The sequence below is a fragment of the Rhodopseudomonas faecalis genome, assembly GCF_003217325.1.
Classification (GTDB): domain Bacteria; phylum Pseudomonadota; class Alphaproteobacteria; order Rhizobiales; family Xanthobacteraceae; genus Rhodopseudomonas; species Rhodopseudomonas faecalis.
Genome location: NZ_QJTI01000021.1, coordinates 1 through 84,458 on the forward strand (window position 1 = coordinate 1; position 84,458 = coordinate 84,458).

Annotated in this window: 74 protein-coding genes and 1 tRNA gene; 47 read left to right on the plus strand and 28 right to left on the minus strand. The window is 64.8% G+C overall.

What is annotated here, in order from left to right; translation table 11 throughout:
- Nucleotides 1-304: 304 nt before the first annotated feature.
- From BJ122_RS14800 to BJ122_RS14820, 5 genes are all read right to left on the minus strand, one after another.
- Complete coding sequence (locus BJ122_RS14800) at nt 305-2,548, minus strand: transglycosylase domain-containing protein (RefSeq protein ID WP_110781963.1); 2,244 nt, start codon at nt 2,546-2,548, stop codon at nt 305-307.
- Nucleotides 2,549-2,688: 140 nt separating this feature from the next.
- Nucleotides 2,689-3,972 carry a family 4 glycosyl hydrolase gene (locus tag BJ122_RS14805; protein ID WP_110781964.1) on the minus strand — a complete coding sequence of 428 codons (1,284 nt, stop codon included), beginning with the start codon at nt 3,970-3,972 and terminating at the stop codon, nt 2,689-2,691.
- A 340-nt stretch (nt 3,973-4,312) separates the two neighbouring features.
- Nucleotides 4,313-6,805, minus strand: a complete 2,493-nt coding sequence (locus tag BJ122_RS14810) for a S8 family peptidase (RefSeq protein ID WP_110781966.1) — start codon at nt 6,803-6,805, stop codon at nt 4,313-4,315.
- A gap of 3 nt (nt 6,806-6,808) precedes the next feature.
- Nucleotides 6,809-7,810 (minus strand): AAA family ATPase, encoded by a 1,002-nt coding sequence (locus tag BJ122_RS14815; protein WP_110781968.1) that lies wholly within the window; start codon nt 7,808-7,810, stop codon nt 6,809-6,811.
- A 367-nt stretch (nt 7,811-8,177) separates the two neighbouring features.
- Nucleotides 8,178-9,671: an NAD-dependent succinate-semialdehyde dehydrogenase gene (locus BJ122_RS14820; protein ID WP_110781970.1), complete on the minus strand. Its 1,494-nt coding sequence runs from the start codon at nt 9,669-9,671 to the stop codon at nt 8,178-8,180.
- A gap of 295 nt (nt 9,672-9,966) precedes the next feature.
- Between BJ122_RS14820 and BJ122_RS14825 the strand changes: the two genes are divergently transcribed.
- Entirely contained in the window at nt 9,967-11,154 is a 1,188-nt protein-coding gene (locus tag BJ122_RS14825) for a serine hydrolase domain-containing protein (protein ID WP_110781972.1), read from the plus strand.
- A gap of 163 nt (nt 11,155-11,317) precedes the next feature.
- Nucleotides 11,318-13,012 (plus strand): AMP-binding protein, encoded by a 1,695-nt coding sequence (locus BJ122_RS14830; protein WP_110781973.1) that lies wholly within the window; start codon nt 11,318-11,320, stop codon nt 13,010-13,012.
- Between the two features lie 253 nt (nt 13,013-13,265).
- On the opposite strand, the gene hisN is transcribed toward BJ122_RS14830, so the two are convergent.
- Both hisN and BJ122_RS14840 read right to left on the minus strand, forming a co-directional pair.
- A complete protein-coding gene (gene hisN, locus BJ122_RS14835; RefSeq protein ID WP_110781974.1) occupies nt 13,266-14,045 on the minus strand; it encodes a histidinol-phosphatase in 780 nt (259 codons plus the stop codon).
- Between the two features lie 513 nt (nt 14,046-14,558).
- Entirely contained in the window at nt 14,559-15,443 is an 885-nt protein-coding gene (locus BJ122_RS14840) for an N-formylglutamate amidohydrolase (RefSeq protein WP_110781976.1), read from the minus strand.
- Between the two features lie 265 nt (nt 15,444-15,708).
- Between BJ122_RS14840 and cpdR the strand changes: the two genes are divergently transcribed.
- The 3 genes from cpdR to BJ122_RS14855 all read left to right on the plus strand — a co-directional run bounded on the left by cpdR (nt 15,709) and on the right by BJ122_RS14855 (nt 17,144).
- Nucleotides 15,709-16,068, plus strand: coding sequence for a cell cycle two-component system response regulator CpdR (cpdR, locus tag BJ122_RS14845; RefSeq protein ID WP_011662157.1), 360 nt, complete (start codon nt 15,709-15,711; stop codon nt 16,066-16,068).
- A gap of 64 nt (nt 16,069-16,132) precedes the next feature.
- A tRNA-Val gene (locus BJ122_RS14850) sits at nt 16,133-16,207 on the plus strand.
- A gap of 148 nt (nt 16,208-16,355) precedes the next feature.
- The gene (locus BJ122_RS14855) at nt 16,356-17,144 is read left to right on the plus strand and encodes a hypothetical protein (RefSeq protein WP_110781977.1); all 789 of its coding nucleotides are present in this window, start codon (nt 16,356-16,358) and stop codon (nt 17,142-17,144) included.
- A gap of 190 nt (nt 17,145-17,334) precedes the next feature.
- Here BJ122_RS14855 and BJ122_RS14860 read toward each other — a convergent pair whose 3' ends face one another.
- Nucleotides 17,335-18,336 carry an adenosine kinase gene (locus BJ122_RS14860; RefSeq protein ID WP_110781979.1) on the minus strand — a complete coding sequence of 334 codons (1,002 nt, stop codon included), beginning with the start codon at nt 18,334-18,336 and terminating at the stop codon, nt 17,335-17,337.
- A gap of 135 nt (nt 18,337-18,471) precedes the next feature.
- Here BJ122_RS14860 and murJ point away from each other — a divergent pair, with 135 nt between their 5' ends.
- The 29 genes from murJ (at nt 18,472) to BJ122_RS15010 (ending at nt 50,215) form a co-directional block, all read left to right on the plus strand.
- Entirely contained in the window at nt 18,472-20,025 is a 1,554-nt protein-coding gene (gene murJ, locus BJ122_RS14865; RefSeq protein WP_110781981.1) for a murein biosynthesis integral membrane protein MurJ, read from the plus strand.
- Between the two features lie 140 nt (nt 20,026-20,165).
- A complete protein-coding gene (trpS, locus tag BJ122_RS14870) occupies nt 20,166-21,212 on the plus strand; it encodes a tryptophan--tRNA ligase (protein ID WP_110781982.1) in 1,047 nt (348 codons plus the stop codon).
- A gap of 170 nt (nt 21,213-21,382) precedes the next feature.
- Nucleotides 21,383-21,877: a universal stress protein gene (locus BJ122_RS14875; protein ID WP_110781984.1), complete on the plus strand. Its 495-nt coding sequence runs from the start codon at nt 21,383-21,385 to the stop codon at nt 21,875-21,877.
- 155 nt (nt 21,878-22,032) lie between these two features.
- Entirely contained in the window at nt 22,033-23,667 is a 1,635-nt protein-coding gene (locus BJ122_RS14880) for an ABC-F family ATP-binding cassette domain-containing protein (protein ID WP_110781986.1), read from the plus strand.
- 93 nt (nt 23,668-23,760) lie between these two features.
- A complete protein-coding gene (locus BJ122_RS14885; protein WP_110782069.1) occupies nt 23,761-24,327 on the plus strand; it encodes a NifU family protein in 567 nt (188 codons plus the stop codon).
- A 110-nt stretch (nt 24,328-24,437) separates the two neighbouring features.
- Nucleotides 24,438-25,133 carry a tRNA (adenosine(37)-N6)-threonylcarbamoyltransferase complex dimerization subunit type 1 TsaB gene (gene tsaB / locus BJ122_RS14890; RefSeq protein WP_110781988.1) on the plus strand — a complete coding sequence of 232 codons (696 nt, stop codon included), beginning with the start codon at nt 24,438-24,440 and terminating at the stop codon, nt 25,131-25,133.
- Between the two features lie 25 nt (nt 25,134-25,158).
- Entirely contained in the window at nt 25,159-25,647 is a 489-nt protein-coding gene (gene rimI / locus BJ122_RS14895; protein WP_027278748.1) for a ribosomal protein S18-alanine N-acetyltransferase, read from the plus strand.
- A 57-nt stretch (nt 25,648-25,704) separates the two neighbouring features.
- On the plus strand, nt 25,705-26,142 hold the full coding sequence (locus BJ122_RS14900) for a Fur family transcriptional regulator (RefSeq protein WP_037268324.1): 438 nt from the start codon (nt 25,705-25,707) through the stop codon (nt 26,140-26,142).
- Complete coding sequence (locus BJ122_RS14905; protein ID WP_110781989.1) at nt 26,139-26,813, plus strand: HAD family hydrolase; 675 nt, start codon at nt 26,139-26,141, stop codon at nt 26,811-26,813. The genes BJ122_RS14900 and BJ122_RS14905 overlap by 4 nt, the downstream gene beginning before the upstream one ends.
- Before the next feature lie 102 nt (nt 26,814-26,915).
- Nucleotides 26,916-28,301, plus strand: coding sequence for a tRNA (N6-isopentenyl adenosine(37)-C2)-methylthiotransferase MiaB (gene miaB, locus BJ122_RS14910; protein WP_110781991.1), 1,386 nt, complete (start codon nt 26,916-26,918; stop codon nt 28,299-28,301).
- Between the two features lie 4 nt (nt 28,302-28,305).
- Nucleotides 28,306-29,361 carry a PhoH family protein gene (locus BJ122_RS14915; protein ID WP_110781992.1) on the plus strand — a complete coding sequence of 352 codons (1,056 nt, stop codon included), beginning with the start codon at nt 28,306-28,308 and terminating at the stop codon, nt 29,359-29,361.
- A gap of 63 nt (nt 29,362-29,424) precedes the next feature.
- Entirely contained in the window at nt 29,425-29,928 is a 504-nt protein-coding gene (gene ybeY, locus BJ122_RS14920) for an rRNA maturation RNase YbeY (RefSeq protein ID WP_110781994.1), read from the plus strand.
- A gap of 2 nt (nt 29,929-29,930) precedes the next feature.
- Nucleotides 29,931-31,046, plus strand: coding sequence for a hemolysin family protein (locus BJ122_RS14925; protein WP_110781996.1), 1,116 nt, complete (start codon nt 29,931-29,933; stop codon nt 31,044-31,046).
- Nucleotides 31,043-32,653 (plus strand): apolipoprotein N-acyltransferase, encoded by a 1,611-nt coding sequence (gene lnt, locus BJ122_RS14930; protein WP_110781998.1) that lies wholly within the window; start codon nt 31,043-31,045, stop codon nt 32,651-32,653. The genes BJ122_RS14925 and lnt overlap by 4 nt, the downstream gene beginning before the upstream one ends.
- A gap of 203 nt (nt 32,654-32,856) precedes the next feature.
- A complete protein-coding gene (locus BJ122_RS14935; RefSeq protein ID WP_110782000.1) occupies nt 32,857-33,279 on the plus strand; it encodes a helix-turn-helix domain-containing protein in 423 nt (140 codons plus the stop codon).
- A 104-nt stretch (nt 33,280-33,383) separates the two neighbouring features.
- Nucleotides 33,384-34,115 (plus strand): tRNA (guanosine(46)-N7)-methyltransferase TrmB, encoded by a 732-nt coding sequence (trmB, locus tag BJ122_RS14940; protein ID WP_110782001.1) that lies wholly within the window; start codon nt 33,384-33,386, stop codon nt 34,113-34,115.
- A 260-nt stretch (nt 34,116-34,375) separates the two neighbouring features.
- Entirely contained in the window at nt 34,376-35,173 is a 798-nt protein-coding gene (rimP, locus tag BJ122_RS14945) for a ribosome maturation factor RimP (protein WP_110782003.1), read from the plus strand.
- A 3-nt stretch (nt 35,174-35,176) separates the two neighbouring features.
- Entirely contained in the window at nt 35,177-36,802 is a 1,626-nt protein-coding gene (gene nusA / locus BJ122_RS14950; RefSeq protein WP_110782004.1) for a transcription termination factor NusA, read from the plus strand.
- 14 nt (nt 36,803-36,816) lie between these two features.
- Complete coding sequence (locus BJ122_RS14955) at nt 36,817-37,563, plus strand: RNA-binding protein (RefSeq protein WP_110782006.1); 747 nt, start codon at nt 36,817-36,819, stop codon at nt 37,561-37,563.
- A complete protein-coding gene (gene infB, locus BJ122_RS14960) occupies nt 37,556-40,219 on the plus strand; it encodes a translation initiation factor IF-2 (RefSeq protein WP_110782008.1) in 2,664 nt (887 codons plus the stop codon). The genes BJ122_RS14955 and infB overlap by 8 nt, the downstream gene beginning before the upstream one ends.
- Nucleotides 40,220-40,387: 168 nt before the next feature.
- The gene (rbfA, locus tag BJ122_RS14965) at nt 40,388-40,804 is read left to right on the plus strand and encodes a 30S ribosome-binding factor RbfA (RefSeq protein ID WP_027278735.1); all 417 of its coding nucleotides are present in this window, start codon (nt 40,388-40,390) and stop codon (nt 40,802-40,804) included.
- A gap of 41 nt (nt 40,805-40,845) precedes the next feature.
- A complete protein-coding gene (truB, locus tag BJ122_RS14970) occupies nt 40,846-41,907 on the plus strand; it encodes a tRNA pseudouridine(55) synthase TruB (protein WP_245407743.1) in 1,062 nt (353 codons plus the stop codon).
- 2 nt (nt 41,908-41,909) lie between these two features.
- Nucleotides 41,910-42,179 (plus strand): 30S ribosomal protein S15, encoded by a 270-nt coding sequence (gene rpsO, locus BJ122_RS14975; RefSeq protein ID WP_027278733.1) that lies wholly within the window; start codon nt 41,910-41,912, stop codon nt 42,177-42,179.
- 353 nt (nt 42,180-42,532) lie between these two features.
- Nucleotides 42,533-44,698: a polyribonucleotide nucleotidyltransferase gene (gene pnp / locus BJ122_RS14985; protein ID WP_110782011.1), complete on the plus strand. Its 2,166-nt coding sequence runs from the start codon at nt 42,533-42,535 to the stop codon at nt 44,696-44,698.
- A 174-nt stretch (nt 44,699-44,872) separates the two neighbouring features.
- Nucleotides 44,873-45,370: a Fur family transcriptional regulator gene (locus BJ122_RS14990; RefSeq protein ID WP_110782013.1), complete on the plus strand. Its 498-nt coding sequence runs from the start codon at nt 44,873-44,875 to the stop codon at nt 45,368-45,370.
- A 33-nt stretch (nt 45,371-45,403) separates the two neighbouring features.
- Nucleotides 45,404-46,357, plus strand: a complete 954-nt coding sequence (locus tag BJ122_RS14995) for a DMT family transporter (RefSeq protein ID WP_110782014.1) — start codon at nt 45,404-45,406, stop codon at nt 46,355-46,357.
- Between the two features lie 186 nt (nt 46,358-46,543).
- Nucleotides 46,544-47,833 carry a flavodoxin-dependent (E)-4-hydroxy-3-methylbut-2-enyl-diphosphate synthase gene (ispG, locus tag BJ122_RS15000; RefSeq protein WP_110782016.1) on the plus strand — a complete coding sequence of 430 codons (1,290 nt, stop codon included), beginning with the start codon at nt 46,544-46,546 and terminating at the stop codon, nt 47,831-47,833.
- Nucleotides 47,834-48,101: 268 nt separating this feature from the next.
- The gene (locus tag BJ122_RS15005; protein ID WP_110782071.1) at nt 48,102-49,730 is read left to right on the plus strand and encodes a putative bifunctional diguanylate cyclase/phosphodiesterase; all 1,629 of its coding nucleotides are present in this window, start codon (nt 48,102-48,104) and stop codon (nt 49,728-49,730) included.
- Nucleotides 49,731-49,774: 44 nt separating this feature from the next.
- A complete protein-coding gene (locus BJ122_RS15010; protein ID WP_110782018.1) occupies nt 49,775-50,215 on the plus strand; it encodes a BLUF domain-containing protein in 441 nt (146 codons plus the stop codon).
- A gap of 33 nt (nt 50,216-50,248) precedes the next feature.
- Here the strand turns inward: BJ122_RS15010 and BJ122_RS15015 are convergent, their stop codons facing one another.
- On the minus strand, nt 50,249-50,449 hold the full coding sequence (locus BJ122_RS15015; RefSeq protein ID WP_210205465.1) for a hypothetical protein: 201 nt from the start codon (nt 50,447-50,449) through the stop codon (nt 50,249-50,251).
- A 77-nt stretch (nt 50,450-50,526) separates the two neighbouring features.
- A complete protein-coding gene (locus tag BJ122_RS15020) occupies nt 50,527-51,456 on the minus strand; it encodes a polyprenyl synthetase family protein (RefSeq protein WP_110782021.1) in 930 nt (309 codons plus the stop codon).
- A 175-nt stretch (nt 51,457-51,631) separates the two neighbouring features.
- On the opposite strand from BJ122_RS15020, the gene mtgA reads away from it, so the two are divergent.
- The 3 genes from mtgA to BJ122_RS15035 all read left to right on the plus strand — a co-directional run bounded on the left by mtgA (nt 51,632) and on the right by BJ122_RS15035 (nt 53,506).
- Nucleotides 51,632-52,321, plus strand: coding sequence for a monofunctional biosynthetic peptidoglycan transglycosylase (gene mtgA, locus BJ122_RS15025; protein WP_110782023.1), 690 nt, complete (start codon nt 51,632-51,634; stop codon nt 52,319-52,321).
- A gap of 223 nt (nt 52,322-52,544) precedes the next feature.
- Nucleotides 52,545-52,727, plus strand: coding sequence for a 50S ribosomal protein L32 (gene rpmF, locus BJ122_RS15030; protein ID WP_110782024.1), 183 nt, complete (start codon nt 52,545-52,547; stop codon nt 52,725-52,727).
- A gap of 239 nt (nt 52,728-52,966) precedes the next feature.
- The gene (locus BJ122_RS15035) at nt 52,967-53,506 is read left to right on the plus strand and encodes a hypothetical protein (RefSeq protein ID WP_110782026.1); all 540 of its coding nucleotides are present in this window, start codon (nt 52,967-52,969) and stop codon (nt 53,504-53,506) included.
- Nucleotides 53,507-53,620: 114 nt separating this feature from the next.
- Here the strand turns inward: BJ122_RS15035 and BJ122_RS15040 are convergent, their stop codons facing one another.
- Entirely contained in the window at nt 53,621-53,896 is a 276-nt protein-coding gene (locus tag BJ122_RS15040) for a hypothetical protein (RefSeq protein ID WP_110782028.1), read from the minus strand.
- A 210-nt stretch (nt 53,897-54,106) separates the two neighbouring features.
- Between BJ122_RS15040 and BJ122_RS15045 the strand changes: the two genes are divergently transcribed.
- Nucleotides 54,107-55,825, plus strand: coding sequence for a putative bifunctional diguanylate cyclase/phosphodiesterase (locus BJ122_RS15045; protein ID WP_245407742.1), 1,719 nt, complete (start codon nt 54,107-54,109; stop codon nt 55,823-55,825).
- Between the two features lie 243 nt (nt 55,826-56,068).
- Here BJ122_RS15045 and phaR read toward each other — a convergent pair whose 3' ends face one another.
- Nucleotides 56,069-56,677 (minus strand): polyhydroxyalkanoate synthesis repressor PhaR, encoded by a 609-nt coding sequence (gene phaR / locus BJ122_RS15050; protein WP_110782029.1) that lies wholly within the window; start codon nt 56,675-56,677, stop codon nt 56,069-56,071.
- A 300-nt stretch (nt 56,678-56,977) separates the two neighbouring features.
- Between phaR and BJ122_RS15055 the strand changes: the two genes are divergently transcribed.
- The 3 genes from BJ122_RS15055 to yddG all read left to right on the plus strand — a co-directional run bounded on the left by BJ122_RS15055 (nt 56,978) and on the right by yddG (nt 60,061).
- On the plus strand, nt 56,978-58,156 hold the full coding sequence (locus BJ122_RS15055; protein WP_103012055.1) for an acetyl-CoA C-acetyltransferase: 1,179 nt from the start codon (nt 56,978-56,980) through the stop codon (nt 58,154-58,156).
- A gap of 266 nt (nt 58,157-58,422) precedes the next feature.
- On the plus strand, nt 58,423-59,148 hold the full coding sequence (phbB, locus tag BJ122_RS15060) for an acetoacetyl-CoA reductase (RefSeq protein WP_110782031.1): 726 nt from the start codon (nt 58,423-58,425) through the stop codon (nt 59,146-59,148).
- A 37-nt stretch (nt 59,149-59,185) separates the two neighbouring features.
- A complete protein-coding gene (yddG, locus tag BJ122_RS15065) occupies nt 59,186-60,061 on the plus strand; it encodes an aromatic amino acid exporter YddG (protein ID WP_110782033.1) in 876 nt (291 codons plus the stop codon).
- A gap of 14 nt (nt 60,062-60,075) precedes the next feature.
- Here yddG and BJ122_RS15070 read toward each other — a convergent pair whose 3' ends face one another.
- A complete protein-coding gene (locus BJ122_RS15070) occupies nt 60,076-60,519 on the minus strand; it encodes a cupin domain-containing protein (RefSeq protein WP_110782035.1) in 444 nt (147 codons plus the stop codon).
- Nucleotides 60,519-61,286, minus strand: coding sequence for a hydroxyacylglutathione hydrolase (gloB, locus tag BJ122_RS15075; RefSeq protein WP_110782037.1), 768 nt, complete (start codon nt 61,284-61,286; stop codon nt 60,519-60,521). The genes BJ122_RS15070 and gloB overlap by 1 nt, the downstream gene beginning before the upstream one ends.
- Nucleotides 61,287-61,430: 144 nt before the next feature.
- Here gloB and BJ122_RS15080 point away from each other — a divergent pair, with 144 nt between their 5' ends.
- Nucleotides 61,431-62,216 (plus strand): class I SAM-dependent methyltransferase, encoded by a 786-nt coding sequence (locus BJ122_RS15080; protein ID WP_110782039.1) that lies wholly within the window; start codon nt 61,431-61,433, stop codon nt 62,214-62,216.
- A 160-nt stretch (nt 62,217-62,376) separates the two neighbouring features.
- On the opposite strand, the gene BJ122_RS15085 is transcribed toward BJ122_RS15080, so the two are convergent.
- The 5 genes from BJ122_RS15085 to BJ122_RS15105 all read right to left on the minus strand — a co-directional run bounded on the left by BJ122_RS15085 (nt 62,377) and on the right by BJ122_RS15105 (nt 69,540).
- The gene (locus BJ122_RS15085; protein WP_110782041.1) at nt 62,377-63,048 is read right to left on the minus strand and encodes a DUF4167 domain-containing protein; all 672 of its coding nucleotides are present in this window, start codon (nt 63,046-63,048) and stop codon (nt 62,377-62,379) included.
- Nucleotides 63,049-63,498: 450 nt separating this feature from the next.
- Entirely contained in the window at nt 63,499-64,389 is an 891-nt protein-coding gene (gene prmC / locus BJ122_RS15090; protein ID WP_110782043.1) for a peptide chain release factor N(5)-glutamine methyltransferase, read from the minus strand.
- A gap of 99 nt (nt 64,390-64,488) precedes the next feature.
- Complete coding sequence (prfA, locus tag BJ122_RS15095; RefSeq protein WP_110782044.1) at nt 64,489-65,571, minus strand: peptide chain release factor 1; 1,083 nt, start codon at nt 65,569-65,571, stop codon at nt 64,489-64,491.
- 60 nt (nt 65,572-65,631) lie between these two features.
- Nucleotides 65,632-67,899, minus strand: a complete 2,268-nt coding sequence (ptsP, locus tag BJ122_RS15100; RefSeq protein ID WP_110782046.1) for a phosphoenolpyruvate--protein phosphotransferase — start codon at nt 67,897-67,899, stop codon at nt 65,632-65,634.
- A gap of 387 nt (nt 67,900-68,286) precedes the next feature.
- Nucleotides 68,287-69,540: an aspartate kinase gene (locus tag BJ122_RS15105; RefSeq protein WP_110782047.1), complete on the minus strand. Its 1,254-nt coding sequence runs from the start codon at nt 69,538-69,540 to the stop codon at nt 68,287-68,289.
- 324 nt (nt 69,541-69,864) lie between these two features.
- Here BJ122_RS15105 and ubiG point away from each other — a divergent pair, with 324 nt between their 5' ends.
- Together ubiG and BJ122_RS15115 are read left to right on the plus strand one after the other, a co-directional pair.
- Complete coding sequence (gene ubiG / locus BJ122_RS15110) at nt 69,865-70,629, plus strand: bifunctional 2-polyprenyl-6-hydroxyphenol methylase/3-demethylubiquinol 3-O-methyltransferase UbiG (RefSeq protein WP_110782049.1); 765 nt, start codon at nt 69,865-69,867, stop codon at nt 70,627-70,629.
- 598 nt (nt 70,630-71,227) lie between these two features.
- Entirely contained in the window at nt 71,228-72,127 is a 900-nt protein-coding gene (locus BJ122_RS15115; RefSeq protein ID WP_110782051.1) for an EamA family transporter, read from the plus strand.
- Nucleotides 72,128-72,133: 6 nt separating this feature from the next.
- On the opposite strand, the gene BJ122_RS15120 is transcribed toward BJ122_RS15115, so the two are convergent.
- From BJ122_RS15120 to BJ122_RS15140, 5 genes are all read right to left on the minus strand, one after another.
- On the minus strand, nt 72,134-72,571 hold the full coding sequence (locus BJ122_RS15120) for an EamA family transporter (protein ID WP_103012035.1): 438 nt from the start codon (nt 72,569-72,571) through the stop codon (nt 72,134-72,136).
- A gap of 668 nt (nt 72,572-73,239) precedes the next feature.
- Entirely contained in the window at nt 73,240-73,734 is a 495-nt protein-coding gene (locus BJ122_RS15125) for a DUF1178 family protein (protein WP_110782052.1), read from the minus strand.
- Nucleotides 73,731-74,609, minus strand: a complete 879-nt coding sequence (locus tag BJ122_RS15130) for a carbon-nitrogen hydrolase family protein (protein WP_110782054.1) — start codon at nt 74,607-74,609, stop codon at nt 73,731-73,733. Before BJ122_RS15130 ends, BJ122_RS15125 begins: the two co-directional genes overlap by 4 nt.
- On the minus strand, nt 74,606-74,878 hold the full coding sequence (gene grxC / locus BJ122_RS15135) for a glutaredoxin 3 (protein WP_110782056.1): 273 nt from the start codon (nt 74,876-74,878) through the stop codon (nt 74,606-74,608). The genes BJ122_RS15130 and grxC overlap by 4 nt, the downstream gene beginning before the upstream one ends.
- A gap of 30 nt (nt 74,879-74,908) precedes the next feature.
- Nucleotides 74,909-75,685: a ComF family protein gene (locus BJ122_RS15140; protein ID WP_245407745.1), complete on the minus strand. Its 777-nt coding sequence runs from the start codon at nt 75,683-75,685 to the stop codon at nt 74,909-74,911.
- Between the two features lie 187 nt (nt 75,686-75,872).
- On the opposite strand from BJ122_RS15140, the gene BJ122_RS15145 reads away from it, so the two are divergent.
- Nucleotides 75,873-76,175 carry a hypothetical protein gene (locus tag BJ122_RS15145; RefSeq protein ID WP_110782073.1) on the plus strand — a complete coding sequence of 101 codons (303 nt, stop codon included), beginning with the start codon at nt 75,873-75,875 and terminating at the stop codon, nt 76,173-76,175.
- A gap of 8 nt (nt 76,176-76,183) precedes the next feature.
- Nucleotides 76,184-77,032, plus strand: coding sequence for a methyltransferase domain-containing protein (locus tag BJ122_RS15150; RefSeq protein ID WP_110782059.1), 849 nt, complete (start codon nt 76,184-76,186; stop codon nt 77,030-77,032).
- Nucleotides 77,033-77,406: 374 nt separating this feature from the next.
- Here BJ122_RS15150 and mutT read toward each other — a convergent pair whose 3' ends face one another.
- The 4 genes from mutT to BJ122_RS15170 form a co-directional block, all read right to left on the minus strand.
- On the minus strand, nt 77,407-77,808 hold the full coding sequence (gene mutT, locus BJ122_RS15155; protein WP_110782061.1) for an 8-oxo-dGTP diphosphatase MutT: 402 nt from the start codon (nt 77,806-77,808) through the stop codon (nt 77,407-77,409).
- A 7-nt stretch (nt 77,809-77,815) separates the two neighbouring features.
- A complete protein-coding gene (locus tag BJ122_RS15160; protein ID WP_110782062.1) occupies nt 77,816-78,307 on the minus strand; it encodes a hypothetical protein in 492 nt (163 codons plus the stop codon).
- Complete coding sequence (gene argJ, locus BJ122_RS15165; RefSeq protein ID WP_110782064.1) at nt 78,304-79,545, minus strand: bifunctional glutamate N-acetyltransferase/amino-acid acetyltransferase ArgJ; 1,242 nt, start codon at nt 79,543-79,545, stop codon at nt 78,304-78,306. Before argJ ends, BJ122_RS15160 begins: the two co-directional genes overlap by 4 nt.
- Before the next feature lie 204 nt (nt 79,546-79,749).
- Nucleotides 79,750-80,682: a peptidylprolyl isomerase gene (locus tag BJ122_RS15170; RefSeq protein ID WP_110782066.1), complete on the minus strand. Its 933-nt coding sequence runs from the start codon at nt 80,680-80,682 to the stop codon at nt 79,750-79,752.
- 341 nt (nt 80,683-81,023) lie between these two features.
- On the opposite strand from BJ122_RS15170, the gene secA reads away from it, so the two are divergent.
- Nucleotides 81,024-83,855, plus strand: a complete 2,832-nt coding sequence (secA, locus tag BJ122_RS15175; RefSeq protein ID WP_110782068.1) for a preprotein translocase subunit SecA — start codon at nt 81,024-81,026, stop codon at nt 83,853-83,855.
- The last annotated feature ends 603 nt before the right edge of the window (nt 83,856-84,458 follow it).

Here is an 84,458-nt window from a genome sequence, read left to right on the forward strand (position 1 = left end):
ACAACTTCAGACCTCACCAGGCCCTCGGCGGCAAAACCCCCAAGGACTTCGCCACCAACAAAACCATTCGATCAACGAATTAGTGAACTCGCACATCAATGACCGTCATACCCGCGCTTGTCGCGGGTATCCACGTCTTAAAATCGCTGCAAGATCAAAGACGTGGATGGCCGGGACGAGCCCGGCCATGACGTGCGGATCGGTTGGTATCAATCGCCGTTGGTATTAGGCACCGTGAGTGTTTTCTGACGAGAACCGATGATGGGTTTTGCGGCGAGCGCTAACACCGCCTTCGATCAACCGATCATCGCCCGAACAGCCGATCGACCAGCCAGCCATCAAGCCCGCTAGCCGCTTCCGGCCGCACCGGCGCGGCGGGGGCACGCGCCGGCGTGCGGTTCGCCGCGGCACTTTGCGCTGGCGGATAGTTCGGCGCGCCATAGCCGCCCTGCGGCGCGCCTGAATTGGTATTGCCGGCGTCGCTGACCACGCCGCCCTCGCCGCGCGGCGCGCTGCCCTGCGCCATCGCCGGCGCCATCGGGCTCCAGCTCACGCCGGCGCCGGGCAGCGGCACCGGGGTCTGGCCCTGATGGGCGGCACGCATGAACCGGGTCCACACTTCCACCGGCAGCCCGCCGCCGGTGGCTTTCTTGGTCGGCGCGTTGTCGTCATTGCCAAGCCAGACGCCGGTGACCAGCCGTCCGGTAAAGCCGATGAACCAGGCATCGCGGAAATCCTGGCTGGTGCCGGTCTTGCCGGCCACGGTCCAGCCCGGGATATCGGCCTTGCGTGCGGTGCCGGAGGTGATGGTCTCCTGCATCATGGTGTTCATCATCGCCACCGCGCGCGCATCGACCACCTGGCCGAGCGGATCGTCCTTGCGGGCATAGAGCAGCCGGCCGTCGGCGGTCTTGATCTGCTCGACCACATGCGGCGTCACGCCAAGCCCGCCATTGGCAAACGGCGCGTAGGCGCCGACCAGCTCGGTGAGCGTCACCTCCGAGGTGCCGAGCGCGATCGAGGCGTTGGCCTCCAGTTTTGACGCGATGCCGAGCCGATGCGCGGTGCGCACCACATTGGCCGGGCCGACTTCGAGTCCGAGCCGCACCGCCACGGTGTTGAGCGACTGCGCCAGCGCCTGGGTCAGCGTCACCGCGCCGAGATATTCGTGCGAGTAGTTTTCCGGCCGCCAGCCCTTGATGTCGAGCGGCGCGTCCTGCCGCGTGCTGTCCGGCGTCAGCCCGGCTTCGATCGCGGTCAGATACACGAATGGCTTGAACGCTGAGCCCGGCTGGCGCTTGGCGGTGACCGCGCGGTTGAACTGGCTGTCGGAATAATTGCGGCCGCCGATCATGGCGCGCACCGCGCCGTCTGGCGTCATCGCCACCAAGGCGCCTTGCGTGACGTTGAACTTCACGCTCTTGGCGGCCAGCTCATCGATGATCGCCGCTTCCGCCACCGCCTGCAGTTTGGGATCGATCGAGGTCTGCACCACGATGTCCTGGTCGATCTGGCCGACCAGATCATCGAGCACTTCGCCGATCCAGTCGGCGACGTAATTGATAGTGCCGGCGCCCTGCGGCTGCACCGTTGCGGATGGATGCGCGCTCGCCACCTGCGCCTTGGCGCTGGTGATGAAGCCGGCCTCGGTCATCGCCATCAGCACAGTTTTGGCGCGGCTCGCGGCGCCTTCCGGATTGCGGTTCGGCGCCAGCCGCGACGGCGATTTGACGAGGCCCGCCAGCATCGCGGCTTCCGCCAGCGTCACGTTCTTGGCCGGCTTGCCAAAATATTTTTGCGCGGCGGCTTCGACGCCGTAAGCGCCGGAGCCGAAATAGACCCGGTTCAGATAAAGCTCGAGAATCTCGTTCTTGGAGTGCTTGCGCTCCAGCCACAGCGCCAGTTCCAGCTCCTGCAGCTTGCGCTGGATGGTGCGTTCCTGGGTCAAGAACAGGTTTTTGGCGAGCTGCTGGGTCAGCGTCGAGCCGCCCTGCGACACGCCGCGATGCATGATGTTGGCGACCAGCGCGCGCGCGATGCCGGCCGGGTCGATGCCGAAATGATCATAGAAGCGCCGGTCTTCGATCGCGATGAACGCCTGCGGCAGATAGGGCGGCAGTTCCTTCAAGGCGACGTTGCTGCCGACCATCTCGCCGCGGGTGGCGAGCACGCTGCCGTCCATCCCGACGATCTGAATGGTCGGCGGCCGTTTCGGAATCTCCAGCGACTGGATCGCGGGCAGATGGGCGCCGACATAGATCAGCACGCCGACCAGCCCGATCACCGCCCAGATGCTGGCGACCGCGCCCCAATAGATCATGCGGTACAGCGCGGTGCCGATATGGCCGCGCGATTTCTTCTTCGCGCTCTTGCGCGGCGCCGGCTTGGCCTCAGGCTTTTTCTTCGGCGCCTCGACCTTGGGCTTGATCAGCTTTTCATCGGGCGGCCCGATGCGATCCTGCAGCGACAGCTTCAGGTTCGATAGCGGCGACACCGGGTCAAACCGGGGTTCGCGCCGCGCGCCGCCTTTCTTCTTGCCCAACGCCATCCGCACAACGCCCGCACCCGAAGGCGGCAGCTTAGGCGCCGGGTTTTAAGGGCAGGTTAAGCGAGGGTTAACAAGCAGTTGCGTTAACTGGGTAATCGCTTGTGAACTCAATCTGTTAACCAGTGCGCACCGCGCTGGTTTCAGGGCACGCAGCGGCGGATATAGGGCTGGTTGATCTCCCACAGCTCGTCGAGCAGCCGCTCGGCGGCGACGGCGGAATTGACCACCGGGTCGATCAGCAGCGCCTGCAGCGCCAGTTCCTTGGAGCCATGCACCGCGGCTTCGACCGCGAGCTGCTGCACCCCGGCCTGCATCGCCATCAGTTTCGCCACCGGATCGGGCAGCGGCCCGAGCGACACCGGATGAATGCCGGCGGCATCGGCGACCACCGGCACTTCGACCGCAAGATCACCCGGCAGATTGGGGATGGTGCTGCGATTATAGACCACGCCTGCTTCCAGAAAGCGCTTCTGGTTATGCAGCACGCCGGCGATCACCGCGCCGCCGCGCTCGCCGGATGGTTCAGTGAACCAGCTCGGCATCGGTGTGCTGCCGGCTAGCACGCCGTCGACCAGCGTCACGAACTCGCCGCGCCAGCGCTCATCGCCGGCAAAATCATAGCCGTGCTCGCCGGCTTCCCAGCCATAGGCGAAGTATTCGCCAAGATGGTCGTCGCTGCAGGTCAGCCAATGACCGAATGCCCGGAACAGCCGGCGCGTGAACGGCGCGTAGTTTGGATCGAAATCGCGCTCGGCCGCGCGCAGCCGCGGATAGAGGTCCTCGCCGCTGGCGCGGTCGCGGATCTGCATCAAACATTGGAAGTGATTGAGCCCGGCTCCCCAGACATCGACCTGATCATGAGGCAGCCCCATGATATGCGCGACCGCATCGCGCCCCATGAAGATGCCATGGCACAGCCCAATGCAGCGGATTTTGCTGTAGCGGCCGAGCGCCATCACGATCCGGCTTTCCGGATTGGAGAAGTTCAGGAACAGCGCGTTCGGGCACAGCTCCTCCATGTCGCGCACGAAATCGAAGATCAGCGGCAGCGTGCGCAGCGTGAAGAACAGCCCGCCCGGCCCGCCATTCTCGCCGAGCGTATGGCGGATGCCGTATTTCTTCGGGATTTCGAAATCGAGCTTCCATAGCCGGTTGCGATCGATCGCAGTGGCGTTGACCACAAAATGCGCGCCATCGAGCGCCGCGCGGCGGTCGGTGGTCTGTTCGATGATCAGCCCGGCGCCGGTTTTCTGGTTGAGCAGTTTGGCAAGCTCGGTGGTCTTGGCCAGCGTCTGCGGATTGCGGCCGACCAGCGTCAGCGTGCAGCCGCGCAGCGCGTCGCTGGCAAACAGATCGCGCATCATGCTCAGCCCGAACGACATGCTGCTGGCGCCGAGAAATACGATTTTGGCAGGAGCGGTCATGATCAAAACCCCGCGTCGGACCGGAGTGGACCGGGGCAGGGTGACGGCTTCGCGGCACACGGGCAATCGAAACGATCAAGCGCCGCGCGCTACGCTGCCTTGCAGCGCGCGGTGCATCCGCGACCCTTGTTGCGCGCGATCATCAGCGTCGCAACGAGGGCCGCCTGATGCGTGTTATTTGAGGCAAATCGTGCCGACACGCGGAGAACGAGTCACCTAAGGGATTGCGGTAGCCCAAGTCGGGTAAACAGCTTCGAGTCGACTAACACACCAAGAGCGAGTTGATTCGCTGGGGGGCAGGGCGACCTGTCCGACGAAGCCCCCTTCGAGGGCGCACTTGTTAGGCGGGCGTCAGATCCGTTTCGATCTCCACGACTGGGACATCGATGAGTGCTCTGATGGGCGTATAAAGGTCAACATCGACATCCAGGGCCTTGAGGCTCACGATCAACGAGTATCGGGTCTGCCTATTGACGTATTCCCGCGCACGATCACGCCACCAGCCGTTGATGGGCTTGATGCACAGCATGTCGCGCCCGAGCAGTTCTATCGCTGGTCCAGACCAGACGTCGCAGTGGAGGGAGCCTGCTGAGACGCTGTTCGGGCCGAGAAGCCAGCGGTTGTCATCCGGCTCGACGCGAGGCCCCCGGCGCGAGTCCTCCCGTTCGGCTGCGTTGACCCGCTGCTTGAAGGTATCAAGCGACTCGCCCTTCCGCTGAAGGTCAAAACGAAGCCCGTGCGACTGATATCGTTGCGGTTCGATATTCGCTGAGAGACCGGGATTCGGCTCAATGAAATATGAGAGCGTCACCTTCAGATCGACTGGCTTGTTTTCCAGCTGTTCCAGCACTTCGGCCGGGATTGGGAGCTTGTAGTAGTGGCATTCGTTGAACTTCCGTTGCCCTTGAAGCTTGAAAGGCTGGATCGTTGCCTGGGCGAACATCGCCAGATGGTTCTTGGCAGACGCCGTCGCGCGATCGTAGTCGGGGACACCATAGCCAAATCGCCGAATGATCTCGTATTTCTGTTTCTTGCCGCTGGCCTCCCGAAACATCTCAAGCATCGGCTCTGTCCATTCAGCGCTATGGACGATCAGGCCTCGGATCGTTTCCGGCCAGTAATCCGGGTGGTCTGCGACGATTTGAGCGGCGAGCCGGGCGGCCTGGGCGGATGCCGCGCTGGTCGCCTGAAACGGCACCAAAGGCATGCGGGTCATGTCGCTGCCCGTAGAGAGCAGTGACAGCGAGTCAAACGTCAGCGCCTCGGACTTTGCTGGATTCGTGGCTCGGTTCCCGGCCTCCATCACGATCTCGGGCTTGAATGGGGCGCGGCCCTGCGGCCATGCAACACTCGTTCGGCTATGCGGACTCAGCTCACCCGCGTTCGCGATGGGTATCCAGTCTTCATAATCCCGTTCTCGGACTTCAGTCAGGTCGGTATACCCTCCGACCGTCAACGCGTTCCATGCCTGCGCAGGATCTTCGATGGGACAATCATCCTGCGGCTGCATGCTGGTCGGGTCCGTCTCTGCTGCCATGTTGCCCGCGGCAACAACGATCAAGCGCCGCGGCGCATCTTGCTCATCGCCGGTCATCGAGGCGGACGCCGCTTGGTCGATCGCGGCGCTCCAGCTCGATGGTGTGGAGCCCGAAACTTCTAGATTGCTCACTGCCATGCAAAAAACACGGGGCCGATCCGGAGCGGCGATCTCAGGCAACGAGATCGCTTGCTGGGTCAGCGCGCCGTAGCTTGCGGGATCGTTTTCGTCGAACCTGTCGGGCGGCAAGATCTTTACCGACTCCACTCGATGCCTGAGCGTCCTCTCGGACATGTCGCCGAGCGCGGCCGTCAGATCTCCGTGCAAGATCATCCCCGCCATTGCGGTGCCATGGCCCTGGGGATGATGATCGCTCGTTCCCCAGTCGGTTTCGTTGAGTGAATGAAGATCGCTTTCCGAGAGTGCAGGCTCGATCAGCGCGTGGCCTCGGTTGACACCCGAATCGAAAAGACAGACTGCTGGCGCATCTGTGCCAGGCCAGACGATCCGGCCGGCCAGTTCATCAGACCATTCGTGCTGCTCGGCGCGTACGTCATCCAGGAAGAAAACCGGGTTGTCCGTAGCGCGCCGTAATTCGGCAATCGCCGCTGTCATGAACAACATCAGCTCGATCGTTGCGCGGGTAGCCAATACGGGAATGACGGTCACGTCGGGAAAATAGAGCCTACGGTCCTTGTTGGCTGCGCGAACGCCCAATCGCGCGCACGCATCTTCGACGGTCTCTTCGGCGCAGGGCCAACACCAGAGTGCCCACCACATTTGGTGGTGCGGATCAGCGGGTAAAGACGCTGGGTTGTCTGTCCAGAAGGTTTCCAGTCGCGCGGTCCGGAATGCCTCGATGGCTTCGACCAGCGACTTGTTCGGCGGATTGCCCGCCTCCGCCGTTACCGGGCCATTCACATAGTCATCAAGGATCTTAGCAAAGACCGCCTTCGATTCGTCCGGCACAAACACGGCGATTGTTCGTTCGTCACGATCGTCGACTTTCGCCGCGCTTGAACGGATGTTGTCGCTCTTTCGGTCGAGCTTTTCTGGATCGGTGCCACGTCGTAACTGAACCTCAATGATGGAGGTGGTTGGAGTGGGCAGCCGGTCGTCCCGGGGACGCGATTCTTCCGCCAGCCTCATAGCAGCCTCCAGCTCGCCCTGCAGGCGGCGGCCATGCTCCTCTCGGATGCGGGACGCTATATTGCCACCAGAACCGCTACCGGCGTACTCCTTTCGCGATCGGAAGCGATCAATCTCGATGTGGGGAAGCTTAAAGCGCGACGCCATTCATTATGGGCCTTTTGACTCTGAAAATGCATTGCGCATCGAATGACGTTCGGTAAGGCGTTCCAGAAGATTGCCGGTGGTGAGATGATTGCGTTCGTCTAGGATGGCGGTCTTGATCGCGTCGTCGATCGCTCGAACGATCTCGGACTGACTAAGGCCAGCGGCCATCTCGACGATTTTCTTCCAGTTCGGCTTCGAAATCTTCATCGCCCCGAGATTGGCGCCTATCAGCTTACGAACCTGCTCCGGAGTGGGCTCTTCAAACTCTAGGACTTGGTCGTATCGCCGAAGGAGTGCACGATCCAACAGTTTGGGGTGGTTGGTCGAGCAGATGATGACGCTATCGGTCGCGTTGTCTTCCTCCATGAACTGGAGGAATGAATTGAGAACACGCCGCATCTCGGCCACATCGTTGGTCGCTGTTCGATGACCGCCCACCGCATCGAATTCGTCGAATAGATATACCGCTCGCCGTTTTGCGGTCTCATCAAAAATAAGGCGGAGCTTTGCGGCTGTTTCCCCCATGTACCGAGTAATCATGGAGTCGAGCCGGATCACGTACATCGGCAGATGCAGTTCGCCTGCGAGGGCCTCGGCGGACATGGTCTTGCCGGAACCCGGGGGGCCAACGAATAAAATCCTGCGGTTGGGCGCCTTTCCGTGTTCGTGCAGCCAGTCCCGCTTGCGTTGTTGACGAAGGATGTCATTGGTACGTGCGAGCAAACCTTCGTTAAGGACCACGTCCTTGAGCTTGAAGCGCGGCTGACGAAGCTCCAGGAGCCCTTCAAGACTTCCCCGCGGGGTTGCGAAGGGAATTGCGACTGAGGCTCCGCGCGCCTCTTTTGAGCGTGCCTTATCGACCTCTGCCCGCAGCTCTTCCGCGACCTCACGGTGACCTTGGCGCGCCTCGGCGGCCGCGACCTGGAGAGCGATGGAGAAGAATCTTTCTTCATCGCCTGCCGCGCGACTGCGCAGCATCGCAAGGATTTGCTTGGTGCTAGACACCGGACATGCCTCTCAAAGTTCCATTGATCCTACACCAAGGAGACGGATCAACGAATGGGATTTTATAGCTAACGTCCGCTTGTAGGCTGTTATGCCACCGTGGGCACCAGACCATATAACCCCGGCGGCAAACGTCACGTCGTAATCTGCCGCCGGGTACTAGGGCTGTTACGCCGGCGTAGCGCTTAGGTCAGCGGCCTCAGAGGCGTCTTGCCAGGGCATGGCCATGATTTCGATGGCGTTAACCGAAGCGCCGCCCCCAGGGGAGAGCTATCTCAAACATCTTCACGTCGTTGCGGAAGAGGAAGACCCGCGCGGAGCGCACTCCCGCTGATTCGGAAACATTAACGCGTGTCTCTAACGCCCCTCAAATCCCGGCCATCATCACGTATTTGATTTCGACATACTCATCGACGCCGTGATGGCTGCCTTCGCGGCCGAGGCCCGACTGCTTGACGCCGCCGAACGGTGCGACTTCGGTGGTGATCAGTCCGGAATTGACGCCGACGATGCCGCATTCCAGCGCCTCGGCAACGCGCCACACCCGGCCGAGATCGCGCGAGTAGAAATAGGACGCCAGCCCAAACGACGACGCATTGGCGAGCTTGATCACCTCGTCCTCGTCCTTGAAGCGCAGCACCGGCGCCAGCGGCCCAAAAGTTTCCTCATGCGCCACCAGCGCGTCGGCGCGCACATCGGCAATCACGGTCGGCTCGAAGAACGTGCCGCCGAGCGCATGACGCTTGCCGCCGGTCACCAGCCGCGCGCCGCCTTGCAGCGCGTCGGCGATGTGGCGTTCGACCTTGGCGACCGCGTCGGGAGTGATCAGCGGGCCCTGGGTGACGCCCGGTTCGGTGCCGTCGCCGACCTTCATCGCCGCGACCTTGGCGGCGAGCTTTTCGACGAAGGCGTCGTGCACGCCGTCCTGCACATAGATGCGGTTGGCGCACACGCAGGTCTGGCCCATGTTGCGATATTTCGAGACCATCGCGCCTTCCACCGCGGCGTCGAGATCGGCGTCATCGAACACGATGAACGGCGCATTGCCGCCAAGCTCAAGGCCGAGCTTCTTCACGCCGACCGCGGCCTGCCGGTACAGAATCTTGCCGACCTCGGTCGAGCCGGTGAAGCCGACAAAGCGCACGGCCGGATGTTCGCAGAACACCTTGCCGATCGGCGGCGCATCGCCGGTGATGACGTTGAACACGCCCTTGGGAATGCCGGCGCGCTCGGCGAGCACCGCCAGCGCCAGCGCCGAAAACGGCGTCTCGTCGGCCGGCTTCAGCACCACGGTGCAGCCCGCGGCCAGCGCCGGCGACACCTTTCGGGTCACCATCGAGGACGGGAAATTCCAAGGCGTGATCGCGCCGCACACTCCGATCGGCTGGCGCAGCGCGATCAGCCGCGCGTCGGGGCGCTGGGTCGGAATGGTCTCGCCATAGATGCGGCGGGCTTCCTCGGCAAAAAATTCGACATAGGCGCCGCCCATATCGACCTCGCCGAGCGCTTCGGGCAGCGGCTTGCCCTGCTCGCTGGTCAGGATCAGCGCCAGATCCTCGCGATGGGCGACGATCAGCTCGAACCATTTGCGCAAAATGTTGGAGCGCTGCTTGGCGGTGAATTTCGACCAGGTCGCAAAGGCCTGCTCGGCGGCTTGCACGGCGCGCACCGCATCATCCGCGCTCAGATTCGGCACCCGGCCGATCTGCTGTCCGGTGGCCGGATTGCTGACCACGGTCGCCGGCGTACCGACCCAGGCACCGTCGATCAGGCACGCTTCGCGCAGCAGCGCCGCGTCTTGCAGGCGATCGCGCAGCGCGGTCTGAGAGGCTGGCGAGCGGGCGGCGGCAGTCGGGGGCATTGGATCACCTTCTCAGGAGTTCAGTCGCGGGCTCTTACCGAGGTTACAGCGCAACACCCGGCTCTTGAGCAAGTATAGGGGCATCTGGCGTGCTTCGCACCGACCCCGCATTGTCACATCGGCGTGTGGCCGATCGATGTATAAAGCCGGCGCAGGCGATCGGTGCGCGGCGGCGCGGCTGAACCAGCGATGTGCATTGCCGAATGCGCGACTTTGTCGCTCCAACCAACAGCCGCCTTGCCTGACTCGCTTGCCGGCGAAACAATGCCGCGCTTCAAGAACAGGGAGGACGAACATGCAAAACAGAGCAAACATCGACGAGTTGTTGCAACAGAGTTGCGATCGCGGGGAAATCCCCGGCGCGGTCGCGATCGCGGCCAACTCCACGGAGGTGTTGTACGAAGGCGCATTCGGCAGGCGCGATCTTTCGAAGCCGCAGCCAATGACGGCCGACAGCGTGTTCTGGATCGCGTCGATGACCAAGGCGATCACCTCAGCGGCGGCGATGCAACTGGTCGAGCAAGGCAAGCTCTCGCTTGACGAGCCGATCGGCAAAGTGCTGCCCGATCTCGCCGAGCCGCTGGTGCTGGATGGCTTCGATGCCGGCGGCAACCCGATCACACGGCCGGCGAACGCCCCGATTACGCTGCGGCAACTGCTCACCCACACCGCCGGCTTCTGCTACGACATGTGGAACGGCGATATGGTGAAGTACATGGAGCGGTACGACATCCCCGGCGTGCTGCGCTGCCGCGAAGCGGCACTGAAGGTGCCGATCATGTTTGACCCCGGCGCGCGCTGGGAATACGGCATCAGCATCGATTTCGTCGGCCGGGTGGTCGAGGCGGCGAGCGGCGAGCGGCTCGATGCCTATTTGCGCGACCATGTCCTTGACCCGCTGGGTATGGCCGATACCGGTTTCCGGATCACCGACGCGCAACGCGAGCGGTTGGTCGCGGTCCATTCGCGTGGCGCAGACGGAACGCTGGCGCCGATTTCGTTCGAAGTCGATCAGGAGCCAGAATTCATCATGGGCGGCGGCGGGCTGTACGGCACCGCTGCCGACTACCTCAAATTCACCCAGATGATTCTGAACAAGGGGCGCGGCAACGGCAACCAGGTGCTGAAGCCGGAGACCGTGGCGTTGATGGGCCTGAACCACATCGGCGATCTCAACGTCACCAGACTGAATTCGGTGATCCCGTTTGCCACCAACGATGTCGACCTCTATCCCGGCATGGACAACAAATGGGGGCTGAGCTTCCTGATCAACACCGCGACCACGCCTGAAGGTCGCAGCCCCGGCAGCCTGGCCTGGGCCGGTCTCGCCAATACCTACTATTGGATCGACCCCACCCGCGATGTCTGCGGCGTGATTCTGATGCAGGTTCTGCCGTTTGCCGATAGCAAGTGCCTGGCAGCTTTCGCGGGCTTCGAGCGCGCCATCTATGCTGGTCTCGACGCGGCTCAGAAGGCAGCCTGATTTTTTTGCGAAATGCGCCGGCGGGGCTCGACAAGCTCCGCCGGCAGCGCAACCATCAAACGAATATAGTCGTTTCGACCAATGACGCGGTCGTTTCGACCAAAATAACAAAAATCAAGTGAGCCGGCCGATCAGGTCCGGTTAAAGGCGAGGAACCAAGGACGTGACCGATAAGACCGTCAGCTATGTGTGCGGCGTTTCCGACGCGCCGCTTCTCGGCATCACCATTGGGCAGGCACTCGATCTGGCGGCGCAGCGCTGGCCCGATCGCGAAGCGCTGGTCTCGCCAAGCCACGACACCCGCTGGACCTGGCGTGAATTCGCCGATCGCGTCGATGCGCTCGCGTCCGGCTTTTTGGCGCTCGGCCTTGAGCGCGGCGCCCGCATCGGCATCTGGTCGATGAACCGTCCGGAATGGACGCTGACGCAATTTGCCGCGGCTAAGGCCGGGCTGATCCTGGTCACCATCAATCCGGCCTATCGGCTGAGCGAGCTGGAATTCGCGCTTGCCAAAGTCGGCTGCGCGGCGGTGGTCACCGCCACCGCGTTCAAGACCTCGCAATATATGGAGATGCTGAACACGCTGATTCCGGAGCTGGCGAGCGCGACGCCCGGTGCGTTGCAGTCGCAAAAGCTGCCGAATCTGCGCGCGGTGATCCAGATCGGCGGGCCGAAATGCCCCGGCACCATCGCGTTTGATGACGTCGCGCAGATGGGCAGCGCACGTCACCGCGAAGCGATCGTCAAGCTCGGCGAACAATTGCAGTTTGATGATCCGGTCAACATCCAGTTCACCAGCGGCACCACTGGTTCCCCTAAGGGCGTGACGCTGACCCACCACAACATTCTCAACAACGGTTACTTCGTCGGCCGCGCCATGCGGCTCACCGAGATCGACCGGATCTGCATCCCGGTGCCGCTCTATCATTGCTTCGGCATGGTGATGGGCAATCTCGCCTCGGTCGCCACCGGCGCCACCATGGTCTATCCCGGCGAGGGCTTTGATCCGCTGATCACGCTGCAGACCGCATCGCAGGAGAAGTGCACCGCGCTTTATGGCGTGCCGACCATGTTCATCGCCGAGCTTGATCATCCGGAATTTGCCAGCTTCGATTTGTCGACGCTGCGCACCGGCATCATGGCCGGCGCGCCCTGCCCGGTCGAGGTGATGCGCCGCGTCAACGAGCTGATGAACATGCGCGAGGTGACGATCGCCTATGGCATGACCGAGACCAGCCCGGTCAGCTTCCAGAGCGCGGTCGATGATCCGCTTGAGCGCCGGGTGTCCACGGTCGGCCGCATCCATCCCCATGTCGAGGTCAAGGTGATCGACCAGGAAGGCCGCATCGTGCCGCGCGGCGAGCGCGGCGAATTGTGCACCCGCGGCTACAGCGTGATGCTCGGCTATTGGGGCGAGGCGGAAAAGACCGCCGACGTGCTCGACAAGGCCGGCTGGATGCACACCGGCGACCTTGCGGTGATCGACGAGGAGGGCTTTTGCAACATCGTCGGCCGCATCAAGGACATGGTGATCCGCGGCGGCGAAAATCTCTATCCGCGCGAGATCGAGGAATTCCTGTTCCGGCACCCCAAAATTCTGGACGTGCAGATCTTCGGCGTCGCCGACGATCGTTTTGGCGAGGAATTGTGCGCCTGGGTCCGGGTCCGGCCGGGTGAAACGCTGTCCGCCGACGAGGTGCGCGCGTTCTGCCAGGGCCAGATCGCGCACAACAAGATCCCACGCTACATCGAGTTCGTCGAAGGTTTCCCGATGACGGTGACCGGCAAGATCCAGAAATTCGCGATGCGCGAAAAGGTCGAAGCCAAGCTCGGGCTTAAAGCCGCCAAGACCGCCTAGCCATCAAGGTGTGGTGTCCACCGCCATGCCTAGGACGTGGCATCGAGTGCGACAGCCGCCCAGCGGCTGAGCGCGCCGGAAACAGTGCTCCCGTCTTTCTATCCCTCCCCCCGCGGAGCGGCGGGGAGGGTCGGCGCATAGCGCCGGGATGGGAGGCTTTGCGCCGCTAAAGGATCAAAGACGTGGATGGCCGGGACGAGCCCGGCCAAGACGTGTGGAGGGGGACTGCCAAGCGCCGTTGGCTGACGCTGCCTCAGCTATTCAGCAATTTCAGCGCCGCTTCGTGCACGCGCGGATCGCTGGCGGCGATGATGCGGCCGCCTTGATAGGCCGGCCCGCCTTCCCAGGTGGTGATGATGCCGCCGGCGCCGATGATGATCGGGATCAGCGCCGAGACGTCATAGGGTTTTAGCTCGGTCTCGATCACCAGATCGATCTGCCCGGCGGCCAGCATGGCGTAGCAATAGCAATCGCCGCCATAGCGCGTCAGTCGCACCTGGGACTCGACCCGGCCGAATGTGGCGCGGTCGGCGTCGTTCATCAGCCGCGGGCTGGTGGTGAACAGCACCGCATCCTGCAGGCCGGCGCAGCGTCGCACCCCGAGCTTGCGCTCGCCGGACGGGCCACGGTAGCTCGCCGCCTTGTTGTCGCCGGCGAACCGCTCGCCGATATAGGGCTGGTTCATCATGCCATAGACCGGCACGCCGCGATGGGTCAGCGCGATCAGCGTGCCCCAGATCGGGAAGCCGGCTATGAACGATTTGGTGCCGTCGATCGGATCGAGCACCCAGACATATTCGGCGTCGGTGTTCTCATTGCCGAACTCCTCGCCGACAACGCCATGCTGCGGGAAGCTCTCCTTGATCAGCCGGCGCATCACCGCCTCGGCGGCGCGGTCGGCCTCGGTGACCGGATCGAAGTCCGACCGTCCCTTGTTGTCGATGGTCAGGGAGGTTCGGAAGAACGGTAAAATGGTCTCTCCGGAGCAGGTGGCTAGGCGTCCAATGAAGGCAGAGATATCGATGACCGTCACGGCGGCTCCTGTCAGACCGGTTGAGCTGGCGAATCCTGCATAGTGCGGAACGCGTTCCGTTGCATCCCCCTTGCATCAAATCCGCCGGTTCCTCTGACCGGAACCCGCGCCGCCGCCTTTCGGGTTGGCTTTCATTCGGTTCGACCTGGGCACCAACCGAGTGGTTGTAGCAAGCCGAAGTACGCGCGATGCCAAACGCCAATTTGTCGCGGAAGGTCCATAATTGTCTGATTAAGCTCGGAAAACTACTGATTTGAGCGCGTATTGCAGAACTCAGCCATGCGCCGGTCGCATGGGAAGGGCCGCAAAAGCCCTTGCCTTTTGTGCGTCGCGATCGCATATTGTTGCGGTGCGGTAGCGCCTTGCGCTATCGCTGCCCTCCTTGGGCGTTTCCTCCCTAGACTTGGGCCGCTTGCCTTTGCGAGCGGCCCTTTTTTCTTTTCAGGCCTTCTTAAAGCCCTCTGCAGACCCGATTCCCGGCCGCGCCAACGGCGCGCGCGGCAAGGCTTGAGCCTATTCGGCCGCCGCCTGCATGGTGCCGAGATCGCCCCACGGCACCTCGGCCAGCGCTTCCGCCAGCAGCGCAAAATCGTCGATCACGTCAGAAAATCGCTCGCTGCGCTCGCGGCGCCGCTCGTCCATATAGATCGCGCGATTAAGCTCGACCTGCACGGCATGGGCGCCGTGCGCCGGGTTGCCGTAATGCTCGGTGATGAAGCCGCCGGCATAGGGCCGGTTGCGGCCGACCGAATAGCCGCGCCCGATCAAGGTCTGTTCGACAATGTCGGACACCAGCGCCATGCAACTGGTGCCGTAGCGATCGCCGATCACCACATCGGGGCGGCGCGGCTCATCGCGCGACAGCCCGACCGAGGGCATCGAATGGCAATCGACCACAATCACCGTGCCGAACGTCTCAAAGGTCCGGGTCACCAGCTTGCGCAGCGCGCGGTGATACGGCTTGTACAGCGCCTCGATCCGGCTGATCGCGTCATCGACGCTGATCCGCTCGCGATAAATTTCCTGGCCGTCGGCCGCGACCCGCGGGATGGTGCCCAGCCCGCCCGCGACCCGCATCGAGCGGGTGTTGGCAAAGCTCGGCAGCCGGCCGACGAACATGCGCGGATCGAGTTCATAGGGCTCGCGGTTGACGTCGATATAGCAGCGCGGGAAATGCGCCTGCATCACCGGAAAGCCGCGATCGACCAGGCCGCGGATCAACTCGTCCATGAACGAGTCCTCGGAGCGGCGCAGCGCCTCGAGATCGATGCGCGTGGTCTGCAAAAAACTGTCGGGATAGACCGAGCCGGAATGCGGCGAATTGAAAATGATCGGCGCGCGCCACACCCTGGGCTCCAGGATTTCGAAGGCAGGCGATTGACCGTCGAATGCCGCCATCGTCCGTCGTCGTCCCTAAATTTGGATGTGGTGACCGGCGCGCCCGTCCCGGCGCAGCCATGGCATGATTGTCAGCAATCCCGGGCCTCGTGCCAAGCGAATAAATTCCAACTGCGACTGGAACCCGTGGACCGGTCGTTGGTTCCGGGCTGCTGGCAGCGCGCGGCAGACCTGTGGGTATGCAGCCAAACCTTCACCCGAAATTTACCAAAGCACCGTCTAGTGGTGACCTATCCCTCTCATCCGAGTTTGACGTCCAGCCGCCATGCACAAGATCCTTCTCGCTGAAGACGACAACGACATGCGCCGATTCCTGGTCAAGGCGCTGGAAAACGCCGGTTTTCAGGTGTCCTCGCACGACAACGGCCTGGCCGCCTATCAGCGGCTGCGCGAAGAACCGTTCGAGATGCTGCTCACCGACATCGTGATGCCGGAGATGGACGGCATCGAGCTGGCGCGCCGCGCCTCCGAGCTCGATCCGGACATCAAAATCATGTTCATCACCGGCTTTGCCGCTGTGGCGCTCAATTCCGACTCCGAGGCGCCCAAGAACGCCAAGGTGCTGTCCAAGCCGGTGCACCTGCGCGAGCTGGTCAGCGAAGTGAATAAGATGCTCGCTGCATAAATCTTCTGTCATGATCCTTGCCTGACCGCTTCGGAGCCGATATACGGTCCGCACCCGTTGGTCAGGGCGCGTAGCTCAGCGGGAGAGCACCTCGTTGACATCGAGGGGGTCACAGGTTCGATCCCTGTCGCGCCCACCATCCTGACCGGCCAACTGGCCAAAATCCCTCCACTTTTCAGCATTTGGACGCTAGCCTAGCGCGCGTATCCGGCCGCTGCCGAGGCGTCTGCAGGCGTTTTCGCCGTGCGCCGCCGTCTGGCGCGGGTCGGGCCAGACTGGGACCGCCTATGCCGACAGAACCCCGCCTGATCGAATCGGCCACCTCACGGCGTTTTGCCGTCACCCGCGATTGGATCGGCCGGGTCACGTCGCTGTTTCACCGCCTGACCTTCCGCATCAAGCGCGGCGCCACCCCGGCCGAGACGCTGCAGGAAATCGGCCTGCGCTGGACCATCGACGACAAGTCGCGACAGATGCTGCTGCAATACGCCGCCACCAAGCCGGGCGCGGCGTTCATTGACGAAAAACTGCAAGCGATCAACCGCGCGGCGTTTCATCGCTCGGCATTCGTGTTCAATGCCCTGACGCAGTTTCTATTCGTCGATCTCGCCGCGCAGCTGACGCTGTCGCTGCCGACGCTGAAAGCGCTGGCGGTGCTGGCCAATCTGGTGCTGGCGCTGGTGGCGCATCTGGAGATGCGCAAAAATTTCAACGCACTGGTGGCCGGGCCCAACAAGCTGCCGAAGCGCCGGCGCTTCCTCGGGCTGATGGTCAACCCGAAATATAATCGCGCGGTGAAAAAGAGTTCTAAGCCCTATGCCCGCGCCGCCTGGAAGGAAAAGTCGCTGTACCGGCTCGGCTATTTCATCAATGCCGGCACCATCTTCCTCGGCTCGCAATTCATCGTGCCGCTCGAGCGGCTGATTTTCCCGATCGGCTTCATCACCGGCAAGATCACCGGGCTGTTCACGACGCTGGTGATCATTTTTGACGTCTGGCGCGGGGTACGGGCCGGCGAGGATTCCCGCCTGGCGCGCGAGCGCGAGGTCGCGGTCTATCGCAATCTCAATATTTGACGATTGGAGCGGGCCGAGCGCAATCCGCTCGGACCAATACCAATGGCTCAACCAACCCCTCCGCGCGTCCCCTCCGCGCGTCATGGCCGGGCTCGTCCCGGCCATCCATGTCTTTGAACTTGCGATGCTTTTAAGCGTGGATACCCGCGACAAGCGCGGGCACGACGGTCATCGCTGAGAGCCGGGGTGCTTACACCGGCAGGCCGTGCTGCTGCGCCAGCTCCTTCAGCGACACCTGCGGCCGGGCGCCGATATGCTGGATCACTTCGGCGGCGGCGAGCGCGCCGAGCCGGCCGGCATTCTCATAGCCGGCATTGCGGGCCAGGCCGAACAGGAAGCCGGCCGCGAACAGGTCGCCAGCGCCGGTGGTGTCGACCAGCTTCTCGATCCGCGCCGCCGGCACCAGCGTCACCGCGTCCTTGGCGACCACCGCGCAGCCCTTTTCGCTGCGGGTGACGACGCCGAGCCCGACGTCGTTTTGCAGCTGATTGAGCGCGCTGTCGAAATCGGAGGTCTGGTACAGCGAGTGCAGCTCCGATTCGTTCGCGAAGATCAGGTCAACGGTGCCGCTGCGCATCAATTCCAGGAATTCGTCGCGATAGCGATCGACGCAGAACGGGTCGGACAGCGTCAGCGCCACCTGGCGGCCGGCGCCATGGGCGATCTGCGACGCCTTCAGGAATGCTTCCTTGGCGTTCTTCGGGTCCCACAGATAGCCTTCCAGATAGATCAGCGCCGCGGCGGCGATCTGCTCGGGATCGATATCGGCCGGGCCAAGGTCCTGCGCGGCACCGAGATAGGTGTTCATGGTGCGCTCGCCATCCGGCGTGATCAGGATGTAGGAGCAGCCGGTGGCCGGGCCATCGCTGGCCGGCTTGGTGTCGAAGGTCACGCCCGCGGCGCGGATGTCGTGGCTGTACAGCCGGCCGATCTGGTCATTCTTGACCTTGCCGACATAGGCGGCGCGGGCGCCTAGGTTCGCCAGCCCGACAATGGTGTTGGCGGCCGAGCCGCCCGACATTTCGGTGGCCTGGCCCATATCGGCATAGATCGCCGCGGCGCGCGCTTCGTCGATCAGCGCCATGCCGCCCTTCGCCATGCCGTGCTTCACCAGGAAGTCGTCTTCCGCCCGCACCAGCACGTCGAACAGCGCGTTGCCGATGGCGAGGACGTCGTATTTCGCAGAGGTCATGGGGGTGTTCCGTTGAAAGCGGGGGGCAGCAACAGCCAGCCAGAGCAGCCGGCAAAGCGCTGATTTGTCAATCGGGGCGGGGCGACCTATCACGTTCGCGGCCGCACCAGCAAGGCATCTCACCCCGAAGGTTACATGATCCGCTCGCTGCTTACCGTTTCCGGTGCCACGTTGCTGTCGCGCGTATTGGGCTTTACCCGCGACGCCTTGATCGCGGCGCTGCTCGGCGCGGGGCCGGTCGCCGACGCCTTTCTGGCGGCGTTTCAGCTGGTCAATGTCGCGCGCCGGCTCCTGACCGAGGGCGCGCTCAACGCGGCGCTGGTGCCGGCCTGGATGCAGGCCAAGGCGGCCGGCGGCGCGGCGGCGGCCGCAGCGTTCGCCGGGCGGGTGCTTGGCACCGTCAGCGTGGCGCTGGCGATCGTGGCGGCGCTGATTGCGCTCGCGATGCCGCTGGTGATTGCACTGGTGGCGCCCGGTTTTGTCGGCGAGCCGACGCTGCAGCTTGCGGTCGATAATGCCCGGCTGATGCTGCCATATCTGGCGTTTGCCGGGCCGGTCACGGTGCTGATGGGCGTGCTCAATGCCCAGCACCGCTTTGCGCTCACCGCCTTCTCGCCGCTGCTGTTCAATCTGGCGCTGATCGGCGTGATGATCGTGCTGCTGCTGTGGCCGCGCCAGGCCGCCGAGACCGCTTTGTTGCTCGCGGCCACGGTCGGCATCGCCGGGCTTTTGCAATTGCTGATGCTGGTTTGGCGGCGCGGCGCGGCGATCGCGACGCCGCTGCGGGTCTCGTTCGATGCCGCGATGCGCGGTTTTCTGCGCCGCGCGCTGCCCGGCATGGTCGCGAGTTCGGGGCCGCAATTGCTGATCGTCGGCGGCGCGGTGATCGCGTCCGGCGCGCCGGCAGCGGTATCCTGGCTGTATTTCGCCAACCGGCTGATCGAAACGCCGCTCGGCGTGGTCGGCACCGCGATGGGCACCGTGCTCATTCCCGAACTGACCCGCGCGGTGCGCGAGGGCGACCGCGCCGCGATCGCCCATGCCGAGAACCGTGCGCTGCAACTCGGCGCCGGGCTGGCGCTGCCGGCGATGTTCGGGCTGATGGTGCTGAGCACGCCGATCGTGCAGGTGCTGTTCGAGCATGGCGCGTTCAGCGCCGACGACACCCGTTCGACCGCGCTGGTGCTGATGGCGTTGGCGCTCGGGCTGCCGGCCCATGTGCTGACCAAGGTGCTGTCGCCGGCGTTTTTCGCGCGCAGCAATACCTCGGCGCCGCTCGCCGCCACGCTCATCGGGCTGGCGCTGGCGCTCGCCACCGGCTGGCCGCTCGGCCTCGCGTTCGGCGCGGGCGGTATTGCCGCGGCGGTGGCGCTTGGCGCCTGGGGCAGCGCGTTCGTGCTGCTGTGGCGCGGCCGCGCGCTGTTTGGCCTTGGCATTGCCCCGGCGAGCCGGCGGCAATTGGCGCTGATCCTGCTGGCGTCGCTGCTGATGGCCGGCCTGTTGTGGCTGAAGCTGACCTATGCCTGGCCGCTGGTCGCCGGCGCCCATATCGCGATACAGGCGCTGGCGCTCGGGCTGATGATCGGCGGGGCGCTCGCGGTCTATGGCGGGCTGCTATTGCTGCTCGGCGTTGTCAGCCCTGCAAGGCTGGCCCGCGCCTTCCGGAAGCCTCGCGACTTGAGCCCTTAGTTATGACGCGTTTTCTTGACGCGAACCGGCATCCACTTCGCTCGAAAACGCTATAGGCTTGCGCCCTTAGCGCCTCCGTGGCACAGCACCGCCGCTGATGACATTGAAAAGGGCGCGAAGCGCGCGCAGGGACAGTGAAAATGACGATCGAAAGGGTTTTCTCCGGCATCCAGCCGACCGGCAACCTTCACCTCGGCAACTATCTCGGGGCGATCGTGAATTTCGTGAAGATGCAGGACAGCCATAATTGCATCTACTGCGTGGTCGATCTGCACGCCATCACCGTGCCGGTCGCGGTCTGGGGCGGGCCGGACGCGCTCCGCCGCAACATCCGCGAGGTTACCGCGGCGTTCATCGCCGCCGGTATCGACCCCAAGAAGCAGATCATCTTCAACCAGAGCCAGGTCGCCGAACATTCCGAACTGGCCTGGGTGCTGAACTGCATCGCGCGGCTCGGCTGGCTGAACCGCATGACCCAGTTCAAGGAAAAGGCCGGCAAGGACCGCGAGAACGTCTCGGTCGGTCTGTATGACTATCCGGTGCTGATGGCCTCCGACATTCTGGTCTATCGCGCCACCCATGTGCCGGTCGGCGAAGATCAGAAGCAGCATGTCGAGCTGACCCGCGACATCGCCCAAAAATTCAACAATGACTTTGCGGAATCGATCGCCGCGCAGGGCTTTGGCGAAGCGTTCTTCCCGCTGCCCGAGCCGGTGATCACCGGCCCGGCGACCCGGGTGATGAGTCTGCGCGACGGCACCAAGAAAATGTCGAAATCCGATCCGTCGGATTATTCGCGCATCAATCTCAGCGACGACGCCGACGCCATCGCCCAGAAGATCCGCAAGGCCAAGACCGATTCCGAGCCGCTGCCGTCGGAAGAACAGGGCCTGGAAGCCCGCCCGGAAGCCGACAATCTGGTCGGCATTTTCGCGGCGCTGGCCGGCAAGCCCAAGCCCGAGGTGCTGCGCGAATTCGGCGGCTCGCAGTTCTCTGAGTTCAAGTCCAACCTGGTCGATCTGGCGGTCGCCAAGCTGTCGCCGATCACCACGGAAATGAAGAAGCTGTCCGCCGATCAGGCCTATATCGACGCGGTGCTGGCCGATGGCAGCGAGCGCGCCCGGGCGATCGCCGCGGAAACCATGACCGGCGTCAAGGATATCGTCGGCCTGATTCGCAAGCGCTGAAGCGTTTCGGTTCTGATGAGGTCAGAACCGAAGCCTAGCTAAACTGGCGTTCACTTCACTCTAGAACGCAATCGAGACAGCTGCTCGCGGCGCTTGTCTCGGCAAGCGCCGCCGTGTCAGCATGGTGGGCGAGGCCGCGTGTCGCCGCCGGCCGTAATCGGGGGCGCTCGATGAGTACCCAGCGACGTTGCTACGAGCCTGGTCACAGGCCGAAGTGCCTCGTGGTGGTCGATGATACCGTAGAGTGGGACCGCGCGGTGTACTACGCCAGCCGCTGGGCGGTGCGCGCTGCGGGCGGCGTGGTGATGCTGCGCGTCATCGAAATGCTCGATCAGAACCAGCAATGGCTCGGCGTTGCCGAGGTGATGCGCGCCGAAGCGATTGAAGCCGCCGAAATCGCGCTCGACCGCGCTTCCGGGCGCGCCAATGGCGTCGCTGCGATCACGCCCGACCGGGTGATCCGCGAGGGTGACCCGCTCGAACAGATCCGCGACGTGATCGAGCATGACCCGGACATCGCCATGCTGGTGCTGGCCGCCAGCGCCGGCGCGGAAGGGCCAGGACCGCTGGTCTCGACGCTGGCGCGCACCGGCGGCTCGTTCCCGGTGCCGGTGCTGATCGTGCCCGGCCAGCTCGCCGACGCCGAAATCGACGCGCTGTCGTAACAGCGGTGCTCCGCAGCAGCGCCGGTTCGCATGCGGGCTTGTCTCGCGCCCGGATTGTCCTATTTTCCGTGCGGATCTTCGACAGGAGGTTGAACCCATGGATTTCCACCCGACAGCAACGCCGACCAGCCTTGCCACCGGAGAAATCCATTGCCATGCCCGCCTCGATCTCGCTTTCCGATCTTTCGTGGTCCACCCCTGACGGCCGAGCGCTGTTTTCCCACCTGACGCTGCAGTTTGGTCCAGGCCGCACCGGTTTGGTCGGGCGCAACGGGGTGGGCAAGACCACGCTTCTGAGACTGATCGCCGGCGAATGGATGCCGCAGTCTGGTCAGGTAAATGTCGTCGGGCGGCTGGCGATGCTGGATCAGACGTTGCAGGCCGGCGAGGACGACACCGTCGCCGATCTGTTTTGCGCCGCCGATGCGCTGGCGATGCTGCGCCGGGCCGCCGTCGGCGTGGCCGGCGCCGACGAACTGGCCGACCTCGACTGGACGCTCGAAACGCGGATTGCGCGGGCGCTTGGTCGCCTCGGTTTGAACCTCGCGCTCGATGCGCCGTTGGCGAAGCTGTCTGGCGGCCAGCTCACCCGGGCCAAGCTGGCGGCGCTGGTGTTCGCCAAGCCTGATTTCGCCCTGTTTGATGAGCCGACCAACAACCTCGACGATGACGGTCGTGCGGCGGTGATCGCGCTGCTGGCGGACTGGCGCGGCGGTGCGCTCGTCGTCAGCCATGACCGCGAACTGCTGGAGACGATGGATGCGATCGTCGAACTGACGTCGCTCGGTGCGACGAGCTATGGCGGCAATTGGAGTGCCTATCGCGCCCGCAAGGCGATCGAGATCGATTCGGCCCGACAACAGCTCGCCGATGCCGAACGGCGCGTCGGTGACCTGGCGCGCGCGGCGGTGATCGCGCAGCAGCGCAAGGCCCGCAAGGATCGCGCCGGACAAAGCAAGGCGCGGCGCGGCGACGAGCCGACGATCTCGCTGGGCCTGCGCCGAAACAGAAGCGAGAACACCGCCGGAGAAACCGCCCGGTTGGTCGAACGCCGGCGCGATCAAGCATTGCAGGAGGTCGCGGTGGCGCGCCAGCGGATCGAGATCCTGCAGCCGCTGCTCGTCGCGCTGCCGTCCACAGGGCTGTCGGCCACCAGGACGGTGCTGGACATCGATGCGGTCAGCGGCGGTTACGAGATAGGCTGTCCGATCATCGAGTCCTTCTCCCTGAAGCTGGTGGGGCCAGAGCGGGTGGCGATCTGCGGCCCCAATGGCTCCGGCAAGACAACGCTGCTGGCGCTGATCACGGGCCGGCTGCGGCCCTGGTCGGGGAGCGTCAGGATGAAAAGCGGCTTTGCCATGCTGGATCAGCAGGTCAGCCTGCTCGATCGGGCGGCGTCGATTCGCGGCAATTTCCTGAGAATCAACCCCGGTTCGGACGAAAACGGCTGCCGTGCGGCGCTGGCCCGCTTCATGTTCCGCGCCGACGCCGCGTTGCAGACGGTCGCAAGCCTGAGCGGCGGGCAGGCTTTGCGGGCCGGCTTGGCCTGCGTGCTAGGTGGCCCGTCGCCGCCCTCGTTGCTCATTCTGGACGAGCCGACCAACCATCTCGACATTGAGGCCGTCGAAGCGGTCGAGGCGGGGTTGCTGGGCTATGACGGGGCGTTGCTGGTGGTCAGCCATGATCCGGCGTTTCTGGCGGCGATCGGCATCACCCGCCGAATCCTGCTCGATGCCCCGAAAAGCGCGAACCTCCTCTCTGGCGAAGCCGGGCAGCGCCGCTTGCCTTGACCGTGCGTTTGCCAATGCCATCTGCTAAAGAAGCGCTCCATTCTGATGCGGCCCCCAAGCACCGGCCTTGAACCGGCGACGACGGAGAAACTGATGTTCATCCAGACCGAGCACACGCCCAACCCCGCCACCTTGAAATTCCTGCCCGGCCGCCCGGTGCTGGATTCCGGTACCATGGAATTTTCCGATCGGGCCGCGGCGGCGCGTTCGCCGCTGGCGGAGCGGCTGTTCGAGGTGCCCGGCGTCACCAGCGTGTTCTACGGCGCCGATTTCGTCAGCGTCACCAAGGATGACGGCGATTGGCAGCAGCTCAAGCCGGCGATCCTCGGCGCCATCATGGAACACTACATGTCCGGCGAGCCGCTGATGGCCGATGGCCGGGTCGATGGCGACGACACCCCGGAATCCGATGAGTTCTTCGACAAGGCCGACGCCGAGACCGTCGAGATCATCAAGGACCTGATCGAAAGCCGGGTGCGTCCGGCGGTTGCCAATGACGGCGGCGACATCGTGTTCCGCGGTTTCAAGGACGGCATCGTCTATCTGCACATGCGCGGCGCCTGTTCGGGCTGCCCGTCCTCGACCGCCACGCTGCGCCACGGCATCCAGAATCTGCTCAAGCATTTCGTGCCGGAAGTGCAGGAAGTGCGACCGATCTGAGCAGCAGCCGTGTCGCCGCGGATCGGCGTGTGCTCCAGCCTGTGTGCGACTGTCAGCAGCGGTATCACAGGGCATGACGTTGCAGTGACGATGCTGGTATAGTTGCAGCCATGCTGATCCTCGCTATCGATACCGCTCTTGAGGCCTGCGCTGCAGGGGTGCTGGACACCAGCTCGGCGTCCGTCATCGCCCAGCAATCGCTGGCGATGAAGCGCGGCCATGCCGAGGCGCTGGTGCCGCTGATCGCGCAGGTGATGGCGCAATCGGGCGTGGATTACGCCGCACTCGATCGCATCGCGGTCACCACCGGGCCGGGCAGTTTTACCGGGCTGCGGGTCGGGCTGTCGGCGGCGCGCGGCATTGGCCTGGCGGCCGATAAGCCGGTGGTCGGGCTGTCGACGCTGGCGGCCTATGCGGCGCCCTTGGTCAGCGACAACACCGGCACGCCGATCATCGCCGCGATCGATGCCCGCCACGATCATCTCTACTATCAGGTGATCGCCGGCGACGGCACCACGCTGCTGCGGCCGCGGGTGGCGCCGCTCGACGAGGTTTTTGACGCGCTCGAACATGGCGCGCCGCGGCTGGTCGGCAATGCCGCCGCCTTGCTGGCGCAGCGCTGGCCGGCCGATGCGCCGCCGCCGCTTTCGGTGCTTGATGCACCCGCGCCCGACATCGCCTGGGTCGGCTGGCTCGGCGCTGCGGTGTCGCCTGGCAGCGCCCCGGCGCGGCCGTTCTATCTGCGCGCGCCCGACGCCAAACCGCAATCTTCGCCGCTTCGTTTTGCTCCGCAGCCTCCTGCTTGACGATGATCGATAGGATTTAGCCGCCTTGCCGACGTCCTGGTTCGCCGAATTCTGGGGCTACGCCGATGTGCTGGTGGAAACCGCCACTTTGCGCGACGCAGCACGGCTCGCCGAGTTGCATGCGGTGTCGTTTGCACGCGGTTGGAGCGAGCAGGAATTCGAGGACATGCTCAGCGAGCGCAACACGATGGTGCATCGGTTGCGGCTCGGGCGGCGCATCATCGGCTTCATCGTGTCCCGGATTGGCGCCGATGAAGCGGAAATCCTGTCGATCGCCATCGATCCGGGCTATCGTGGCCGCCGGCTGTCGCGGGACCTGCTGCGGACGCATTTGCAGCATCTCGCCGGTCGCGGCGTGCGCACCGTGTTTCTCGAGGTCGAGGAAAACAATCAGCCGGCGCGCCGGCTGTACGATTATTCCGGTTTTGACGTGGTCGGACGGCGCGAGCGCTATTATCGCCAGCCGGACGGACAACAATTGAACGCATTGCTAATGCGACGCGACTTGTCGTAACAGTTGGTAAGTGGCAGAACTGCCCAAACTTTGACCTCTCTGATTACGTTGGATGCCATGCCCGTGCTGAAATCAACCGAGATCGAGGCGCGTTGCGCCGCCACCGGGATGCGAATGACCGAGCAGCGGCGGGTGATTGCGCGCGTGCTCGCGCAAGCCACGGATCATCCCGACGTCGAAGAACTGTACCGTCGTTGCGTCGCGATCGACGACAAGATCTCGATCTCGACCGTGTATCGCACCGTCAAGCTGTTCGAAGATGCCGGCATCATCGAGCGTCACGACTTCCGTGAAGGCCGCGCGCGCTATGAGCAGATGCGCGACAGCCATCACGATCATCTCATCAATCTGCGCGACGGCACGGTGATTGAGTTCACCAACCCGGAAATCGAGCAATTGCAGGCCGAAATCGCCCGCAAGCTCGGCTACAAGCTGGTGGATCACCGCCTCGAGCTGTATTGCGTGCCGCTGGACGACGACAAGCCGCGCGAGTGACGCCTAAGCTCGTCATCTTCGATTGCGACGGCGTCCTGGTCGACAGCGAGATCATCTCCTGCCGTGAATATGCAGCCGTGCTCACCGAGCACGGCTATGCCATTTCTGCCGATCAAGTGTTTGCGCGTTTTCTCGGCCGCTCTGCGCAGGATACCCGCGCTGAAGTCGAAGCCGAGCTTGGCCGCTCGTTGCCGGCGTCATTTCCCGATCGTCTGAAAGATCGGCTCAACGCCGCGTTCGCTGCCGAGCTGCAAGCCATCCCGCATATCAGCGCTGCTCTTGACGCATTGCGGCAGCCGGCCTGCGTGGCGTCGTCCGGCTCGCATGACAAGATCGCCAATAGCCTGCGGCTGGTCGGGCTGCATCAGCGCTTCGTGCCGCACATCTTCTCGGCCGCCGATGTTGCGCGCGGCAAGCCGGCGCCCGATCTGTTCTGGCATGCCGCGCAGCGCATGGGCGCCGCGCCGGCTGATTGCGTGGTGATCGAAGACAGCGTGTCCGGCATCCTGGCCGCGCGCGCCGCGGGTATGGTGGCGCTCGGCTTTTGCGGCGGCAGCCATTGCGGCAGCGGCCACGGCGCATTGCTGGCGCAGGCCGGCGCCGATCAGGTGTTCGCCGACATGAGGCAACTGGCTGCGATCATTGACGAGTTTTCGCTCTGCCAGGCCTAAGGGCCGCCCGCCAAACGGGGCCGCTGCTGGATTTCGCTGGGATTTCCCTATATTGGCTGCGGGGCGCCGGGCCGGCGCTCCCATTGAGATTGTTCAGGTTCCATGGATCAGCCGCGCAAGCTGCATATCAAGTCGTTTGGTTGCCAGATGAATGTCTATGACGCCCAGCGCATGGTCGATGCACTGGCGCCGCAGGGCTTTGTCGAGACCGCCAACGCCGATGACGCTGATCTGGTGATCCTCAACACCTGCCACATCCGCGAAAAGGCCGCCGAAAAGGTCTATTCCGAACTCGGCAAGCTGAAATTGCTCAAGCAGGACGCCGCCCAGCAGGGCCGGCGCTTCGAGATCGCGGTCGCGGGCTGCGTGGCACAGGCCGAGGGCGAGGAGATCATCCGCCGCCAGCCGGCGGTTGATGTCGTGGTCGGCCCGCAGAGCTATCACCATTTGCCGGACCTGCTGGCGCAGGCGCGCCGCGAGGGCCGCGCGCTCGAAACCGAATTTCCGGTCGAGGACAAATTCGGGCTGCTGCCGCCGCCGCAGCCGGAGGCGATCCGCGCCCGCGGCGTGTCGGCCTTCGTCACCGTGCAGGAAGGCTGCGACAAGTTCTGCAGCTTCTGCGTGGTGCCCTATACCCGCGGCGCCGAGATGTCCCGGCCGGTGGCGCAGATCATCGCCGACACCGAGCGGCTCGCCGCCCATGGCGTGCGCGAGATCACGCTGATCGGCCAGAACGTCAACGCCTATCACGGCGAGGGCCCCGACGGCCGGCCGTGGACGCTCGGCCGGCTGCTGCACCGGCTTGCGGAAATTCCGGGCGTTGCGCGGCTGCGTTATTCCACCAGCCATCCGCTCGACGTCGATGACGAGTTGATCGCCGCGCATCGCGAGCTGGCGGCGCTGATGCCGTTCGTGCATCTGCCGGTGCAGTCCGGTTCGGACACGATCCTGGCCGCCATGAACCGCCGCCACACCGCCGACGATTATCGGCGGCTGATTGACCGTTTCCGAGCGGCGTCGCCCGAAATCGCGTTTTCCTCGGATTTCATTGTTGGTTTCCCGGGTGAGAGCGAGCGCGACTTCGTTGCAACGCTCGCACTGGTCGAACAAATCGGCTACGCTGGTGCTTATTCGTTCAAATACTCGCCGAGGCCGGGCACGCCCGCGGCCGAGATGCAGGAGATGGTTGCACCCGCGGTGATGGACGAGCGATTGGAGCGGCTCCAGAGCCTGATCGATAGCCAGCAGGCGGCATTCAACACGGCGGCGATCGGAACCACCGTGGACGTGCTGTTCGAGCGCGCCGCCCGCCATCCTGGCCAGATTGTCGGCCGCACCGCCTATCTGCAGCCGGCGCATGTGATGGCCTCAGACGACATCATCGGCCAAGTGCTTCCCGTCACGATCCACAGTCTGGAACGTTACAGTCTGCTCGGCGAGCTGGCGTCCCGCCCCGCCGAGCCGAAGCCGGTCACCATCGGAGCCTGACCCTTTGGCCAAGAGCGAATCGGATTTGCCCTCGCTAGCGCCACGCCGCAAACTCGACCGCGACAGTTCGAGCCAAGCTGAAACCCAGGTGGTGGTCGCTTTTGATGATAATCGCGCGGTGTCGGCGCTGGTCGGAGCCTACGGTCAGAACCTCTCCGTGATCGAGCGTCGTCTGAGCGTGCTGGTCGACACCCGAGGCAATCACATCGCCATCGCCGGCTCGCGCGAGGGCTGCGATGCCGCGCGGCGCGTGCTGGAATCGCTGTATGCCCAGGCGCTCGAGGGCCACGATCTGACCCAGGGCGAGGTTGAGGGCGCGATCCGCGCCGTGCTGGCGCAGGGCTCGCTGTTCGAGTTCGATGCCAAGCCGGCGGCCTCGGTGTTTGAGGCGATCGCGCTGCGCAAGCGCCAGGTGCGCGCTCGCACCGCAGCGCAGGATGCCTATATCCGCGCGCTGAAGCGCCATGAGCTGGTGTTCGGCATCGGCCCGGCCGGCACTGGCAAGACCTGGCTTGCGGTGGCGCATGCCGCGCAGCTGTTCGAGCGCAAGGAAGTCGATCGCATCATCCTGTCGCGGCCGGCGGTCGAGGCTGGCGAGCGGCTCGGCTTTCTGCCGGGCGATCTGCGCGAAAAGGTCGATCCATACCTGCGCCCGATCTATGATGCTTTGTATGATCTGATGGATGCGCGCATCGTCGAGCGGGCGCTGCAATCGGGCGAAATCGAGATCGCGCCGCTGGCGTTCATGCGCGGGCGCACGCTGACCAATGCCGCGATCATCCTCGATGAGGCGCAGAACACCACCTCGATGCAGATGAAGATGTTTCTGACGCGACTGGGGGAAAACAGCAGGATGATCATCACCGGCGATCCCAGCCAGGTCGACCTGCCGAACGGTCAGACCTCGGGGCTTGCCGAAGCGATGCGGCTGCTGGCCGGGGTCGAGGGCATCGCCCAGGTTACGTTCACCGCGTCAGATGTGATCCGTCATGAACTGGTGGCACGAATCGTTGCTGCCTATGAAGCGGCACCGTCACGGCCGGCGCCGGGCCGCGTGTGATGACACAGGCCCGGCGACGGGCGCGGCCGCGTGCGCGCCGCCCGTAAAGGATTGTCCAGATCGATGAGTTTGGTTTTGCCTGAGATTGATATTCTTGTTGTTGCCGATTGCTGGCAGTCGGAGCATGCGCCTGAGCAGGTGGTGCAAAATGCCATCGAGGCCGCCGCCGCGAGCGTCGAGGCCGATACCGCCGGCGCCGAGCTGGCGGTGATGCTGACCGATGACGCCGGCATTCAGACCCTGAACGCCAATTGGCGCGGTTTCGACAAGCCGACCAATGTGCTGTCGTTTCCAGCGTGGCAGCCGACCGGCAAGCTGCCCGAGGGCGCGCCGCGCATGCTGGGCGATATCGCCATTGCCTATCAGACCACGCGCCGCGAGGCTGACGAGGAAGGCAAGCTGTTCGACCATCATCTCAGCCATCTCGCGGTGCACGGCTTTCTGCATCTGATCGGCTACGACCACGAGACCGACGCCGACGCGGACGCGATGGAAGAGTTGGAACGTCACATTTTGTCCCGGCTCGGCGTGCCGGACCCCTACGCCAATCAGGACCAGGTGAACTGACAATGCCGGACCCCGAGCCAGGCCAGGATAGTTCAGCGAGCAGCACCACTCTGCCGACCGTTGTGCATCATGGCGACGTAATGCGCCCTGCCAGCGACAGCTGGCTGATCCGTGCGATCCGAACGCTGTTCGGCTGGAAGCACGGGTCGGTGCGCGAAGACATTCAGGTGGTGCTGGACGCTTCGCCCGCCGACGAAGCCGGCCTGTCGACGATCGAGCGCACCATGCTGCGCAACATCCTCGATCTCAACGAGCGCCGCATCGCGGACGTCATGGTGCATCGCGCCGATATCGTCGCGGTGCGTAGCGATGTCTCGCTGGGCGAACTGATCGGGCTGTTCGAGCGCGCGCCGCATTCGCGTCTGGTGGTCTACAACGAGACCCTCGATGACCCGATCGGCATGGTGCATATCCGCGATCTGCTGGGCTACATGACCGCCAAGGCCAAGGTCGAGCTGGTGCCCAATGGCAAGCGCAAGAAGCTGCCGCCGGCCGGCCTCGATCTGCGTCAGGTCGATCTGGCGCAATCGCTGCTCGACGCCAACATCGTGCGCAAACTGTTGTATGTGCCGCCCTCGATGCGCGCCATCGATCTGCTGGCGCAGATGCAAGCCTCGCGCATTCACCTTGCTCTGGTGGTCGACGAGTATGGCGGCACCGACGGCCTGGTGTCGATCGAAGACATCGTCGAGCAGATCGTCGGCGAGATCGACGACGAGCACGACAGCGACGAGCCGCCCTCGATCGTCAAACAGCCCGACAATTCCTTCATTGCCGATGCCCGCGCCAGCTTGGATGATGTCCGTACTTTAATCGGCGAGGATTTCGTGATCGGCGAAGCCGGCGAGGACGTCGAGACGCTCGGCGGTTACCTCGTGACCCATGTCGGCCGGCTGCCGGTGCGCGGCGAGATCATTTCCGGCCCGGGCAATTTCGAGATCGAAGTGCTCGACGCCGATCCGCGCCGCGTCAAACGGTTGCGCATCGCGCAGCGCAAGGAGCGGGCCGCAGCGCGCGGCCGCGACGCTCGGCGCCGTGATGCCGCAGAGCCCGCCGCCGTGCCGATAGAACCCGCCACCAGCCCACCGCCCAGCGACGACGGAGCCAAGCCGCAGTGAAGCTGCTCAAGGTCTATTGCAGCCTCGGATCATCAATCATTTTGGCTTGGGGCTGGAAGCGCGCACTGATCGCGCTGTTGGCCGGTGCGTTGTCGGTGCTGGCGATGGCGCCGTTCAACGCCTGGCCGGTGTTGTTCATCACTTTCCCGGTGGTCGTCTGGCTGATCGACGGCGCCGGTGCCGGCAAATGGCATGGCGTTCCCGCCGCCGCCTGGGCCGGCTGGTGGTTCGGCTTCGGCTATTTCGTGCCGGGCCTGTATTGGATCGGCCACGCATTCCTGGTCGATGCTGACACTTTCGGTTGGCTGCTGCCGGTCGCGGTCAGCGGCTTGCCGGCCTATCTGGCGCTGTTCACGGCGCTGGGGTTTGCGCTGGCGCGGCTGCTCTGGACCAGAGACAGCTACCGCGTGCTGGCTTTGGCGATCAGCCTGACCGCCAGTGAGTGGCTGCGTGGCCATCTGTTCACTGGCTTTCCCTGGAATGCGTTCGGTTACGCGCTGACCGAGCCGCTGGCGCTGGCGCAGAGCGCGTCGGTGTTCGGCCTGTGGGGCCTGACGTTCCTGAGCGTGGCGATCTTCGCCAGCCCCGCGGTGTTGATCGATGATCGCGACAAAACCGATCGGCGCTGGCTCGCGCCCGCAGCGGCGCTGCTGACTCTGGCGCTGCTGATGGCGTTCGGTGTGGTGCGGCTTGCGACCTCGACGCCGGCGCAGGTCGCCGGTGTCAAGTTGCGCATCATGCAACCCAATCTGCAGCAGGACGTGCGCTTCAATTATTCGGCCAAGCCGCAGGTCATGCGGAAATATCTGGCGCTGTCGGATCGCTCCACCGGGCCAAGCAGCACCGGCGTGCGCGACGCCACCATTCTGATCTGGCCGGAGTCGGCGTTCCCGTTTTTTCTGACGCGCGAAGCCGATGCGATGGCGCAGATCGCAGAGCTGTTGCCGCGCGGCACCGTTCTGATCACCGGTTCAGTGCGTGCGCCCGAAGTGCCGCCGGGCACGCGCATCACGCGCGCCTATAACTCAATTTACGTCATCGACCATGATGGCTCGGTGCTTTCTGTATATGACAAACTACACTTGGTGCCGTTCGGTGAGTTTCTGCCGTTCCAGAATTTGATGGAGAAGCTCGGATTTGAGCAGCTCACCAAGATGCGCGGCGGCTTCATTGCTGGTGATCGTCGTCGTGCGTTGGAAGTGCCGCGTGCGCCTAGCGCACTTCCGTTGATCTGTTACGAAGCGGTGTTTCCCGATGAGATCGCGCGCGATGATCGCGCGGCGTGGATGATCAATCTGACCAATGATGCTTGGTTCGGAATCAGCTCAGGCCCCTATCAGCATCTGCAGCAAACAAAGGTGCGTGCGATCGAACAGGGCTTACCTGTAGTTCGCGCAGCGAACAGTGGCATCTCCGCAGTAATCGATCCGTACGGACGAATCACTTCGCAGCTCGCGCTCGGTGTTGAAGGTGTTGTTGATTCGCTGCTGCCTGCGGCAATACAGCCCACGTTTTACGCGCGTTTCGGCAATATCCCGGCGCAAATCATCATCGCAGTCGTGCTCATCATTGTGCTGCGTCGTCGCGTCTTGAGTGGGCATCGATAAGCTGAGCGATGTGTCGGTGATAAGTATATATGCGAAGCATACAACAATGCGCGCGATCATCTGATCTACGCAGTTGAAGATTGCAGAAATTAACCGCATTTCCGATTCCGGTGGAAACACGTATTTGACGGGTTGAGTAGTTAGGGCGTATGCCACTCAGCAAGACGAGTGGTTCACGACAGTTTTTTTGAGGAGTTCATATCATGTCAACGAAAGCGCCCAATCCTGTTGACAAATACGTCGGCAGCCGGGTGCGCATGCGCCGCATCATGCTCGGCATGAGTCAGGAGAAGCTCGGTGAAGCGCTCGGCCTGACCTTCCAGCAGGTGCAAAAATACGAGAAGGGCACCAATCGTGTTGGCGCTAGCCGCATCCAGCAGATCGCTGAAATCCTGCAAGTGCCGGTGTCGTTCTTGTTCGAGGGCAGCCCCGGTTCGAATGCCAAGGGTGAGGGTTTCGGCGAAGCCGCGTCGCCGGCCTATGTTTCGGACTTCCTCGCGACGTCCGAAGGTCTCGCTCTGACCCGTGCCTTTACGCGCATCAGCGACTCCAAGCTTCGCCGCAGCATCGTCGATCTGGTCGAACAGATTGCCGAACGTGAGGCGGGCGCGCAGGACAAGCGATAACAGAGATCGCGAAGGCGCCGGCGTCCTGCTATGGTCAGGAAGCCGCGTTAGGGAGGTCGGGGGCGCGGCGTGCCGTGTCCACCAGCCTGCCTCGAAGTGAAATCATGTCTTCTGACGATCTCGTTGATCAAACCGCCGCACCGGCGGAGCCGGGCGCGCGCCGGCATGGCGCGTTCTTCGGGCGGCGCAAGGGCCATAAGCTCCGCGCCCATCAGGCTGACCTCATTGCGCAGCTGTTGCCGACCTTGTCGTTTGATCTGACGGGACCCGCGCCCGCCAGTCTCTCAGCGCTGTTTGGCGGCAGCGTCAGCGGCGTCAAACTCGAGATCGGGTTCGGCGGCGGCGAGCATTTGATCGCGGAAGCCGAGGCTGATCCGGCGACAGGCTTCATCGGCTGCGAGCCTTACGTCAACGGCATGGCCAAGATTCTGGCGCAGATCGAAGCGCGCGGGCTCCGCAATATTCGCCTGGTGGCCGGCGATGCCGCCGAATTGCTGGCCTGGGCGCCGCCAGCGTCGCTGCAGCGCATCGATCTGATCCATCCCGATCCGTGGCCGAAGCGGCGGCACTGGAAGCGTCGCTTTGTGCAGGACGCCACAGTGGCGGCGATGGCGCGCGTGCTGATGCCGGGCGGCGCGTTCCGCTTTGTGTGCGATATCGACGATTACTCGGCCTGGACGCTGGCGCATCTGCTGCGCTCTGACGATTTCGTCTGGACCGCCGAGCGCTGTAGCGACTGGATGCAGCCTTTTCCCGGCTACACCATGACCCGCTATGGCCGCAAAGCGCAGCGCGAGGGCCGGCAGGCCGCCTATCTGCATTTTCGGCGGGTCTGAACCCCGTTTGCGGCGGTGCCGGGGTCGGCGCCGCTGCGACCAAGTGGCGAGCGGTATAATAAGCCCGCTGGGCGGCGGCGCGGCCCTTGCCGCGCCTCGTTAGATGCGTTATATGTAATTCGTACGTTACAATCTCATACGCATCGTATTGAGAGTGGGCCCCTCCGGACCCGCTCTTTTTTATTACCCGCGCCAGCCCCGAGATCGGTTCGGCGCCGGGGGCTCGAACCGCCGTGCAGGCCGCGCCTGCGTGAAAGCCGATGTCCGACCGATTGACCGAGACTGAGACCGAAAACGAGCCGATCGCCGAGCTGCTCGATGAGCCGCGCCTGGTGGTGGAGCCGGGTGTCGCTGCGCGCGTGGCCGCGGTGGCCGCGCCGGTGCTGCAGGGCATGGGCTATCGCCTGGTGCGTATCAAGGTGTCCGGCGAAGCCGGTTGCACCGTGCAGATCATGGCCGAGCGGCCGGATGGCACCATGCTGATCGATGATTGCGAGGCGGTGTCGCGCGCGCTGTCGCCGGTGCTCGATGTCGCCGATCCGATCGAGCGCGCCTATCGGCTGGAAATTTCCTCGCCGGGCATCGATCGGCCGCTGGTGCGCCGCTCCGATTTCGAGCGTTATTCCGGGCATCTGGTCAAGATCGAGATGGCGGTGCCGCATCAGGGCCGCAAACGGTTCCGCGGGCTGCTCGACGGCGTCGAGGGCGATGCGGTGCGGCTGCAGCGCGATGATGTGCGCGAGGGCGATGAGCCGCTGGTGCTGCTCACCATGGAAGACATCGGCGATGCGCGGCTGGTGCTGACCGACGAGCTGATCGCCGAATCGATGCGCCGCGGCAAGGCCGCCGAGCGCGAACTGCGCCAGCAATTGGGTTTGGAGCCGCCGCCTCCGCCGCACGCCCGGAAGAGCGATCCGGCCAAGAGCCAGGCGCCGCGCCCGAAGGCGAAACCGAAATCCGCGCCGGCGAAGAAACCGCTGCCGGCGAACACCAAGGCCCATCGCCTTGCCGCGCAAAGCTCGCGGCGCGGCGAGATCGACCCCCCTGAAGGAGACTGAGCCATGGCCGCTGTCAGCGCCAACCGACTCGAACTGCTGCAGATCGCCGACGCCGTCGCGCGCGAAAAAACGATCGACCGCGGCATCGTGATCGCGGCGATGGAGGATGCGATCGCCAAGGCGGCGCGCGCCCGCTACGGCTCGGAAACCGATATTCACGCCGAGATTCATCCCAAGACCGGCCAGCTCCAGCTCACCCGCCACATGCTGGTGGTGGAGAATGTCGAGAATGCCGCCAACCAGATCTCGCTGACCGACGCGCAGCGCGCCAATCCGGGCGCGCAGATCGGCGACACCATCGCCGACACGCTGCCGCCTTTGGAATATGGCCGCATCGCCGCGCAGTCGGCCAAGCAGGTGATCGTGCAGAAGGTGCGCGAGGCCGAGCGCGACCGGCAGTATCAGGAATTCAAGGATCGCATCGGTGACATCGTCAACGGCGTGGTCAAGCGCGTCGAATATGGCAGCGTGATCGTCGATCTCGGCCGCGGCGAAGCGATCGTGCGCCGCGACGAAATGCTGCCGCGCGAAGTGTTCCGCAACGGCGACCGCATCCGCGCCTATATCTTTGACGTGCGCCGCGAGACCCGCGGCCCGCAGATCTTCCTGTCGCGCACCCATCCGCAGTTCATGGCCAAGCTGTTCGCGCAGGAAGTGCCGGAAATCTATGACGGCATCGTCGAGATCAAGGCGGTGGCCCGCGATCCGGGCTCGCGCGCCAAGATCGGCGTGGTGTCGCGCGACTCGTCGGTCGATCCGGTCGGCGCCTGCGTCGGTATGCGTGGTTCGCGCGTGCAGGCCGTGGTGAACGAGCTGCAGGGCGAAAAGATCGACATCATTCCGTGGTCGCCGGACATCGCCACCTTCGTGGTCAACGCGCTGGCGCCGGCGGAAGTGTCCAAGGTGGTGATCGACGAAGATCGTGAACGGATCGAGGTTGTCGTTCCGGACACCAATAACCAGTTGTCTCTTGCGATCGGCCGCCGCGGCCAGAATGTCCGCCTGGCGTCGCAGCTCACCGGCTGGGACATCGACATTCTGACCGAGAGCGAGGAATCCGAACGCCGTCAGGCCGATTTCGAGAATTCGACCCGGGTGTTCATGGAAGCGCTCAACGTCGACGAAGTGGTCGGGCAGTTGCTGGCGTCGGAAGGCTTTACCTCGGTTGAGGAACTGGCGCTGGTCGATGTGCGTGAATTGGCGTCGATCGAAGGTTTTGACGAGGACACCGCCAACGAGCTGCAGAGCCGCGCCCGTGAATATCTGGAACAGCTCGAGGCCGAGCTGGAAGCCAAGCGCAAGGAACTCGGCGTCGACGACGATATGAAGAACGTGCCGGGCGTGACCTTGAAGATGATGGTCAAGTTCGGCGAGAACGACATCAAGAGCGTCGAAGATCTGGCCGGCTGCGCCACCGACGATCTGGTCGGCTGGACCGAGCGCAAGGACGGCACCGGCGAGCCGGTCAAGCATGCCGGCGTGCTCGATGCCAACGAGATGTCGCGTGCCGATGCCGAAGCGTTGATCATGCAGGCCCGCGTCAAGGCCGGCTGGATCACCGAAGAGGAACTGGCCAAGGAAGCCGAACAGGATGAAGAACAGGATTCTTCGTCCGGCGCGGCAGCATAAGAGGTGTCTACGGCATGCATGCCAGCGCTGACCCCGCAGCTCTCGATCGCGGACCACGGGCCATCCGGCCCGGGGCGGAGCGGACGTGCGCGGTCACGCGGCAAGTGCGGCCGGTTGAAGAACTGATTCGGTTCGTACTGGCGCCCACCGGCGAGGTGGTGCCAGACCTGAAGCGGAAGCTGCCCGGGCGCGGGCTGTGGCTGTCGGCGTCGCGCTCCGCGGTCGAAACAGCGGCGCGCCGCCGTGTTTTCGCCAAAGGTTTCAAGTGTAACGTCCAGGTTCCGCCCGATCTGGCCGACCAAATCGACGCGCTGTTGCGGCGGTCATTGGTCGATGCGCTGGCGATGGCGGGCAAGGCCGGTCAGGTGGTGGCCGGCTTCACCAAGGTCGAGTCGGCACTGGCCGCGGGCCAGGCGGTGGCGCTGATCCATGCCGCCGATGGCGCCCCCGATGGCATCCGCAAGCTCAATGCACTCGCCCGGAGCGGTGACGGTGCTGCGAGCTGTTCGCGTGCTCTGCCGGTCGTGAGATTTCTCTCTTCGACTGATTTGGATTTGGCACTCGGGCGGACAAATGTGATACATGCTGCGCTTCTCGAAGGCGCGGCTGGCAAAACCTTCCTGTCGCGCAGTCAGCTATTGATGCAATACCGGCTGGCGGACGACAGCACCGCGGATAGCAATTCCACGGCGAATGAACCCCACGTCGAGGACGGTGTGGCAACGCACCGCGTAACGAGATTAGGACCGCTGAATGGTTGATACGAAGAATCCTGGCGACAAGACTTTGAGCGTCAGCCCGAGCAAGACCTTGACGCTGAAGCCGCGCGTCGAGCAGGGCACGGTGCGCCAGAGTTTCAGCCACGGCCGTAGCAAGCAGGTGGTGGTCGAAAAACGTGGCAAGCGTCGTGTCGGCGGCGAAGGTCCGGCCGAGACGCCCGCCGCGCATGAGCCGGTGGTGGCCAAGCCCACTCCGCCGCCCAGCAACAATCGCCCGCAGCGTTCGGGATCGTCGCCGCGCTCCGGCTCGGGTGTGGTGCTGCGCACCCTGACCGAGGACGAGCGCACCGCGCGCGCCACCGCGCTGGCCGATGCCCGCGTCCGCGAGGAAGAGGAGCGCCGCGCCGCTGAGGTCGAGGCTGCTCGCCGCAAGATCGAAGAAGCCAAGGCGCAGGTTGAGCGTGAGGCCGCTGAAGCTCGCCGTAAGGCTGAGGAAGAGCGCCATCGCCACGAGGAAGAAGCCAAGCGCAAGGCCGAACAGGAAGCCAAGCGTCGCTTCGGTGAAGACGAGGCCAAGAAGCCAGCCACCGCTGCCCCGGGCAAGCCGGTGTCGTCGGCGTCGGCCCCGGCCGCCAAGAGCACGACCCCGGCGTCCCGTCCGGCGGGCGGCGCTCCGGTGCGCCCCGCTGGGGCCCGTCCCGCAGAAGCTGCCGATGAAGAAGAGGCGCCGCGCCAGGTGCGCCGCGGTCCGGGCGGACGTCCGGCCACGCCGCCGAAGCCGCAGGTGACCAAGCCCGGTGCATCGAAGCAGCGCGGTCGCCTGACCGTTGTGACCGCTCTCACCGCCGATGACGTGCGCGAGCGGTCGATCGCCTCGTTCCGCCGCCGTACCCAGCGGCTGAAGGGCGGCGCATCGCACGAACCGAAAGAAAAACTGGTGCGCGAAGTTATCGTTCCCGAAGCCATTACCATCCAGGAACTCGCCAACCGCATGTCGGAACGTGCGGTCGACGTGATCCGGATGCTGATGAAGCAGGGCGCGATGCATAAGATCACCGACGTGATCGATGCCGACACCGCGCAGCTGATCGCCGAAGAACTGGGCCACACCGTCAAGCGCGTCGCCGATTCCGACGTGGAAGAAGGTCTGTTCGACGTCGTCGACGATTCCACCGACACCGAGCCGCGTTCGCCGGTGGTGACCGTGATGGGCCACGTCGACCACGGCAAGACCTCGCTGCTCGACGCGCTGCGCCACGCCAATGTGGTGTCCGGCGAAGCCGGCGGCATCACCCAGCATATCGGCGCCTATCAGGTGACCGCGCCGGAAACCGGCACCAAGATCACCTTCATCGACACCCCCGGCCACGCCGCGTTCACCGCGATGCGTGCCCGCGGCGCCAAGGTCACCGACATCGTGGTGCTGGTGGTCGCGGCGGATGACGGCGTGATGCCGCAGACCGTCGAAGCGATCAATCACGCCCGCGCCGCCGGTGTGCCGATCATCGTGGCGATCAATAAGATCGATAAGCCGGAAGCCAAGCCGGAGCGCGTGCGCACCGAGCTGCTGCAGTACAATGTTCAGGTCGAAGCGATGGGCGGCGACGTGGTCGACGTCGAAGTGTCGGCCAAGAACAGGGTCAATCTCGACAAGCTGCTCGAGATGATCGCGCTGCAGGCGGAAATCCTCGATCTCAAGACCAATGCCACCCGTCCGGCCGAAGGTACCGTGATCGAAGCCAAGCTCGATCGCGGCCGTGGTCCGGTGGCGACCGTGCTGGTTCAGCGCGGCACGCTGCGGGTTGGCGACATCATCGTGGCCGGCGCCGAAATGGGCCGCGTGCGCGCGCTGATCTCCGATCAGGGCGACACCGTGGAAGAAGCCGGTCCGTCGGTTCCGGTCGAGGTGCTCGGCTTCAACGGCCCGCCGGAAGCCGGCGATCGGCTCGCGGTGGTCGAGAACGAAGCCCGTGCCCGTCAGGTCACCAGCTATCGTGCGCATAAGAAGCGCGAGAAGGCGGCGCAGGTCACCGGCATGCGCGGCTCGCTCGAGCAGATGATGAGCCAGCTCAAGACCGCGGGCCGCAAGGAATTCCCGCTGATCATCAAGGCCGACGTGCAGGGCTCGCTGGAAGCGATCCTCGGCTCGCTGGAAAAGCTCGGCACCGACGAGGTCACCGCGCGCATCCTGCATGCCGGCGTCGGTGGCATCAGCGAGAGCGACGTCACGCTGGCGGAAGGCTTCAATGCGGCGATCATCGGCTTCTCGGTGCGCGCCAACAAGGAAGCGGCCGCCGCAGCCAAGCGCAACGGCATCGAAATTCGCTACTACAACATCATCTACGACCTGGTGGATGACGTGAAGAAGGCGATGAGCGGCCTGCTGGCGCCGACGCTGCGCGAAACCATGCTCGGCAACGCGCAGATCCTGGAGATCTTCAACATCTCCAAGGTCGGCAAGGTGGCCGGTTGCCGCGTCACCGATGGCACCGTGGAACGCGGCGCCAACGTTCGGTTGATCCGCGACAACGTCGTGGTGCACGAAGGCAAGCTCTCGACCTTGAAGCGTTTCAAGGACGAGGTGAAGGAAGTGCAGTCCGGTCAGGAATGCGGCATGGCGTTTGAGAGCTATAGCGACATGCGGGCCGGCGACGTGATCGAGTGCTATCGCGTGGAGACGATCCAGCGCTCGCTGTAAGTCCAATTCTTGCAGCCGAGCAAAGATCGACGCAGACGAAGTGGCCGGACATGGTCCGGCCACTGGCGTGCTGTTCGTTGATACCAAAGACGTGAACCCTGCAACGTGCCGGTCCCGGCCGCGCGCCATGCGCGCTGCGGCCTCGGCGCATCAAGAGGCTTTGAGACGATGACACGTCATCACCGCAGCAACACCGGACCGGACGCCTCGCAGCGGCAATTGCGGGTGGGCGAGAGCGTGCGCCACGCGATCGCTGAAATCCTGGCCCAGGGCGGCGTCCATGATCCGGTCTTGGAAGGCCATTTGATCACGGTGCCCGAAGTGCGGATGTCGCCGGACCTGAAGCTGGCGACCATCTATGTGATGCCGCTCGGCGGCCGCGACACCGAGATCGTGCTCAAGGCTCTGGAGCATCACAAGAAATTCCTGCGCGGCGAGATCTCGCACCGCGTCAATCTGAAATACGCGCCAGACATCCGCTTCCGGCTCGACGAGCGATTCGACGAGGCCGAGCGCATCGACAAGCTGCTGCGGACCCCCGCGGTGCAACGAGACCTCAAGCAGAATTCGGACGACGAAGAATGACCATCAGCCTTGCCGCCAGCGCCATCGAGGCGCCCCACGACATGCCGCCCGCCGCCGAATGCAATCCTGCTGATGAGCCGCGCGCGCCGCGCGACAACAATGATCCGCGCAACAAGCAGGGCAAGGGCCGCCGCAATGACCAGCCGCGCCGCGACAAGCGCGACGTCCATGGCTGGGTGGTGCTCGACAAGCCGATCGGCATGACCTCGACCCACGCGGTCGCGGTGGTGAAGCGGCTGTTCTCGGCCAAGCGCGCCGGCCATGCCGGCACCCTCGATCCGCTTGCGACCGGCGGCCTGCCGATCGCGATGGGCGAGGCCACCAAAACCGTGCCGTTCGTGATGGACGGCCGCAAGCGCTATCGGTTCACCGTTGCCTGGGGCGAGGAGCGCGACACCGACGATACCGAGGGCCGCGTCACCGCGACCAGCGACCAGCGCCCGACCGCCGAGGCGATCATGGCGCTGCTGCCGCGCTTCACCGGCGTGATCGAACAGCTGCCGCCGCAATATTCGGCGATCAAGATCAATGGCGAGCGCGCCTATGACCTCGCGCGCGACGGCGAGGTGGTGGCGCTGACCCCGCGTCCGGTCGAGATCCACGAGCTGGTGCTGGTCGAGCACGGCGACAACGGCCTGTCGACCTTCGAAGCCGAGTGCGGCAAGGGCACCTATGTCCGCGCGCTGGCCCGCGATTTCGGCCGGCTGCTCGGCTGCTACGGCCATATTTGCGCGCTGCGCCGCACCCTGGTTGGCCCGTTCGACGAGGCGGACATGATTCCGCTGGCAGAACTGGAGGCTTTGTGTAATAGAGCGGCGTCTGGCGAGGGCAACCTCGCCGACGCGCTTTTGCCCGTTGAGACCGCGCTGGACGACATCCCGGCACTGGCCGTCACACGGGCTGATGCGGCAAGGCTCCATCGGGGCCAGGCCGTTGTGTTGCGCGGACGGGATGCGCCCATCTGTAGCGGTACGGTGTATGTCACAGTGGCAGGCCGACTTCTGGCTCTCGCCGAAGTTGGCAATGGCGAACTGATCCCCAAGCGTGTGTTCAATCTGACCGGGCTGACCGCCAGTCCGGTACGCAAGGAAGAAGGTTACTGACGATGTCGATTACCGCCGAACGTAAAGCGGAAGTCATCAAGAACAACGCCCTCAAGGCCGGTGACACTGGTTCGCCGGAGGTTCAGGTCGCGATCCTGTCGGAACGCATCGCCAACCTCACCACCCACTTCAAGACCCACGGCAAGGACAATCACTCCCGCCGCGGCCTGCTGAAGCTGGTGTCGACCCGGCGTTCGCTGCTGGACTACATCAAGAAGAAGGACGAGGCGCGCTACAAGGCGCTGCTCGAAAAGCACAACATTCGTCGCTAAGCATAATGCGCGCGCGTTGAGCGCGCGCTTTTGCGTATGGCCCGGGGGCTCGCCTCTCGGGATGTCCCGGGGACCATACGTCGATCGCCACCAGGCTATCCAGCCTCGGCGATGCCCAGCAGCACTCCGGCGGCTGGGCGATGGCGGGCGAGGTGTCCGCCGCGCGGGTTAAGCCATGGAAGGCTGGCCCGCAGCCATCGGGAGGATGAACGCCATCCGACTCATGAAGACCATGGCAGGATCGCGGGACGCTGACGCCGCTAGCGCGGTGTGGCAGCGTCCCGCCATCTTGCGCATGGTTTTCTGGGTTTGGGCGTTCGTGCCTTTCGTGCAATCCATGAAAGAGATACGCAATGTTCAACGTTCATTCCGTCGAGATCGATTGGGGCGGGCGTCCGCTCAAGCTTGAGACCGGCAAGATCGCCCGGCAGGCTGACGGCGCCGTCGTCGCCACCTATGGCGAGACCGTGGTGCTCGCCACCGTCGTGGCCGCCAAGGACGCCCGTGACGGCGTCGACTTCCTGCCGCTGACCGTCGACTATCAGGAAAAGGCCTATGCGGCCGGCCGCATCCCGGGCGGTTACTTCAAGCGTGAAGGCCGTCCGAGCGAGAAGGAGACCCTGGTCTCCCGTCTGATCGACCGTCCGATCCGTCCGCTGTTCGCCGATGGCTGGCGCAACGAGACCCAGGTGATCGTGACCGTGCTGTCGCACGACATGGAAAACGATCCCGACGTGCTGGCGATGGTCGCCGCTTCGGCTGCGCTGACCCTGTCCGGCGCCCCGTTCAAGGGCCCGATCGGCGCCGCCCGTGTCGGCTTCATCAACGACGAATACGTGCTCAACCCGGTGCTCGACGAGATGGCCGAGACCCAGCTTGAGCTGGTGGTCGCCGGCACCTCGGACGCCGTGCTGATGGTGGAATCGGAAGCCAAGGAGCTGTCCGAAGAAATCATGCTCGGCGCCGTGATGTTCGGTCATCGCCACTTCCAGCCGGTGATCAACGCGATCATCGAGCTTGCCGAGAAGGCCGCCAAGGAGCCGCGCGAAGTCGCCGCGACCGACAACAGCGCCCTGGAAAAGGAAATGCTCGGCCTGGTCGAGCAGGAGCTGCGCGCCGCTTACGCCATCCCGGTGAAGCAGGAGCGTTATGCCGCGGTCGGCGCCGTCAAGGACAAGGTGATGGCGCACTACTTCCCGGAAGGGCAGGAGCCGCAATACGACAAGATCCGCGTCGCCGACGTCTTCAAGGAACTTGAAGCCAAGATCGTGCGCTGGAACATCCTCGACACCGGCAAGCGCATCGACGGCCGCGACGTCAAGACCGTGCGCAACATTCTGGCCGAGGTCGGCGTGCTGCCGCGCGCCCACGGTTCGGCGCTGTTCACCCGCGGTGAAACCCAGGCGATGGTCGTGACCACGCTCGGCACCGGCGAAGACGAGCAGTATGTCGACTCGCTGTCGGGAACGTACAAAGAGACGTTCATGCTGCACTACAACTTCCCGCCCTACTCGGTGGGTGAGACCGGCCGGCTCGGCGGCACCAAGCGCCGCGAAATCGGCCATGGCAAGCTGGCCTGGCGTGCGATCCATCCGGTGCTGCCGCCGCATCATGAGTTCCCGTACACGCTGCGCGTGGTCTCCGAGATCACCGAGTCGAACGGCTCGTCCTCGATGGCTTCGGTGTGCGGCGCCTCGCTGGCGCTGATGGACGCGGGCGTGCCGCTGAAGCGTCCGACCGCCGGCATCGCCATGGGTCTGATCCTGGAAGGCGAGCGCTACGCGGTGCTGAGCGACATTCTCGGCGACGAGGATCACCTCGGCGACATGGACTTCAAGGTGGCCGGTACTGAGCAGGGCATCACCTCGCTGCAGATGGACATCAAGATCGCCGGCATCACCGAAGAGATCATGAAGGTGGCGCTCGGCCAGGCCAAGGATGGCCGTATCCACATCCTCGGCGAAATGTCCAAGGCGCTCACCAACGCCCGCGCTGAGCTCGGCGAATACGCGCCGCGCATCGAGACCTTCAAGATCGCCACCGACAAGATCCGCGAAGTGATCGGCACCGGCGGCAAGGTGATCCGCGAGATCGTCGAAAAGACCGGCGCCAAGATCAACATCGAGGACGACGGCACCGTGAAGGTCGCCTCCAGCGACGGCGAGTCGATCAAGGCCGCCATCAAGTGGATCAAGTCGATCGCTTCCGATCCGGAAATCGGCCAGATCTACGAAGGCACCGTGGTCAAGGTGATGGAGTTCGGCGCGTTCGTGAACTTCTTCGGCGCCAAGGATGGTCTGGTGCATATCAGCCAGCTCGCCGCCGGCCGCGTGCAGAAGACCTCGGACGTCGTCAAGGAAGGCGACAAGGTCAAGGTCAAGCTGCTCGGCTTCGACGATCGCGGCAAGACCCGGCTGTCGATGAAGGTGGTCGATCAGGCCACCGGCGAAGACATCGAGGCCAAGCTGAAGGCGGAAGCCGAGAAGGCCAAGGCCGAAGGCGCCCCCGCGGCCGAGTAAATTATCGCGTCCCTGACGCGCGTGATCAAAGGGCGGCCGCAGGGCCGCCCTTTTTGTTGCGTGGTGACTTGTTGCGCGGTGACCGTTTTCCGAGGCACGGAACCGGGCCGTGAAACACCGACAACGCGACGCGGGGGATGGGCGAACCGCGATCGACAGGTTAGATGTGAGGGCATGACCGACGTTCACCCGACCTTTCCTGCGCCGGATCACGATCACGCCCGCTGTGCCGCCGAGGCCTTGCTGCGCGCCGAGCAGACCTGCCTGCGCCGCGGCCAGAATTTTACGCCGATCCGCCGCCAGGTGCTGCAAGCGCTGCTCGGCAGCCATCGCCCGCTCGGCGCCTATGAGATCATCGAACAATTGGCCGCGCAGATCGCGCGGCCGGCGCCGATCACCGTGTATCGCGCGCTGGAATTTCTGATGCAGAATGGGCTGGTACATCGCATCGAAAGCCGCAACGCGTTCCTGGCCTGCGCGCATCGCCATGACGAATGCGGCAATGTCGCGTTTTTGATCTGCGAGCGCTGCGGATCAGTCGGGGAGTTGGTGATCGGCACGCTGGCCGCCAATCTCAAGGAGTCGGCCCGGCTCGCCGGCTTTGCCGCCACCATGACGGTGATCGAGATCACCGGCATCTGTTCCAACTGCCAAACTCAAGCTCAAACTTAGCCCGCACCGACACCGCCCAACGCCGGAGGCGCGATGAGTTCCGATTCACCGATCGCCTATTCGTCCGGCCGGCCGATGACGCTCAGCGCCATCGCCCTGATGCTGCTGTGCTGCCTGAGCTGGGGTTTTAATCAGATCGCGGTCAAGCTGGTGCTGCCGGAGGTGCCGCCGCTGCTGCAGGCCACCATTCGCTCCTCGGGCGCGCTGGTGGTGATCATGCTGGTGGCCTTGAGCCGCCGCGTCGATCTGTTCAAGCGCGACGGCACGCTGAAAGCCGGGCTGTTGGCCGGGGTGCTGTTCGCTCTGGAATTCGTGCTGATCTATCGCGGCCTGTTGCTGACCACCGCCTCGCGCGCCGTGGTGTTTCTCTACACCGCGCCGTTCTTCGTGGCGCTCGGCTCCTACCGGCTGCTCGGCGAGCGGCTGCGGCCGCTGCAATGGGCCGGGCTCGGGCTCAGTTTCGCCGGTGTGGCCCTGGCGATCGGGGTGCCGCAGCCCGATGTCGATCGCTCGGTGCTGCTCGGCGATCTGATGCTGGTCGGCGGCGGCGCGCTATGGGCGGCCACCACCATGATCGTCAAAACCACCGCGCTCGGCCGCGCCCCGGCCGAAAAAGGGCTCGGCTATCAGGTCGCGGTGTCGATCCCGATCCTGGGCGCGGCGGCCTGGCTGACCGGCGAGACCGTTCCGGCGATGCCGGGCGCGCTGTCGCTGGCGCTATTGGCCTATCAGGCGGTCTGGGTGGTCGGGCTGACCTTCCTGCTGTGGTTCGCGCTGGTGAAGACCTATTCGGCGAGCACGCTGTCGTCGTTCACCTTCATCACCCCGCTGTTCGGGGTTGCCGCCGGCTATCTGGTGCTGAACGAGCCGCTCAGCCCGGCGTTCGGGGCGGCGGCGCTGTTGGTGATCGCCGGGCTCTATCTGGTCAACAAGCCGCCGCGCCGGCAGCCGCGCCGCGGCCCGCCCGCGCCGGATCTGCCGGCGTGATCCGAGAGGGGCATGGCCGTGATGGAACTCGCGGCAACTTTGCGCGTGATCACATTCGGGTTCCAGATCTGGCGCTATTTGTGAGGTTAGCCCATCTGCTTCGGCATGCCACCCTTGATCGGGCATCACTACGTGCGCCGATTGATCGATTGCTGACTGTCATCAAAACCTGATATTTGAGCGCCCATGAACAAGCTCGAGAATCCGCTGCAGAACGATATCGCTGGCCCGGCGCCGCGGCATCGCACCACCCAGGTCATGGTCGGCAACGTCGCCGTCGGCGGGGGGGCTCCGATCGTCGTGCAGTCGATGACCAACACCGACACCGCCGACGTACAAGGCACCGTCGACCAGATCATTCGGCTGGCCAATACCGGCTCGGAACTGGTGCGCATCACGGTCGACCGCGAGGAAGCTGCCGCCGCCGTGCCGCATATCCGCGACGGCCTGCGCAAGCGCGGTGTCACCGTGCCGCTGATCGGCGATTTCCATTACATCGGCCACAAGCTGCTGGCGGAATACCCGGCCTGTGCCGAGGCGCTCGACAAATACCGGATCAATCCGGGCAATGTCGGCTTCAAGGACAAGCGTGACAGCCAGTTCGCCGACATCGTCGAAATCGCCATCAAGAACAATAAGGCGGTGCGGATCGGCGCCAATTGGGGCTCGCTCGACCAGGAGCTTCTGACCAAGCTCATGGAAGAAAACGCCAATTCGGCGACGCCGCGCGATGCCCGCGCCGTGACCCGCGAGGCGATGGTGCAGTCGGCGCTGCTGTCGGCGGCGCGGGCCGAGGAAATCGGCCTGCCCAAGAACAAGATGGTGCTGTCGGCCAAGGTGTCCTCGGTGCAGGACCTGATCGCGGTCTATCAGGACCTCGCCTCCCGCTCCGATTACGCCATCCATCTCGGCCTGACCGAGGCCGGTATGGGCTCCAAGGGCATCGTCGCGTCAGCGGCGGCGCTCGGCATCCTGCTGCAGCAGGGCATCGGCGACACCATCCGCATTTCGCTGACCCCGGAACCGGGCGGTGATCGCACCCTGGAAGTGCAGGTCGCTCAGGAACTGCTGCAGACCATGGGTTTTCGCACCTTCGTGCCGCTGGTGGCCGCCTGCCCCGGCTGCGGCCGCACCACCTCGACCACCTTCCAGGAGCTGGCGCGCTCGATTCAGGATTTCATCCGGACCGAGATGCCGGAGTGGCGCAGCCGTTATCCGGGCGTCGAAAACCTGCACGTCGCGGTGATGGGCTGCATCGTCAACGGCCCCGGCGAGAGCAAGCACGCCAATATCGGCATCTCGCTGCCCGGCACCGGCGAAACCCCGGCGGCGCCGGTGTTCGTCGATGGCCAGAAGGTCAAGACGCTGCGCGGCCCGACCATTGCCACCGAATTCAAGGCGATGGTGATCGACTATATCGAAAAGCGTTACGGCCAGGGCGCCGGCTCTTCGGAAGCGGTGACCGCGGCGGAGTAATCCTCCCCTCGGCGAGGTTAAGCGACGACGCCGAGGCGGTTTCGCTTCGGCGTCGTTTTGCTATCCGGATCAAGCGGATCGGGTGCAGCTCCCTCAGACGCGACGCCTTTGCCAAGTGGCGCCCGCTTTGCTGAACCGCCGTGAGGTAACCGATTATTCACTGTGCCGCGCCGCCAGCCGGTGATTTCACCGTTTGGCAAGGTTCGAAATTCACCCTGGACGCATGTCTAGTCGTGCAATGGCGCCACGTACCGCGCCCGCCGAAACCATGCGGTACCCCCACGAACTGCCGCCCCAGCGGCGGCAGGCAGTTGCTGACTTAGCTCTCGACACCTTTCTGGAAATGGGCCGCGCCGCGGCGATCGTCGGCACCCATGGCGAATTGCGGCTCGTCAACGACGCTTTCACCGAGCTGTTCGGCGGCGTCGATGGCCTGACTGCGCGGCTGGCCAAAATCAATGCCGATGTCGCGGCCTCGGGCGGGCGCTTGATCCATGAAGTGACGCTGCCCGATGGCCGCACCGTCGGCCTGGAAGTGACGCCGCTCGAACAGGGCTGTCTGATCACCGGCTTCGATATCAGCCGCCGCCAGCAGCGCCGCGCGCGCGAAGCGCAGCTGGCCCGCACCGATGATCTCACCCAGCTCGGCAACCGGCTCTTGTTCCAGGAACAGCTCGCGGAACGATTGGCCGAGCCGGGCCACGCCTACCCGCCGGCGCTGCTGACCATCGATCTTGGTCGCTTCAAGGCACTGAACGAAACGCTCGGCCGCAAGACCGGCGATGCGCTGCTGCGGCTGGTGGCGAAGCGGATCTGTTCGGCGCTGGCCGATCATGACGTGATCGCCCGGCTGGAAGGCGACAAATTCGCGGTGCTGCAACTCGGCCAGCCGCAGCCGCAGGGCTCGGCGGCGCTGGCGGCGCGGCTGATCGATCTGCTCGGCCGCGCCTATCTGGTCGATGGCCAATTGATCAACATCTCGGCCTGCGCCGGCATCGTGGTCGTCACGCCGGACATGATCGATGTCGAGCAGGTGATGAGCAGTGCCGATCTGGCGCTGAGCCGCGCCAAAAGCGACGGCCAGGGCAGCTATCGGTTCTTTGAAGCGGCGATGGACGAAAAGATGCGGTCCTGCCGCAAGCTCGAGATCGATCTGCGGCGGGCGCTGTCGCTGCGCGAATTCTCGCTGGTCTATCAGCCGCAGGTCAGCCTGCACACCAGCGCTGTCAGCGGCTTTGAAGCGCTGCTGCGCTGGCAATGTCCGACCCGCGGCGCGGTGTCGCCGCTCGATTTCATCCCGCTCGCCGAACAGACCGGCGTGATCACCTCGATCGGCGAATGGGTGCTGCGCACCGCCTGCCGCGAGGCCGCAAGCTGGCCCAATGACCACAGCATTGCCGTCAACGTTTCCGGCGTGCAGTTCGCCCATCCCAATCTGGTCAAGGTGGTGATGTCGGCGCTGGCGGAAAGCGGGCTGGCGCCGCAGCGGCTTGAACTGGAAATCACCGAAAGCGTGATGCTCGACGATCAGGGCCAATCGCTGACCGTACTCAACAATCTGCGCTCGCTCGGCGTGCGCATGGCGCTCGACGATTTCGGCACCGGCTATTCGTCGCTCGGCTATCTGCGTCGCTTCAGCTTTGACAAGATCAAGATCGACCAGAGTTTTGTGCGCGGCACGGCCCATGATCCGGCCGGACAGGCGATCGTGCGCGCGATCTCGTCGCTCGGCCAGAGCCTCGGCATGAAGACCGTCGCGGAAGGCGTTGAAACCCGCGAGCAGTTCGATCGCGTCGTCGCCGATGGTTGCACCGATGTGCAGGGCTATTTGATCAGCCGGCCGCTCCCCGCCGGCCAGATTGCGAGTTTTCTCGATGACGGCATCCCGCAGCTTTAGCGTTCTCGCCCGAAGGCATTCTCCCTAACCGCCGGGTTATCACCATGTCGACGCTGTACCGTCTGGTCTATCTCAGCAAAAACCGCATCAGCGGCGGCGCGGCCCATGTCGCGGCTGAAGTGCAATCGATTCTGGCCGCCGCGCAGCGCAACAATCCGCCGCTTGAACTCACCGGCGCGTTGATCTTCAACGCCGGCATGTTCGCCCAGGTGCTGGAAGGCCCCTGCAGCGCCATCGAATCCACCTTTGAGAAGATTCAGCAGGACCCGCGCCACGGCGACCTCGAAGTGCTCGCCTATTACCAGACCACCGAGCGCGCGTTCCATCATTGGTCGATGGGCTATTTCGGCCAGTCGCGCCAGGGCCAGGATCTATTCGGCCATCTCGCCAAGGTTACCGGCTTCAACACCGATGGTCTGGAAGGCACGCGGTTGTTCGAGATCATTCGCGACATCGCGCTCGAGGAAGAAACCCGCGCCGCCTGAGCCTTGCCGGTTCGCGTCAAGACAACGCGGCCATTAAGCTCGGATCGCGCTGCGACGGATGTGGGCCACGCCGCAGCGCGCCATCATCGCGAATGCCAGCAGCAGATACAGCGCCGCAAACACGTCCCAGCCGATCAACAGCCGGGTCGGCAGGTTGAGCGAGGCCGGCAATAGCAACAAGGTCGCGACACCGACGCCGAACGCGACGAAGGTGCGCGACCTTGCATAGATCACCCGCAGCAGAGTTGGCAGTTTGCGAAGACGCCGGAGGTGAGGGGCCTCGGTTTCCGGCGTCGTCATGTCGCTGTTGATCAGCTCTTACGCTCGGCGACGAACCGGGCGGCGGCGCGCAGCACGTCACCCTTGTCACCAAACGGCGCCAGCGCCTGGTCGGCGCGCGCCAGCAGATCGCGGATCCGCTGCTTGGCGCCATCGACGCCGAGCTGGGTGACGAAGGTGGTCTTGCCGAGCGCGGCGTCGGCGCCGGCCGGCTTGCCGAGCGCTTCCGCGTCGCCTTCGACGTCGAGCAGGTCGTCGGCGATCTGGAACGCTTCGCCGAGCGCGCGGCCAAAATCGTCGAGCGCGGCATAATGCTGCTGCGAGGCTTGGCCCAAAATGGCGCCGGCGATGCAGCCATAGCGCAGTAAGGCGCCGGTCTTCATCTGCTGCAAGCGGGCGACGTCAACCGGCTCGCGGTCGCCGAACCGGCCTTCACCGGCAAGATCGAGCATCTGGCCGCCGACCATGCCGCCGAGGCCCGAGGCCCGCGCCAGCGCGCGCGTCAGCAGCAGCCGCACTGTCGGGTCGGCATGGACTTCGTCGCGGCTGATGATGTCGAACGCCAGCGTCAGCAGCGCGTCGCCGGCCAGGATCGCGGTGGCGTCGTCATAGGCCTTGTGCAGCGTCGGGCGGCCGCGGCGCAGATCGCTGTTGTCCATCGCCGGTAGATCGTCATGGATCAGCGAATAGCAATGGATGCACTCCAGCGCGGCGCCGACCAGCAAGGCCGCTTCGCGCGGCACGCCGAACACCGCGGCGCTTTCCACCGCCAGGAACGGCCGCAGCCGCTTGCCGCCGCCGAGCGTCGAATAGCGGATCGCTTCCATCAGCCGGCGCGGCCGGGTGATCTCATCCGCAAGCACATCGTCGGACAAAAGCCGGGCGAGCAGCGCCTCGATATCATCAGCGGTCTGGTCGAGACGCTGGGCGAATTCAGTGGGGGACGTGCACGTCGTCGTCATCGATAGATAGCTCCGGAGCGAAATTCGCCGGGACAATCCGCCATGCGCCGTGCTTCGTCAATTGCGGCGGCGGCGCAGCGTTAACCCGGTGCCGGTTTTCGATCTCAGCAAAACCGCCTAGACTGTCGCCTTACGAGTGACGGCGCGGCTGCGCCGTGCGGGGACGGGGCCAGCTTTGCGTTTTGTTCGCAACAATCTGATCCGCAACGTCGTGTTGGCCGTGCTGGCGCTGCTGTTGCTGCCCTATCTGCTGACACTGTTTTATGCCGGCGGCCATCCGGTCTCGACGCTGATGGCGTGGCGCTGGCTCACCGGCGCGCCGGTGACGCGGCAATGGATCGATCTGGAGCGGATCGCGCCGTCGCTGCCGAGCACTGTGGTGGCGGCCGAGGATGCCAAGTTCTGCGTGCATCATGGCGTCGATTGGGACTCGCTGCGCGAGGTGATCGACGACTACCAGGAGGGTGCCGCGCGCCGCGGCGGCTCCAGCATCACCCAGCAGCTCGCCAAGAACCTGTTCCTGTGGCCCGGCCGCAGCGTGCTGCGCAAGGGCCTGGAGCTGCCGCTGGCGCTGTGGATCGATCTGGTGCTGTCCAAGCAGCGCATCCTGGAGCTGTATCTCAACGTCGCCGAATGGGGCCCGAACGGCCAGTTCGGCGTCGAGGCCGGCGCGCAATATGCGTTCGGCCAGTCCGCCGCCCGGCTCTCGGCGCGCGAGGCGGCGCTCCTGACCGCGATCCTGCCCAATCCGGTGACGCGCAGCGCCAAGAATCCGGGGCGCGCGGTACGCCGGCTGGCCTCGACCTATCAGGCGCGCAGCCAGTCGTCGGAGCTGGCGCGCTGCTGGCGCGGCCGCGGCGAGTGAACGTGCGGCGCCTTGCCTCTGGTGGTATCTCTCGGTTATCCCGGTCTAGGCTCTTGTTTTAGCGCGTGTTCTAGGCGCAATCCGGAAACCATTTCGCTCGAAAACACTCTAGCTTTGTGCGGCCGCTTCCGTTATAAGCCCGGCCTGATCTGAGTTTGCCCGCGCCCTGCCAGGCGCCGGGGGCATCCGCGTTGGATGCGAAAAACCCTGCAAGGACCATGACATGGCCGTTCCGAGAAGAAAAACCTCGCCCTCGCGGCGTGGCATGCGCCGTTCCGCTGACGCGGTGAAGAAGCCGACCTACGTTGAGGACAAGGATTCCGGCGAACTGCGCCGCCCGCATCATCTCGATCTGAAGACCGGGATGTACAAGGGCCGCCAGGTCCTGATCAAAAAGGAATCCTGATCCCGCCACGAAGGTGCGCCGCACGGCGTACCTTCTTCGGCGCTGCTCGGCCTGCGAGCACGGATCAAGGGGCTGAGGCCGGCTCAGCTGCGCGCTTTCGTTGTCACACGCTTTCGTTGTTACACGTTTTCGTTGTCAACGGGCTTGCAGCACGCGCCGTCCCTGGTGAGAGAAGCAGCGCTGGCGCGGTTCGATTTGGCCGCCAGCCTGCAGGACTCGCTTGAAGAGAAGGCCGCCCCATGCCGATCATCGGTTTTCCGCTGCTGCTGATCCCGCTGGCTGTCTGCAACATCATCATTTTCATGATGCCGGGCGTCGATTTCGAGGCGCCGGTGGCGGTCGTGCGGCTGTGGTCCGGCAATAGCTGGCCGCTGACGATCCGCGATTTGTTGTTGTCGGTTGCGGCGCTGCTGCTGGTGCTGGAAGTGATCAAGGCCGGCCGGCCTGGCGCCAAATTCGCGACCGACCATTTCCTGTCGCTGCTGGTGTTCGCCGCCGCGGCCGGGGAATTCGTGGCGCTGCCGCAATTCGGCAATTCAACGATGTTCATGCTGGCGATGCTGGCGCTGGTCGATGTGCTGGCCGGCATCGGGCTGCGGCCGCGCCGGGTCCGGCGCAAACCCGCCGCGCCACCTGTGCAGAAGCAGGCCAAGCCGGCAGCCAGCGACGCTGGCACTGAACCCGCCAGCAAATCCTCCGACACCGAGACAGATAGTTCGCCGTCGATCGCCTCGCCGACGTTGCAGCCGGCTGCCAGCTCGTCATCCGCCTCGCGCTAATCCTATCTCTCGCGCTAGCGCGGGCTTGCGCGCGGGCTGCTGCGGGCTCGAGCCCGCGTCGTCGCTGATCGCTCAGCGCCGCGGTTACTTACCTTCAAGCTGTCGAGATCGATTTCAGATGCTGCGGCGGGGCCGGGCGCCGATCACGCGGTCGCGGCTGGCGGTGCTGCGATAGGCGGCATTGGCATCGGCCGAGCTGGCGCGGCGCAAGGTGCGCGTTTGCGGCGAATGCTGCGCGGTCGCGATCAGGTGGGTCAGGAACGACGCATCGGGGCGTGGCAGCACGCGCAGCATCGGCTGCTCGGCCGAGTCGGCGTGCAGCGAGATCATGCCGGTGCCGACCGCAGCGGGTTCCCACTCGTCTTGCTGGCTGCTTGCGTTGCCGCTCATCAGTCTCTCCCGTCGACTGTCTCATTTCGGGAGTTCGCATCTCCCGTATCAGTGGCATCGCAAGCGCTATGCCGTGGTTCCCGATCGGAGCCACGACCGCGCGAATCGTCAGTTCTGCAGTGATTAGGAAGTTTGCCTAGCGTCCGGCATGGCCGTCGCCCTATTCTGCACAGGAGAATCACCTCCCAAGTGTCCCAAAACGAGGCGACCGTGACAGTCGATCCGTCGTGCGAAGCCGCGCTTGTGCCAAACGAGCTCGCCCCCAACGCAACCACCATTCTTGCTGAGCTCGGGCAGGCGGCGTTCGTCTGGGATATCGCTTCGGATGCGATGTCCTGGAGTGCCGCCGCCGCGACGGTGTTCGAGGGCATTCCGTCGAGCGCGCTTAGCAGCGGCGCTGCGCTGGCGGGTTTCCTGGAGCCGTCGGCGTCGATCCGCAGCGACGCGCTGCGCGGCTCGCCGGCGCCCGGCGTGCGCGCGCTCTATCGGGTGGAATATGCGGTGCGGGCCTCGATCTCGGCACCGCCGTGCTGGATCGAGGAAACTGGGTTTTGGATCGCCGGCGCCGATGGCCGGCCGGCGCGCGTCGAAGGCGTGGTGCGGGTCAACAATGAGCGCCACGCCCGCGATCAGCAATTGCTGCAGCAGGCGCAGAACGATGCGCTCACCGGCGAGCTGAACCGCACCCATCTGCTCGCCGCGCTCGCCGAAGCGATCGAAGACGCCGCGCGGTTCCGCGGCAATTGCGCGTTCATGCTGGTTGGCATCGATCATCTGGCGCGGGTCAACGACTCGTTCGGCTTCGACGTCGCCGATGAAGTGATCCGCGTGGTGGCGCAGCGCATCCGCGCGCGGCTGCGCTCCGGCGATCAGCTCGGCCGGGTGTCCGGCAACAAGTTCGGCCTGGTGCTGATGAACTGCACCCCCGACGACATGGTGATCGCCGCGGAACGGTTCCTCGCGGCGGTCAGCGGCGAGGTGGTGCCGACCAGCTCCGGCCCGGTGGCGATTACCGCCTCGGTCGGCGGCGTCAGCGTGCCGCGCTATGCCCGCAGCACCGAGGAGGCGCTCAACCGCGCCCATGAATCGCTCGACGCCGCCAAGCAGCGGCGCTGCGGCTCGTTTTCGATGTGGAAGCCCGACCTCGAGCGCGATCAGCAGCGCCGGGTCAATATCCGCGTCACCGACGAGATCGTCACCGCGCTTAATGACCGTAGGATCGCGCTGGCGTTCGAGCCGGTGATCTCGGCCGGCTCGCGGCAGACGGCGTTCCACGAATGTCTGGTGCGGATGCAGCAGCAGGACGGCGAATTGCTGCTGGCGCCCGATATCGTTCCGGTGGCGGAGCAGCTCGGTTTGATCCGGCTGGTCGATCATCGCGTGCTGGAACTGGTGGTCAGCGAATTGGCCGCCGCGCCGTCGATCGAGCTCAGCCTCAATATCTCGCCGGAAACCACCATGGATGCCGATTGGTGGTCATCGATCGAATCGCTGCTGTCGGCGCATCCCGGCCTTGCTCAGCGGCTGATCGTGGAAATCACCGAGACGGTCGCGATCAAGGATCTCGATCACGTCCGCAGCTTCGTCACCCGGCTGAAAGGTTTTGGCAGCCGAATCGCGATCGATGATTTCGGCGCCGGCTACACCTCGTTCCGCAATCTGCGCGCACTCGGCGTCGATATCGTCAAGATCGACGGCGCATTCGTGCAGAACATCAGCCATTCCGCCGATGATCGCGCCTTTGTGCAGACCTTGATCGATCTGGCGCGGCGCCTGGAAATCAAGACCGTGGCTGAATGGGTGCAGGATGAGGCCGCCGCCGAGATGCTGCGCGATTGGGGCTGCGACTACATTCAGGGCCGGCTGACCGGGCTGGCGTCATCGCACCGGCCCTGGCGTTCCGCTGCGCGCAGCGCGCTGGCGGGCTGATCAGCGCTCAACAACGGTTGATGAAGTCATCATGCGTCTTTGCCGGGCAGGTCCCGGCTATCGACGTTTCTTTGCCGCGACGCCTGCCGCTAACCAATTCCACCGGACCCCATGCCACCGGACTCAATGCCACCGGACTCAATGCCACCGATCCAATGCCGCCCCACCGCTTTCAAGGAGCGGATGCCCGGCGCGGGCATCGAGGGGCCTTGCTGATCGGCGGTCATACGCGCCGTGACGGTATTACTCGTCTTTCTTGGCGGCGGCGTTCGACATCTGCTCGAGCCGCTCCTGCATTTCCTTCATCTGGCGCCGCAGTTCCTCGATGCCGCTGCTGTCATCGGCCGATTCGCTGGTGGCGTTGTCCTGCGTGACTTCAGGGACCGCAGCGCCCGGCGTCTGCACGAACGGCTTGAACATCGAGAAGGTTTGCTGGAACAGCTCCATGTTGCGCCGCACTTGTTCTTCCAGCGGCGCAAACGGCCCGACGCTGAACGTCGAGGAGATCTGTTTGCGGAATTTCTCCTGCTCGCGCGTCAGCGTATCGATCGACTGCTCGAGATAGCGCGGCACCACCATCTGCATGCTGTCGCCATAGAAGCGGATCAGCTGGCGCAGGAAAGTGGTCGGCAGCAGGTTCTGCCCGGCCTTGTTTTCCTGCTCGAAAATGATCTGCGCGAGCACTGATCGGGTGATGTCATCGCCCGATTTGGCGTCATAAACCTGAAAATCTTCGCCGTTTTTCACCATTGCGGCGAGATCTTCCAAAGTCACGTAAGTACTGGTTCCGGTGTTGTACAGCCGGCGATTCGCGTACTTCTTGATGGTCGTCGGCAGGTTGGATTTCGCCATGGTCACCCACTTGTCGGAGGACGATAAACGGATAGGACCGCCGCTGAGACGATGCGCAATGCAATAAAATAAGCACTTCCCCTCTGGTTCTGCTACCGTTTTGTTCGCGAAGGTTAATCAAGCGACGCTGCACTGCGAAAGAACTGTCGTCAGCTGTTCTTGGAATGCGCTGCAGCAGGATGTGACCTCAGCGACATTGACTCCACAGCATCTGGTTAACAGGATAGCCAAGACCCGGTTCGCCGCCCGGCGAGCTCAGTCCAATCGTACCCAAATCGTTTAAGCCCAGGAGAAATGCTCATGTCCGACGATGTCGTCATCGTCAGCGCCGCTCGCACCGCTGTCGGAAGTTTCAACGGTGCTTTTGCCACCGTACCTGCACATGAGTTGGGGGCTGTGGCGATCCGCGCCGCGCTGGAGCGCGCCGGATTGGAGCCGAGCCGGGTTTCCGAAGTGATCATGGGCCAGATCCTCACTGCGGCGCAGGGCCAGAATCCGGCGCGTCAGGCGTCGATCGCTGCCGGCATTCCGGTGGAAAGCCCGGCCTGGGGCGTCAATCAGCTGTGCGGCTCGGGGCTGCGCAGCGTCGCGCTCGGCTATCAGGCGCTGCTCAATGGTGATTCCGAAGTTGTGGTCGCTGGCGGCCAGGAATCGATGAGCATGGCGCCGCATGCGCAATATCTGCGTGGCGGCGTGAAGATGGGCGCGGTCGAGCTGGTCGATACCATGCTGAAAGACGGCCTGTGGGATGCGTTCAACGGCTACCACATGGGCAACACCGCCGAGAACGTCGCCAAGCAGTATCAGATCACAAGGCAGCAGCAGGATGAGTTCGCGGTCGCCTCGCAGCACAAGGCCGAAGCGGCGCAGAAGGCCGGCAAGTTCAAGGACGAAATCGTGCCGTTCACGGTGAAGACCCGCAAGGGCGACGTGGTGGTCGATACCGATGAGTATCCGCGCCACGGCGCGACGCTGGATGCGATGGCGAAGCTGCGGCCGGCGTTCGAGAAGGACGGCACCGTGACCGCGGGTTCGGCGTCCGGCATCAATGACGGTGCCGCCGCGGTGGTGCTGATGACCGCCAAGCAGGCTGCCAAGGAAGGCAAGAAGCCGCTGGCGCGCATCGTGTCGTGGGGCCAGGCCGGTGTCGATCCGTCGATCATGGGCACCGGACCGATTCCCGCCTCGCGCATCGCGCTGAAGAAGGCCGGCTGGACTGTCGATGATCTCGATCTGATCGAAGCGAACGAAGCGTTTGCGGCTCAGGCCTGCGCCGTCAACAAGGACCTCGGCTGGGATCTCGCCAAGGTCAATGTCAATGGCGGCGCGATCGCGATCGGCCATCCGGTTGGTGCATCCGGCGCCCGCGTGCTGGTGACGTTGCTGCATGAGATGCAGCGGCGCGACGCCAAGAAAGGACTTGCTACGCTGTGCATCGGCGGTGGCATGGGTATCGCAATGTGTGTGGCGCGCGACTGATTTGGCTGACGTTGCTCACCTCATGATGCGGCGCTTATCGTTGCACTGCACCTAATGATCTTGAACGCCCGGCCGTCGTGCCGGGCGTTTTTGTCTTGAAGTTCGTCGAAACGCCGATTTAACTCGATATGAACTGTAAAGGGGACGTCATCAGCAACAGCAATAACAAGTCTCGAATCTGATCGCGCTTCCAATGGCAAATGCAGCGCAGGATTCCGGGTCCGCAAGTCGCGGGCCAGGTTTTACGCGCGGGGAGGAGTGGGAATATGTCACGCGTCGCTTTGGTTACGGGGGGCACTCGTGGGATCGGTGGTGCGATCAGTAAGGCTCTGAAGGAGGCAGGTTACCGAGTCGCAGCGAACTATGCCGGTAACGATGTCGCCGCCGAGAAGTTCAGGTCCGAGACTGGAATTCCGGTGTTCAAATGGGATGTGAGCTCGTACGACGACTGTGTCGCCGGCGTGAAGAAGGTAGAAGCCGAGCTCGGTCCGATCGAAGTGCTGGTCAACAATGCCGGCATCACGCGCGACAGTGCCTTTCACAAAATGTCGATCGAACAATGGGGCGCGGTGGTCAGCACCAATCTCGGCTCGCTGTTCAATGTCACCCGGCAAGTGATCGAAGGGATGCGCAGCCGCAAATTCGGCCGCATCATCAACATCTCCTCGGTCAACGGCCAGAAGGGTCAGTTCGGGCAGGTCAACTACTCGGCGGCCAAGGCGGGCGATATTGCCTTCAGCAAAGCGCTGGCGCTGGAGAACGCGCGCGGCGGCATCACCGTCAATGTGATCTGCCCCGGTTACATCAACACCGAGATGGTACAGGCGGTGCCCAAAGAGGTGCTCGAAAAGAATATTCTGCCACTGATCCCGGTCAATCGGCTGGGCGAGCCGGAAGAAATTGCGCGCGGCGTGGTGTTTCTTGCCGCGGACGAAGCGGGCTTCATCACCGGCTCGACGCTGTCGATCAATGGCGGGCAATTCATGAGCTGATTCGCGGCGCTGGCGCCGTCATGGCGAGCAACGCGCTATGACGGTGCGCAGTGCCACGCTGATCGGACTGAGCGCCATCGCAATGTGGTCGCTGCTGGCGGTGATGACGGTCGCCACCGGCACGATCCCCGCGTTCCAGCTCTTGGCGATGACCTTCGCGATTGGCGCGCTGGTGTGTTCGCTCGGCCTGTTGCTGCGGCCGGGCGCGGTGTCCGCGCTGAAGCAGCCACCGCTCGCCTGGGCGGTCGGCGTCGGCGGGCTGTTCGGCTATCACGCGCTGTATTTCCTGGCGCTGCGGCTCGCGCCGCCGGCCGAGGCCGGGCTGGTCAATTATCTTTGGCCGCTGCTGATCGTGCTGTTCTCATCCTTGCTGCCCGGCGAGACATTGCGCTGGCATCATTTGCTGGGCGCGCTGCTCGGGCTGCTCGGTACCGTGCTGCTGTTCGCCGGCAATGCTGCGGCGCAATTCGAGCGCGGTCATCTGATCGGTCTTGGCGCGGCGTTCGTCGCGGCGTTCGTGTGGGCGAGCTATTCGGTGATGTCGCGCCAGCTGCGCGCGGTGCCGACCGATGCGGTCGCCGGTTTCTGCGCCGTCACCGCGCTGCTGGCGGCGCTGGTGCATGTCATGGTCGAAGAGACCGTGTGGCCGCAAAGCGCGCTGGCTTGGCTGTCGGCGCTGGCGCTCGGTATCGGTCCGGTCGGCGCGGCGTTCTATGCTTGGGACATCGGCATGAAGCGCGGCGATATCCGGGTGATCGGTGCAGCCTCTTACGCGACGCCGCTGCTATCGACCGGCTGTTTGATCCTGGCCGGCTACGCGCAGCCGAGCCTGGCGCTCGGCTTTGCCGCAGTGCTGATCGCCGGCGGCGGGCTGATCGCCGCCAAGGACATGATCTGGCGCAAGCGGTCCTGATCGGTCGCGGCTCGTCACGCGTAAGGCGGCGACCAGTCCTTGTCGGCCAGCTCAAAACTGGCGAAGTCAAAGCCCGGCGCCACCGTGCAGCCGACCAGCGTCCAGTCGCCTTCGCTTTCCGCCGCCTGCCAGGCATGGGGCGGCACGATGCCTTGCGGCAGCTCGCCCGCGGCGAGATCGGCGCCGAGCCGCAGCGTGCGCAGCCCGGTGCCATCGGCGATCCGCAGCGTCAGCGGCGCGCCGGCGTAATAGTGCCAGATCTCGACGGCATCGATCCGGTGCCAATGTGAGCGCTCGCCGCGCGCCAGCAGGAAATAGATCGCGGTGGAGTGGGCGCGGCCATCGTCCTGGCCGCGGGGATCGCGAAAGGTCTCGCGATAATGGCCGCCCTCGGGATGCGGCTGCAGCCCGAGCCGGGCGATGATGTCGTGGGCGCTGAGCTGGGGCGGATGGGGCATTAAAACTTGTTCTTGCGTTCGCGTAGTTCTGTGAACACGGCGATCGGATCGGCACCCTTGAGCCGTACCCCGGCGGCGACCGCCGGATCGTCGGCGCGCAGAAATACGTTGGCGCTCTTCTCAACGCCGAGCCGCACCGGAATGGTCGGCTGGCCGGCGCTGCGCAATTCGGTCACCTCAGCGGCGCGGGCCAGCAGCGCGGGATTGGTAGGCTCGATCGTCAGCGCGAATTTGACGTTGGCCGCGGTGTATTCATGGCCGCAATACATCAGCATGTCGTCGGGCAGCGCGCGCAGCTTGAGCAGCGAATCCCACATCATCGGGTAGCTGCCCTCGAACAAGCGGCCGCAGCCGAGCGAAAACAGCGTGTCGCCGGTGAACACCACCTTGTCGTCGTCGAACACGTAAACCACATGATCAAGTGTATGTCCCGGTGTCTCCAATACGCGCGCCAGCAGGCTGCCAACCTTGACCACATCACCCTGGGCGACCCGCAGGTCGACCAGGGGCAGCGCCGCCGTCCTATCGTGCGGCGCGACGACGCGGCAGCCATATGCCTCCTTGAGCGCCGCCACCCCGCCGACATGATCGCCGTGATGATGGGTCAGCAGAATATCGGTGAGGGTCCAGCCTTCGCGCTGCAGCGTGTCGCGGATCGGCGCGGCGTCCGGCGCATCGATCGCGGCGGTGGCGCCGGTGCTGGCGTCGTGCACCAGGTAACCGAAATTGTCGTTCAGGCAGGGAGACAGGCGGATCTCGGCGGCCATGAAAGCTCCGTACAGGTGATCGCTCGGAGGGGGCGGGCGGCCCCTGGTCGGGTGAAATATGGCGTTAACGCTCCCGCGGCAATGAGCGATTTCCGGCGATCGGGCGAGGCTCGGCCGCCTTTGGCGACGTGGTAGAAGCGGATCATGACGATCGATGTGATCGAGCTGCGCAATTTCTACTCCAATCGCCTCGGCGCAATGGCACGGCGGCTGATCAACCGTGGCATCGTCGGGCATTGGCCGAACGCCCATGGGCTGCGGGTGGTCGGGCTCGGCTATTCGACGCCCTATCTTGGGCTGTTTCGCAAGGATTGCGAACGCTGCCTGGCATTCATGCCGGCGGCGCAGGGCGTGCTGAAATGGCCGACCGCGCGGCCGACGCTGTCGACGCTGGTCGAGGAATGCTCGCTGCCGCTGCCGGACGCCGCGGTCGATCGCATCCTGATCGTCCATGCTTTGGAAATGTCGGACGATCCCGATGGTTTAATGCGGGAATTGTGGCGGGTGCTGGCGCCGTCAGGCCGGCTGATGGCGATTGTGCCCAATCGCGGCGGGGTCTGGGCGCGCACCGACACCACGCCGTTCGGCCACGGCCGGCCCTATTCGCGCTCGCAGATCGCCGAACTGTTGCGGCGCTGCTGGTTCACGCCAGTCAATTGGAGCGATGCGCTGTTCCTGCCGCCGGTCGAGCACCAATGGATGCTGCAATCGGCCCCGGCCTGGGAGCGGGTCGGCGCGGCAATGTCGCTGCCGTTTGCCGGGGTCCATATCGTGGAAGCCACCAAGGAGGTGGTGCGGGCGACGCCGGTGCGCCGCGAGCGCACCCGGCTGATCCCGGCGTTGCAGCCGGTGCTGGTGCCGAGCCGGATGGAGCCGCAGGCCGACGGCAATCCCGTGCGTGCCTTGCCGCCGCCCACGCCGAGCCGCTGACGTCCAAAGACCCGCCCAACCTCGGATGCCCGCGCTCAAGCACGGGCATGATGGGTCATGGGTGGAACCCGTCAGCGTCAAGCTCAACAAGCTCAGAGACGACAATGGCCGGGACAAGCCCGGCCATCACGCGATCAATGGGGCGGTCCAGCGACCCGAATTACTCGTTGCTCGGCGCCGAGAAGTCGTCGGCCACCGCTGCCGCCGGAGCGGCCACCGGCGCCACGCCGGCTGCTTCGCCGCGCGGACCCGGGGAACGGCGCCGACGGCGCGGCGGATAGCGGTCCGGGCGGTCGCCGCCCTCGAAGCTCGAGCCGTTGATCTGCGGCTGCGGGCCGGTGATGAACGACGGCAGCCGATCGACACTGTCGCTGCTCGGCTGCATCGGCTGCGGCTGGTATTGCGGCTGCGGGCGGTGTTCGCGCGGCTGGGGCTGCGGTTGGACGGCAACGGGGGCGGCCGGCAGGCCCGGCTCGGCGCCAAAATTGGAATAGCCGTCGCTGTCGAAATCCGGGCCGTCGTCCTGCGTGTCGTTGTCGATGCGCGGCTGCGGCTGATTCTGGCGGAACTGCTCCTGGGCGGCGGCGATCAACCGGAAGTAGTGCTCGGCGTGCTGATAATAGTTTTCGGCGGCAACCGGGTCACCGGAGCTGCGGGCATCGCGGGCCAGTTGCACGTATTTCTCGGCGACGTGGGAGGCAGTGCCGCGGATTTTGATGTCGGGACCGTTGGATTCGAAAACCCTGGTCAACGGATTCTGGCCGCGCCGGTTGTTGTTGCCATTATTATTCCGGTTGCGCAGCCGCTTATTGTTGTTCTGACCGTTCCTCATGTCGAGCCTTCTCACCACACCCAAGAGATTCGAGGTTGCCGCGGCCGTCGCCGGACGCGCCAAGCATCCCGATTGCACCGCCGTTCAGATCTTTGTGCCGACTGCCGCGTTCGCAAACGCGTTCCCTGTCGCCGGCGAGCGTCAACGCCCACCGGCCGGTCCGACTCAGTCAGCCAGCCGGGACAAGCTCAGGTCGCCTCACGTGAGTTATCAAGAGCAAAACAGGCTTTCGTCCGCTTCGCGGGTGCAAGCTGCGCAGCGTCGCTGGCGCGCTCAACCAACCCATCTTTTGGAACCAAATTGATCAGGGCGTTCTCATTGCCGAGAACCTGCGCCCTCACCCGCAGCATGCGCGGGGCCCGCATCCCTGGACCTATGTCGTGGCCGGAACGTAGTCGCTCTCACGCGATATTCCAAGCAGTTTTTTGCAAGCTATTCCGATCCCTGCGGTCATGGTTTGCGGCCGATCACCACTCGGGCAATACCGCCGAGGTCGTAGCGGGGTGGTTGATCAATCGTTAACCCGGCCAGTTCCAGCAATTCGGCCACCGCAGCGCTCTGGCCCTGGCCGACCTCCAGCAGCACCAGACCGCCGCTCCTTAACAACGCCGCAGCCTGCGGAGCGATCCGTCGATAGGCGTCGAGCCCGTCATCGCCGCCGTCGAGCGCCCGGCGCGGATCGTGGTCGCGGACCTCGATCGCCAGGGTTCCGATCTCGGCGGCCGGGATGTAGGGCGGGTTGGAGGCGATCAGGTCAAAGCCCGGCGCCAGCGCGCTGGCATAGTCGCAGGCCACAAAATGCGCCCGCTCGGCGAGCCCCAGCTTTCGGGCGTTGCCGCGCGCGGTGTGCAGCGCGCCCAGGCTCAGATCGGTGGCGATGCCGAACGCGCCCGGCCATTCCGACAGCAGTGCCAGCAGGATCGCGCCGGTGCCGGTGCCCAGATCGGCGATTCGCAGCGCCGCGCCGCCGCGGCCTGCCGGGATGAGATCGAGCGCGGCGTCGATCAGCGTTTCGGTATCCGGCCGTGGCACCAGCGTCTCTGCGGAGAGAGCAAAGTCGAGGCCCCAAAATTCCTGGCTGCCGATGATGCGCGCGATCGGCTCGCCAGCGATTCGGCGGCGCGCCATCGCTTCCAAGCCGTCGGCTTCGGCGGCGGTCAGCGCCCGTTCCGCATGGCGCACCAGGCCGGTGAGATCGAGCTGCAGCGCCGCGCCGATCAGCAGCCTTGCCTCGAGATCGGGTGATTCGAGGCCGTGGCCGCGCAAATGCGACGCCAAGCTGCGGCGTGCGGCGGCGATGGTCTGGCCGGCGAGCGGCACGCCTGGTCGGGGATCGTTCAAGCCCGCGGTCCTTAATTCCCTCTGCCCTTGTGGGATCGGGGGGCGAGCGAAGCTCGCCGGGTGAGGGGGCGCGCCGCGACGCTCATGCTCACTTCGCCGCTAATCACCTTGCGCGGCGAGCTGCGCCGCCTGGTGCTCGGTGGTCAGCGCGTCGATCAATTCGCCCAAGCTATCGCCGGCGATCACCTGCGGCAGCTTGTACAGCGTCAGGTTGATGCGGTGGTCGGTGACGCGGCCTTGCGGGAAATTATAGGTGCGGATGCGCTCGGAGCGGTCGCCAGAGCCGACCTTTTCCTTGCGCTCGGCCGAACGCGCCGCATCGGCGCGCTGCCGCTCGGCGTCATAGATGCGCGAGCGCAGGATGTTCATCGCCGACATGCGGTTTTTGTGCTGCGAGCGGCTGTCCTGCATCATCACCATGATGCCGGTCGGCAAATGGGTGATGCGAATCGCCGATTCGGTCTTGTTGACGTGCTGGCCGCCGGCGCCCTGGGCGCGCATGGTCTCGATGCGCAGGTCTTCCTGCTTGATCTCGACGTCGAGTTCTTCGACCTCGGGCAGCACCGCCACGGTCGCCGCCGAGGTGTGGATGCGGCCCTGGGTCTCGGTGTCGGGCACGCGCTGCACCCGGTGCACCCCCGATTCGAATTTCAGCTTGGCGAACGCGCCGCGGCCCTTCACCTCGGCGATGATTTCCTTAAAACCCCCGACCGTGCCTTCAGAGGTTGAAATCACCTCGACGCTCCAGCCCTGCAGCGCGGCAAAGCGCTCATACATCCGGAACAGGTCGCCGGCGAACAGCGAGGCTTCGTCGCCGCCGGTGCCGGCGCGGATTTCCAGCATCACGTTGCGCTCGTCCATCGCGTCCTTGGGCAACAGCGCGATCCGGATCTGCTGGATCAGCTCCTGGACGTGGTCGGCGAGCGCGGCCTGCTCGGCCTCGGCCATGGCCCGCATCTCGGGGTCGGTGTCGGGATCGGCCAGCATCGCGTCGATGTCGCCGATCTCGTCGCGCACCTGGCGATAGGCCTTCACCGCCTCGACCAGCTCGTTCAGCTCGGCGAGTTCGCGGGTGATCTTGACGTAGTTGTCGGCATTGACCGGCCCCATCAGCTCGGCTTCCAGCGCGGCATGGCGGGCGAGCAGCAGGTCCAGTTTGGCTTCGGGCAGCGAGGGCGACATGGGGTGTCTCGACAAGGATGGCAGCAAAGCGAAGGGCAGGCGAAGCGGCGCAGAGCTTCGCTACAAGGACAGCCCTTCAGCCTCGGCGAATTCCGTCAGCTTTTGGCGGATCGACACGCTGCCTGCCGGCGCGTTCAGCAGCTTGGTCATCATGGCTGCGGCTTTGCCGGCGTCGAGATCGAGGATCATCGCTTTCACCGGGCCGTGGGCGATCGCCGACAGCGACAGCGAGCGATAGCCGAGCGCGATCAGCGCCAGCGCGCCGATGGTCTGCGACGCCATCTCGCCGCACAGCGACACCGGGCGCTTGGCAAGCTGGGCGCGCTGCACGATATGGCGCAGCACCCGCAGGAACGGCGTCGACAGCCCGTCAAAACGGTCGGCGACCCGCGCGTTGCCGCGATCGACCGCGAAGGTGAACTGGAACAGATCGTTGGAGCCGACCGAGATGAAATCGACGCGCTCCAGCAATTCGTCGAGCTGATAGAGCAGCGCCGGCACTTCCAGCATGGTGCCGACGTCGATCCGCTCCGGCAGCGTGTGGCCGTGCTGGCGCAGATAAGTCAGCTCGCGTTCGACGATCGCCTTGGCGGCGTCGAACTCGGCGACCTCGGAGATCATCGGGAACATGATGCGCAGATAGCGGCCGCCACCGGCGCGCAGCAGCGCGCGGATCTGGCTGCGCAGCAGACCGGGCCGGTCGAGGCCGAGCCGGATCGCGCGCCAGCCGAGCGCCGGGTTCTCTTCGACCACGGTCTCCATATAGGGCAGCGCTTTGTCGCCGCCGATATCGAGCGTGCGGAACGTGACCGGCTTGGGGCCGGCGGCATCGAGCACGGCGCGGTACAGCGCGAGCTGGTCGCTGGAGCGCGGCAGGCTCTGGCCGATCATGTATTGCAGCTCGGTGCGGAACAGGCCGACGCCGGAGCAATTGGTGTCTTCGATATGCGGTAGGTCGATCACCAGGCCGGCATTGATCATCAGGTCGATCGGCTGGCCGTCCTTGGTGACGCAGGGCAGGTCGCGCAGCGCGGAATATTGCGCCTGGCGCCGCGCCCGGAACCGGACCCGCTCGGTATAGGCGGCCTCGATTTCAGCGGACGGCCGCACATAGATCGAGCCGGTGGTGCCATCGACGATGATCGGATCGCCCGGATCGGCGATGCCCGGCGCGTTCGGCACTTCGCCGACCGCGGCGATGCCGAGCGCCCGCGCCACGATCGAGACGTGGGAATTGGCGGTGCCTTCCTCCAGCACCAGGCCGCGCAGCCGCTTGCGATCGTAATCGAGCAGCGCCGCCGGGCCCATCGAACGGGCGATCAGAATGGCGTTGTCGGGCAATTGCTCGCGCGAGGGCGCATGGTCCTGGCCGACCAGCTGCCGCATCAGGCGATAGCCGAGGTCTTCCAGATCGTGCAGCCGGTCGCGCAGATAAGGATCGGTGGAACGCAGCATCCGCGCGCGGGTGTCGGACTGCACGCGCTCGACCGCGGCTTCGGCGGTGAGGCCCGTGGCGACCGCCTCATGCAGCTTGTGCGACCAGCCATGGTCGTTGGCGAACATCCGGTAGGCTTCGAGCACGTCGCGGTGCTCGCCGCCTTCGGCGAAATCGCCGCGCTCCAGCATGCGGTCGAGGTCGGCGCGCAGCTTGGTGAGCGCGGCGTCGAGGCGCTTCACCTCTTTGGCGAGGTCTTCGGCGATGTAATTGGTGATGACGACGCGCGGCTCGTGCAGCACCACATGGCCAAGCGCGATGCCGTCTGACAGCACCGCGCCGGTCTTGTGCACCGAATGCCGCGCCGCCGGCTCGGCGCCGGGCTCTGCCAGCGCCGACAATTCGCCCGAGGCGATCATTTCCGCGACCACCATGGCGGTGGTCTGCAGCGCCTCGACTTCTTCCTCGACATAGGTGCGCTTGGCGCGGTTCTGCACCACCAGCACGCCGAGCGTATTGCCGGCGCGCAGGATCGGCACGCCGAGGAAGGAATGATAGATTTCTTCGCCGGTTTCCGGGCGGAACGCAAACGCCGGGTGGCTTTGCGCGTCGGACAGATTGAGCGGGGTGGCTTCCGAGGCGACCAGGCCGACCAAGCCCTCATGCGCGTTCAGGACGGTCTTGTGCACGGCGTCGCGGTTGAGGCCCTCGGTGGCGTACAGTTCGAGGGTGTTGTCGACGCGCAGCACATAGGTCGAGCACACCTCCGCCACCATGTTGGCGGCGATCAGCACCACGATCTTGTCGAGACGTTCCTGCGCGGAGACTTGCTCCGCCATGGTTTCGCGGAGCCGCCTCAGCAAGACGCGGGGGCCACCCGACGTGCTCCGCATTGTCCGCCATCTCCCTACTGCCACGATCCGCTCGGCACGGATCGTGGGTCAACTCAGATTCAACCAGTTCGCACCGATCGCCCGGCTTTGCCTGGATATCGATCAATGCAGCCGCGCGGCACCGGCGGCTGAGCCTGCCCTCCGTCGTGTCGGCCGCCCGGCATCGACCGTCAACGGTACCTACCCACCCGCTTGGGCGGTTCTGGTGCAGTCGGCTTGGTCGAAACATCCTGCTTTGAGGCAGCGGGAGTGTTCCGGAAGGCTGGCGACGGACCGCGCAGGCCCGTCAGGCCGTATACCGAATTGAAGCTTGAATTGCCAAGCAAATCACCTGCCAGCCGGCCTGCGTTGCGCGCCGCCGGCTGGGCCCTGTTGATGGCGCCGGGCCTAGGCCTGGTCCAGGCCGTACAGCGTGTGCAGGGTGCGCACCGCCAGTTCGGTATAGGCGGCGTCGATCAGCACCGAGAATTTGATTTCCGAGGTGGTGATGGCGCGGATGTTGATGTTTTTCGCGGCCAGCGCCCGGAACGCCTGGGCGGCGACGCCGGCGTGGCTGCGCATGCCCGAGCCGATCACCGACACCTTGGCGACGTCGGTTTCGCTGTCGAAGCTGGCATAGCCGATCTTGTCCTGCGCCGAGGTGATGGTCTGCTTGGCGCGCGCAAAGTCCGCGGCCGGCACCGTGAAGGTCAGGTCGGTGGCGCGGCCGTCTTCCGACACGCTCTGCACGATCATATCGACGTTGATATTGGCCTCGGCGAGCGGCACGAAGATCGAGGCGGCGACGCCCGGCTTGTCCTCGATCCGGCGCACCGAGATCTGGGCCTCGTCCTTGGAGAAGGCGATGCCGGTGACGACATGATTTTCCATGATTTTCTCCTCGCTGCAGATCAGCGTGCCCGGCGGCGTGCCGTGCGGATCGATATCTTCCGGCTTGTCAAACGACGATCGTACGAAGATCGGCATGTTGTGCACCATGCCGAGTTCCACCGAACGGACCTGCAGCACCTTGGCGCCCTGCGACGCCAGTTCCAGCATTTCCTCGAAAGCCACCTTGTCGAGCCGCTTGGCCTTCGGCACCACCCGCGGGTCGGTGGTGTAGACGCCATCGACATCGGTGTAGATGTCGCAGCGGTCGGCCTTCACCGCCGCCGCGATCGCCACTGCCGAAGTGTCGGAACCGCCGCGGCCAAGCGTGGTGATTCGGCCGGTTTCGGCATGAATGCCCTGGAAGCCGGCAATCACCGCCACTTCCTTGCGCTCCTCGAAGCGCTTGATGAGCTCGCTGCCGTCGATATCGACGATCCGCGCCGACGCATGGGCGTCGCTGGTCAGGATCGGGATCTGCCAGCCCTGCCACGAGCGCGCCTGGATGCCGATCGCCTGCAGCGCAATCGCCAGCAGGCCCGACGTCACCTGCTCGCCCGAGGCGACCACGGCGTCGTATTCCCGGGCATCGTGGATCGCCGAGGCGTCGCGGCACCACGCCACCAGCTCGTTGGTTTTGCCGGACATGGCCGACACCACCACCGCAACTTGATGGCCGGCATCCACTTCGCGCTTCACGTGCTGCGCGACGTTGCGGATGCGATCGAGATTGGCGACGGACGTGCCGCCGAATTTCATGACGAGCCGGCCCATGACCGATAGTGCAATCCCTGAAAACAACGAGTAAGAAATATCGCGGAATCCGCGACGCGGCGCCGGAAGGCGCGTATACATACCGATGCGATCGCGGGCAAGCAACCGCGCCTCGGCACCGTCGAGGCGGGGAGCATGCCGGCTTGGACCGCCAAAACCCCCTGTCGGGCGATCGCGCTTGTCAGGGGACAGCGATGGTCGGAAACGGAGTTCGACGCTGCAACCGAAAGAGCGGTGCTGTATGAGGCGAACCATCCGAACCATCGCGGCGCCGTCGGCGTTTCGCAACTCGATCACTGCCCGATAGGAGCAACGGCGCAAGCCATGGCCATGCAATCAAATCCGACCGGCGGCGCAGCCTCGACCGTCGATCCCGCCGAAATCGCCAAGTTCTCCAAGCTGTCGGCCGAATGGTGGGACCCGACCGGGCGGATGGCGCCGCTGCACAAGATCAATCCGCATCGCGTCGCCTTCATCCGCGATGCCGCCTGCCGCAAATTCGACCGCAATCCGAAAAGCCTGAGCTGCCTGGCCGGCTTGCGCATGATCGATATCGGCTGCGGCGCCGGACTTTTGTGCGAACCGTTCACCCGGCTTGGCGCCCAGGTGATCGGCATCGATCCCGCCGCCACCAATATCGCCGCCGCCAAGCTGCACGCCGACAAGTCGCAGCTGTCGATCGACTATCGCAACACCACCGTTGAGCAGATGGACCCGCGCGAGCGCTTCGACATCGTGCTGGCGATGGAGGTGATCGAGCACGTCACCGACGTGCGCGCATTCCTGTCGCGCTGCGCGGCGATGATGAAGCCGACCGGCATGATGGTGGTGGCGACGCTCAACCGCAATTGGAAGAGTTTTGCGCTCGCGATCGTCGGCGCCGAATATGTGATGCGCTGGCTGCCGCGCGGCACCCATCAGTGGGACAAGTTCGTCACCCCCGACGAGCTGACGCGCTTCCTGCAGGACAGCAAGCTCACCGTCACCGAACAGTCCGGGCTGGTCTACAACCTGCTCGCCGACAAGTGGACGCTGTCGGCCGACATGGACGTCAATTACATGATGGTCGCGGAGAACGTCGCCGGTTAGTGGCAGGCGTATCGCGTGGCCGGATGCTCTCCCTTTGCGGAGGAGCGTGAGGTCTGCTCGACTTTGAAGTCCTGGATTGCTTCGCTGCGCTCGCAATGACGTGGTGTTTCACCTCTCCCCGCTTGCGGGGAGAGGTCGCACCGGCGCAGCCGGGGCGGGTGAGGGGCCTGGCACAGCGCTTCGACGCCATGATCCTCAATTGCCGCACCGATATGCGGCCGCGTTTCTCGCCAGATCGACCGCTTCGCTCAACAGCAACGCCCCCTCACCCCACCCCTCTCCCCGCACGCGGGGAGAGGGAGCAGGCCGTGCCAGAGGGAGCGCGTGCAGAAGGCAGTGGCGGAGGCGGGATCGTTAGTCTTTCCCTCACGGGCGGCATTGCTTTCACCTCTCCCCGCTTGCGGGGAGAGGTCGGATCAGCGCGTAGCGCTGATCCGGGTGAGGGGGCATTGCGACCAGGCCGAACATCTTCGGCTCGCCCCTGCGTTCTGGGCGTAGCGGCATGAGGGCTGCGTGAGTTGACCGCGCTGCCGGTGGCGGTCACGTTGCACTGCTCCACTTCATTGCTTCGCTGCCGTTCGCGCCCATCGTCGCCGCCATGTTGTCTGTCGCCACGCTCTGGATTCCCTTCACGCTGATCGGCGCGGTCGGCCAGGTGGCGCGCAATGCCATGCAGCGCCATCTCACCGCCCCGCTCGGCACCTGGGGCGCGACCGCGATCCGCTTTCTGTTCGGCTTTCCGTTCGCGATCCTGTTCTTCGTCGTGGTGATGCTGGCCAGCGGCGATCCGCTGCCGCAGCCGACAGCGGCGTTCTGGCCCTGGCTGGTGCTCGGCGCGGTCAGCCAGATCGCCGGCACCGGCTTGATGCTGGCGGCGATGACCGATCGCTCATTCGTGGTCACCACCGCTTATCTGAAAACCGAAGCCATTCAGACCGCGATGTTCGGCTTCGTGTTTCTCGGCGATCATCTCACCTGGCCCAAAGTGCTGGCGATCCTGATCGCCACTTTGGGCGTGGTGATCACCGCGCTGCGCCCCGGTGGTGCCAAGGGTTTTGGCAGCCTGCGCCCGACCGTGCTCGGCCTGGCGGCCGCGGCCGGTTTCGCGCTGTCGGCGGTCGGATTTCGCGGCGCGATTTTGGCGGTGCCGGAGGTGTCATTCGTCACCGCGGCCACCACCACGCTGCTGTTCACGCTCGGGCTGCAAACGCTGCTGATGCTGCTTTATCTCGGGCTGCGCCAGCCGCAGGCACTGCGCGAGATTTTTCGGCTGTGGTGGCCGTCAATGGCGGCCGGCTTCGTCGGCGCGCTGGCCTCGCAATTCTGGTTTTTGGCATTCGCGCTCACGGCCGCCGCCAATGTCCGCACGCTGGCATTGGTGGAAGTGGTGTTCGCGCAGGCGGTGGCCTACTACACGTTCAAGCAGCCGTTGCTGCCGCGCGAATTGATCGGCACAATGATGATCGTCGCCGGCGTGGCGATGCTGATTGCCTTGTAGCCGCCGCTACCGCACCGCGATCAGCACCGCGCCGGCGCCGATCAAGGCAATGCCGAGCCATTGTTGCAGCGTCGGCCGTTCGCCGAGCACCGCAAACGCAAACAGCGCCACCAGCACCACGCTCAGCTTGTCGATCGGCGCCACCAGCGACGCCGGCCCAAGCTTGAGCGCGCGGAAATAGCACAGCCAGGATGCGCCGGTGCACAGCCCGGACAACACCAGGAACAGCCAGGTCTTCGGGCTGATGGTCGCGGGGCTGGCAAGCTTGCCAGTGGCGAATACCAATAGCGCCAGGCTGATCAGCACCACCATTGTGCGGATCAAGGTGGCGAGGTCGGAGTCGATCTCGGTGACGCCGATCTTGGCAAAGATCGCGGTCAGCGCTGCAAACAGCGCCGCCAGCAGTGCCCAGAATTGCCAGGACAGCACCGAGTCGGGGGTCATGGCAGCACTTTCCCGCAGTGATGGGAGGCTTTCAAGTCATTCCGCGGCGCGCCGTACCGTTCGAATCCGGAATCCGAAGCTGATAACAGCGAGATTCCGGGTCTGCGCGCGAAGGCGCGCATCCCGGAATGACGCCATCCTCTGACTCCCCTCGTTATTGCGAGGAGTACCCGGATCGGCGCTGTGCGCCGTCCGGGCACAGGCTACGCGACGAAGCAATCCAGTTTTGCTGAGCCGGCCCGTTGGATTGCTTCGCTGCGCTCGCAATGACGGGGCTGATTATCAGTCTGGGATCAATGGAATGGCTGCGTCAGCAGCGGGACCCAAGTTTTCCCTCCCCCCGCGTAGCGGTGGGGAGGGTGGCCGGCCGCAGGCCGGTCGGGTGGGGGGCGCAGTGCTTCGACCAATAGCGCCATCCTCGGTGATTAAGAGCCCCCACCCCCGACCCCTCCCCGCTGCGTCGCTGCGCGCCGCGGGGGAGGGGAGCAGGGGTGGCGTCTCGATCCGTCGTCATTGCGAGGAGTACCCGGATCGGCGCTGTGCGCCGTCCGGGCACAGGCTACGCGACGAAGCAATCCAGTTTTGCTGAGCCGGCCCGCTGGATTGCTTCGCTGCGCTCGCAATGACAGTGAAAGGTCATCAGCGCCCGCGACGACGACGAGCGGTTGTCAGTTGCGATCGTCCGGCAGCAGCGGCAGCGGCATCACCTCGATGCCCTCGTCGATCAGCGCCCGCGCTTCATCAGTCGAGGCCTGGCCGTAGATCGGCCGGTGCTCGATCTCGCCGTAATGCATCTTGCGCGCTTCATCGGCAAAGCCCGGCCCGACATTGTCGGCGACCTTGGTGATGTGCTCGCGCAGCTCCCGCAGCTTGGCGCGCAATTCGCGCTCCTGCGCCAACATCAGCGGCGATGACGAATCCGCCTCGGCCGGCGCCTGAGCCGGCACCGGGGCGGCCGCCTCCGCAACAGCCGGTTCGCTGACAGGGTCGCGGCCCTTCTTGCGCGCGATCTGCGGCGCCATGATCGCCTTCTCGACCTTGACCGAGCCGCAGCGCGGGCATTCCACCAGGCCCTGCTTCACCTGACGGTCGTAAGCCGACGAGCTTGGAAACCAGCTATCGAAGCCGTGGCCCTGCTCGCAGCGTAGTGCGTAGCGGATCATGCCGGGTCCCGCACCAGATGCAGGTGGCCGGGCGGCGTCTTCGGTTCGATCACGGAAAAACGCCGGCCGTGGCGCAGCGACGGAATCGACTTGCGCACCTTGGCGACTTTGCTGGGATCGATGCTGGCCATGATCACCCCGGGATCAACGCCGCCTTCCGCCAGCACTTCGCCCCAGGGATCGACGATCAGCGAATGGCCAAAGGTCTCGCGGCCGTTCTCATGCAGCCCGCCTTGCGCGGCGGCGAAAATGAAGCAGCCGTTTTCGATGGCGCGCGCGCGCAGCAAGGTGTGCCAATGCGCTTCGCCAGTTGGCCGCGTGAACGCCGAGGGCACGGTGATGAACGACGCACCGGCTTCGGCCAGCGCGCGGTACAGCGCCGGAAAGCGCAGATCGTAGCAGATCGTCAGCCCGAACCGGCCCCAGGGCAGATCGGCCAGCACCGCGGTTTCGCCGGGCTGGTAGTTCGCCGATTCCCGATAGCTTTCGCCATTATCGAGATCGATGTCGAACATATGGATCTTGTCATAGCTCGCCAGGATCGCGCCCTGCGGCGAGATCAGGAACGAGCGGTTCACCGCGCGATCGGGCGAGGCTTTCAGCGCCAGCGAGCCGATATGCAGGTGAATGTTCAGCTCTTTGGCGAGCGCGCGATAAGCGCGCAGCGACGGATCATCCGCCTCGCTGCAAAGCTGCGCGAATAGTGCCTCGCGGTTGAGCTGCATCATGTTGCTCACCTCAGGCGTGAGCACGTAGTCAGCGCCCGAGGCGGCGGCTTCGCGGATCAGGCTGGTGGCCTGTTCGAGATTGGGTTCCGGGCGCAAGCCGGCGCGCAATTGCACCAGCGCCGCGGTAAAGCTGCCGGCGGTGCTCATGGGCCAGCCGTGCCGGCCAGCATCGCGTCGAGCTTGCCCTCGCGATCGAGCGCATAGAGGTCGTCGCAGCCGCCGACATGCTGAGGGCCGATGAAGATCTGCGGAAAAGTGGCGCCGGGGCCGACCCGCTCCGCCATCCGCTCACGGTAAGTCGGATCGACCGACACGTCGTATTCGGTGAAGGCGGCGTTCTTGCGGGTCAGCAACGAACGGGCCGCGCTGCAATAGCCACAGCCCGGCCGCGTGAAGATTTCGATGGCAGCAGTCATGTCGCACTCGGATTGACAAAGTTGGGCTCATTATATGGGGGAGCCCGGAGTGTCCACAACCCGCGCAAACACCACCAGATCGACCGCCGCCGCCTTGGCGCGCAGCAGTGCCCGCGCACAGGCATCGGCGGTGGCGCCCGAGGTCAGCACGTCGTCGACCAGCAAAATCCGCCGGCCCTGCACCGCGCTGGCGCGCTCCGGCGGTACTCGGAATGCGCCCTGCACATTGGCGGCCCGTTCTGCGCGCGACAGCCCGATCTGATGCGCCGTTGGGCGGATTCGCCGCAGCACGTCGCCGGCGAGCGGCCGGCCGCAGGCGCGGCTGATCGCCAGCGCGAGCGCGCCGGACTGATTGTAGCGCCGCGAAAAGCCGCGCCGCCAATGCAGCGGCACCGGCACGATCAGATCAGCGTCGGCGATGAGCGGCGCCGCGGCGCGCGCCATCCAGCGCCCCATGGTGGGCGCGAGCTCAACGCGGTCATGGAATTTCAGCGCATGCACCAGGCTGCGCGCCACCTCGTCATAGCGCACCGCGGCGCGCGCCCGCGTATAGGCCGGCGGCGCGGCGATCGCCTGCATCGACAAGAGGCCGGGGCCGGGATCGTAGACGAACGGAATGCCGAGCCGCTCGCAATAAGGCGGCTCGATGAAGCCAAGCTGTGACCAGCACGCCGCGCACAGCCCGTCGCCGGCCACCGGCTCGCGGCAGTTCAGGCATAGCGTCGGCAGCGTGACATCAAGCACGGCCTTTGCACCGCGTCTGCAGACCCGCCACAGCGCATCGCGCAGCCGCACGCCGGCGCGCATCACGCCGGCTGCCGCGTCGCCCTGTACCATCGGAGGTTCCGCCTGCATCGTGCGAGGCTAGCTTGCCGCAGGTCAGCGTCAAGCTGCCGCCGCAACTTGCCGCAAGGCTCGAACGGGGCGATGGTGTCCGGTGAAGGCTCGGCGCCAAGCGCGCCGTCCGCGCGTGATGCAAACCGAGGAGATGGCGTTGTCCGACCCGAAGGAAAAACCGGCTGAAACCGTGACCTATATCGATCTCAACAATGCGCCGCATATCTATTTCGATATCGCCCCGGCCCATGGCGTGATGGCCAATGCGGTCGAGATTGAGCTTGCGGCGCGCACGCTCAATCCGCTGGCGGATGGCTCGGTCGAGGTGAAATTCGTCACCACCGCGCGGCTGCGCTGCAGCCATGCCGGCGCGCAGCATCTGCGCAACGCGCTCGATGCGGTGTTGAAGATGCTGGAAGCGCCGCAGCAGAGCCCGGCCGCGGCGTCAAAGCTCAACTAAGCGCGGCGATGGCTGCGGCTCCGCTGTTGTTCGATCGCGTGCAGTTGCGGCGCAGGCTGGAGCGCGCCGCTGCGCGCGATCCGGCGACCTTTCTGCTCGATCGCGTCACCGAGGAGATGACTGATCGGCTGCACGCGGTGCTACGCGATTTTAGTTGCGCCGCCGATCTTGGCACGCCGACCGCGCAGCTGCGCACCGCGCTGGCAGGCCAACTTGGCGCGCTTCAAGCGGTGGAAGTGCCGGACGATGAGCATCTTCGCCTCGCGCCGCAATCGCTGGATCTCGTGGTATCAGCGCTGGCGCTGCAATTCGTCAACGATCTGCCCGGCGTGCTGGCGCAGTTGCGGCGGGCGCTGAAGCCGGACGGGTTGTTGTTGGCGGTGCTGACCGGCGGCGACACGCTCACCGAGCTGCGCCAGGCCTTTGCCGCCGCCGAAGCCGAGATCGAGGGCGGCGTGTCGCCGCGCGTCGCGCCGGCCGCCGATCTGCGCGATCTCGGCGCGCTCTTGCAACGCGCCGGTTTTGCCCTGCCGGTGACCGATGTCGATCGCGTGGTGGTGCGCTACGACCACGCCTTCGCTTTGATGCAGGATCTGCGGCGCATGGGCGCCACCAACGTGCTGGTGGAGCGAAGGCGCCAGCCGCTGCGCCGCGCGACGCTGACGCGCATGGCGCAGCTTTATGCCGAGCGGTTTTCCGATGCCGACGGCCGGATCCGCGCCACCTTTGAGCTGGTGTGGCTGTCCGGCTGGGCGCCGCATGACAGCCAGCAGCAGCCGCTCAAACCCGGCTCGGCTCAGGCCAGTCTGGAACAGGCGGTCAAGGGTGCGTCGGAGCAGGGACGCCCGCCGCGGTAGGAGACTCTGCCTGCGGCATGCTCCGTCTCGCTCCATCGTCATTGCGAGGAGGCGCAGCCGACGAAGCAATCCACTCAGTGCGCGACGCGCTGGATTGCTTCGCTTCGCTCGCAATGACGCGGGAAATTGTCTGGATTGCTTCGCTGCGCTCGCACAGCGCTGATTTTCGGTCGGGGATCAATGGATGGGCTGCGGCAGCAACGTGCCCCAAGTTTTCCCTCCCCCCGCGCAGCGGCGGGGAGGGTGGCCGGCCGCAGGCCGGTCGGGTGGGGGGCGGAGTGCGTCGACCGATGGCGCCGTCCCCGTGAGTAAGAGCCCCCACCCCCGACCCCTCCCCGCTGCGTCGCTTCGCTCCGCGGGGGAGGGGAGCAGGGCTACATCAGCAAATCGATCAGCGGTGGGATCAGCGGGATGTCGGCGGGCGGCATCGGGTAGTCGCGCAGCTTGTTGGCGCGCACCCAGGCGAGGTTCTGGCCCTCGCGCGCCGTCAGCGTGCCTTGCCAGCGCCGGCAGATGTACAGCGGCATCAGCAGATGGAAATCATCATAAGCGTGGCTGGCGAAGGTCAGCGGCGCTAGGCACGCTTCCTTGACCTCGATGCCGAGCTCTTCTTGCAGCTCGCGGATCAGCGCCTGCTCTGGCCGCTCGCCGGCATCGAGCTTGCCGCCGGGAAATTCCCACAGGCCCGCGAGCTGCTTGCCCTCCGGGCGCTGCGCGATCAGCACGCGGTTGTCGGCGTCGATCAACGCCACCGCCACGACGAGAAGAAGCTTCATCAGGGACCTATGAGGTAAGCGCCGCGCAGATCGGCATAGGGCCGGGCTGCTGACGTGGCGAGGGCGGCATGGCGTAGCCGCCCGGAGCAGCGGCCAGCGGCCGGACGTCGATCTCGACGCGGTGCAGATGGTTGAACCGCGGGAATTTCAGCGTGTAGTGCAGCGTATCGCGGCCAGTGAAGCCGGCATCGGAGCGATACACGATCTGCACGCCCGGCATCGGCTGCCGCAGACAATGGCTGCTGCTGCCGACCAGCAACCGATTGGCGCGCACCATGCCGCGCTGCTGGCACACCGTGCCGTGCAGCGGCGCTTCCTCGAGGATCACCTCCGGCACGCCGATGCTTTGGCACGCTTTGTTCCAACGGGCACCGATGCCGATCACCGTGTCGCTGTCGCTTGGCACCGTGCGGCGCAAATTCCAGCTTTGCTCGGCGAGCGCCGGCGACGACAGCCCGATCAAAGCCGTCGCCGCGAGGGCGCGCGCCGCGCCGTTCACGAGCGATAGTCGCCGTTGATGGCGACGTATTCCTTGGTGAGGTCGCAGGTCAGCACCCGGTCGCGGCCCTTGCCGAGACCCAGGCTGACCTTGATCTGGATTTCCGGCTTCTTCATCTCGGCCGAAACTTCCTTCTCGTTGTAGGACGGGTCGCGCGCGCCGGCCTTGGCGACGCGGATGCCGTTGAACGAGATCGACAGCTTGTCGCGATTGGCAGGTTCGCCGGCCTTGCCGACCGCCATCACCACCCGGCCCCAATTGGCGTCTTCGCCGGCGACCGCGGTTTTCACCAGCGGCGAATTGGCGATCGACATCGCGATCTTGCGCGCCGAGGGCTTCGACACCGCGCCTTCGACGATGATCTCGATCAGCTTGCGGGCGCCTTCGCCGTCGCGCGCCACCTGTTCGGCGAGATTGGCCAGAATGCCGTTGAACGCCTTCACGAACGCCTTGAGCCGCACGTCGCTGGCCTTGCTGATCTTCGGCGCGCCGTAAGCGGCGGCATCGCCGGTGGCAAAGGCCAGCAGCGTGTCGGAGGTCGAGGTATCGCCATCGATGGTGACGGCGTTAAAACTGTCCTCGACGCCAGTTTTCAGCAGCGCCTGCAGCGCGGCCGGCGAGATCGGCGCGTCGGTGAACACGAAGGCCAGCATGGTCGCCATGTCGGGCGCGATCATGCCGGCGCCCTTGGCGATGCCGTTGATGGTGACCTTGGCCTTGCCGAGCTTGACCTGGGCGGTCGCGACCTTGGGGAAGGTGTCGGTGGTCATGATCGCCTGGGCGGCGTCCATCCAGCCGTCCGGCCGGGCTTCATCGGCGAGCTTGTCGAGCACGCCGTCGAATTTGCTGGCGTCGAGCGGTTCGCCGATCACGCCAGTCGAGGCCAGAAACACCTCGTCCTGCTTGCAGCCGAGCGCCTTCGCGGCGATCGCGCCGGTCTGCGCGGTCGATTGCTTGCCGGTCTTGCCGGTGAAGGCGTTGGCATTGCCGGAATTGACCACCAGCGCCCGGGCGCGGCCGCCCTTCAGCTTGGCGCGGCACCATTCGACCGGGGCCGACGGGCATTTCGACTTGGTGAACACGCCAGCGACCGACGTGCCGGGATCGAGCACGGCCAGCAGCACGTCAGTGCGCTTCTTGTAGCGGATGCCGGCCGCCGCGGTGGCGAGGCGAACGCCGGCGATCTGCGGCATCTCAGGAACATCGGTGGGGGCGAGGGGGGAGACGGCAGAGGACATGGCGCATTCAACCTTCGGCGCGGATCGGAACAGATTGTCGCGCTGTGTATCACCTCTGCCCGCGTGCGGGGAGAGGTTGGCTTGCGAGCAAAACGAGTAAAGCCGGACGAAGGGGTTGTTCGGCGCTCCGCGGCGCCCCCTCATCCGGCTCGCTGATGCTCGCCACCTTCTCCCCGCACGCGGGGAGAAGGCAGGAAACGTCGATTACTTCTTGGCCGGCTTGTCCGCCGGCTTGGCATCCTTGGCGTCGGCGGGGGCTGCAGGCTCCGACTTGGCCGCATCGGGCTTGGCGGCATCGGCCGGCTGATCGAGACGCTCGACCTTGGCGGCTTGGCGCAGCTTGGTGACGTAGTCGGCCTGCGCCTTGCGGGACACGTAGGTCTCGATCTGGCCCTTGACCTGATCGAATTCCGGCGCCTTGCGGTTGCGCTTTTCCTCGACCTTGATGACGTGCCAGCCGAACTGCGACTTCACTGGCTCGGAAATCTTGCCCGGCTCGAGCGCGAACGCGGCGGCCGAGAATTCCGGCACCATCTGGTCCTTGGTGAAGAAGCCGAGATCGCCGCCATCGGAGGCGCCGGGGTCCTTGGACTTCTTCTTGGCCAGCTCGGCGAAATCGGCGCCCTTCTTCAGCTCTTCGATGACCGCCTTGGCCTCGTCCTCGGTCTCGAGCAGGATGTGGCGGGCGTGCACTTCCTGGTCGCTGGAAATCTGCTTGGCGGCCTCCTCATAGACCTTCTTCATCGCCTCATCGGTGGCGGCGGCCTTGCCCTCGGCGGCCAGCAGCTGATCCATCAGGATGCGGTTGCGGGCGAAATCGAGCCGGCTCTTGAAATCGGCCCGCTCGGCGATCTTCTTGTCCTCGGCGGCCTTGGCGACGATCTTCATATCGATCAGAAACGCCAGCACGTTTTCCCGCTTGGTGGCGGGGTCCATCTGGGCGAGGTTCGGGGCCAGCTCCTCTTCAGCCATAGTGACGTCGTTCTGGCGGATTTCGACGCCGTTAACCTTGGCGAGTACCGGATTGGCATCCTGAGCGCGAACCGGCGCCCCAGCCAGCAGCAGGCAGCCGGCCACAGCCGCTCCGGCGAGGCCAAGGCGCGGGCCGAGTTTCTTGTCGAATGTCAGAGCGGTCATGGATATTCCCTAAAAATGAAGGTCGAGCCGATGGGCGGCGGACAGTCGCGCAATTGATGTAGCTTGGCAACGCGGAAACTCTGTCAAAATCATGAAATTCCGGGCAGGATCGCGCGTTGACATCCCCACCCCCCAGCCATATCTCTCCGCGGCCGGTCCGCGCGCGATGGCTGACGTCCGGCGGCGCCCGGACCCGAAATTTTGGAGTGCCGGCCCTTTCGATCCATTTCGCGCCCGCTTCCGGCAAGGGAGTACCGGCCTGGAAAGCGTCACGATGAGCTGATAGCTGGGGCCGCACGGATGATGGCTATTAGGCCGGACCGCACAGACAGGAAATCGCAATGATCGGCGCGCTCGCCCGCAGGCTTTTCGGCTCCCCCAACGATCGTCGGATCAAGGGCTACCAGTCCAGGGTCGCGGCTATCAATGCTCTGGAACCGGAGATCGCGGCGCTATCCGACGAGGCGCTGCGCGGCCGCACAGCGCAGTTCCGTGCCGAGCTCGCCGCCGGCAAGACCCTGGATGACCTTTTGGTGCCGGCGTTCGCCACGGTGCGTGAGGCTGCCAAGCGCACCCTCGGCCAGCGCCATTTCGATGTGCAGCTGATCGGCGGCATGGTGCTGCACGAGGGCGACATCGCCGAAATGAAGACCGGCGAAGGTAAAACCCTGGTGGCGACGCTCGCGGTCTATCTGAACGCGCTCGCCGGCAAGGGCGTCCATGTCGTCACCGTCAACGACTACCTCGCCAAGCGCGACTCGGCCTGGATGGGCCAGATCTACGGCTTCCTCGGCATGACCACCGGCGTGATCGTGCATGGTCTCGACGATGCGCAGCGCCAGGCCGCCTATGCCTGCGATATCACCTACGGCACCAACAACGAGTACGGCTTCGACTATCTGCGCGATAACATGAAGTATCGTCTCGAAGACATGGTGCAGCGCGGCCATGCCTTCGCGATCGTCGACGAAGTCGACTCGATCCTGATCGACGAAGCGCGCACGCCGCTGATCATTTCCGGCCCGCTCGACGACCGCTCGGATTTCTACAACACCATCGACACCTTCATTCCGAAGCTCGACAAGTCGGACTTCGATGTCGACGAGAAGCAGCGCACCGTGACGCTGACCGAAGTCGGCATGGAGCGGATCGAGACGCTGCTGCGCGACGCTGGCCTGCTCAAGGGCGAGTCGCTGTACGACGTCGAAAACGTCTCGGTGGTGCATCACATCAATCAGGGCCTGCGCGCGCACCAGCTGTTCCAGCGCGACAAGGACTACATCGTCCGCAACGACGAAGTGGTGATCATCGACGAGTTCACCGGCCGCATGATGCCGGGCCGCCGTTATTCGGAAGGTCTGCATCAGGCTCTGGAAGCCAAGGAACACGTCACCGTTCAGCCGGAAAACCAGACGCTGGCGTCGATCACGTTCCAGAACTACTTCCGGATGTACGACAAGCTCGGCGGCATGACCGGTACCGCGGCGACCGAAGCCGACGAATTCTTCGACATCTACAAGCTCGAAGTGGTCGAGATCCCGACCAACCTGCCGATCGCCCGTCTCGATGAAGACGACGAGGTCTATCGTACCCAGAACGAGAAATACGCCGCGATCCTCGCCGAGGTCGAGCGCGCCAATTCTCGCATGCAGCCGGTGCTGGTCGGTACCGCCTCGATCGAAAAGTCCGAGGTGCTGGCCGAGTATCTGATGAAGCACGGCTACAAGCAGATCGACTTCAACAATCCGAAGGCACTCGACAAGCTGTATGCCGCCGCGCGCGCCGGCAAGCCGGCCAAGCTGTTCGCGGTGCTGAACGCGCGCTTCCATGAGCAGGAAGCCTATATCGTCGCCGAAGCCGGCGTGCCGGGCGCGATCACCATCGCCACCAACATGGCTGGCCGCGGCACCGACATCAAACTCGGCGGTTCGCTGGAAATGCGCATTCAGCAGGAGATCGCCGACATCACCGATGAGGCCGAGAAAGCCGCGCGCATCGAGGCGATCAAGGCCGATATCGAGCATTTCCGCGAACTGGTGCTGAAGGCGGAAGAGACCATCGAGATCGAGCCGGCCAAGGGCAACAAGCCGGCCAAGACCATCACCCACCCCGGCGGTCTGTACATCATCGGTTCGGAACGCCACGAATCCCGCCGTATCGACAATCAGCTGCGCGGCCGCTCCGGCCGTCAGGGCGACCCGGGCCGCTCAAAATTCTTCCTGTCGCTGGAAGACGATCTGATGCGGATTTTCGGCTCCGACCGGCTCGACACCATGCTGACCAAGCTGGGGTTGAAGGAAGGCGAGGCGATCATCCATCCTTGGATCAACAAGGCGCTGGAAAAGGCTCAGCAGAAGGTCGAGGCGCGCAACTTCGACATCCGCAAGAACCTGCTGAAATTCGACAACGTCCAGAACGATCAGCGCAAGGTGATCTTCGAGCAGCGCGTCGACCTGATGAAGGACGAGGACGTCGCCGAGACCGTCGCCGACATGCGCCATCTGTTCATCGAGGATCTGGTGGCCAAGCACGTGCCCGAGCATGCCTATGCCGAGCAGTGGGACGTCGCCGGGCTCAAGGAAGAACTGTCGCGCGTGCTGGGCCTTGATCTGCCCGTCGAGCAGTGGGCCAAGGAAGAAGGCATCGCCGACGAGGAACTGCTGGCGCGCATCGAAAAGGCTGCGGACGAACACATGGCGGCCAAGGTCGGGCAGTGGGGCCCGGACATGATGCGCTACGCCGAAAAGTCGATCCTGCTGCAGACGCTGGATCATCTGTGGCGCGAGCATCTGGTGATGCTCGACCATCTGCGTAACGTCATCGGCCTGCGCGGCTATGGCCAGCGCGATCCGCTGCAGGAATACAAGTCGGAAGCGTTCAACCTGTTCGAGGCGCTGATCTCGCATCTGCGCGAAGCGGTGACCGCCCAGCTGATGCGGGTGGAAATCGTCACCCAGGAGCCGCAGCCCGAATTGCCGCAGATGGAAGCGCACAAATTCGATCCGAACACCGGCGAGGATTCGCTGCTGTTTGCCGGCGACTCGCTGCCGCCGGATCAAGCGGGGCCTCGCGATCCGAACAACCCCGACACCTGGGGCAAGGTCGGCCGCAATGAGGATTGCCCGTGCGGCTCCGGCAAGAAGTACAAGCACTGCCACGGCAAATACGCGTAAGCGGCCGCGCAGGCTTTCTTACTAAGCGATTGGAATGGCCGGGCTCGTCCCGGCCATTGTCGTTTGGAGGCTGCCTCCAAGACGCCTCTCTATTCAAGGCGTGCGGAGTCCAGGCGAGAGCCGTGGTGATTGATACCAGTGGTCAGCTCGTCATGGCCGGGTTTATCCCGGCCATCGACGTCTTGGATCACGGATGGCGTTGAAGACGTGGATACCCGCGACAAGCGCGGGCATGACGGGTCAATGGTGGACGACGATCGCCTCACCACCGTCATTCCGGGGAGCGCGCAGCAACGCTGCGGGCGAGCCCGGAATCTCTTTCCTGACTCTCTTCCAATCATCGCGTCATTCCGGGCTGCGCGCCAAAGCGCGCAGCCGGGAATGACGGTCCTTTTGGATTGTTGCCGTGCTCGGCGGTTCCTCACCGCTCAGTGTCATTGCGAGGAGCGAAGCGACGAAGCAATCCAGTCAGTGTGCGGCATCTGGATTGCTTCGCTTCGCTCGCAATTGTGCGAGTTCACTAATTCGTTGATCGAATGGTTTTGTTGGTGGCGAAGTCCTTGGGGGTTTTGCCGCCGAGGGCCTGGTGAGGTCTGAAGTTGT

Excerpts from the sequence above, each read along its gene's own strand:
- BJ122_RS14800 (WP_110781963.1), bottom strand. The coding sequence starts at position 2,548 with ATGGCGTTGGGCAAGAAGAAAGGCGGCGCGCGGCGCGAACCCCGGTTT.
- BJ122_RS14805 (WP_110781964.1), bottom strand. The coding sequence starts at position 3,972 with ATGACCGCTCCTGCCAAAATCGTATTTCTCGGCGCCAGCAGCATGTCG.
- BJ122_RS14810 (WP_110781966.1), bottom strand. The coding sequence starts at position 6,805 with ATGGCGTCGCGCTTTAAGCTTCCCCACATCGAGATTGATCGCTTCCGA.
- BJ122_RS14820 (WP_110781970.1), bottom strand. The coding sequence starts at position 9,671 with ATGCCCCCGACTGCCGCCGCCCGCTCGCCAGCCTCTCAGACCGCGCTG.
- BJ122_RS14825 (WP_110781972.1), top strand. The coding sequence starts at position 9,967 with ATGCAAAACAGAGCAAACATCGACGAGTTGTTGCAACAGAGTTGCGAT.
- BJ122_RS14840 (WP_110781976.1), bottom strand. The coding sequence starts at position 15,443 with ATGGCGGCATTCGACGGTCAATCGCCTGCCTTCGAAATCCTGGAGCCC.
- cpdR (WP_011662157.1), top strand. The coding sequence starts at position 15,709 with ATGCACAAGATCCTTCTCGCTGAAGACGACAACGACATGCGCCGATTC.
- BJ122_RS14855 (WP_110781977.1), top strand. The coding sequence starts at position 16,356 with ATGCCGACAGAACCCCGCCTGATCGAATCGGCCACCTCACGGCGTTTT.
- BJ122_RS14860 (WP_110781979.1), bottom strand. The coding sequence starts at position 18,336 with ATGACCTCTGCGAAATACGACGTCCTCGCCATCGGCAACGCGCTGTTC.
- murJ (WP_110781981.1), top strand. The coding sequence starts at position 18,472 with ATGATCCGCTCGCTGCTTACCGTTTCCGGTGCCACGTTGCTGTCGCGC.
- trpS (WP_110781982.1), top strand. The coding sequence starts at position 20,166 with ATGACGATCGAAAGGGTTTTCTCCGGCATCCAGCCGACCGGCAACCTT.
- BJ122_RS14875 (WP_110781984.1), top strand. The coding sequence starts at position 21,383 with ATGAGTACCCAGCGACGTTGCTACGAGCCTGGTCACAGGCCGAAGTGC.
- BJ122_RS14880 (WP_110781986.1), top strand. The coding sequence starts at position 22,033 with ATGCCCGCCTCGATCTCGCTTTCCGATCTTTCGTGGTCCACCCCTGAC.
- BJ122_RS14885 (WP_110782069.1), top strand. The coding sequence starts at position 23,761 with ATGTTCATCCAGACCGAGCACACGCCCAACCCCGCCACCTTGAAATTC.
- tsaB (WP_110781988.1), top strand. The coding sequence starts at position 24,438 with ATGCTGATCCTCGCTATCGATACCGCTCTTGAGGCCTGCGCTGCAGGG.
- BJ122_RS14900 (WP_037268324.1), top strand. The coding sequence starts at position 25,705 with ATGCCCGTGCTGAAATCAACCGAGATCGAGGCGCGTTGCGCCGCCACC.
- miaB (WP_110781991.1), top strand. The coding sequence starts at position 26,916 with ATGGATCAGCCGCGCAAGCTGCATATCAAGTCGTTTGGTTGCCAGATG.
- ybeY (WP_110781994.1), top strand. The coding sequence starts at position 29,425 with ATGAGTTTGGTTTTGCCTGAGATTGATATTCTTGTTGTTGCCGATTGC.
- BJ122_RS14925 (WP_110781996.1), top strand. The coding sequence starts at position 29,931 with ATGCCGGACCCCGAGCCAGGCCAGGATAGTTCAGCGAGCAGCACCACT.
- BJ122_RS14935 (WP_110782000.1), top strand. The coding sequence starts at position 32,857 with ATGTCAACGAAAGCGCCCAATCCTGTTGACAAATACGTCGGCAGCCGG.
- trmB (WP_110782001.1), top strand. The coding sequence starts at position 33,384 with ATGTCTTCTGACGATCTCGTTGATCAAACCGCCGCACCGGCGGAGCCG.
- rimP (WP_110782003.1), top strand. The coding sequence starts at position 34,376 with ATGTCCGACCGATTGACCGAGACTGAGACCGAAAACGAGCCGATCGCC.
- nusA (WP_110782004.1), top strand. The coding sequence starts at position 35,177 with ATGGCCGCTGTCAGCGCCAACCGACTCGAACTGCTGCAGATCGCCGAC.
- BJ122_RS14955 (WP_110782006.1), top strand. The coding sequence starts at position 36,817 with ATGCATGCCAGCGCTGACCCCGCAGCTCTCGATCGCGGACCACGGGCC.
- infB (WP_110782008.1), top strand. The coding sequence starts at position 37,556 with ATGGTTGATACGAAGAATCCTGGCGACAAGACTTTGAGCGTCAGCCCG.
- rbfA (WP_027278735.1), top strand. The coding sequence starts at position 40,388 with ATGACACGTCATCACCGCAGCAACACCGGACCGGACGCCTCGCAGCGG.
- truB (WP_245407743.1), top strand. The coding sequence starts at position 40,846 with ATGCCGCCCGCCGCCGAATGCAATCCTGCTGATGAGCCGCGCGCGCCG.
- rpsO (WP_027278733.1), top strand. The coding sequence starts at position 41,910 with ATGTCGATTACCGCCGAACGTAAAGCGGAAGTCATCAAGAACAACGCC.
- pnp (WP_110782011.1), top strand. The coding sequence starts at position 42,533 with ATGTTCAACGTTCATTCCGTCGAGATCGATTGGGGCGGGCGTCCGCTC.
- BJ122_RS14990 (WP_110782013.1), top strand. The coding sequence starts at position 44,873 with ATGACCGACGTTCACCCGACCTTTCCTGCGCCGGATCACGATCACGCC.
- BJ122_RS14995 (WP_110782014.1), top strand. The coding sequence starts at position 45,404 with ATGAGTTCCGATTCACCGATCGCCTATTCGTCCGGCCGGCCGATGACG.
- ispG (WP_110782016.1), top strand. The coding sequence starts at position 46,544 with ATGAACAAGCTCGAGAATCCGCTGCAGAACGATATCGCTGGCCCGGCG.
- BJ122_RS15005 (WP_110782071.1), top strand. The coding sequence starts at position 48,102 with ATGCGGTACCCCCACGAACTGCCGCCCCAGCGGCGGCAGGCAGTTGCT.
- BJ122_RS15010 (WP_110782018.1), top strand. The coding sequence starts at position 49,775 with ATGTCGACGCTGTACCGTCTGGTCTATCTCAGCAAAAACCGCATCAGC.
- BJ122_RS15020 (WP_110782021.1), bottom strand. The coding sequence starts at position 51,456 with ATGACGACGACGTGCACGTCCCCCACTGAATTCGCCCAGCGTCTCGAC.
- rpmF (WP_110782024.1), top strand. The coding sequence starts at position 52,545 with ATGGCCGTTCCGAGAAGAAAAACCTCGCCCTCGCGGCGTGGCATGCGC.
- BJ122_RS15035 (WP_110782026.1), top strand. The coding sequence starts at position 52,967 with ATGCCGATCATCGGTTTTCCGCTGCTGCTGATCCCGCTGGCTGTCTGC.
- BJ122_RS15040 (WP_110782028.1), bottom strand. The coding sequence starts at position 53,896 with ATGAGCGGCAACGCAAGCAGCCAGCAAGACGAGTGGGAACCCGCTGCG.
- phaR (WP_110782029.1), bottom strand. The coding sequence starts at position 56,677 with ATGGCGAAATCCAACCTGCCGACGACCATCAAGAAGTACGCGAATCGC.
- BJ122_RS15055 (WP_103012055.1), top strand. The coding sequence starts at position 56,978 with ATGTCCGACGATGTCGTCATCGTCAGCGCCGCTCGCACCGCTGTCGGA.
- phbB (WP_110782031.1), top strand. The coding sequence starts at position 58,423 with ATGTCACGCGTCGCTTTGGTTACGGGGGGCACTCGTGGGATCGGTGGT.
- yddG (WP_110782033.1), top strand. The coding sequence starts at position 59,186 with ATGACGGTGCGCAGTGCCACGCTGATCGGACTGAGCGCCATCGCAATG.
- BJ122_RS15070 (WP_110782035.1), bottom strand. The coding sequence starts at position 60,519 with ATGCCCCATCCGCCCCAGCTCAGCGCCCACGACATCATCGCCCGGCTC.
- gloB (WP_110782037.1), bottom strand. The coding sequence starts at position 61,286 with ATGGCCGCCGAGATCCGCCTGTCTCCCTGCCTGAACGACAATTTCGGT.
- BJ122_RS15080 (WP_110782039.1), top strand. The coding sequence starts at position 61,431 with ATGACGATCGATGTGATCGAGCTGCGCAATTTCTACTCCAATCGCCTC.
- BJ122_RS15085 (WP_110782041.1), bottom strand. The coding sequence starts at position 63,048 with ATGAGGAACGGTCAGAACAACAATAAGCGGCTGCGCAACCGGAATAAT.
- prfA (WP_110782044.1), bottom strand. The coding sequence starts at position 65,571 with ATGTCGCCCTCGCTGCCCGAAGCCAAACTGGACCTGCTGCTCGCCCGC.
- ptsP (WP_110782046.1), bottom strand. The coding sequence starts at position 67,899 with ATGCGGAGCACGTCGGGTGGCCCCCGCGTCTTGCTGAGGCGGCTCCGC.
- BJ122_RS15105 (WP_110782047.1), bottom strand. The coding sequence starts at position 69,540 with ATGGGCCGGCTCGTCATGAAATTCGGCGGCACGTCCGTCGCCAATCTC.
- ubiG (WP_110782049.1), top strand. The coding sequence starts at position 69,865 with ATGGCCATGCAATCAAATCCGACCGGCGGCGCAGCCTCGACCGTCGAT.
- BJ122_RS15115 (WP_110782051.1), top strand. The coding sequence starts at position 71,228 with ATGTTGTCTGTCGCCACGCTCTGGATTCCCTTCACGCTGATCGGCGCG.
- BJ122_RS15120 (WP_103012035.1), bottom strand. The coding sequence starts at position 72,571 with ATGACCCCCGACTCGGTGCTGTCCTGGCAATTCTGGGCACTGCTGGCG.
- BJ122_RS15125 (WP_110782052.1), bottom strand. The coding sequence starts at position 73,734 with ATGATCCGCTACGCACTACGCTGCGAGCAGGGCCACGGCTTCGATAGC.
- BJ122_RS15130 (WP_110782054.1), bottom strand. The coding sequence starts at position 74,609 with ATGAGCACCGCCGGCAGCTTTACCGCGGCGCTGGTGCAATTGCGCGCC.
- grxC (WP_110782056.1), bottom strand. The coding sequence starts at position 74,878 with ATGACTGCTGCCATCGAAATCTTCACGCGGCCGGGCTGTGGCTATTGC.
- BJ122_RS15140 (WP_245407745.1), bottom strand. The coding sequence starts at position 75,685 with ATGCGCGCCGGCGTGCGGCTGCGCGATGCGCTGTGGCGGGTCTGCAGA.
- BJ122_RS15150 (WP_110782059.1), top strand. The coding sequence starts at position 76,184 with ATGGCTGCGGCTCCGCTGTTGTTCGATCGCGTGCAGTTGCGGCGCAGG.
- mutT (WP_110782061.1), bottom strand. The coding sequence starts at position 77,808 with ATGAAGCTTCTTCTCGTCGTGGCGGTGGCGTTGATCGACGCCGACAAC.
- argJ (WP_110782064.1), bottom strand. The coding sequence starts at position 79,545 with ATGTCCTCTGCCGTCTCCCCCCTCGCCCCCACCGATGTTCCTGAGATG.
- BJ122_RS15170 (WP_110782066.1), bottom strand. The coding sequence starts at position 80,682 with ATGACCGCTCTGACATTCGACAAGAAACTCGGCCCGCGCCTTGGCCTC.
- secA (WP_110782068.1), top strand. The coding sequence starts at position 81,024 with ATGATCGGCGCGCTCGCCCGCAGGCTTTTCGGCTCCCCCAACGATCGT.